This is a genomic window from Actinoplanes utahensis, assembly GCF_016862455.1.
Taxonomy (GTDB): domain Bacteria; phylum Actinomycetota; class Actinomycetes; order Mycobacteriales; family Micromonosporaceae; genus Actinoplanes; species Actinoplanes utahensis.
Map to the genome: position 1 here is coordinate 1 of NZ_BOMZ01000051.1, position 114508 is coordinate 114508.

Annotated in this window: 102 protein-coding genes, 4 tRNA genes and 2 pseudogenes (1 of these 108 cut by a window edge); 43 read left to right on the forward strand and 65 right to left on the reverse strand. The window is 70.2% G+C overall.

The features are described from left to right. Positions 1-72 precede the first annotated feature (72 nt). The gene (locus Aut01nite_RS44855) at positions 73-1680 is read left to right on the forward strand and encodes a MinD/ParA family ATP-binding protein (RefSeq protein ID WP_444978821.1); all 1608 of its coding nucleotides are present in this window, start codon (positions 73-75) and stop codon (positions 1678-1680) included. A 470-nt stretch (positions 1681-2150) separates the two neighbouring features. Here Aut01nite_RS44855 and Aut01nite_RS19290 read toward each other — a convergent pair whose 3' ends face one another. Beyond that, a complete protein-coding gene (locus Aut01nite_RS19290) occupies positions 2151-2573 on the reverse strand; it encodes a DUF3151 domain-containing protein (RefSeq protein WP_043525849.1) in 423 nt (140 codons plus the stop codon). Positions 2574-3142: 569 nt separating this feature from the next. Beyond that, the gene (locus Aut01nite_RS19295) at positions 3143-4135 is read right to left on the reverse strand and encodes an ADP-ribosylglycohydrolase family protein (protein ID WP_043525719.1); all 993 of its coding nucleotides are present in this window, start codon (positions 4133-4135) and stop codon (positions 3143-3145) included. 56 nt (positions 4136-4191) lie between these two features. Here Aut01nite_RS19295 and Aut01nite_RS19300 point away from each other — a divergent pair, with 56 nt between their 5' ends. Further along, positions 4192-5379 (forward strand): LOG family protein, encoded by a 1188-nt coding sequence (locus tag Aut01nite_RS19300; RefSeq protein ID WP_043525851.1) that lies wholly within the window; start codon positions 4192-4194, stop codon positions 5377-5379. 26 nt (positions 5380-5405) lie between these two features. Next, positions 5406-5708 carry a hypothetical protein gene (locus Aut01nite_RS19305; protein ID WP_063958782.1) on the forward strand — a complete coding sequence of 101 codons (303 nt, stop codon included), beginning with the start codon at positions 5406-5408 and terminating at the stop codon, positions 5706-5708. Positions 5709-5719: 11 nt separating this feature from the next. On the opposite strand, the gene Aut01nite_RS19310 is transcribed toward Aut01nite_RS19305, so the two are convergent. Both Aut01nite_RS19310 and fbaA read right to left on the reverse strand, forming a co-directional pair. Further along, positions 5720-6241 (reverse strand): hypothetical protein, encoded by a 522-nt coding sequence (locus tag Aut01nite_RS19310; RefSeq protein WP_236642737.1) that lies wholly within the window; start codon positions 6239-6241, stop codon positions 5720-5722. 112 nt (positions 6242-6353) lie between these two features. Then, on the reverse strand, positions 6354-7379 hold the full coding sequence (gene fbaA, locus Aut01nite_RS19315) for a class II fructose-bisphosphate aldolase (RefSeq protein ID WP_043525720.1): 1026 nt from the start codon (positions 7377-7379) through the stop codon (positions 6354-6356). A gap of 218 nt (positions 7380-7597) precedes the next feature. On the opposite strand from fbaA, the gene Aut01nite_RS19320 reads away from it, so the two are divergent. From Aut01nite_RS19320 to Aut01nite_RS44340, 4 genes are all read left to right on the forward strand, one after another. Then, the gene (locus Aut01nite_RS19320; protein ID WP_043525721.1) at positions 7598-7780 is read left to right on the forward strand and encodes a hypothetical protein; all 183 of its coding nucleotides are present in this window, start codon (positions 7598-7600) and stop codon (positions 7778-7780) included. 77 nt (positions 7781-7857) lie between these two features. Continuing rightward, positions 7858-9234, forward strand: a complete 1377-nt coding sequence (locus tag Aut01nite_RS19325) for a 3' terminal RNA ribose 2'-O-methyltransferase Hen1 (protein ID WP_043525722.1) — start codon at positions 7858-7860, stop codon at positions 9232-9234. Next, a complete protein-coding gene (locus tag Aut01nite_RS19330) occupies positions 9231-11723 on the forward strand; it encodes a polynucleotide kinase-phosphatase (protein ID WP_204037589.1) in 2493 nt (830 codons plus the stop codon). Before Aut01nite_RS19325 ends, Aut01nite_RS19330 begins: the two co-directional genes overlap by 4 nt. A gap of 75 nt (positions 11724-11798) precedes the next feature. Next, positions 11799-12797 (forward strand): DedA family protein, encoded by a 999-nt coding sequence (locus tag Aut01nite_RS44340; RefSeq protein WP_268871710.1) that lies wholly within the window; start codon positions 11799-11801, stop codon positions 12795-12797. Positions 12798-12846: 49 nt separating this feature from the next. Here Aut01nite_RS44340 and Aut01nite_RS19340 read toward each other — a convergent pair whose 3' ends face one another. The 6 genes from Aut01nite_RS19340 to clpB form a co-directional block, all read right to left on the reverse strand. After that, positions 12847-13521, reverse strand: a complete 675-nt coding sequence (locus tag Aut01nite_RS19340) for a class II aldolase/adducin family protein (protein ID WP_043525724.1) — start codon at positions 13519-13521, stop codon at positions 12847-12849. A gap of 154 nt (positions 13522-13675) precedes the next feature. Further along, the gene (locus tag Aut01nite_RS19345) at positions 13676-14053 is read right to left on the reverse strand and encodes an ArsR/SmtB family transcription factor (RefSeq protein ID WP_014440216.1); all 378 of its coding nucleotides are present in this window, start codon (positions 14051-14053) and stop codon (positions 13676-13678) included. Positions 14054-14103: 50 nt separating this feature from the next. Next, entirely contained in the window at positions 14104-14478 is a 375-nt protein-coding gene (locus tag Aut01nite_RS19350; protein WP_152628745.1) for a hypothetical protein, read from the reverse strand. Positions 14479-14849: 371 nt separating this feature from the next. Then, a complete protein-coding gene (locus tag Aut01nite_RS19355; protein WP_052163819.1) occupies positions 14850-15566 on the reverse strand; it encodes a hypothetical protein in 717 nt (238 codons plus the stop codon). Positions 15567-15669: 103 nt separating this feature from the next. Then, the gene (locus Aut01nite_RS19360) at positions 15670-16692 is read right to left on the reverse strand and encodes a hypothetical protein (protein WP_152628746.1); all 1023 of its coding nucleotides are present in this window, start codon (positions 16690-16692) and stop codon (positions 15670-15672) included. Positions 16693-17265: 573 nt separating this feature from the next. Continuing rightward, complete coding sequence (gene clpB, locus Aut01nite_RS19365) at positions 17266-19848, reverse strand: ATP-dependent chaperone ClpB (protein ID WP_043525726.1); 2583 nt, start codon at positions 19846-19848, stop codon at positions 17266-17268. Positions 19849-19956: 108 nt separating this feature from the next. Between clpB and Aut01nite_RS19370 the strand changes: the two genes are divergently transcribed. From Aut01nite_RS19370 to Aut01nite_RS19385, 4 genes are all read left to right on the forward strand, one after another. Next, positions 19957-21189 (forward strand): sugar efflux transporter, encoded by a 1233-nt coding sequence (locus Aut01nite_RS19370; protein WP_043525727.1) that lies wholly within the window; start codon positions 19957-19959, stop codon positions 21187-21189. 10 nt (positions 21190-21199) lie between these two features. Beyond that, positions 21200-21697, forward strand: coding sequence for a cation:proton antiporter regulatory subunit (locus Aut01nite_RS19375; protein ID WP_043525862.1), 498 nt, complete (start codon positions 21200-21202; stop codon positions 21695-21697). 65 nt (positions 21698-21762) lie between these two features. Then, a complete protein-coding gene (locus Aut01nite_RS19380) occupies positions 21763-22914 on the forward strand; it encodes a cation:proton antiporter (RefSeq protein ID WP_052163832.1) in 1152 nt (383 codons plus the stop codon). Positions 22915-23099: 185 nt separating this feature from the next. Further along, on the forward strand, positions 23100-23546 hold the full coding sequence (locus tag Aut01nite_RS19385; protein ID WP_043525729.1) for a hypothetical protein: 447 nt from the start codon (positions 23100-23102) through the stop codon (positions 23544-23546). Positions 23547-23619: 73 nt separating this feature from the next. Here the strand turns inward: Aut01nite_RS19385 and Aut01nite_RS19390 are convergent, their stop codons facing one another. The 4 genes from Aut01nite_RS19390 to dnaK all read right to left on the reverse strand — a co-directional run bounded on the left by Aut01nite_RS19390 (position 23620) and on the right by dnaK (position 27829). After that, positions 23620-24063, reverse strand: coding sequence for a heat shock protein transcriptional repressor HspR (locus tag Aut01nite_RS19390; protein ID WP_043525730.1), 444 nt, complete (start codon positions 24061-24063; stop codon positions 23620-23622). A gap of 20 nt (positions 24064-24083) precedes the next feature. Beyond that, positions 24084-25277, reverse strand: coding sequence for a molecular chaperone DnaJ (gene dnaJ, locus Aut01nite_RS19395; protein ID WP_043525731.1), 1194 nt, complete (start codon positions 25275-25277; stop codon positions 24084-24086). 72 nt (positions 25278-25349) lie between these two features. Next, entirely contained in the window at positions 25350-25967 is a 618-nt protein-coding gene (gene grpE / locus Aut01nite_RS19400; protein WP_043525732.1) for a nucleotide exchange factor GrpE, read from the reverse strand. Further along, entirely contained in the window at positions 25964-27829 is a 1866-nt protein-coding gene (gene dnaK / locus Aut01nite_RS19405; RefSeq protein ID WP_043525733.1) for a molecular chaperone DnaK, read from the reverse strand. The genes grpE and dnaK overlap by 4 nt, the downstream gene beginning before the upstream one ends. A 223-nt stretch (positions 27830-28052) precedes the next feature. Here dnaK and Aut01nite_RS19410 point away from each other — a divergent pair, with 223 nt between their 5' ends. From Aut01nite_RS19410 to Aut01nite_RS19420, 3 genes are read left to right on the forward strand one after another with little or no spacing between them, the layout of a single operon-like run. Continuing rightward, a complete protein-coding gene (locus tag Aut01nite_RS19410; RefSeq protein WP_373871513.1) occupies positions 28053-29915 on the forward strand; it encodes an ABC transporter in 1863 nt (620 codons plus the stop codon). Next, entirely contained in the window at positions 29912-31573 is a 1662-nt protein-coding gene (locus Aut01nite_RS19415) for a GTPase (RefSeq protein WP_052163821.1), read from the forward strand. The genes Aut01nite_RS19410 and Aut01nite_RS19415 overlap by 4 nt, the downstream gene beginning before the upstream one ends. Positions 31574-31606: 33 nt before the next feature. After that, entirely contained in the window at positions 31607-32809 is a 1203-nt protein-coding gene (locus tag Aut01nite_RS19420; protein ID WP_043525734.1) for a hypothetical protein, read from the forward strand. Between the two features lie 38 nt (positions 32810-32847). Here the strand turns inward: Aut01nite_RS19420 and Aut01nite_RS19425 are convergent, their stop codons facing one another. Continuing rightward, positions 32848-33096 (reverse strand): hypothetical protein, encoded by a 249-nt coding sequence (locus Aut01nite_RS19425; RefSeq protein WP_043525735.1) that lies wholly within the window; start codon positions 33094-33096, stop codon positions 32848-32850. A 655-nt stretch (positions 33097-33751) separates the two neighbouring features. Between Aut01nite_RS19425 and Aut01nite_RS19430 the strand changes: the two genes are divergently transcribed. The 7 genes from Aut01nite_RS19430 to Aut01nite_RS19460 all read left to right on the forward strand — a co-directional run bounded on the left by Aut01nite_RS19430 (position 33752) and on the right by Aut01nite_RS19460 (position 45132). Beyond that, positions 33752-34003, forward strand: a complete 252-nt coding sequence (locus tag Aut01nite_RS19430; protein WP_152628747.1) for a hypothetical protein — start codon at positions 33752-33754, stop codon at positions 34001-34003. A gap of 510 nt (positions 34004-34513) precedes the next feature. Then, positions 34514-35653, forward strand: a complete 1140-nt coding sequence (gene pdhA / locus Aut01nite_RS19435; protein ID WP_043525738.1) for a pyruvate dehydrogenase (acetyl-transferring) E1 component subunit alpha — start codon at positions 34514-34516, stop codon at positions 35651-35653. Continuing rightward, the gene (locus tag Aut01nite_RS19440; RefSeq protein ID WP_043525739.1) at positions 35653-36630 is read left to right on the forward strand and encodes an alpha-ketoacid dehydrogenase subunit beta; all 978 of its coding nucleotides are present in this window, start codon (positions 35653-35655) and stop codon (positions 36628-36630) included. Before pdhA ends, Aut01nite_RS19440 begins: the two co-directional genes overlap by 1 nt. A gap of 5 nt (positions 36631-36635) precedes the next feature. Further along, the gene (locus Aut01nite_RS19445; RefSeq protein WP_043525740.1) at positions 36636-38213 is read left to right on the forward strand and encodes a dihydrolipoamide acetyltransferase family protein; all 1578 of its coding nucleotides are present in this window, start codon (positions 36636-36638) and stop codon (positions 38211-38213) included. A 195-nt stretch (positions 38214-38408) separates the two neighbouring features. Next, positions 38409-38558: a hypothetical protein gene (locus tag Aut01nite_RS19450; protein WP_173476684.1), complete on the forward strand. Its 150-nt coding sequence runs from the start codon at positions 38409-38411 to the stop codon at positions 38556-38558. Positions 38559-39090: 532 nt separating this feature from the next. After that, positions 39091-43248, forward strand: coding sequence for a hypothetical protein (locus tag Aut01nite_RS19455; RefSeq protein WP_204037591.1), 4158 nt, complete (start codon positions 39091-39093; stop codon positions 43246-43248). A gap of 96 nt (positions 43249-43344) precedes the next feature. Continuing rightward, positions 43345-45132 (forward strand): NHL domain-containing thioredoxin family protein, encoded by a 1788-nt coding sequence (locus Aut01nite_RS19460; protein ID WP_043525744.1) that lies wholly within the window; start codon positions 43345-43347, stop codon positions 45130-45132. Positions 45133-45294: 162 nt separating this feature from the next. Here Aut01nite_RS19460 and Aut01nite_RS19465 read toward each other — a convergent pair whose 3' ends face one another. The 3 genes from Aut01nite_RS19465 to Aut01nite_RS19475 are packed head-to-tail and all read right to left on the reverse strand — an operon-like array spanning position 45295 to position 47475. Beyond that, positions 45295-46038 (reverse strand): LamB/YcsF family protein, encoded by a 744-nt coding sequence (locus Aut01nite_RS19465; RefSeq protein ID WP_043525869.1) that lies wholly within the window; start codon positions 46036-46038, stop codon positions 45295-45297. Beyond that, a complete protein-coding gene (locus tag Aut01nite_RS19470) occupies positions 46034-46873 on the reverse strand; it encodes a 5-oxoprolinase subunit C family protein (protein WP_043525745.1) in 840 nt (279 codons plus the stop codon). The genes Aut01nite_RS19465 and Aut01nite_RS19470 overlap by 5 nt, the downstream gene beginning before the upstream one ends. Continuing rightward, on the reverse strand, positions 46870-47475 hold the full coding sequence (locus Aut01nite_RS19475) for a 5-oxoprolinase subunit B family protein (RefSeq protein WP_043525746.1): 606 nt from the start codon (positions 47473-47475) through the stop codon (positions 46870-46872). The genes Aut01nite_RS19470 and Aut01nite_RS19475 overlap by 4 nt, the downstream gene beginning before the upstream one ends. 78 nt (positions 47476-47553) lie before the next feature. On the opposite strand from Aut01nite_RS19475, the gene trhA reads away from it, so the two are divergent. Beyond that, a complete protein-coding gene (gene trhA / locus Aut01nite_RS19480; RefSeq protein ID WP_043525747.1) occupies positions 47554-48231 on the forward strand; it encodes a PAQR family membrane homeostasis protein TrhA in 678 nt (225 codons plus the stop codon). 66 nt (positions 48232-48297) lie between these two features. Here trhA and Aut01nite_RS19485 read toward each other — a convergent pair whose 3' ends face one another. Beyond that, positions 48298-48579 (reverse strand): DUF6458 family protein, encoded by a 282-nt coding sequence (locus tag Aut01nite_RS19485; RefSeq protein WP_043525748.1) that lies wholly within the window; start codon positions 48577-48579, stop codon positions 48298-48300. Between the two features lie 113 nt (positions 48580-48692). Between Aut01nite_RS19485 and Aut01nite_RS19490 the strand changes: the two genes are divergently transcribed. Beyond that, entirely contained in the window at positions 48693-49211 is a 519-nt protein-coding gene (locus Aut01nite_RS19490) for a SixA phosphatase family protein (RefSeq protein WP_043525749.1), read from the forward strand. A 139-nt stretch (positions 49212-49350) separates the two neighbouring features. Here the strand turns inward: Aut01nite_RS19490 and Aut01nite_RS19495 are convergent, their stop codons facing one another. Both Aut01nite_RS19495 and Aut01nite_RS19500 read right to left on the reverse strand, forming a co-directional pair. Then, positions 49351-51207: an acyl-CoA dehydrogenase gene (locus Aut01nite_RS19495; RefSeq protein WP_043525750.1), complete on the reverse strand. Its 1857-nt coding sequence runs from the start codon at positions 51205-51207 to the stop codon at positions 49351-49353. A 434-nt stretch (positions 51208-51641) separates the two neighbouring features. Further along, on the reverse strand, positions 51642-52799 hold the full coding sequence (locus tag Aut01nite_RS19500) for a PP2C family protein-serine/threonine phosphatase (RefSeq protein WP_043525751.1): 1158 nt from the start codon (positions 52797-52799) through the stop codon (positions 51642-51644). Between the two features lie 106 nt (positions 52800-52905). Between Aut01nite_RS19500 and Aut01nite_RS19505 the strand changes: the two genes are divergently transcribed. Further along, positions 52906-53442, forward strand: coding sequence for a phosphoribosyltransferase (locus Aut01nite_RS19505; RefSeq protein ID WP_052163822.1), 537 nt, complete (start codon positions 52906-52908; stop codon positions 53440-53442). A gap of 8 nt (positions 53443-53450) precedes the next feature. Here the strand turns inward: Aut01nite_RS19505 and Aut01nite_RS19510 are convergent, their stop codons facing one another. Next, a complete protein-coding gene (locus Aut01nite_RS19510) occupies positions 53451-53735 on the reverse strand; it encodes a YciI family protein (RefSeq protein ID WP_043525873.1) in 285 nt (94 codons plus the stop codon). A gap of 110 nt (positions 53736-53845) precedes the next feature. Here Aut01nite_RS19510 and Aut01nite_RS19515 point away from each other — a divergent pair, with 110 nt between their 5' ends. Further along, positions 53846-54328, forward strand: a complete 483-nt coding sequence (locus Aut01nite_RS19515) for a YcxB family protein (protein WP_043525752.1) — start codon at positions 53846-53848, stop codon at positions 54326-54328. Positions 54329-54388: 60 nt separating this feature from the next. Here the strand turns inward: Aut01nite_RS19515 and dcd are convergent, their stop codons facing one another. After that, positions 54389-54967, reverse strand: coding sequence for a dCTP deaminase (gene dcd / locus Aut01nite_RS19520; protein ID WP_043525753.1), 579 nt, complete (start codon positions 54965-54967; stop codon positions 54389-54391). Between the two features lie 75 nt (positions 54968-55042). Here dcd and Aut01nite_RS19525 point away from each other — a divergent pair, with 75 nt between their 5' ends. Together Aut01nite_RS19525 and Aut01nite_RS19530 are read left to right on the forward strand one after the other, a co-directional pair. Next, entirely contained in the window at positions 55043-55549 is a 507-nt protein-coding gene (locus Aut01nite_RS19525) for a pyridoxamine 5'-phosphate oxidase family protein (RefSeq protein WP_043525754.1), read from the forward strand. Positions 55550-55865: 316 nt separating this feature from the next. Continuing rightward, a tRNA-Gly gene (locus tag Aut01nite_RS19530) sits at positions 55866-55939 on the forward strand. A 16-nt stretch (positions 55940-55955) separates the two neighbouring features. Here the strand turns inward: Aut01nite_RS19530 and Aut01nite_RS45130 are convergent. The 5 genes and pseudogenes from Aut01nite_RS45130 to Aut01nite_RS19555 all read right to left on the reverse strand — a co-directional run. Then, positions 55956-56231 (reverse strand): annotated as a pseudogene (locus tag Aut01nite_RS45130) (hypothetical protein); the annotation flags it as partial. A gap of 278 nt (positions 56232-56509) precedes the next feature. Then, positions 56510-57766, reverse strand: coding sequence for a phospholipase D-like domain-containing protein (locus Aut01nite_RS19540; protein WP_052163823.1), 1257 nt, complete (start codon positions 57764-57766; stop codon positions 56510-56512). A 136-nt stretch (positions 57767-57902) separates the two neighbouring features. Next, entirely contained in the window at positions 57903-58808 is a 906-nt protein-coding gene (locus tag Aut01nite_RS19545; RefSeq protein WP_043525755.1) for a LamG-like jellyroll fold domain-containing protein, read from the reverse strand. Between the two features lie 112 nt (positions 58809-58920). Further along, on the reverse strand, positions 58921-59961 hold the full coding sequence (locus Aut01nite_RS19550; protein ID WP_043525756.1) for a hemolysin family protein: 1041 nt from the start codon (positions 59959-59961) through the stop codon (positions 58921-58923). 69 nt (positions 59962-60030) lie between these two features. Further along, the gene (locus Aut01nite_RS19555; RefSeq protein ID WP_043525757.1) at positions 60031-61365 is read right to left on the reverse strand and encodes a hemolysin family protein; all 1335 of its coding nucleotides are present in this window, start codon (positions 61363-61365) and stop codon (positions 60031-60033) included. A 90-nt stretch (positions 61366-61455) separates the two neighbouring features. Here Aut01nite_RS19555 and Aut01nite_RS19560 point away from each other — a divergent pair, with 90 nt between their 5' ends. Continuing rightward, positions 61456-62118: a GOLPH3/VPS74 family protein gene (locus tag Aut01nite_RS19560; RefSeq protein ID WP_043525758.1), complete on the forward strand. Its 663-nt coding sequence runs from the start codon at positions 61456-61458 to the stop codon at positions 62116-62118. 53 nt (positions 62119-62171) lie between these two features. On the opposite strand, the gene Aut01nite_RS19565 is transcribed toward Aut01nite_RS19560, so the two are convergent. Together Aut01nite_RS19565 and Aut01nite_RS19570 are read right to left on the reverse strand one after the other, a co-directional pair. Then, positions 62172-64325: a (Fe-S)-binding protein gene (locus tag Aut01nite_RS19565; RefSeq protein WP_043525759.1), complete on the reverse strand. Its 2154-nt coding sequence runs from the start codon at positions 64323-64325 to the stop codon at positions 62172-62174. Positions 64326-64502: 177 nt separating this feature from the next. Further along, complete coding sequence (locus Aut01nite_RS19570) at positions 64503-64766, reverse strand: cell division protein CrgA (RefSeq protein WP_043525760.1); 264 nt, start codon at positions 64764-64766, stop codon at positions 64503-64505. Positions 64767-64941: 175 nt separating this feature from the next. Between Aut01nite_RS19570 and Aut01nite_RS19575 the strand changes: the two genes are divergently transcribed. Genes Aut01nite_RS19575 through Aut01nite_RS19590 form a run of 4 tightly spaced genes read left to right on the forward strand, consistent with a single transcriptional unit; the run spans position 64942 to position 68463 of the window. After that, positions 64942-65739 carry a DUF881 domain-containing protein gene (locus Aut01nite_RS19575; RefSeq protein WP_043525761.1) on the forward strand — a complete coding sequence of 266 codons (798 nt, stop codon included), beginning with the start codon at positions 64942-64944 and terminating at the stop codon, positions 65737-65739. Continuing rightward, complete coding sequence (locus Aut01nite_RS19580; RefSeq protein WP_201775528.1) at positions 65739-67544, forward strand: class E sortase; 1806 nt, start codon at positions 65739-65741, stop codon at positions 67542-67544. Before Aut01nite_RS19575 ends, Aut01nite_RS19580 begins: the two co-directional genes overlap by 1 nt. A gap of 3 nt (positions 67545-67547) precedes the next feature. Next, a complete protein-coding gene (locus tag Aut01nite_RS19585) occupies positions 67548-67808 on the forward strand; it encodes a hypothetical protein (protein WP_043525763.1) in 261 nt (86 codons plus the stop codon). A gap of 4 nt (positions 67809-67812) precedes the next feature. Next, on the forward strand, positions 67813-68463 hold the full coding sequence (locus Aut01nite_RS19590; RefSeq protein WP_043525764.1) for an aminodeoxychorismate/anthranilate synthase component II: 651 nt from the start codon (positions 67813-67815) through the stop codon (positions 68461-68463). Between the two features lie 59 nt (positions 68464-68522). Here Aut01nite_RS19590 and pknB read toward each other — a convergent pair whose 3' ends face one another. From pknB to Aut01nite_RS19625, 7 genes are all read right to left on the reverse strand, one after another. Beyond that, entirely contained in the window at positions 68523-70313 is a 1791-nt protein-coding gene (gene pknB, locus Aut01nite_RS19595) for a Stk1 family PASTA domain-containing Ser/Thr kinase (protein WP_043525765.1), read from the reverse strand. After that, positions 70310-71671 (reverse strand): serine/threonine-protein kinase, encoded by a 1362-nt coding sequence (locus Aut01nite_RS19600; protein WP_043525766.1) that lies wholly within the window; start codon positions 71669-71671, stop codon positions 70310-70312. Before Aut01nite_RS19600 ends, pknB begins: the two co-directional genes overlap by 4 nt. A gap of 1 nt (position 71672) precedes the next feature. Continuing rightward, entirely contained in the window at positions 71673-73178 is a 1506-nt protein-coding gene (locus Aut01nite_RS19605) for a peptidoglycan D,D-transpeptidase FtsI family protein (protein WP_043525767.1), read from the reverse strand. After that, entirely contained in the window at positions 73175-74629 is a 1455-nt protein-coding gene (locus tag Aut01nite_RS19610; protein WP_173476685.1) for an FtsW/RodA/SpoVE family cell cycle protein, read from the reverse strand. The genes Aut01nite_RS19605 and Aut01nite_RS19610 overlap by 4 nt, the downstream gene beginning before the upstream one ends. Positions 74630-74705: 76 nt before the next feature. Next, positions 74706-76085, reverse strand: a complete 1380-nt coding sequence (locus Aut01nite_RS19615; RefSeq protein ID WP_043525770.1) for a PP2C family protein-serine/threonine phosphatase — start codon at positions 76083-76085, stop codon at positions 74706-74708. Beyond that, a complete protein-coding gene (locus tag Aut01nite_RS19620; protein ID WP_043525772.1) occupies positions 76082-76564 on the reverse strand; it encodes an FHA domain-containing protein FhaB/FipA in 483 nt (160 codons plus the stop codon). Before Aut01nite_RS19620 ends, Aut01nite_RS19615 begins: the two co-directional genes overlap by 4 nt. A 5-nt stretch (positions 76565-76569) precedes the next feature. Beyond that, on the reverse strand, positions 76570-77352 hold the full coding sequence (locus Aut01nite_RS19625) for an FHA domain-containing protein (protein ID WP_043525773.1): 783 nt from the start codon (positions 77350-77352) through the stop codon (positions 76570-76572). Positions 77353-77581: 229 nt separating this feature from the next. Here Aut01nite_RS19625 and Aut01nite_RS19630 point away from each other — a divergent pair. From Aut01nite_RS19630 to Aut01nite_RS19640, 3 genes are all read left to right on the forward strand, one after another. Then, positions 77582-77664, forward strand: a tRNA-Leu gene (locus Aut01nite_RS19630). Between the two features lie 387 nt (positions 77665-78051). Further along, positions 78052-78852 (forward strand): WecB/TagA/CpsF family glycosyltransferase, encoded by an 801-nt coding sequence (locus Aut01nite_RS19635; protein WP_373871519.1) that lies wholly within the window; start codon positions 78052-78054, stop codon positions 78850-78852. Positions 78853-79049: 197 nt separating this feature from the next. After that, positions 79050-79646 (forward strand): hypothetical protein, encoded by a 597-nt coding sequence (locus Aut01nite_RS19640; protein WP_236642739.1) that lies wholly within the window; start codon positions 79050-79052, stop codon positions 79644-79646. 190 nt (positions 79647-79836) lie between these two features. Here Aut01nite_RS19640 and Aut01nite_RS19645 read toward each other — a convergent pair whose 3' ends face one another. The 3 genes from Aut01nite_RS19645 to Aut01nite_RS45135 all read right to left on the reverse strand — a co-directional run bounded on the left by Aut01nite_RS19645 (position 79837) and on the right by Aut01nite_RS45135 (position 80982). Then, entirely contained in the window at positions 79837-80286 is a 450-nt protein-coding gene (locus Aut01nite_RS19645; RefSeq protein ID WP_043525776.1) for a hypothetical protein, read from the reverse strand. 164 nt (positions 80287-80450) lie between these two features. Next, a complete protein-coding gene (locus Aut01nite_RS19650) occupies positions 80451-80675 on the reverse strand; it encodes a DUF397 domain-containing protein (RefSeq protein ID WP_052163825.1) in 225 nt (74 codons plus the stop codon). Positions 80676-80685: 10 nt separating this feature from the next. Then, the gene (locus tag Aut01nite_RS45135) at positions 80686-80982 is read right to left on the reverse strand and encodes a Scr1 family TA system antitoxin-like transcriptional regulator (RefSeq protein WP_465252433.1); all 297 of its coding nucleotides are present in this window, start codon (positions 80980-80982) and stop codon (positions 80686-80688) included. Between the two features lie 577 nt (positions 80983-81559). Here Aut01nite_RS45135 and Aut01nite_RS19655 point away from each other — a divergent pair. Further along, positions 81560-81889 (forward strand): hypothetical protein, encoded by a 330-nt coding sequence (locus Aut01nite_RS19655; RefSeq protein WP_052163826.1) that lies wholly within the window; start codon positions 81560-81562, stop codon positions 81887-81889. A gap of 84 nt (positions 81890-81973) precedes the next feature. On the opposite strand, the gene Aut01nite_RS19660 is transcribed toward Aut01nite_RS19655, so the two are convergent. Continuing rightward, positions 81974-82705: a PASTA domain-containing protein gene (locus tag Aut01nite_RS19660; RefSeq protein WP_043525778.1), complete on the reverse strand. Its 732-nt coding sequence runs from the start codon at positions 82703-82705 to the stop codon at positions 81974-81976. 145 nt (positions 82706-82850) lie between these two features. On the opposite strand from Aut01nite_RS19660, the gene Aut01nite_RS19665 reads away from it, so the two are divergent. After that, positions 82851-84074 (forward strand): hypothetical protein, encoded by a 1224-nt coding sequence (locus tag Aut01nite_RS19665; RefSeq protein WP_043525780.1) that lies wholly within the window; start codon positions 82851-82853, stop codon positions 84072-84074. Position 84075: 1 nt separating this feature from the next. On the opposite strand, the gene Aut01nite_RS19670 is transcribed toward Aut01nite_RS19665, so the two are convergent. Further along, entirely contained in the window at positions 84076-85548 is a 1473-nt protein-coding gene (locus Aut01nite_RS19670) for a glutamate-cysteine ligase family protein (RefSeq protein WP_043525781.1), read from the reverse strand. Positions 85549-85714: 166 nt separating this feature from the next. Next, the gene (locus tag Aut01nite_RS19675) at positions 85715-86287 is read right to left on the reverse strand and encodes a YceI family protein (RefSeq protein WP_043525783.1); all 573 of its coding nucleotides are present in this window, start codon (positions 86285-86287) and stop codon (positions 85715-85717) included. Positions 86288-86391: 104 nt separating this feature from the next. On the opposite strand from Aut01nite_RS19675, the gene Aut01nite_RS19680 reads away from it, so the two are divergent. Then, positions 86392-86877: a MarR family winged helix-turn-helix transcriptional regulator gene (locus Aut01nite_RS19680; RefSeq protein ID WP_043525784.1), complete on the forward strand. Its 486-nt coding sequence runs from the start codon at positions 86392-86394 to the stop codon at positions 86875-86877. A gap of 10 nt (positions 86878-86887) precedes the next feature. Here Aut01nite_RS19680 and Aut01nite_RS19685 read toward each other — a convergent pair whose 3' ends face one another. From Aut01nite_RS19685 to Aut01nite_RS19755, 15 genes are all read right to left on the reverse strand, one after another. After that, positions 86888-88045, reverse strand: coding sequence for an acyl-CoA dehydrogenase family protein (locus tag Aut01nite_RS19685; protein ID WP_043525786.1), 1158 nt, complete (start codon positions 88043-88045; stop codon positions 86888-86890). A 12-nt stretch (positions 88046-88057) separates the two neighbouring features. Then, the gene (locus Aut01nite_RS19690; protein WP_043525787.1) at positions 88058-89581 is read right to left on the reverse strand and encodes an acyl-CoA carboxylase subunit beta; all 1524 of its coding nucleotides are present in this window, start codon (positions 89579-89581) and stop codon (positions 88058-88060) included. A gap of 220 nt (positions 89582-89801) precedes the next feature. Continuing rightward, entirely contained in the window at positions 89802-91166 is a 1365-nt protein-coding gene (locus tag Aut01nite_RS19695) for a chaplin family protein (RefSeq protein WP_043525789.1), read from the reverse strand. A gap of 214 nt (positions 91167-91380) precedes the next feature. Next, entirely contained in the window at positions 91381-92229 is an 849-nt protein-coding gene (locus tag Aut01nite_RS19700; RefSeq protein ID WP_152628749.1) for a hypothetical protein, read from the reverse strand. Positions 92230-92377: 148 nt separating this feature from the next. Beyond that, positions 92378-93250: a hydroxymethylglutaryl-CoA lyase gene (locus Aut01nite_RS19705; protein WP_043525792.1), complete on the reverse strand. Its 873-nt coding sequence runs from the start codon at positions 93248-93250 to the stop codon at positions 92378-92380. Next, positions 93247-94578: an acetyl-CoA carboxylase biotin carboxylase subunit gene (locus tag Aut01nite_RS19710; RefSeq protein ID WP_043525794.1), complete on the reverse strand. Its 1332-nt coding sequence runs from the start codon at positions 94576-94578 to the stop codon at positions 93247-93249. Before Aut01nite_RS19710 ends, Aut01nite_RS19705 begins: the two co-directional genes overlap by 4 nt. A gap of 297 nt (positions 94579-94875) precedes the next feature. Then, positions 94876-95481: a TetR/AcrR family transcriptional regulator gene (locus tag Aut01nite_RS19715; protein ID WP_043525795.1), complete on the reverse strand. Its 606-nt coding sequence runs from the start codon at positions 95479-95481 to the stop codon at positions 94876-94878. 32 nt (positions 95482-95513) lie between these two features. Further along, on the reverse strand, positions 95514-98321 hold the full coding sequence (locus Aut01nite_RS19720; RefSeq protein ID WP_204037593.1) for a tetratricopeptide repeat protein: 2808 nt from the start codon (positions 98319-98321) through the stop codon (positions 95514-95516). Then, on the reverse strand, positions 98321-100072 hold the full coding sequence (locus Aut01nite_RS19725) for an HSP90 family protein (RefSeq protein ID WP_043525884.1): 1752 nt from the start codon (positions 100070-100072) through the stop codon (positions 98321-98323). Before Aut01nite_RS19725 ends, Aut01nite_RS19720 begins: the two co-directional genes overlap by 1 nt. Before the next feature lie 43 nt (positions 100073-100115). Then, on the reverse strand, positions 100116-100736 hold the full coding sequence (locus Aut01nite_RS19730) for a hypothetical protein (RefSeq protein ID WP_152628750.1): 621 nt from the start codon (positions 100734-100736) through the stop codon (positions 100116-100118). Beyond that, on the reverse strand, positions 100733-102211 hold the full coding sequence (locus tag Aut01nite_RS19735; protein WP_043525798.1) for an ABC transporter permease: 1479 nt from the start codon (positions 102209-102211) through the stop codon (positions 100733-100735). The genes Aut01nite_RS19730 and Aut01nite_RS19735 overlap by 4 nt, the downstream gene beginning before the upstream one ends. Then, complete coding sequence (locus Aut01nite_RS19740) at positions 102208-103065, reverse strand: ABC transporter ATP-binding protein (RefSeq protein ID WP_043525800.1); 858 nt, start codon at positions 103063-103065, stop codon at positions 102208-102210. Before Aut01nite_RS19740 ends, Aut01nite_RS19735 begins: the two co-directional genes overlap by 4 nt. Further along, a complete protein-coding gene (locus Aut01nite_RS19745) occupies positions 103062-103901 on the reverse strand; it encodes a zf-HC2 domain-containing protein (protein WP_043525801.1) in 840 nt (279 codons plus the stop codon). The genes Aut01nite_RS19740 and Aut01nite_RS19745 overlap by 4 nt, the downstream gene beginning before the upstream one ends. Before the next feature lie 68 nt (positions 103902-103969). After that, entirely contained in the window at positions 103970-104524 is a 555-nt protein-coding gene (locus tag Aut01nite_RS19750) for an RNA polymerase sigma factor (protein WP_043525803.1), read from the reverse strand. 110 nt (positions 104525-104634) lie between these two features. Then, on the reverse strand, positions 104635-105534 hold the full coding sequence (locus Aut01nite_RS19755) for a sulfurtransferase (protein ID WP_043525804.1): 900 nt from the start codon (positions 105532-105534) through the stop codon (positions 104635-104637). A gap of 77 nt (positions 105535-105611) precedes the next feature. Here Aut01nite_RS19755 and Aut01nite_RS19760 point away from each other — a divergent pair, with 77 nt between their 5' ends. The 4 genes from Aut01nite_RS19760 to Aut01nite_RS19775 all read left to right on the forward strand — a co-directional run bounded on the left by Aut01nite_RS19760 (position 105612) and on the right by Aut01nite_RS19775 (position 109200). Continuing rightward, a complete protein-coding gene (locus Aut01nite_RS19760) occupies positions 105612-107345 on the forward strand; it encodes a proline--tRNA ligase (protein ID WP_043525806.1) in 1734 nt (577 codons plus the stop codon). A 32-nt stretch (positions 107346-107377) separates the two neighbouring features. Next, entirely contained in the window at positions 107378-107770 is a 393-nt protein-coding gene (locus Aut01nite_RS19765; RefSeq protein WP_043525808.1) for a CBS domain-containing protein, read from the forward strand. A gap of 343 nt (positions 107771-108113) precedes the next feature. Next, positions 108114-108557 carry a SufE family protein gene (locus tag Aut01nite_RS19770; RefSeq protein WP_043525809.1) on the forward strand — a complete coding sequence of 148 codons (444 nt, stop codon included), beginning with the start codon at positions 108114-108116 and terminating at the stop codon, positions 108555-108557. 1 nt (position 108558) lies between these two features. After that, the gene (locus tag Aut01nite_RS19775; protein ID WP_043525811.1) at positions 108559-109200 is read left to right on the forward strand and encodes a DsbA family oxidoreductase; all 642 of its coding nucleotides are present in this window, start codon (positions 108559-108561) and stop codon (positions 109198-109200) included. A 32-nt stretch (positions 109201-109232) separates the two neighbouring features. On the opposite strand, the gene Aut01nite_RS19780 is transcribed toward Aut01nite_RS19775, so the two are convergent. Continuing rightward, the gene (locus Aut01nite_RS19780; RefSeq protein ID WP_052163830.1) at positions 109233-109787 is read right to left on the reverse strand and encodes a YbaK/EbsC family protein; all 555 of its coding nucleotides are present in this window, start codon (positions 109785-109787) and stop codon (positions 109233-109235) included. 161 nt (positions 109788-109948) lie between these two features. Here Aut01nite_RS19780 and Aut01nite_RS19785 point away from each other — a divergent pair, with 161 nt between their 5' ends. Next, positions 109949-110563 (forward strand): hypothetical protein, encoded by a 615-nt coding sequence (locus Aut01nite_RS19785; RefSeq protein ID WP_201775529.1) that lies wholly within the window; start codon positions 109949-109951, stop codon positions 110561-110563. A gap of 74 nt (positions 110564-110637) precedes the next feature. On the opposite strand, the pseudogene Aut01nite_RS43615 reads toward Aut01nite_RS19785, so the two are convergent. The 6 genes and pseudogenes from Aut01nite_RS43615 to gyrA form a co-directional block, all read right to left on the reverse strand. Then, positions 110638-110964: pseudogene (locus Aut01nite_RS43615) on the reverse strand (NUDIX domain-containing protein); the annotation flags it as partial. An 860-nt stretch (positions 110965-111824) separates the two neighbouring features. Then, a tRNA-Ala gene (locus tag Aut01nite_RS19795) sits at positions 111825-111897 on the reverse strand. 10 nt (positions 111898-111907) lie between these two features. Further along, complete coding sequence (locus Aut01nite_RS43620; protein ID WP_211304171.1) at positions 111908-112036, reverse strand: DLW-39 family protein; 129 nt, start codon at positions 112034-112036, stop codon at positions 111908-111910. Between the two features lie 116 nt (positions 112037-112152). Continuing rightward, positions 112153-112226 (reverse strand) — tRNA-Ile (locus Aut01nite_RS19800). 75 nt (positions 112227-112301) lie between these two features. Then, positions 112302-113198: a DUF3566 domain-containing protein gene (locus Aut01nite_RS19805; protein ID WP_043525813.1), complete on the reverse strand. Its 897-nt coding sequence runs from the start codon at positions 113196-113198 to the stop codon at positions 112302-112304. Between the two features lie 3 nt (positions 113199-113201). Then, positions 113202-114508: the 3' portion of a DNA gyrase subunit A gene (gyrA, locus tag Aut01nite_RS19810; RefSeq protein WP_043525815.1), read on the reverse strand. The gene runs 1207 nt beyond the window's last position; only the last 1307 of its 2514 coding nucleotides appear in the window; its start codon lies beyond the right edge, outside the window; the stop codon is at positions 113202-113204.

The following is a 114508-nucleotide window of genomic DNA, read 5'->3' on the forward strand; positions in this document are numbered from 1 at the left end:
GACCTCCGGCACGGTGTCGTCCAGCCGCCGGCGCCGTCCCTTCCGGGACCGCCCGCGCCTCTGGTGCCGCCCGTGCCGGGGCCGCTGCCTGCCGATCTCCGGCGCGAGGGCGAGCAGCCGCGACCGCCCGCGCCGGCGCCGACCGACCTCCGGCACGGCGTGGTCCAGCCCCTGTCGCCCGCGCCGGGCCCCATCTATTCGCCGGGGCCGCAGCCGGGGCCCAACGGAGGCATGGCGATCCGCCCGCCACAGCCCGGGCCGTTGCCGTCCTACCCCGGGCCGGCGCCGCAGCCCGGTCCTCCGGGGCCCATGCCGCAGCCGGGTCCGATGCCCTTTCCGCCCGGGCCGCCGTACGCCCAGCACAACATGCCGGCGCCGCACCCTGCGCCCGGACCGCCGGGTCCCGGGCCGGCGCCCGTACCGCAGCCGGGTCCCGGGCCGGTGCCTGGACCGCAACCGGGTCCCGGACCCATGCCGGGACCGGTGCCCGGACCGGGGCCCGGACCGGGGCCGGTGCCCACCACGTCGCCCCAGCCGACGCCGGACGACCAGACCGGTGACGGCGGCTTCGGACCTGCCGTCGAGACTCCCCGGCAGCAGATGCCCTGGGACTTCCCGCCCGCCCCGAACCAGCCCGGCCCGCCGCCCGGTCCGAACCAGCCCGGTCCGCAGCCGGGCCCGCCGCCGTTCCCACCGGTGCCCTCGGCTGAGGCGGACCCGTTCCAGGAACTCAACATGCTCGCGGACGCCACCCCGACGGCGGAGGAGTTCGCTCGTCGCCGCCTGGCCCGTCCGTCCCAGCAGAGCGCCACCATGGGCACCCGGGCGATGCTCCGGAAGACCACGTTCGGCCTGCTCAACCTGGCTCCCGGGCAGGACGAGCTGGAGTACAAGAAGGACGTCGAGACGGTCCGCCGGAACTTCGGCGGCCTGCGTCAGGTCACCGTGGTCAACCCCAAGGGCGGTGCCGGCAAGACGGTCGCCGTGCTGCTGCTCGCGATGACCTTCGGGCAGAAGCGCGGTGGGTACGTCCTGGCCTGGGACAACAACGAGACCCAGGGCACCCTGGGCATGCGTGCCCAGCAGGACTTCCACGCCCGTACGGTCCGCGACATGATGCGTGACCTACATCTCTTCCAGGGTGCGCAGGGTCGCGTCGGTGACCTGTCGCAGTACGTCCGCTCCCAGGGTGAGGGCATGTTCGACGTCCTCGCCTCGGACGAGTCCGCGACGGCCGGCGAGATGCTGACCTCGGACGCGTTCGCCGAGATCCGGGACGTGGTGAGCCGGTTCTACAAGCTGATCTTCGTCGACACCGGTAACAACGTCCGCGCGGAGAACTGGCAGGCCGCCATGGACGCCACCGACCAACTGGTGATCACCATGTCGGCGCGTAACGACTCGGCCGAGCCCGCCGCCCGCGCCCTCGACCACCTGGAACAGAGCGGTCGCCGCCGACTGGTTCGCCAGGCAGTGACCATCGTCACCATGCCGCCGACTCGCAAGGACATCGACCTGCAGTGGATCGAGCAGCACTTCCGGGCCCGCACCCGGGCCGTGCTGGTCGCCCCCTACGAGCGGCTGCTCGACTCCGGCGAGCCGATCCGCTACGGCGAACTCTCCAACAAGACGAAAGAGGCCTGGCTCAAGATCGCCGCCGCAGTCGCCGAAGGCCTGTAGCAATCACCAGGCCCCTGTCGGTGGGTCGTGCTCGAGCACGACCCACCGACAGGGCTCACCTCAGACCGGCCCGAGCGACAACGCGCCACACCCGCCCCTGCCCCGCACCGGCTGAAAAATGCCGCACCGGCCAAAGAAGCGCCACACCGGCCGAGCAGGTGTGGCGATTTCGGACGCTATACGAACCCGAAACCCACACACCTGAGCGCGCCACACCCACGAGTCAGACCGACGGCGAATCAGACCAATGGCGGGTCGGGCCGACCACGAATCGGGTCAGCTGCGAACCGGACCGGCCACGAACGGGGTCCGCCGCAAGCCAGGCCGACCCCCAACCAGGCCGACCGCAAGCCAGGACGACCACCAACCAGGCCGACCGCAAGCCAGGACGACCACGAACCGGGCTGGCCCAGCTCGGGTCGGCCACGAACCGGACGGCCCGGCTCGGGCGGACCGTGGGTCAGGTCAGGTCAGGTCAGGGCGTCGGCGGCGGCCGGGTCGCTGTCGCGCAGGAACTGGGCGCAGCGGGCCGCCTCGTCCGCCTCGCCGATCGCCGCGGCGGCCTGGGACAGCACGTGCAGGCAGCGGAGGAAGCCCTGGTTGGCCTCGTGCGCCCAAGGCACCGGGCCGTGGCCCTTCCAGCCGTTGCGGCGGAGAGCGTCCAGACCGCGGTGGTATCCGGTACGGGCGTAGGCGTAGGCGGTGACGGTCTCGCCGGCTTCGAGGGCGGCGGCGGCCAGCGGCGCCCACGCGGCGCTGTAAGCGGGGTACTGGGCGGCGACCGCCTTGAACGCCTGGTCGGTGCCCGCAGCGGCGGCCTCGGCGAGAGCCTTGTCGGCTTCGGCGTCAGCGGGCAGTCGGGTGGCCGGCGGCTCGGGAAGGAGGTTCTGCATGCCCACATTCAACCCGGCCCGCCGTCGTTCATTCCGCCTTGACGGCGTTTCGCCACATGAACAACGCCTCAACCCTCAGTTCCACGGAGTCGTCCTGCCTCGCGTCCCCGCTCTCCTCGCTCTCCTCGCGATCTTGTGACCTTTCGCCCACGCCCCGGCCACAACCTCACAAGATCGCTGCCAAGGCGGCTGTGACGGGCCGCTGGGCGGGACGGCGGAGACGCAGGACGGCCGTGACGCGGGAGGGCCGGGAGACGGAAGGGCCGGGAGACGGGACGGCCGGGAGACGGGACGGCCGGGAGACGGGACGGCCGAAAGGCGGGACGGCCGAAAGGCGGGACGGCCGGGAGACGGGACGGCCGGAAGACGGGACGGCCGAAAGGCGGGGTGGCTGGGACGGGCATGCATGAGTGGCACCCGGGGGCGGTCGTGAGGGAACGCCTGGCGTAGCTGCCGCGAGGCACGGCGCTGTGCGTGGGCCGTACCGGAGAAGGGTTGGAGAGAAGCCGTCGCGGACCGGAAGTGTTCAGCAGTCCCTTGGAAAGCTGACGGGCCGCGACCGGAAGTGGTCAGTCCCAGGTGGTGCCGAGGCGGAAGAGGCGGTCGGCGTACTCGATCTGGGTCTGCCAGTCGACCGGCCAGGCTGCCAGGCCGAGGGCCGCGCCCGCGAAGGCTCCTGCCAGGCAGGCGATGGAGTCGGAGTCGCCGGAGGAGGCGGCGCCGCGGCCGAGGACCGTGACCGGCTCGTCCGGGGAGATCAGGTAGACGTAGAGGGCGGTGGCCAGCGCCTCCTCGGCGATCCAGCCGGCGCCGGTGGCGAGGCACGGGTCGCCGTCGAACCGGCCGGCGGCCAGGGCGGTCGCGACCCGGTCCAGTGCGGCGGCGCACTCGTCCCAGCCGCGGGCGATGAAGTCCTCCGGCGAGGACACCGTCGGGCGCTGCCACAGCTCGCCGAGCCAGTCGCCTCGGTAGATCTTGCGTTGTTCGGCGCAGCGGTTCCGGAGCGCGGCCAGCAGGTCGCGTGGCGCGAGGCCGTCGCGGAGCCAGAGCACGGCCCAGGCGGTGAGTTCGCTGGCGGCCAGGCCGGTCGGGTGGCCGTGGGTGAGGGCGGCCTGCAACTGGGCGGCGCCGGCCCGCTGGTCCTCGGTCAGGCCGGGCACCAGGCCGACCGGGGTGACCCGCATGTTGGCGCCGCAGCCTTTCGAGTCGGCCTGGGTGGCACGCACCCACGGCCGGCCGTCGGCCAGGTTTCCGCAGGCGCGCAGGCAGGTCATGCCGGGGGCCCGGTCGTTCTCGGGGCTGGCCGCCCATTCCAGGAAACGGCGCCGCAGCACGGGCTCGAACGCGTCCGGGGTGAGGTGCGGGCCGACCTCGATCAGCGCCTCGCCGACGGCCAGGGCCATCTGGGTGTCGTCGGTCACCAGCGCCGGCTCGCCGGTGAGCACCCGGGGGCCGCCTGGCCCGTATCGGGCCACGATCGCCGGATAGTCCTGGAACTCGGTCGGTTTCCCGAGGGAGTCCCCGTAGGCCAGCCCGAAAAGTGAACCCGACGCAGCACGCATGGAACAACCTTAGGTAGTCCGTCAACGAGGTGCGCGGCGGGCGCAAGATGGACGGCATGCCCGATCCGCTGCAACCAGTCCTGGGCGGGGACGCGCCGTTCGACGCGACCGCCGAAGAGATCGAGACCCGAGCCGAACTGGACGTGCACCTGGCCAAGAACACCCTGGCCGGGCTCTGTGTCCTGGGCCTGCGCCTGGACCGGGATCCGCCCGACCTGTCCGTGGTGGACGTGCGGGGCACCCTGTTCGTCGGCTGTCACCTGGCCGGGCCGGAGGTGGAGGCCGACCTGATCCGGCGCGGGGCGCACATCATCCCGCCGTTCGACGAGCGGCCCTATCCGACCCATCCGGCGCTGCTCTACACGCCTGAGGATCTGGCGGCCGGGTTCGCCGAGAACGGCTTCGCCGGCATGTTCGACACCGTGGTTTACCAGCATTTCGTGGCGCACGGCGGCGCGGTCCCGGACATTCGGGAGGCGCTGTCCCAGCGTCTGCACGACGCCGGGATCGACAACGCGCTCGGCAAGGCGCTCAACGAGTGGGCGCACGCGCACGGCACCGGCGGGGCGATCGGGATCATGGGCGGCCACGCGGCCCCGCGCGGTTCGGGGCCGTACCGGATGGCCGCCTCGCTGGCTCAGCGGCTGGCCGGGGCGGGTCGTCTGATCGTGACCGGCGGTGGCCCGGGTGTGATGGAGGCGGCCAACCTCGGCGCGTACTTCGCCTCCCGCGGCGAGCGTGAGCTGGAGACCGCGATCGATCATCTGTCGGTGGCGCCGCAGTTCATGGATCACGACCCGTACACGGCTGCGGCCCTCTCGGTCCGCAAGATCTATCCGCTGCCCGACCTGGACGTGGCCGGTCAGCTTCAGCACGGCGGCCTGGCGCTGCCCACCTGGCTGTACGGTCACGAGCCGGCCAACCTGTTCGCCGGTCAGATCGGCAAGTACTTCTCCAACGCCGTCCGGGAGGATTCGATCCTGCGGCTGGCCCGGGGCGGCATCGTCTTCGCGCCGGGCTGGGCCGGGACGGTGCAGGAGATCTTCCAGGCGGCGACGAAGACGTTCTACGCCACCGACGGCCCGTCCGGGGCCTATGTGTTCCTCGGCACCGAGCACTGGTCGAAACTGCCGGTGGTGGACCTGCTGGGGCCGCTGCTGGCCCGTTCGCCCCATGGCGACCAGTCCCATCTGGTCGTGGTGACCGACTCCCTGGACGAGGCTGTCGCAGCGCTCTCGCGGTAGTGGCGCGGCTACCGCACACTGCTGCCATGGATGCGTTGCTGTTCCTGCCGGTGATCCTCGGTCTGCTGATCGTGGTCTTCGCCGTGGTGCTGGTCGTCAAGGTGATCAGCCACAACACCAAGTCCGCCTACCGGCAGGGCCGGTACGGCTACAGCGGCTCGTCAAGCCGTCATCACCACAGCAGCGGCGGCGGTGGCACGCACTGGGAGTCCTCGTCGAGCGACAGCAACGACGGCGGTGGTGGCGGCTGGTGGGGCGGCGGCAGCGACAGCGGCGGCTCGTCGGGTGGCGACAGCGGTGGTGGCGGTGGCGGGGGCGGTGGCGACTGACCGCTAGGCGACTAGGCGACGTGCACGCGGCGCCAGTGCGCCGCGGGCAGGTCCCCCTCGGGGACGTCGGTGAGGCCGTTCTCGTCCATCGCGTTGTAAACGGCCAGCCGTGCGCCGTCGAAGAGGAACTCCACGGCATGCAGTACCCGGGGCCGCCAGTCGGCCGAGGTGGTCCGCTCGATGATGTTGACCGCGCGGAGTGGGCGGCCCCGGGCTTTACGCAGCGCGGCGTGCGGGTCGGACCGCCAGTCGAAATGCTCGTACCAGTCGACGGGCACCGTCATGTCGATCTGGTCGAAGGTGATCGCACACTCGTCGAATTTACGGTGCGTGATCTCCACACGACTGAGTCCGAAGTCGAGGATCACCGGGCCGTCAGCGAACCAGCCACGCTGGGCGACGTCCCACATGAGGTGGCTCGATCGCAGCCGGCGGCCGATGAGCCGGACGAACGAGTGTCGATGGGCCGCGGCGAGGGCTTCGGCATCGTGATGCCACTCGGGTTTCCAGCCCTCGATTCCGAGCACGATCACCGCCTCGCCGATCTTGACGGGTCGATGTTACCCGTGTCTCTCCGTAACCCTGCAAGACAACGACGGCCGGTCCCCACGAAGGGGACCGGCCGTCGCCGGTGGAACGCGGTGATTACTTGCCGAGCGAGGTGCCGGCCGAGCGGAGGTGCTGCGCGGCCTCGACGACCCGCTTGGCGAGACCGTTCTCGGCGAGCTTGCCCCAGGCGCGCGGGTCGTAGGCCTTCTTGTTGCCGACCTCGCCGTCGATCTTCAGAACACCGTCGTAGTTCTTGAAGAAGTGGTCGGCGACCGGGCGGGAGAACGCGTACTGCGTGTCGGTGTCGATGTTCATCTTCACCACGCCGTAGTCCAGCGCGCCGTGGATCTCCGACAGCAGCGAGCCGGAGCCGCCGTGGAAGACCAGGTCGAGCGGCTTCTCCTTGCCGTACTTGGCGCCGATCGCGTCCTGGATCTCCTTGAGGATCTCCGGGCGCAGCTTGACGTTGCCCGGCTTGTAGACGCCGTGCACGTTGCCGAAGGTGAGGGCGGTCAGGTAGCGGCCCTTCTCACCCAGGCCCAGGGCGGCGGCGGTGGCCAGGCCGTCCTCGACGGTCGAGTACAGCTTGTCGTCGATCGCGGCGGAGACGCCGTCCTCCTCGCCACCGACGACGCCGACCTCGATCTCCAGGATGATCTTGGCGGCGGCGGTCTTGGCGAGCAGCTCCTCGGCGATCTGGAGGTTCTCCTCCAGCGGCACGGCCGACCCGTCCCACATGTGCGACTGGAACAGCGGCGCCTGGCCCTTGGCGACCCGCTCCGCGGAGATGTCGATCAGCGGGCGGACGAAGCCGTCGAGGTGGTTCTTCGGGCAGTGGTCGGTGTGCAGCGCCACGTTGATCGAGTACTTCTTGGCAACGTGGTGGGCGAACTCGGCCAGCGCCACGGCGCCGACGACCTTGTCCTTGATGGTGGGGCCGGACACGTACTCGGCACCGCCGGTGGAGATCTGGATGATGCCGTCGCTGCCGGCCTCAGCGAAGCCCTGGAGGGCCGCGTTGAGGGTCTGCGAGGACGTCACATTGATCGCCGGGTAGGCGAACGCGCCGGCCTTGGCGCGATCGATCATCTCGGCGTAGACCTCGGGAGAAGCGATAGGCATCGGATGCGCTCCTTGCTCATTTTTCACGGCAGCAGAGGGCAGGACCGCGCTGTCCTCCAGCAGGAAGTATTCCGCAGTCGCGGTGCGTAACGGAAACTGCCCCGAAATCCGCATCGCCCGGCGGCCACAAACCGGGCGGATAGCTGTTTGTGCGGCATCCTGCCGGGGGAAGTCGCACCATGGACGAGGAACAGCCGAGAGACGGAGGGAGCCGGAGGATGACACACCCGATGGCCGAGCGTGATCTGGAGACGCCCGAGGTCGATGCGGCTGAGCAGGCGATCGTCGCGGTCCCCGGCTGGCAGGACGACGCCGGCGACGAGCCGCGGGCAGGCGGCACCGGCGAGTGGGACGGTCAGGAGGACAACCGGACCGTCGACTTCGACGACGATTACCGCTGACGGCCCTCAGCCGGAGTCAGTGCGGCACGCGGCACAAATCGATCGCTGGATTCGCACGGCGCTGACAGGATCGGCGTGTGCTGCTCACTCTGACGACCACCCACCGGCCCGCCACGGACCTGGGTTATCTGCTGGTCAAACACCCCGACCGGGTGCACTCCTTCAGCGTGCCCACCGGCACCGCGTACGTTCTCTATCCCGAGAACGGCGCGGACCGGTGCACCGCCGCCCTGCTGCTGGACGTGGACCCGCAGATGCTCCGGGCGCAGAAGGACGCCTTCGAGCTGAGCCAGTACGTGAACGACCGCCCGTACGCCGCGTCGAGCCTGCTGGCCAGCGCGATGGCGCGGGTCTTCCGGACCGCCCTGCGCGGCGCCTCCAAGGACCGTCCCGAACTGGCCGCCGTGCCGATTCCGCTGGAGATCCGGGTGCCCGTGCTGCGCGGCACCCCGGACCTGGTCTCCCGCCTGTTCACGCCGCTCGGCTGGACGGTGACGGCCACCCCGATCCCGTTCGAGCCGGAGATCGGCGGCGACAGCCGGTACGTGGATCTGCTGCTGACCGGCGACATCCGGCTCGCCGACGCGCTCAACCACCTCTACGTGCTGCTCCCGGTCCTCGACGACGGGAAGCACTACTGGGTCGCCCCGGACGAGATCGAGAAGCTGCTGCGCTCCGGTGAGGGCTGGCTCGCCGCGCACCCGGAGAAGGTGCTGATCGCCCGCCGCTACCTGGCCCATCGGCGGTCGCTGGCGACCACCGCCCTGCAACTGCTGGAGGCGGACCAGCCGGTCACCGAGGAGGAGGCGGAGCTGCCGGTGGCCCGCCGCGCCCCGCTGGCCGAGCAGCGCCGCGACGCCGTCCTGGCCGCCCTGGCCGAGGTGAACGCGTCCCGGGTGCTGGACCTGGGCTGCGGTCCCGGGGCTCTGCTGTCCGCGCTGCTCAAGGACCGCAGCTTCACCGAGATCGTCGGCGCCGACGTGGCCACCCGCACGCTGGAGATGGCGGCCCGCAAGCTGAAACTGGACCGGCTGCCCGAGCGGCAGAAGGACCGGATCAAGCTGATCCAGACCGCGCTCACCTACCGTGACGACCGGCTGCGCGGGTTCGACGCCGCGGTGCTGATGGAGGTGATCGAGCACGTCGACCTGCCCCGGCTGCCCGCGCTGGAGGCCGCCGTCTTCGGGCACGCGCAGCCCGGCGCCGTGATCGTGACCACGCCGAACGTCGAGTACAACGTGCACTACGAGGGCCTCACCGGGATGCGGCACTCGGATCATCGGTTCGAGTGGACCCGGGCCGAGTTCGCCGCCTGGGCCGAGCGCGTCGCGGCCACCTACGGCTACACCGTCACGATCCGTGGTGTCGGCGAGGATCACGAGACGACCGGCGCCCCGACCCAGCTCGCCCTGTTCACGACCGAGAAGAAGGAAACGAAGGAGGTGACCGCATGATCATCGACGTTCCCGAGCTGTCGCTCGTGGCCCTGGTCGGCATCTCCGGTTCCGGCAAGTCCACGTTCGCCCGTGCCCACTTCAAGCCCACCCAGGTGCTCTCCTCGGACTTCTTCCGCGGCCTGATCGCCGACGACGAGAACGACCAGTCCGCCTCCGCCGACGCCTTCGAGACGCTGCACTACGTGGCCGGCAAGCGGCTCACGGCGGGCCGGCTGACCGTGGTCGACGCGACGAACCTCCAGGCGCACGCCCGGGCCGGGCTGGTCAAGGTGGCCCGCGAGCACGACGTGCTGCCGGTGGCGATCGTGCTCGACGTGCCGGAGGCTCTGGCCTGGGAGCGCACGCAGGCACGCGAGGACCGTACCTTCGATCGCCGGGTCCTCACCCGGATGAGCCGTGACCTGCGACGTTCCCTGAACCAACTGGCCAAGGAGGGCTTCCGCAAGATCCACGTGCTGCGTGGCGTGGATGAGATCGCGGCGGCCGAGATCCGCTACGAGAAGCTGTTCAACGACCGTAAGGACGAGCACGGGCCGTTCGACATCATCGGCGACGTGCACGGCTGCCGCGCCGAGCTCGAGGCGCTGCTGATCGAGCTCGGCTGGGACCTGATCCGCGACGAGGCGGGTCGGCCGGTGGACGCCGTGCACCCGGACGCCCGGAAGGCCGTCTTCGTCGGCGACCTGGTGGACCGCGGGCCGGACTCGCCGGGCGTGCTGCGCCTGGTGATGGGCATGGTCGCGGCCGGGCACGCGATCTGTGTGCCGGGCAACCACGAACAGAAGCTGGCCCGCAAGCTGAACGGGCGCAACGTGCAGCTCACCCACGGGCTGCCGGAGACCCTGGAGCAGCTGGCCGCCGAGGACGACACGTTCGTGGCCGAGGTGCGGACCTTCATCGAGGGCCTGGTCAGTCACTACGTCCTCGACGACGGCAAGCTCGTGGTGGCGCACGCCGGGCTCAAGGAGGCCTATCACGGGCGGGCGTCCGGCCGGGTGCGTAGCTTCGCGCTCTACGGCGAGACCACCGGCGAGACCGACGAGTACGGGCTGCCGGTCCGCTACCCGTGGGCGCGGGAGTACCGCGGGTCCGCCGCCGTCGTCTACGGCCACGTGCCCACCCCCACCCCGGAGTGGATCAACAACACCATCTGCCTGGACACCGGCTGCGTCTTCGGCGGCCGGCTCACCGCGCTGCGCTGGCCGTCCCGCGAGATCGTCGCGGTGCCGGCGGCGAAGGAGTACTACGCCCCGGTGCGCCCGATCTTCGCGGCTCCCGAGAAGCCCGAGCAGGGCCTGGACCTTGCGGATGTCATCGGGCGGCGTCACATCGATTTCGGGTACGGCACGACGACCGTCCCCGCCGAGAACGCCGCCGCCCTGGAGGTGATGGGCCGGTTCGCCGTCGACCCGGAGACCCTGGTCTGGCTTCCGCCCACGATGGCCCCGTGCACCAGCTCGACCGTCGACGGCTTCCTGGAGCATCCGTCGTCCGCCTTCGCCGACCTGCGGGCCGCCGGGGTGGACCGGGTGGTGTGCGAGGAGAAGCACATGGGTTCCCGCGCCGTGGTCCGGGTCTCGGTGACCGGTGCCGGTGACGCGATCTGGACCCGGACCGGCCGCCCGTTCTTCGGCCCCGACCTGGACGAGGCGCTGCTCGCCCGGGTCCGTGCCGCGGCCGCGCCGATCTTCGCCGAGCTGGAGACCGACTGGCTGCTCATCGACGCCGAGCTGCTGCCGTGGTCGGCCAAGGCGGGTGGCCTGATCCGGGACCACTACGCCCGGGTGGGGGCGGCCGGCCGGGCCGCGCTGCCGGTTGCGCTGTCGCTGCTGGAGCAGGCGGCCGGGCGTGGGCTCGACGTCGCCGGGCTGCGGGATCGGCTGGAGCTGCGGTCCGCGGAGATCGACGGGTACTCGGCGGCGTACCGGGCGTACGTGAAGCCGACCGACGGGCTCAGCGGGGTGACGCTGGCGCCGTTCGCGTTCCTGGCCGGGGCCGGCGTCTCGTACGCGAAAAAGAACCACGACTGGCACCTCGCTCTGGCCGACCGGCTGGTCGCGGCCGACCCGGAGATCTTCACGCCGACCCGGCGGATGATCGTGGACCTGGCCGATCCGGCATCGGAGGCCGCCGCGACCGAGTGGTGGCTGACGCTGACCGGCGCCGGCGGCGAGGGCATGGTGGTCAAGCCGTGGGCCGGCCTGGCGGTGACCGGCGAGAAGGGCCGTCTCGTGCAGCCCGGCGTGAAATGCCGCGGCCGGGAGTACCTGCGGATCATCTACGGTCCCGAGTACACCCGCCCGGAGCAGTTGGACCGTCTGCGTCAGCGCAACCTGGGCCGGAAACGGGCGCTGGCGCTGCGCGAGCACGGGCTGGGCCTGGCGGCGCTGGACCGGCTGGCCGAGGGCGCGCCGTCGTGGCGGGTGCACGAATTGGTCTTCGCGATCCTGGCCGCCGAATCGGAGCCCGTCGACCCCCGTCTGTGACCACCGCGTCACGGCTCGCATCGCACAGGATTCATACAGGTACCGGCCCCGCGCGGGCCGGTACCCTGGCTCCTCGTGGACATCCATGCGCTCACGGAGCAGCTAGCTCTGAACCCGATGGACCCGAAGGACCTGCTCAGCGCCTTCGGGCTGCCGGGCGTCCTGGCCATCCTCTTCGCGGAGACCGGCCTGCTGGTCGGCTTCTTCTTCCCGGGTGACTCGCTGCTGTTCCTGGCGGGCGTGGCGGCCTCCGAGGTCGCCAACTCGATCTTCGGGGAGGGCGCCCAGCTCTCCATCGTGGGTCTGCTGATCGGCGCCCCGCTGTGCGCGATCATCGGCGCGCAGCTCGGGCACTGGCTCGGCGCGAAATACGGGCGCCGGATGTTCGACAAGCCGGAGTCGAAGCTCTTCAAGAAGGAGTACGTCGAGAAGGCGGAGTACTACTTCGAGAAGTTCGGTCCGGCCAAGGCCGTGGTGCTGGCCCGCTTCATCCCGATCGTCCGGACGTTCCTGAACCCGGTGGCCGGCACCCTGGGCATGCCGGCCAAGCAGTTCTTCCTGTGGAACGTGGTCGGCGCGATCCTCTGGACCGACGGCATCATCCTGATCGGTTACCTGCTGGCCGAGCAGATCTACAACGCCATCGGGGACAAGATCGACCGCTACATCCTGCCGGTGGTCGTCCTGATCGTGCTGATCTCGGTGCTGCCGATCGGCATCGAGATCCTCCGCGAGCGCAAGGCCAAGAAGAACGGCCTGCACCAGGGTCCGGAGCCGGCCGCCGCGATCGGTGTGGTCGCCGCCGCGAGCGTGGCCGGTCTGGCCGACGCCGCCCGCGAGGAGTACCACGAGCACTTCGACCAGCACCCCCCGCAGCAGTACGACCAGTACCAGGCCCAGCAGCCCCAGTACCAGGCGCAGCAGCACTCGGACCCGCAGCAGTACTCGGACCCGCAGCAGCCCGCCTACCCGCAGCAGGGCTACTACCCGGCCCCGCAGAACTATCCGCCGCAGCAGGAGCAGTTCCCGCCGCAGCAGTACGGGCCCTCGCAGGGTTACGACAACAACCGTTAGACAGACACGAAAGGCCGGCCCGATGGGCCGGCCTTTTCTGTGGTCTCGTTCAGACCGTGACAGCCGCGGAGCCGGACAGGCGCTCCAGGAACTCCTCCGGGCACTCCCGCAGGTTCTCCAGACGGCCGGCCGTCAGCGCCCGGTAGGTGAGCGAGGCGGCCTCCTCCAGGTTGCGGGCCCGCTTGTGGGCCAGCTCGACGGAGTCACCCATCACCACACAGCCGTGCTGGCTGAGCACCAGACAGTCGGTGCCGTCGGCAGCCATCGCCGCGGTCAGCGCCGCCAGCTCGGTGGTGCCGGGCAGCCGGAACGGCACGGTGGACACCCGCCGCAGGTAATAGGCGTGGTCGGTGGTCACGATCCGGATGTGCTCGCCCAAGGCGTCCAGCAGGAGCGCCGTCTGCGGGTGGAGGTGCACCACCGCGTTGACGTCCGGCCGGGCCCGGTAGAGGGCGAGATGTAAGGCCAACTCGCTGGTCGGCTCGATCTGTGACGCCGGCAGGCCACCGACGTAGGCGTTGCCCCCGTCGGAGATCCGCACCGGGGCGAAACTGTTCCGGCTGAGCCGGTCCAGCCATGATCCGCTCGCGGTCACCCAGATGGCGTCCTCGTCCGGAATGCGGGCGGACAGATTACCGCCCGATCCACACACAAGGCCCGCCTGCACCACGTCGTAACCCACATGTGCGAGCTGGTCACGCAGGTCACCGGGGACGTAGTTCACCCGTTCCTCCTCAGGTCCGCCGGCCGTCGCGGGGCCGGGGTCCTCGGCCTGGCGTCACGCCCCCATAGTCAATGACGCCAGGCTTTGCCGCTTTACCGAAGCCGCTTCACCCAGATCTCAGCGGGCCTTCTCGGTGGCCCGCTTCACCCAGGTCTCAGCGGGCCTTCTTGGTGGCCCGCTTCCGCGGCGGGGTCAGCAGGTCGGCGATGGTGGCGATAGCGGTCGGCACCAGCCGGTAGTACGCCCACACACCCCGCTTCTCCCGCTCCAGCAGACCCGCTTCGGTCAGAATCCGCAGGTGGTGGCTCACGGTCGGCTGCGAAAGGCCCAGGGGGGCCGTCAGGTCGCAGACGCACGCCTCACCATCAGTCGCGGACTGAATGAGGCTCAGCAGCCGTAGCCGGGCCGGGTCGGCGAGCGCCTTCAGCACTCCCGCCAGGCGCTCAGCGTCAGCGCGTTCAATAGGCTCGCCGGCAAGCGGCGAGATCTGAGGCATCGTCATTTCCGCCAACGCAGTTCCCACGATCTCCATCCTTCCACCAACTGCATCGATTCTCCTGCATGTCCGCAGGAACGAACCGGCTAACTTTCAGGCCGTAAGGCCGACATCGATCGCCGGGTCGGACTACCGGACACCCTCGCCCGGTCCTCCGTTCGTGCGATGACGACTTCGGTCTCTGCCTCCTGCAACGCCTCAGCCGCCATCTGGTCGCTACCCATCCGTGTCGAGGTCTCGATCCCCGCACCGGGGAGTGAGCGCGGCCACATTGTCAATTCATCGAATCTCGCCCCACCGATCTCCGACGACGACTTCGACACGGAACGCGTCGAGACCATCACGCCACACTGCGCGATCATCAGTTCGCCACCCACCCCACGACCCGATGAAAGCACGACACCACGCTGCGCGACGGACAATTCAGTGATGAATTTACCCAGGTCGTGCCGTGCACTCATGACATCGAGCGTACTGGCTGTAGGGAAACCGGAATCTTTCACCCCGGCAGGCCGGAACGGAACTATTGACGCACAGCTTAGCCTCGCTCTGTAAAGACTGTTTACAGATTTTTCGGCCGCACTCAGCCCTTCCCTAGACCATAGACGCTGCTCAAAGCAGGTAACGACGGAAGGCTACCCGCGCGCACCTCAGGACCACCTGGTGGCCGCGCTGTGAAGAGGCTGTGAAACCGGCAAAACACGTTTGCCCGTACGGGCGAGAACACCCACCGTACGGCCCATCTGGATCTATCCGGACAGCCGATCGAGTGACAACGACATAAACGGACGGTACCCGTTCGAGTGACCCACAGTCGTCGATACGGAACCGCTCACTCGGCCGGTCGTGACCAGTACTCGTCTTCCTGCTTCGGCGCCGACTTCGACAGCGCGGGCAGATCCGAGAACTGATCGGGTTCGGACCCGCCAGTAACAAAAGGCTTCGTTTGTGGGACAGCCCACTCGGACGGTGTAGCGGGTGTCACGAATTGGCCCGCCGGCTTTCCACCGAAGAACTCCCGGGGAGCGGCCAGCAGCAGCGCCCCCACCAAGAAGTACGCAACCACCTGGGCCGCCGCCACCGAGACGTTCAACACGATCCAGCCGGACGGGTACGCGTCGTTCAGCGCCTCGCTCAGGGTGCCCGGCGCGGCCTCCCCGGCCCGCTGCACGCCGAGGACCACCAGCGTGGCACACCCGGCCACGAGACCCAGCCCGCAGACGCCCAGGGCGATCGCGCGGGCCAGACGGCTGCCCCGGCGCAGCCCGGCGCCGAGGACCACGAGGAGCGCCAGGAAGATCAGCCCGAGCGCCAGGGAGAGGGCGGCGACCAGCCAGATCACCGTGACGAAATTGTCCGCCGAGGCGGAGCTGGGTGCGGCGTCCCGGAAACGGCCGACCACACCGGGGGTCACCGCGACCACGCCGACGGCATATGTCAGCCCGGCCACCGCCATCGTCCAGAGCACGACGGCCGCCATCGTGACGGCGGTGGGACGGCCGCCGGACGGGGACGCGACGGCAGGCGGCGACGGTGCGGCGTACGACATCGATGGGCTCCCGCGGGTTCGGCTGGCAAGAACCTATCGCGTACCGGGGCGGGAAGTGGCCGGACCGGTCCACCCCGCGAGGGATGAACCGGTCCGGAAGAGATCAGTCAGAGCCGGCGGGCCGCTGCGGCGGGTCGTCGGAGTTCCCACCCGATGCCGGGGGTTCCGGTGAAGGCGAAGGCGAAGGCGAAGGCGACGCTGACGGCGGCGACGAGACGGGCGGGGGTGCCGCCCACGGGTCGGTGCCGGGCTGTGGCGTCGGCTGCTCCTGCCCGGGGTACGGCGGCAGGCCCGGAGCGGGCTGTCCGGGTTGACCGTACTGCTCGGGCGAACCGAAGTGGCTCTGCGCGGGCGGCGCCGACGTGGGCGGCGGCGGATAGGCCGCAGCCGGGTAGGACGCGGCCGGGTAGGAGGGCTGCTGCGGCTGCGGGTAACCGGGCTGGGCCGGGTAGGAGGGCGGCGCGGGGTAACCGGGCTGCGCGGGCTGGCCGGGCTGAGCCGGATAGCCGGACTGCGCCGGGTATCCCGGGTACGCCGGGTAGGGCATCGCCGGGTTCCAGCCCACCGGCTTGCGGAAGTACGCGTTCGAGGCCGGCAGCGCGAGCAGGACGATCACACCGAGCAGGCCCAGCACGGTCACGCCGGTGGTCAGGTAGCCGACCGCCTCGTACCACCCCGGAAGCGCGGCCTCCATCTGCCGCTCGACCTGCGCCTGCTGGTATCCCGTGTCGGCGGCGCCGCTGGCCAGCGTGCCGGCCGCCGATCCGCCCAGCGACAGCGTGTTGCAGCAGACACCCAGGCCGGCGAAGACCCAGGTGGTGACCCGGGACCCGTTCTTCCCCATGTTGTTGAAGATCGCCAGGACGACCAGCCCGATCGCGATCAGCGCATAGACGACCGCCGCGGCGACCAGCACGAACCGGAATACGGAGGCCACATCGCCGGCGCCCTGGAGGTCGTCGAAGACCGTCTCGTAGGCATCGGTCATCGGGCCGATCATCGACACGGACAGGGCCGCGACCCCCAGCTGCATGGCCGCGACCAGATAGAGGAGCAGGGACGAGATGGTCACGGTCACCGGGCGGCCAGGCGCCGGATTCGGCACCTGATATGGCGGTACGGTCACGAGGGCCTCCTATAGATCAATTCACGGTATCCGTCGAGCGCCATATCCCGCGACCGAGCCTCACCCTTCGCAACCGTGTGGCAACATCGGGCAGCGATGGCCCCAAACGATCGCAAACCGTCCCTCCATCGGGTGGCGACACGCCTCGACAGCGCCCCCTAGACTTCGATGCCGTGGCGTCCACCTGGAAGCAACACGCTCCGGGGGCACGCCGTGCCCGCACGAGTCGCCCGCCCCGCGCACACACCCCCGGGGCCGAGGCAGACCGGCTGACGGCGCCATTCCGATTGCGCATGCCGCGTGACCACACCGCGGCCGCCCCAGACCTGACAAGGACCGGTGAGTCCCATGCCCCACGCCGACACCCTGGACATCGTTCACCATGACGACACCCGGACGCGATTCAAAGACGTCCGGTATCAGCTTCATCGCGACGGGATCCGGATCTGGTCCGCGGACGGCGAGCACGCCATCACGGACGTACTGATGACACAGGCCTACCGGCAGCGGGAGGCGGACAGATAGAAGAGAGGCCCCGGGGACATCCCCGGGGCCTCCTCTCATGCCGGCCGGTCAGCCGCGGCGGACCGAGAGACCGTCCTTCGTCTCGCCCACGTCGACCACCACGGTGTCGCCGTCCCGGATGTCGCCGGCCAGCAGCGCCTTGGCCAGCAGGTCACCGATCGAGGACTGGACCAGCCGCCGCAGCGGCCGGGCGCCGTAGATCGGGTCGTACCCGTGCTCGCCGAGCCAGGCCACCGCGGCGGGCCGCACCTCGAAACCGAGACGGCGCTCGGCGAGCCGGCCACGGAGCCGGCCGAGCTGGATGTCGACGATCGCGGTCAGGTCCTCCTTGGTGAGGGCGTGGAAGACCACGATGTCGTCCAGCCGGTTCAGGAACTCGGGCTTGAAATGCGCCCGGACCGCGGCCAGCACCTCGTCGTGGCGCTCCTCGTCGCTCATCGTGAAATCCGAGTTCGCCGAGCCCAGGTTCGACGTGAGCACCAGGATCGCGTTACGGAAGTCGACGGTGCGGCCCTGGCCGTCGGTGAGCCGGCCGTCGTCGAGCACCTGCAGCAGCAGATCGAACACGTCGGGGTGGGCTTTCTCCACCTCGTCCAGCAGCACCACGCTGTACGGCCGGCGGCGCACCGCCTCGGTGAGCTGGCCGCCCTCCTCATAGCCGACGTACCCGGGCGGGGCGCCGACCAGCCGGGCCACCGAGTGCTTCTCGCCGTACTCACTCATGTCGATGCGGACCATCGCCCGCTCGTCGTCGAAGAGGAAGCCGGCCAGCGCCTTCACCAGCTCGGTCTTGCCGACGCCGGTCGGGCCGAGGAAGAGGAAGCTGCCCGTCGGCCGGTCCGGGTCGGCGATGCCGGCCCGCGCCCGGCGGACCGCGCCGGACACCGCCGCGACCGCCTCCCGCTGGCCGATCACCTTGGCCGCGAGCGATTCCTCCATGCGCAGCAGCTTGGCGGTCTCGCCCTCCAGCATCCGGCCGGCCGGGATGCCGGTCCACGACGAGACGACCTCGGCGATGTCGTCGGCGCCGACCTCCTCCTTGACCATCGGCGGCTCGCTGGTCTCCTCCGAGTCGGCGGCGGCCTGGATCTCCTTCTCCAGGGTGGGGATCACCTCGTAGAGCAGGCGGGAGGCCTCGAGCAGCTCGCCGTCCCGCTGGGCCCGCTCCTGCGCCGCCCGCGCCTCGTCGAGCTGCTTCTTCAGCTCACCCACCCGGTTCAGCCCGCCGCGCTCGCGCTCCCAGCGGGCGGTCAGGGCGGTGAGCTCCTCCTCGCGGTCGGCGAGGTCGGCGACCAGCCGCTCCAGCCGTGCCACCGAGGCGGGATCGGTCTCTTTCTCCAGGGCGAGGCGCTCCACCCGCATCCGGTCGACCTGGCGCTGCAACTGGTCCAGCTCGACCGGGCGGGAGTCGATCTCCATGCGCAGCCGGGAGGCGGCCTCGTCGATCAGGTCGATCGCCTTGTCCGGCAGGAAGCGGTCGCTGATGTAGCGATCCGACAGGCTGGCGGCGGCGACCAGGGCGGCGTCGGTGATCTGCACCCGGTGGTGCGCCTCATAGCGCCCCTTGAGGCCGCGCAGGATGCCGATGGTGTCCTCGACGGTCGGCTCGCCGACCACCACGGGCTGGAAGCGCCGCTCCAGGGCGGGATCCTTCTCGATGTGCTCGCGGTACTCGTCGAGGGTGGTGGCGCCGACCATGCGCAGCTCACCGCGGGCCAGCATCGGCTTGAGCATGTTGCCGGCGTCCATCGAGCCCTCGCCCTTGCCGGCGCCGACGACCGTGTGCAGCTCGTCGAGGAAGGTGACGACCTGCCCGTTGGAACCGCGGATCTCCTCGAGGACGCTCTTCAGCCGCTCCTCGAACTGGCCCCGGTACTGTGCGCCGGCGACCATCGCGCCGAGGTCGAGCGAGACCAGTTTCTTGTCGCGCAGCGTCTCGGGCACGTCACCGGCCACGATCCGCTGGGCCAGGCCCTCGACGATCGCGGTCTTGCCGACGCCCGGCTCCCCGATCAGCACCGGGTTGTTCTTGGTCCGGCGGGAGAGCACCTGCACCACCCGCCGGATCTCGGCGTCCCGGCCGATCACCGGGTCGATCTTGCCGTCCCGGGCCAGCGCGGTCAGGTCGACGCTGTATTTCTCCAGCGCCTTGTAGGTCTGCTCGGGATCGGCGTTGGTGACCCGGCGCTCCCCGCCACGGACCTGCGGGAACGCGCCGACCAGCGCCTCCTCGGTGGCGCCGGCGTCCTTGAGCACCGCGGACACCGCGCCGCCCACCCGGGCGAGGCCGGCGAGCAGGTGCTCGGTCGACACATACTCGTCGCCGAGCGGTTTCGCGATCAGGTCGGCGGAGCCGATCGCGTTGACGAACTCACGCGAGAGGCTGGGCTCGACGGTGCTCGCGCCGCGCGCGGACGGCAGCTGCTCGATCGCCCGGACAGCGGCACGGCGGATCTCCACCGGATTGGCGCCGACCGCGCGCAGCAACGCGGTGGCTGTCGAACCACCGGTGTCGAGCAGCGCCTGCAGCATGTGCCACGGCTCGACGGTGGCGTGCCCGCGGCGGCCCGCGTCGGCGACCGCGGAGGTGATCACTTCGCGGCTCTTCGTGGTCAAGCGTTCGGTGTTCATGAGCTCCCCTGAAGCCAACTCAACTAACTCGAGCGAAGGCAGACTTGAGCGTAGCGCGCTCAACTTTAGCGCGCCGAGGCGAGCCTCCGTAACGTACGAGGAGTGAGGGTGTCCCGTGATCTGATCCGCCGCCTTCTCCCCCTCGGCATCGTCTTCCTCACCTCGGGAGTCGCCACCGCGGTGGTCGGCCCGTTCCTCGGCCTGTTCCTCAACACCGCCGTTCACGCGGACCCGGTCCAGGTCACCGTGTTCCTGGTGATCGCCTCCACCTCCGGGGTGGCGATGTCGTCGGTGATCGGCCGGATCTCCGACCGATGGCCGATCCGGCACACGCTGCTCGTGACCGCGGCGCTGGCCGGCTTCGCCGCCAGCGGGCTCACCGCCGTGATCAGGGACTACTGGATCCTGCTGGCGGTCACCGCGACGGCCATGGCGGTCGCCGGGTCGCTCTATCCACAATCCTTCGCGTACGCCCGTCAGGTGCTGCAACGCGACGATCCGGCCCGGGCCGCCCTCGGGATCAGCGTCCTGCGCACCGTCTTCTCGGTCGCCTGGGTCGGTGGCCCGTCGCTGGCCGCGTTGCTGCTCGACGTCGGCGACTTCCGGTACGTCTACGGCGCGGCCGCACTCCTCTATCTACTCGCCGCCCTGGTCGCGGCCCGTTTCCTGCCCGAGGTCGAAGGCTCGGCGGCGGAGGGCCCGGCCGCACCGCGGGACGGTGGGAGAGCGGTCAAGGCACGGGCGCCACGGATCCTCGTACCGATCATCATCGGTTTCGTCCTGTTGCAGACCACGATGGTCCTCGGCGGCCAGGTGATGCCGCTGTTCATCACGGCGGAGCTGAACGGATCGGCCCGCGACGCCGGTCTCATCTTCGGACTCTGCGCCGCCCTGGAGATCCCGCTGATGATCGGCTTCGGCGTGCTCTCCACCCGGATCCCGGTACGCCGGATCCTGCTGGGCGGCGCCGTCTGCGCGGTCGTCTATCAGGCCGTGGCCGCGACCGCCTCCTCGGTGTGGACGCTCGCCGCCGCGCAGATCCTCAACGCCCTCTTCATCGCCGCGACGTCCGGTCTCGGCATCTCCTATGTGCAGGATCTGATGCCGCAGGCGCCGGGGCGGGCGACCACGTTGTTCACCAACACGTTCCCGATCGGGCAGATCGTCGCGGCGCCGCTCTTCGGCGTCTCCCAGCAGTACGGATTCCGCCTCGCCTTCACCATCAACCTGGTGCTCAGCGCGCTCGGGCTGATCCTCCTGCTGGCCGCCCGCCCACGAAGGGCGTCACCGGAAGCGGACGGTCGTCCCGTTGGTGACCGGGATCACCGGCCCGCGGGCTAACGTAGAGATCGTGCGCGTACGGGTGGAACAGACTCCTCTGCCGGGAATCGGTGTCCGGCATGACCTGGTGACCTCATCAGGCCGGACGGTCGGGGTGGTCTCGCACCGCAACGGCCGCCGGGATCTGGTGCTCTACGACGTGGACGATCCCGATTCCAGCCTGGCGTCGATACCGCTCACCGACGACGAGGCCGAGGCCCTGGCCGACGTGCTCGGCGCCTCGCTCATGCTCGGCCAGCTCGCCGGTCTGCGGCAGCAGGCCGCGGGGCTGCTGACCGAGCAGATCGCGCTGCCCGCCGGCTCCCCGTTCGTGGGCCGGCGGCTGGGCGACACCCGGGCCCGCAGCCGGACCAGCGCCTCCATCGTGGCCGTGCTCCGCGACCGTGAGGTGATCGCCTCCCCGGGACCGGAGTTCCGGTTCGAGGCGAACGACGTGGTCGTGACGGTCGGCACCCGGCACGGCCTGGACGGCGTCACCGCCATCCTGGCCGGCGACGACGACGGCTGAGCCCGGTGGAACACCACACGACGATCCTGCTCATCGAGATCGGCGCACTCCTGTTCGGCCTCGGGATGCTCGGTCGGCTGGGTCGCCGCTTCGGCCTGTCCCCCATTCCTCTCTATCTGCTGGCCGGTCTGGCGTTCGGGCAGGGCGGCCTGGTGCCGCTCTCGGCCAGCGAGGAGTTCATCGCGATCGGCGCCCAGATCGGCGTCATCCTGCTGCTGGTGATGCTGGGCCTGGAGTACTCCGCCGACGAGCTCGTGGGCAACATGCGCTCGGCGGCCCCCGCCGGGCTGATCGACATGGTGCTCAACGCCCTGCCCGGCGCCGCGTTCGCGCTGATGCTCGGCTGGGACTGGAAGGCCGCGCTGGTGCTGGCCGGCATCACCTGGGTCTCCTCGTCCGGCGTGATCGCGAAGGTGCTCGGCGACCTGGGCCGGGTCGGTAACCGGGAGACTCCGGTGATCCTCTCGGTGCTGGTCATCGAGGACCTGGCGATGGCCTTCTACCTGCCCGTGGTCACCGCGGTGCTGGCCGGTCTCGGCCTGGCCAACGGCCTGAGCACGCTGAGCGTCGCGGTGGTCACGGTGATCGCGGTCCTGGTGGTGGCCATCCGGTACGGCGGTGAGATCAGCCGCTTCATGTCGGTGAAGGACCCCGAGGCCCTGCTGTTGAGCGTGCTCGGCCTGACGCTGTTCATCGCCGGAGTGGCCGGCGAACTGAAGGTGTCCGAGGCGGTCGGGGCGTTCCTGGTCGGCATCGCCATCTCCGGCCCGGTGGCGCACCACGCCACCCAGATGCTGTCCCCGCTGCGGGATCTGTTCGCCGCGGTGTTCTTCGTCTTCTTCGGGCTCTCCACCAACCCGGCCGACATGCCGCCGGTGCTGCTGCCGGCGTTCGGGCTGGCGGTGCTGACCATGCTCACCAAGGTGCTGACCGGTTACCTGGCGGCGCGCCGGGCCGGGATCGCGCTGCCCGGCCGGATCCGGACCGGTCTCGCGCTGATGCCGCGCGGCGAGTTCTCGATCGTCATCGCCGGGCTCGCCGTGGTCTACGGGGTGGATCCCCGACTCGCGCCGCTGGCCACCGCGTACGTGTTGATCACCGTGGTCACCGGGCCGATGCTGGCCCGACTGCCGGACTACGCCTGGTTCAAGGAACTCGTCCGCAAGCGGATGGCGGCCCAGCGGGCGGCCCAGAAGCCGCTGCCATCCCCGGAGTGACCTGCACCTCTTTAACGAACGCCTAAAGTTACTGTCCGGTATCTGAATGTGAAGCCTTGACACTTCCGCATCAGGACTCCACACGCTACCGTTGCGCGGCGACGACTCTGAGTATTGGGACGTTCGACACTATGGTCAGCGTGTGACGCCGACCGTTGATGTTGACGGTTGAGTGAGGCGGCGGCGTGAGCGTGCGTGAAGCTACATTCCTCGGTTTCGGCAATCCGGTCGATCCTCGGCCTGACGAGTTGCAGGCCTGGGCGTACAACCCCGAATCCGTTCCCCTGAGCAGCATGCCGAAGGACTGGGATCTCCTGATCTCCGGCGACGTGCTCGGCCCGACCCTGTTCGAACTGGCCATGGACCGGCAGTGCCCGGCCCGGCGGTTCGCGCAGCACTGCATGTACATCTACGCCGCTGACGGGGTGCGGCAGAACGCGAGCGGGCAGCGCAAGCGCCGGCTCAAGAAGTTCGTGGAGCGCGCGGAGGAGGTCGGCGACGAGCCGATGCAGATCTGGGCGCACAACTGCCGGGTCCTGATGACCCGGCCGGAGCTCTTCGACCACCACGACTGGATGGAGGGCGGCCTGGTGCGTTACCCGCGCAGACTAGGCCTTTTCAACCGGCGCTGAACACGTACCGTGTTCGACCGGTGACTACATGCTGTCGCGGCGGCCTCTCCTCCGGGAGGGGCCGCCGCTTCTGTCACTTGTCCGCTGACCGGCGCGGGCGCCACACCACCAGAGCCGTCGAGTGGGTCTGCTGACGGACGAGATCACGGCCCGCGTACGGGTTGGTCATCGCCTCCATCTGGGCGATCCGGGCGTACGCCGCGTCCAGCTGCTGCTCCAGCTCGGCCACCCGCTCCTGCAGGTCGCCGACCAGTTGCTCCAGGCCGATGATGCGCTTGATCCCGGCCAGGTTGACGCCGTCCTCCTGGCTGAGCCGCTGCACCTCGCGCAGCAGCGCCACATCCCGTTCGCTGTACCGCCGGCCGCCGCCACCGGCCCGGCCGGGCTGCACCAGGCCGAGCCGGTCGTACTGCCGGAGGGTCTGCGGGTGCATCCCGGCCAGCCGGGCCGCCACCGAGATGATCAAAACCTTCGCGTCGGAGGCCTGATCCATCGAGATGCTGATCTCTTCATACATGTGCCACCTCCCGGGAGGGTCTAACCGGCCCGGCGCAGACGGGCCTCGAGCCGCTCACGCCCCGGCGGCGGGGTGAGCTTCGCGAACTTCTCCAGCGCGTCCCGGGCCTCGCCGGACACGCCCGCCGGGATCTGCACGTCGACCGTGACGATCAGGTCGCCGGCCTGGCCCTCCTTGCGGACCACACCTTTGCCCCGGGCCCGCAGTTTCCGGCCGCTCGGGGTGCCCGGCGGCACCCGCAGCGTGACCGGGCCGTCCAGGGTCGGCACCTTCAGGTCGGTGCCCAGCACAGCCTCGACGATGGTGATCGGCACGACCAGGGTCAGGTCGTCGCCGCTGCGCCCGAACAGGTCGTCGGGCCGCACCTTGACCTGCACGTACAGGTCGCCGGCGACACCGCCGCGGTCACCGGGCTCGCCCCGGCCGCTGAGCCGGATCCGCTGCCCGTCGGCGACACCCGCCGGGAACCGGACGTTGATCGTGCGGGTCTTGGTGACCCCGCCGGTGCCCCGGCACTCGGCGCACTTCTCGTCGACGATGCTGCCCGAGCCCTGACAGTCACGGCACGGCTCGGAGAAGCTGAACGAACCCTGGTTGCTGGAGATCAGGCCGCTGCCGTGGCATTTCGGGCACGCGCGCGGGGTGGTGCCCGGCTTGGCCCCGCTGCCCCGGCAGGTGTCGCAGGCTCCCGGCGTGCGCAGGGTCAGCGGCAACGTGGTGCCCTGGACGGCCTGGGTGAAGTCGAGGGTGACCTCGGTCTCCACGTCCCGCCCGCGCTGCGGCCCACGCCGGGCCGCGCCGGGCGCGCCCTGGCCGCCGGAGAAGATCGAGCTGAAGATGTCGGAGAAGCCGGTGCCACCGAACCGCCGGTCCGCGCCGGCGCCCCCGGCCGCCCCGGAGAAGCCGCCGAACAGGTCCGACGGATCGAACTGCGCGCCACCGGCGCCGCCACGAGCCCCGCGCCGGAACGCGCCCGAGCCGAACAGCGAGCGCATCTCGTCGTACTCTTTGCGCTTCTTGTCGTCGGCGAGCACGTCGTAGGCCTCGGAAGCGGCCTTGAACTTCTCCTCCGCCTCCTTGTTGTCCGGATTGCGGTCGGGATGAAGATCGCGGGCGAGCTTCCGGTACGCCTTCTTGATCTCGTCGGGGGAGGCAGACCTGTTCACGCCGAGAACGGCGTAGAAGTCCTTCTCGAGCCAGTCCTTCGAGCTCATGTCAGTCCACCTCCTCGACTCGGCGACGCCCCGCCCGCCGGCGAACCGGCGGGCGGGACACAGTCACTGATTTCACTCCGGATCGGCGACCGCGACCAGAGCCGGGCGCAGCAGCCGCTCGCCCAGTGTGTAACCCCGGCGCATCACCTCGACACAGGTCGGCTCGGTGACATCCGCGGATGTCTGGTGAGCGACCGCCTCGTGCCGGTTCGGATCGAAGGGATCGCCCTTCTCCCCGAACGGCACCAGACCCAGCTTGCCGGTCACGGCGGTGAGCTGCTCCGCCACCGAGGCGAACGGTCCGACCAGGTCGCCGTGCTCCCGGGCCCGGTCGATGTCGTCCAGAACCGGCAGCAGGTCGGTGAGGACCTTGCCGGTCGTCTGCTCGGCTGCCGCACCCCGGTCGCGGTCGACCCGCTTGCGGTAGTTGGCATACTCCGCGGTCACCCGCTGGAGGTCGTGGGTCCGCTCGTCGAGCTCGCCCCGCACTGCCTCCAGCTCAGCGCCGAGGCCGGGCTTGGCCTCCTCAGCCACCGGCTTCTCGTCCTCCTCCTCGGGGGCGCGGTGCGCGCCGGCCGGCTTGTCCACCGGCTCCGTGTCGGGAGTCTCCTCGGTCGTCTCGTCGATCTCGCCCTGGATGACTTCCCGCTCGGTCGCCGGACCGCCGTTCTCGTCGTCCCTGGCACTCACTTCTTGTCGTCCTCCACGATCTCGGCGTCGACCACGTCGTCGCCACCGGCGGCCGGGCCGGTCGCGCCGCCCGGAGCCGCACCCGGGGCACCGCCCGGCGCGCCACCCGCGGCGGCCTGCGGGTCCTCACCCTGCGAGTAGAGCAGCGAGCCGGCCTCCTGGGAGACCTGCGACAGCCGCTCGTGGGCCGACTTGATCTTCTCGATGTCGGTGCCGCCCAGCGCGCTGCGCAGCTCGCCGAGCGCCTCGCCGATCTTGTTCTTGCTGTCCTCGGGGAGCTTGTCGCCGCTCTCCGCCAGGAACTTCTCGGTCTGCCACTGGAGCTGCTCGGCCAGGTTGCGGGTCTCCGCCTCCTCGCGGCGCTTCTTGTCGTCGTCCGCGTGGTCCTGGGCGTCGCGCATCATGCGCTCGATGTCGTCCTTCGGCAGCGCGGAGCCACCGGTGATCGTCATCTTCTGCTCCTTGCCCGTGCCCAGGTCCTTGGCGGACACGTGCACGATGCCGTTCGCGTCGATGTCGAAGGAGACCTCGATCTGCGGGACGCCGCGGGGCGCCGGGGCGATGCCGCTGAGCTCGAAGGTGCCGAGCTTCTTGTTGCCCGCCGCCATCTCGCGCTCGCCCTGGTAGACCTGGATCAGCACGGACGGCTGGTTGTCGTCGGCCGTGGTGTAGACCTCGGAGCGGTGCGCCGGGATGGTGGTGTTGCGCTCCACCAGCTTGTGCATGATGCCGCCCTTGGTCTCGATGCCCAGGGACAGCGGGGTCACGTCGAGGAGCAGGACGTCCTTGACCTCACCCTTGAGCACACCGGCCTGCAGGGCGGCGCCGACGGCGACGACCTCGTCCGGGTTGACGCCCTTGTTGGGCTCGCGGCCGATCAGGCTGTTGACCAGCTCGGTGACCGCGGGCATCCGGGTCGAGCCGCCGACCAGGATGACGTGGTCGATGTCGGAGAGCTTGACGTCGGCGTCGCGGATCGCGGCCTCGAACGGGCCCTTGCAACGGTCCAGCAGGTCCTGCGTCATCCGCTGGAACTCGGCCCGGGACAGCGAGGTGTCCAGGTGCAGCGGGCCGTTCGCCCCGGCGGTGATGTAGGGCAGGTTGATGCTGGTGGTGGTCGCCGCGGAGAGCTCGATCTTCGCCTTCTCGGCGGCCTCGCGCAGACGCTGCAGGGCCATCTTGTCCTGCGAGAGGTCGATGCCGTGCTCGCCGCGGAAGGTCTTGACCAGGTGGTCGATGATCCGCTGGTCCCAGTCGTCACCACCCAGGTGGTTGTCACCGGAGGTGGACTTGACCTCGATGACGCCGTCGCCCAACTCCAGCAGCGAGACGTCGAAGGTGCCGCCGCCCAGGTCGAAGACCAGGACGGTCTGCTCCTTGGAGCCCTTGTCCAGCCCGTACGCCAGGGCGGCGGCGGTGGGCTCGTTGACGATGCGCAGGACGTTCAGCCCGGCGATCTCGCCGGCCTCCTTGGTCGCGGTCCGCTGCGCGTCGTTGAAGTACGCCGGGACGGTGATGACCGCGTCGGTGATCTGCTCGCCCAGGTAGGCCTCGGCGTCGCGCTTCAGCTTCATCAGCACGCGCGCGGAGATCTCCTGAGGCGTGTACTGCTTGCCGTCGATGTCGATCGACCAGTTGGTGCCGATCTCCCGCTTGACCGAGCGAATGGTCCGGTCGGGGTTCGTCACCGCCTGACGCTTGGCGACCTCACCCACGAGCACCTCGCCGTTGCGGGCGAAGGCGACGATGGACGGGGTCGTCCGGGAGCCCTCCGCGTTGGCGATGACGGTGGGCTCGCCTCCTTCCAGAACGCTTACGCAGGAGTTCGTGGTGCCGAGGTCGATGCCGACCGCACGTGCCATGGTGTTCCTCGCTTCTCACAGCTGGGCTCACTAAGAGCGCTGGTTCACGTACAAAGGTTGAGTGGAACCGACTCAATGATGCCACGGCGCCGCACATCGTCAAATCGAAGTTGAGTCCGACAGGCGCAAGTCGACGCTCCGGAAGGGCACCGGCACATACCTGTCAGGTCACGGCATACCGGGACCCGTTGTCCTGGGTGCATAGATCGTGCACGCTTTACGCGTGACGACGCACGGAGACGCGGTCGGTCCGTCGGCCCTTTCCGCCGTCCCCGCCGCAACGGATGAGAAACTGCAGGTGAACGCGGCCATAGACCCATCAGATCGTACGGGTGGCGCCCAGGTTCGTCCGGTGAACCTGGAAAACGTGCCGCCCGCGCTGCGGGGTCTCGCGTCCGCCCTCGGCCGGTTACGGACGGCGCTCGGCGCGGTCGCGTACCCCCTGGCCCTGCCCTCAGCCGACGAGGCGCAGCGGGTCGGCTCGGCCCTGATCGCCCAATTGGACGACTATCTGCTGCCACGCCTGTCGCGGCCCGACGCCCCGTTGCTGGTGGTGGTCGGCGGCTCCACCGGCGCGGGCAAATCGACCCTGGTCAACAGCCTGGTGCAGGCGCCGGTCAGCTCGGCCGGGGTGCTCCGGCCGACCACCCGGTCGCCGGTGCTGGTGACTCACCCCGACGACCTGGCGTGGTACTCGCGTGGCGAGCTGCTGCCCGGCCTCACCCGGACCGGTCAGGCGAGCACCGCCCCGGACGCACTCCAGGTGGTGGCGACCCCGGCGATCGGTCCCGGGCTGGCCCTGCTGGACGCGCCGGACATCGACTCGGTGGTCGACCACAACCGCAAACTGGCCGCCCAGCTGCTGGCCGCGGCCGACCTGTGGCTGTTCGTCACCACCGCCGCGCGGTACGCCGACGCCGTCCCCTGGGAGCTGCTCACCACCGCCCGGCTCCGCGGCACCGTGATCGCCCTGGTGCTGGACCGGGTGCCGGGCGACGCCGCCGCCGAGATCGCCGCCCATCTGGGCGAGATGCTGACCGCCAAGGATCTGGGGTCCGCGCCGCTGTTCGTGCTGCCGGAGACCGACCTGGACGAGCGCGGGCTGCTCCCGGAGGCGGCGATCGGCCCGATGCGGATCTGGTTCGCCCAGCTCGCGGCCGACGCCGGGGCCCGCAGCACGGTGGTCCGGCAGACCCTCGACGGCGCCCTGGCCGCGCTCGCCCCGGCGCTGGCCGGGCTGGCCGAGGCCGTCGACGACCAGGCCCGGACGGCGCAGGCGCTGGACGAGCGGGTCGAGGCGGCCTACCGCACCGCCCGCCGCACCGTCGAGGACGGGCTGCGCGACGGCCGGCTGCTGCGCGGCGAGGTGCTGGCCCGTTGGCAGGAGTTCGTCGGCACCGGTGATCTGGTGCGCGGCCTGGAGTCACGGGTCGGGCAGCTGCGGGATCGGCTGGTCGCGGCCCTGAGCGGCCGTCCGACACCGGCCCGCAACCTTCAGACGGCCATGGAGTCCCAGCTGGTCACGCTGCTGCGCGGGGTCGCGGCGGACGCCGCCGAGCAGTCGTACTCGGCCTGGCAGGCGCACCCGGCCGGGGCCGCCCTGCTGGAGCCGGAGCTGCAGCGCGCCTCGGCCGACCTGGCGCAGCGCGCCGACCGCCTGGTCCGGGACTGGCAGCAATGGGTGCTCGAGCTGGTCCGCAAGGAGGCCGCGGAGAAGCGGACGGTGGCCCGCGGCGCCGCCTACGCGATGAACGGGGCCGGGCTCGCCGTGATGATCGCGGTGTTCACCTCGACCGCCTTCATCCCCACCGGCCTGGAGGTGGCGGCCGGCGCGGGCAGCGCGGTCGCGGCGCAGAAGGTGCTCGAGGCGATCTTCGGGGACCAGGCCATCCGTACTCTCGCCACCAGGGCCCGGACCGATCTGCTGGCCCGGGTGGAGGATCTGCTCGCCACCGAGGCCGCCCGGTACACGGACCGGACCTCGGCGGTGCGCCTCACGACGGCTCATGGGACGCTCCTGCGCCAGACCGCCACCGAGGTGGAGACCGCCAGGGAGGAACTCGCGTTGACCGGGTCAGGGTCATGAACGTGGTACAGAAGGTGCGCAACGAATCCGTCGACGCCGGCGATCTGGCACGCAGACTCGAGGCGCTGTCGAGGTTCCTGCGGGTCGTCGACCCGTACCTGCCGGACGGCAGGCTCGTCACCGCCCACACGCTGGTGGAGCGGGCCGGCAACCGGCTCTCGCTCTCCCTCGACCACACCGTGGTCGCCCTCGCCGGCAGCACCGGCAGCGGCAAGTCGAGCCTGTTCAACGCGCTCGCCCGGTTCAAGCTCTCCCAGGTCGGGGTGCGCCGGCCGACCACCGGCACCGCGCACGCCGTGGTGTGGGGCCCGCTGGAGCCGGCCAGCCGCCTGCTCGACTGGGTCGGCGTGCTGCCCCGGCAGCGGTTCGTCCGGGAGAGCGCGCTGGACGGCGACGACGAGGCGGCGCTGCGCGGGCTGGTCCTGCTCGACCTGCCCGACTTCGACTCGGTCGAGCAGGCCCACCAGCTCGAGGTGGACCGGCTGCTCGGCCTGGTCGACCAGATCGTCTGGGTGGTCGACCCGCAGAAGTACGGCGACCGGATCCTGCACCAGGCCTACCTGTCGCAGTTCAGCACGCACTCCGGCGTCACCATCGTGGTGCTCAACCAGGCCGACCGGCTCAGCCCCGGCGACACCGAGCTCGTGCTCGCCGACCTGACCCGGCTGTTGGAGGAGGACGGGCTCACCGGCGCTCCGGTGATCGCCACCTCGGCGAAGCAGCCCGGCATGCTCGCCGAGCTGCGGACCGCGCTGGAGGGCACGGTGGCGAACCGGCAGGCCGCGCTGCGCCGGCTCGCCGCCGACCTGGACGCGGTCGGTGAGGAGCTGGGCGCCGTGATCGGCCCGCCGGCCGCCGAGGACGAGGTGGACCGGGCGACCGTCAAGCAGCTGTGCGACTCGCTGGCCGCGTCGGCGGGGGTGCCGGGTGTGGCGGACGCGACGGCGGGCGCCTACCGGCACCGGGCCGCGGCGGCGACCGGCTGGCCGCTGGTCCGCGGGCTGCGGCGGCTGCGGCCGGACCCGCTGCGCCGGTTGCATCTGGCGGAGCCGGTCAAGACCGACTCGGTGTCGACGGATGTCGTGCCGCGTACCTCCGTGCCGGAGGCCGACGCCGCGCAGAAATCGGCGGTGGGTCTCACGGTCCGCGCGGTCGCGGAACGCGCCGCGGCGCCGCTGCCGGAGGTCTGGGCGCCCGCCCTGGCCACCGCCGCGCGTTCCCGGGCGGCCGACCTGCCGGACGCGCTGGACCGGGCCGTCGCACAGACCGACCTCGGCATGGAACGGCCGCCGCGCTGGTGGCGGGCGGTCGGGGTGGTGCAGTGGATCCTGCTGGCGGTCGCGGCCGTCGGGCTGGGCTGGCTGATCGCCGGTTACGCGCTCTCCGCGCTCGGGCTGCCGGACATCGACGTCGAGGTCGGCACCGTGCCGCTGGCGACCCTGCTGCTGCTCGCCGGGCTGCTCGGCGGGCTGCTGCTGTGGCTGCTGCTGAAGCCGGTCATCGAGGCGGGTGCCCGGCGGGCCAAGCGGCGGGCCGAGACGCGGCTGCGGGCGTCGATCACCGAGGTCGGGCGCGGGCACGTGGTCGCGCCGGTCCGGGAGGTCCTCAACGCGTACGCCCAGGCGAGAGAAGCGCTGGGAGTCGTACGTTCGGAGTAGTCCGGGGATCGGCCGCGGGCGTAGGCTCGCGGCATGCCCGCACCCCGGACCGCGTACGACGCCGTGATCCATGCGGCCCGCGACGTCATGAAACTGGGCTGTGCGCTCGACGCCGAGATGCTCGGCACCGCCCTGCTCGGCAGTGTGTACGCGGTGGCCGCCGAGGACCGGGCCGAGGCCGTCCGTGACTTCGTCGGCCGTTTCCTGACCGCGACCACCCGTCCGGCCAGCCCGGCCGCCGCCACCATCCGCGAGGTCTTCGCCGCTCTGGTGCCGGATGCCGAGGGCGCCGGCCGGGTGGGTCACGGCACGCACGCCCCGGCCTGGGCCGCCCAGCTCGGCCGGGTGCGCCCGACCGGCTGCTGGGCCTATGGGGACGTCTACGGCGACCAGACCTCCTACCTGGTCACCTTCGCCTACGAGGACAGCTCCGACGGCGGCCCCGAGCATGCCGTGGTGGCCCTCGTCGACCACAACATCGGCATCACCAAGGACGTCTTCGTCGCCACGTCGGCCGGCACGCTGCTCGATCAGGTGCGGGAGATCTGCACGGCCGACGAGCTGACCTGGTTCCGCTCGGAGGACCCGGGCCGGCTGCGCGACGAGGTGGACCGGCATCTCCAGGTCACCGACGAGCTGGGCGACCTACCGGAGGACGGTTCGCTGGCCACCGACCGGGCTCTCGCCGCCGCCCGGATCGCGTTGCTGCCGTCGGTCACCACGCCGCCGCTCGACGAGCCCGCCGGGCCGAACGGGCCGGATCTGGTCCGGGAGTTCCTGACCTCGCCCGAGGCGACCCGTTTCGACCTGCCCACCGGCCCGGCCCACACGGCCGAGGCGGCGTCGCTGGAGTTCTGCCTGAGCCTGGTGCTGGATCACGCGGCGAGCCTGCCGGGCGGTGACCCGTTGCGCTGGAGTCCCGCGGTGGGCGGCCTGTTCCTGCTCGACTGGGTGCACCGGCGGGCCGTGCTGGACCTGGACGACGCGGCGATGATGCCGCGGGTGGTCCGGGCCTGGTCGGCCTTCTCCACCCGGCGGCGCGGACTGCCGCCGGCCGCGGTCCAGGAGACGGAGACCGCGATGGAGGAGCTGATCCCCGAGTTCGCGCGGCTCTACACGACCGGCGAGCGGCGCAGCCCGGCCACCGCGGCGGTGGCCCAGCTGATCGCGGAGGGTGTCGACCCGAACGACAACGCCGCCATCGAGGCCTGGATCGAGGCCAACCGGGACGAGTGACCGCGGTCCGGCCGGCTCTCAGTGGGTCTCTCCGCCCGTCAGCGCCGGTTGATGTAGTGGTCGTCGGTGTATTCGGCGTGGTGGCGGCCCATCCGGGAGCTGCGGTCGTAACCGGGGTCCGGGTGGTTGGTGTGCTCGGCACGGTGCATGCCCCGGTACGGGCGGTTGGCGAGCCGGCTCTCCTCGGCGTTCACGTCGGGGAGCACGCGGCGCACGACGTTGCTGTTGTCGTGGTGGCTCTGTTCGAGGATCCGGGACGGGCGGATGTTGTACGGGCGTTCGGCCACTGCTGACCTCCGGCTGTGTCGGGGCCGGTCCGGTGACCGGCGGTCGTGGGCGTGGGATGCGTCGGTGGAGCGGGCCCGGCGCCGGGGCGGATCACCGGCCGGGGCGGTGTTCGAGCCGGCACGTTCGGCATGCCGTCGGGTGGCCCGCTCGGGTGGAGCGGCGGAGTTCTCGCAGGCGCGCTTCCGCGGGCGGCCCGGCGATCGGTGTCTGTCGTCTGGGCGGTGAGTGCCCCGATGATTTGGTTTGACACCGCCGGGTTTGTCGTATTTATCGCGATCAGCCGGTTCCGGTTCTCGGTGATCAGTGTCGGCATCACCGGGACGACCGGGCTCGGCGGGCACTTCCGGCAGGTCAGGAATGGACGGGAAGCCGTCCGGAATGATCGGCGCCGGGATTCGCTCCTCTTCCGGAACAGCCGGTAGGTCGGGAATGACGGGAATGCGACTCGGCGTCGGCCGGGTCGGTTTCGGAGCGGGCCGACGGGGTGCCGAGGTCGCCGCGGAAGAAGGCCGCCGCGGCACCGGGGGACGTGGCACGGAGGACTGCCGGCGCGGAACCGAAACGGTCCCTCGGGAGACGGAAGCCGACCGGCGCGGAACGGTCTCGGCCGGCTCGGGAGTGCTCCCTCCGTACCCCCGCGGTGAAGGTCGTGACGTGGCCCGCCCCGGGGTGGGCGAAGCGGAAGCCGACGGGCGGACCGGAGGCGGAGGCGAAGCCCACGACGGCGGGAAAGGCGCGGCCCGGGTCGGTGTCGGCAGCACCGGCCCGGTCGCGGTCGGGGGCAGGAACGGGATCTCCATCGGCCGCGGATGGTCCTGGCCGGTGATCTCGTTCGTTCCCGCGGTGAGCACGGCGAGCGTCGGCACCGAGGCGAGCCCGACGAGGATCGCGACCAACAGCACGTAACGCCGGGTGGGCCCGGAGAAGCCGAGGTCTTCGCGATACACCCCGTTGAGGCGCTTGCGCAGCACCTTGGGCGGTGGCGCGAAGTCGTCGTCCGGCAGGTGCGGCACGCGAGAAAACCCCCAAACGAAAAAGATCAACTTGGATCAGTCGCGGTCATTGGGGATGAACGACACGGGCCTCATTCGGCAGCGGCGCGCAGGGACCATTCGTACAAGAGTGAGAGCACAAAAATCCTTAAATCGGACAAATGCTCTTAGCGTGATGTCAGCAGAAAATCTTCATTCGTGATCCACGCGGGCTGTAAGGAAGGTCACTCATTCTGTCAGGATGGGGGCGACGGCACCGCCGCTGCCGTCTCCGCCGACCAGCGGGGTCACGGCGGTTCGTCCCGGCTTCCGAGCCGGAGCATGCCGCGCGGTAACCCCCACCCGGGCCAGGCGCGGCACCCGAGAGCCGCCGCGTGGCCGGGAGACACCCGCCGCGGGCGCAGAGACGAAACAGGAGACACGGATGGCGAAAGGCGAGAGCGTGGCCGGGGCGGACATTCCGGCCGGCGGCTTCGTCCAACTGCTGACCCCCGACGGGGAACGCGTCGACAGCGTCACCACCACTGACGGGACGACGTACTCCGTCGACTTCACCGACGAGGAATACCGCGGTCTCTACCGGGACCTGGTGACCGTCCGGCGGCTCGACACCGAGGCTGTCGCCCTGCAACGGCAGGGTGAGCTGGGGATCTGGGCCAGTCTGCTCGGGCAGGAGGCGGCGCAGGTGGGCTCCGGGCGGGCGCTGCGCCCGCAGGACATGGCCTTCCCGACGTACCGCGAGCACGGCGTCCTCTACACCCGCGGGATCGACCCGATCATGCCGTTCGGCCTCTTCCGCGGCGTCGACCAGGGCGGCTGGGATCCGAACGAGTTCAAGTTCAACACCTACACGATCGTGATCGGCTCGCAGACGCTGCACGCGACCGGGTACGCCATGGGGATCACCATGGACGGCAAGATCGGCTCCGGCGACGGCGAGGCCGTGATCGCCTACTTCGGCGACGGCGCGACCAGCCAGGGCGAGGTCAACGAATCGTTCGTGTGGTCCGGGGTGTTCAACGCCCCGATCGTCTTCTTCTGCCAGAACAACCAGTACGCGATCTCCGAGCCCCTGGAGCGGCAGACCCGCGTCCCGCTCTACCAGCGGGCCGGCGGCTACGGCTTCCCCGGCATCCGGGTGGACGGCAACGACGTGCTGGCCAGCTTCGCGGTCACCCGGCAGGCGCTGGACAACGCGCGCAACGGCCAGGGCCCGACGCTGATCGAGGCGTACACGTACCGAATGGGCGCGCACACCAGCTCCGACGACCCGACCCGGTACCGGATGGCCGGCGAGGTCGAGGCCTGGAAGGCGAAGGACCCGATCAGCCGGCTCAAGACGTTCCTCACCAAGCAGAAGATCGGCAAGAAGGACTTCTTCGCCGAGGTCGACGCGGACGCCGACAAGAAGGCGCTCGATCTGCGCGAACGGGTCCTGGCGATGCCTGATCCACAACCCGTGACGATCTTCGACAACGTGTACCCCAACGGCTCGCCCGAGGTCGACGCGCAGCGCAAGGCATTCGTGGAGTACCAGGCCTCGTTCGAGGGGAGCGGGCACTGATGATCACCCTGGGAAAGGCACTCAACCACGGGCTGCGCCGCGCGCTGGAGAACGACCCCAAGGTCGTGATCATGGGTGAGGACGTCGGGAAGCTCGGCGGCGTCTTCCGGATCACCGACGGACTGCAGAAGGACTTCGGCGAGGACCGGGTCATCGACACGCCGCTGGCCGAGGCCGGCATCGTCGGGACCGCGGTCGGCCTCGCCATCCGCGGATACCGGCCGGTCTGTGAGATCCAGTTCGACGGGTTCGTGTTCCCGGCGTACAACCAGATCGTCGCCCAGGTCGCCAAGATGCACTTCCGCTCCGGCGGCGCGGTCCGGCTGCCGATCACCATCCGCATCCCCTACGGCGGCGGCATCGGCGCGGTCGAGCACCACTCCGAGTCGCCCGAGGCGTACTTCGCGCACACCCCCGGCCTCAAGGTCGTGACCTGCTCCAACCCGGCGGACGCGTACACGATGATCCAGCAGGCCGTCGCCTCCGACGACCCGGTGATCTTCTTCGAGCCGAAGCGGCGGTACTGGGAGAAGGGCGAGGTCGACCTCGACAGCCCCCTCGCCGGGGCGTTCCCGCTGCACGCGGCACGGGTCACCCGGCCCGGGACGGACGCGACGCTCCTGGCGTACGGGCCGATGGTCAAGGTGGCGCTGGACGCCGCCACCGCCGCCGCCGAGGACGGGCGCAACCTCGAGGTCATCGACGTGCGCTCGCTCTCCCCGATCGACTACCCGGTGATCTTCGACTCGGTCCGGCGGACCGGCCGCGCCGTCGTCGTGCACGAGGCCCCCGGCAACGGCGGCCTCGGCGCCGAGATCGCCGCCCGCGTCACCGAGGAATGCTTCTACTCCCTGGAGGCGCCGGTGCTGCGGGTGACCGGCTACGACACGCCCTATCCGGCGGCCCGGCTGGAGGAGGAGTACCTCCCCGATCTCGACCGGGTGCTGGACGCCGTCGACCGCTCGTTCGGCTGGTGAGCCCGATGTCGCGGATCAAGGAATTCAACCTGCCCGACCTCGGCGAAGGACTGACCGAGGGCGAGATCCTGGCCTGGCTGGTCAAGGTCGGGGACACCATCGAGCTCAACCAGCCGATCGTCGAGGTCGAGACCGCGAAGGCGGCGGTCGAGATCCCGGCGAAGTGGGGTGGCGTGGTCACCCGGATCTTCCACGAGGCGGGTTCGGTGGTCGAGGTCGGGAACCCGATCATCGCCATCGACACCGACCCGTCGGCGGGACCTCTGCCCACGTCGTCCGGCCCGGCACCGGAAACTCCGGTCGCCTCCCCCACTCCGGCCACCTCAATCGCCTCGTCGGCTTCTTCGGCCTCTTCCGCCTCGTCGGCTTCGGAAGGCGAGGTCGAGGCGGGCCTCATCGGGGGTCCGGCGCCCGGCGGACGGACCGCGGTGCTCGTCGGTTACGGCCCGAGAACCACAACCGCAAAGAGACGACCCCGCAGTGGTACGGCCACGCCGTTCACAACCGCAACCACACCCACCCCGCCTCCGGCGGCTGCCGGAGGGTCCCAGGCCGCGACCGTGGCCGTCCCCCCGGCGCCCGTGGTCCAACCCGCGCCGCCGGTCGTACCCCCAGCCCCGGCCGTCCCGAACCGAACTGTTCAGGATCCAACAGTTCAGGTCGCGGTGCGGGTGGGGCCGGTGCTCGCCAAGCCGCCGGTCCGGAAACTCGCCCGTGATCTCGGCGTCGACCTCGCCACGGTCGCCGGGACCGGGCCGATGGGGTCGGTGACGCGGGAGGACGTACACCGCATCGCCGAAGGCGCGAAGCAGACCGTGACCGAGACGCCGGCCCCGGTCACCGCTCCGGCCATCACCGCGGCACCAGTCCTCGACGGGGCCCGTGAGCAGCGCATCCCCGTCAAGGGAGTGCGGAAGCTGACCGCGGAGAACATGGTCGCGTCGGCGTTCACCGCGCCGCACGTGACCGAGTTCCTGACCGTGGACGTGACCCGGTCGATGAAGACGCTCGACAAGCTGAAGGCGCGGCCCGAGTTCGCTGAGACCCGGATCTCGCCGCTGCTGCTGGTGGCGAAAGCGGTGCTGGTCGCGGCCAAGCGGCACCCGATGGTCAACTCGACGTGGTCGGGCGGGACCGGCGAGATCGTGGTCAAGGACTACGTGAACCTCGGCATCGCCGCAGCCACCGAGCGTGGGCTGATCGTCCCGAACATCAAGGACGCCGGCCGGCTCACCCTGCGGGAATTGGCCGACGCACTGAATGCGCTGGTCAAGACCGCGAAATCGGGTCGTACGCCGCCGTCGGACATGTCCGGCGGCACGCTCTCGATCACGAACGTGGGCGTGTTCGGCATCGATACCGGCACCCCGATCCTGCCACCGGGTGAATCGGCGATCCTGGCGTTCGGCGCGATCCGGCCGACGCCGTGGGTGCACAAGGGGAAGATCAAGATCCGCCAGGTCACCACCCTGGGACTCTCCTTCGACCACCGGATCATCGATGGCGAGCTGGGCTCCCGCTTCCTGCGTGACGTGGGCACCTTCCTCGAGGACCCGGAGGCGGCAATGCTTCGCTGGGCCTAGGGTCTTTCGGCCCGACCGGCGATTGACCTTCGATCCTTAGGTACATGACTGAGCTCACCCCCGAAATCGCTGGCCGCGTCCCGTTGTTCCGTCGATAATGGAGTGGACAACGGGACGCGCGCCTCCGTCACGAGCGGCCAGGCGACGCCCGTAGGGAACGACACCGGTCACCGCCGGGGGGAGAGAGCAGCAGCCATGAGCACCGCCCGCACCATGATCGACCGCTACCGCCAGCGCCGGATGATCAGCCGCCAGAACCGCGCGATCGACCGCGCGCTCCAGGTGGCGCCCACGCAGGCCATGCGCGACGAGATCGCGATCTTCGCGCAGCACCGGGTCTTCTGAGGCCCCCGGCCCTGATCAGGGCCGCCACCACGACGAACGGCCCGTCCGGGTGACCCGGGCGGGCCGTTTCGTGTCCGATCCCACTCTCGAAGATCCGGCAATCGTCCCTCCGGGGCGTAGACCGGGATTCCTCCCGCCGCGACCGCCCGGTACCGTGGGCACGGTCCCCAAATCGGCACGGCCGGTCGGTGCGGGTGACCGGGGCCGCCGGCAGCGACAGTGTCACGGCCCCAGCACGGCCAAGCCGGAAAGCTGGCACGGCCCCGTCCGTGGGGTCGCGTCCGTGCAAAGCTGGCACGGCCGCATCGATGAGGAGGCGCGTATGACGTCCGAGGGGCAGCACGCCGGTCAGCCGGCCGAGGCCACGTCGGGCGGACCCACGTCGGGCGGGTTCCCGCACGACCCTGATGGTCAGCGGCCCGACCTGCAGCGATCGGCCGGCCGGGCATCGGCCCAGCCGCCCGCTGAGGGCTTCCCGAATTCGTATGGGCCACCTCCGACCAGTGCCCCCGGTGGGGGTTCGCCGTTCGTCGTGCCCGCCGTCTCCACGTTCGGCCAGGGCCCCGCGCCCGCCGGGACGTCGTATGGTTCGGCCCGCGTCGCGGAGCCCGAGGGTGAGCTCCCGCAGCGGGGCGGCGCTTCGCCGTATGGATCGGTCGCCCCCGAGGCGGCGTCGTCCTACGGGTCGCCCTCGCCGTTCGGGCAGCCGGGCACGCCACCACCGTTCGGTTCCGCTCCCGCTTCCGTTCCGGCGTCCGCGCCGTTCGACGCCGGACCGCCGTCGTGGGCCCCACCGGGCTCCGCGGCCGCGGCTTCCCCCGGTGGTCCGTCGACCTCCGGACCCGCGGGATTCCCGGCTTCCGGCGCGCCGGGCGGGTCTGCTTCGTTCGGGTCGTCGCCGGGTTCCGGTTCCTCGGAATTCCCGCCGCCCACCGCCACCTACGGCACGCCTGCGGCGGCCTTCCCGCCCGCCGGCTCCTCGGATGCCCCCGGCTCCTTCGGCCCGCCCGCGGGCTCGTCGGCCGGTTCCTCCGGTTCGCCCGCTGCCTTCGGCCCGTCCGGCGGCTCCTCTTCCTTCAGTCCGACGGCCGGCTCGTCCGGCGCCCCGGCCTCCTTCGGCTCGCCGGCCGGCCCCTCGGGCGGTTCCTCCTCTTTCGGTCCGGCAGCCGGCTCGTCCGGCGCCCCCGCTTCCTTCGACTCGCCGGCCGGCTCGTCCGGTGGCCCCGCCTCCTTCGGGCAGGCGGCCAACTCGTCGGGCGGTCCGGGGTCCTTCGGCTCTGCGGCCGGCTCGGATCCGGCCGGGTTCCCGCCGCCCGCTTCGCCGGGCGGCCAGACGCCCGGTGGCTCGCCGTTCGGATCCGCGGGCTTCCCGCCCGCCGGAGGCCAGGCGCCGTCGGCTCCGGCCGGGCCCGAGAGCCAGGGCGGGTTCCCGGCGAAACTCAGCCCGAGCGGCCTGCCCACCCGCACCCCCGGCGCAACGGCTCCGGAAGACGGCGGCCTCGGCCATACCCCGTTCTCCGCGTTCGGTGACCAGCCGGTCCGGGTTCCCGGCGCCAGCCTTTCCGACCTGCCCGACGGCTCCGGCCAGGGTGACTCCGCCGGCAGCCCGGGCGGTTTCACCGCCGGCCCGGCGCAGAACAGCTGGATGCGGGAGAACGCCCGGCCCGCCGAGACCCCGGCCGTGCCGAGCGCCCCGCGCCCGGCGGCCGACACGTTCCCGTCCCGGCGTGGCGACGGCGGCGGCTTCCCGCTGCGTGCCCCCGCCGGTCCGGCCGCTGACCCGTCCACGGCCGGTTCCGGCAGCCAGCCCAGCCTGGACCTGCCGATCCGCAGCCAGCAGCCGTTCGGTTCGGCCTCGTTCCCGTCGCCGGAGGCTCCGGCCGGACGCGACACCGATGCGCCGTCCACCAGCCCTTCCGGATACCCGCAGCGGGTGCCCGGCGCGTCGCTGGGTTCGGGCGGCACGGTTCCGGCGTCCGCGCCGACCTCGGCCGATTCGCAGCACGGTTCGTTCCCGGGCGCCGACCCGCAGCACGGTTCGTTCCCGGGCGCCGATCCGCAGCAGGGCTCGTTCCCGGGTGCTAGTTCGCAGCACGGTTCGTTCCCGGGCGCCGACCCGCAGCACGGTTCGTTCCCGGGCGCCGACCCGCAGCACGGTTCGTTCCCGGGCGCCGATCCGCAGCAGGGCTCGTTCCCGGGTGCTAGTTCGCAGCAGGGTTCGTTCCCGGGTTCCGGGCCCCTCGGTCTGGAGCCGCGTGGTCCGCTCGATTCCAGCCCGAATGGCACCCACTCCGGCCTGGATGCACGCGGTTCCCGGCCCGGCTCGGACCCGAACGGTCCGATAGGTGGCTTCGACCAGCGCAGCCCGTCGGGTGCCTTCGACCAGCGGAACCCCGCGGGCTCCGACTCTCCGGGCCCGTTCGGCGGCTTCGACCAGCGTGGCCCGGCAGGGTCCGACTCGCCGAACCCGCTCGGCGGGTTCGACCAGCGTGGCCCGGATGCGAATGGCTCGCTCGGCGGGTTCGACCAGCGTGGCGGCTCCGACCGGGGTGATCTCCGGGCTTCGGCGGGCGGTCCTTCGGGCGCTGACGGCCACGCCGCGGCGGATCAGCAGGGTGCGTCCGCGGTTCCGCAGCCGCGTGATCCGGGCGCGAAACCCGCTGTCGGCTCGGCCCGCCCGGTGACGGCCAGCGCCTCGGTGCCCGGCCGGGTCTCGCCGGCCGAGGCCGCCGAACTGCCGCCGCCGTCGTCCGCGCCGCAGGCTCGCGTCTACGGTCGTCCGGCCCCGACAACGCCGGACGAGCCGCAAGATTCCCCGGACGACCCGTCGCGTTCCGACGAGTCTCCGTCCGGCGCGCACGCCGCTCCTTCGTTCCCGTCGGCTTCCGACTCGCCGTTCGGCGGCCAGTCCGGCAGCTTCCCCCCGGCCACAGACGGTTCGGGTGGTTTCGGTGCGGGCCCGGCACAGAGCGAGAGCCCGTCGGGCGGTTTCGGCCTGCCCAGGAACGACTTCGGTACGCCCCAGGGTGAGAGCCCGTCGGGCGCGTTCGGCCAGCCTCGAAACGACTTCAGCACCTCCCAGGGTGAGAGCCCGTCCGGCGGTTTCGGCCAGCCTCGAAACGACTTCAGCACCTCCCAGGGTGAGAGCCCGTCCGGCGGTTTCGGCCAGCCCCGAAACGACTTCAGCACCCCGCAAGGTGAAAGCCCGTCCGGCGGTTTCGGTCAGCCCCGAAACGACTTCAGCACCTCCCAGGGTGAAAGCCCGTCCGGCGGTTTCGGTCAGCCCCGAAACGACTTCGGTACGCCCCAGGGTGAAAGCTCGTCGGGCGCGTTCGGTCAGCCCCGAAACGACTTCAGCGCCCCGCAGGGTGAGAGCCCGTCCGGTGGCTTCGGTCTGCCGCAGCGTGGGGATGGTGGATTCGGCCAGCCTGGCGAGAGTCCGTCGGGGGGTTTCGGTCTGCCGCAGCGTGGTGGTTCCGCGCAGCCTGACAACGATTCGCAGGCCGGTGGTTTCCCGGGTGAGCCGTTCCCCGGCGCGCAGCAGGATGACGACCGTAACGGCTTCGGCTCGTTCTCGCCGGCCGGCGAGAGCGCGCCTCCGGCGAAGGCGACCGCCCGTGCGACGGCGAGTGCTCGGGTCTCCCCGCCGGATGCTCCCGGTGGTGGTTCGCCGTTCGCGATGCCCGGTTCGCCGCAGGCCCCGGCTTCCGGTGCGCCGTTCGGTGGCCCGGGTTCGCCCGCTGTTCCCGGTTCGCCGCAGTTCCCCGGTTCGGTTCAGCCGCCGTTCGGGGGCGCTGGCGACCAGTTCGGCCAGCCCGGTGACCAGTTCGGCCCCTCCGGTGACCAGTTCGGCCCCTCCGGTGATCAGGCCGGTCGTCCGCCTTTCGGTCATCCCGGAAGCCAGCCTGGCAATCAGCCCGGCGGCGAGTTCGGCCGGCCCGGTAACGAGTTCGGTGGTCAGCCCGGAGGCGAGTTCGGCAGTCAGCCCGGCAATCCGTTCGGCGGGCCCGGTGACCAGGGCGGACGCCCGCCGTTCGGCGCGCCCGGGGACCAGTCGGGACCGCCGCCGTTCGGCGCGCCCGGCGATTTCGGCACGCCCCAGCCGTACGAGCAGGGTGGCCGTCCGCCGTTCAATGACCAGTTCAACGAGCACACCACGGACGTGTCCGGCCGCGGCAACTCGCCGTATGTTCCGGCGCCCGCGCTGACTCCGCTTCCGGGCGAGCAGCCGGGTGGTGGCCTGTACCCGAACAGTCCGGCGGCGCGTGCCACGGTGACGCCGCCCGGCCCGGAGGACACCACGAGTTGGCCCGGCCCGGCCGAGGAGCAGGGCAAGTTCGACCAGTTCAAGGCTTCTTCGGAACCGGCCGCCACGCCGGCCCCGGCGAAGGCGCACGTCCGCACGGTGCCGGTGGCGCTGGCCGTCGTCCTGGGTGCGGCGATCATTCTCGGCATGGTGTTCGGTCTGGTCTGGTTGATCGCTGGGGACGACGAGTTCAGCGTGTCGGAGGGCCAGTGTGTGAAGCGCAACGGGTCGACTCCGCTCGTGGCGGATTGCAAGGAGGCGGACACGTTCACTGTCGTCTCGATCCAGACGGAGAAGAGCAAGTGCGGTGACGCGACCCAGCCGTACATCGTCGTCCCGAAGGACAGCGGTGACCAGGTGCTCTGCCTGAAGAAGAACGGCTGACCGCAAGCCTGATCGGCCCCCGCTCGGCGAGCGGGGGCCGTTTCGCGTCTGTGGACCGCCACGGTGGCCGGAAACCGGGTGAGGGAGGATTGGCGGATGGAATTTCGCGTGCGTGCGCCCGAACTCAAGGGTCGCGGTTGGCTGAACACCGGCGGTAAGGCTCTCACCCTGGCCGATCTGCGCGGAAAAATCCTTTTATTGGATTTCTGGACTTTCTGCTGCATTAATTGCCTCCACGTCCTGGACGAGCTTCGTCCGCTCGAGGAGAAGTACGGTGACGCCCTCGTCGTGATCGGCGTGCACTCGCCGAAGTTCGAGCACGAGCGTGACCCGAAGGCGCTGGCCGCAGCCGTGGAGCGTTACGGCGTGCACCACCCCGTCGTCGATGACGGCGACATGCACATCTGGCAGCAGTACGCCGCGAAGGCCTGGCCGACCCTGGCCGTGGTCGACCCGGAGGGTTACCTGGTCGCGTCGATGGCCGGCGAGGGGCACGCCGAGGGCCTGTCCCGGTTGATCGACGAGTTGGTCGCCAAGCACGAGGCGAACGGCAGCCTGCACCGCGGCGACGGGCCTTATGTTCCGCCGCCCGCGCCGGAGGGCCTGCTGCACTTCCCGGGCAAGGCGATCGAGCTGCCCGGCGGCCATCTGCTGGTCTCGGATTCGGCGCGGCACCGGATCGTCGAGCTGTCCCCGGACGGCGAGACCCTGGTCCGCGCGTTCGGCAGCGGTGTGCGGGGCGAGCCGTTCAGCGAGCCGCAGGGTCTGGTCCTGCTGCCGCCGGGTGTCGCCGAGACGGCGGGTTACGACGTGGTCGTCGCCGATACCGTCAACCACCAGCTCCGTGGGCTGAATCTGACGACCGGTGCGGTCACCCTGGTCGCCGGTTCGGGGAAGCCGTGGCGTTCGACTGTCGACGACCACGCGCACGACGCGCTCGCAGCCGATCTGTCGTCGCCGTGGGATGTGGCCTGGTTCGACGACAAGGTCATCATCGCGATGGCCGGGATCCACCAGTTGTGGTGGTTCGATCCGATCAAGCGCACGGTCGGCGTGTACGCGGGCACGACGGTGGAGGCGCTGCGGGACGGCCCGATCCCGGACGTGTGGATGGCCCAGCCGTCCGGCCTGTCGGTGGGTGGGAACCGGCTGTGGATCGCCGACAGCGAGACGTCCGCGCTGCGGTTCGTCGAGGACGGCGTGATGCACACCGCAGTCGGGCAGGGGCTGTTCGATTTCGGTCACGTGGACGGCCCGGCGGCTGAGGCTCTGTTTCAGCACCCGCTCGGTGTGGCGGCGACGGCGGACGGCTCGGTGTTGGTGGCGGACACCTACAACGGCGCGGTCCGGCGATTCGACCCGGCGTCCGGCGCGGTGTCCACGGTGGATTCCGGACTCGGCGAACCAAGTGACATCCTGGTCACCGCGGACAACACGGTCATCGTGGTGGAGTCGGCGGCGCACCGGCTGACCCGGCTCGCTCCCGGGGTGGTCACGACGGTCACTGGTGAGCGGCACAAGACCGAGCGGCCCCCGTCGCACCTGGCGCCGGGCGAGGTCACTCTCGACGTGATCTTCACGCCGGCGCCGGGACAGAAGCTGGACAGCCAGTTCGGCTCGCCGGTTCGGCTGGTGGTGTCGGCGTCCCCCGCCGAACTGCTGCTGGAGGGGGAGGGGACCACCACCGAACTGTCCCGCCGGATCGTTCTCAACCCGGATGTGCCCAAGGGCGTCCTCCAGGTGGTCGCGCAGGCGGCGACGTGCGATGTGGACGCCGAGTTCGGCGCCTGCCACCTGACCCGGCAGGACTGGGGTGTGCCGATCGTGATCGATCCGGCCGCTCCGGACCGGCTGCCGTTGATCCTTCGCGGCATGGACGCCTGACCCGTGTGACCTCCTCCGTGCCGAGTGACGGATAGTGCCGAGTGACGGATAACGGTGCATGGAGGACAGCAGACAACCGGACGACGCCGCGTTGATCCGCAAGGACGTCGCGGCGTTGTTCGACAGGGTACGAGAACAGGGTCGCCCTGGTGGACGTGCTCGTCAGAAGGCCTGAACGGTCGCCTGCCCGGCCATCCCGGCCCGCACCGCGGCCGCCAACCGCACCGCACCGGGTGTGTCCCCGTGCAGGCAGATGGAACGGACCGGGCAGGGCACGACGGTGCCGTCGACGGCGACCACCTCGCCGTCGACAGCCATTCGCACGGCCCGGGCGACCACCTCGTCCGGGTCGTGCACCAGCGCGTCCGGCCGGGAACGGGGGACCAGCCGGCCGTCGGGGAGGTAACCGCGGTCGGCGAAGCCCTCCGCGATCACCGTGAGCCCGGCGTCGAGGGCCCGGGCGGCCAGCACCGAGCCGGGCTGGCAGAGCACCGGCAGCGCGGAATCGTAGGCCAGCACGGCGGCGACCACCGCGGACGACTGAACCACGTCGACGGCGGCGGTGTTGTAGAGGGCGCCGTGCGGTTTCACGTAGCGCACCCGGTCCCCGGTGACCCGGCAGAACGCCTCGAGCGCCCCGATCTGGTACAGGATGTCGTCGCGCAACTCGTCGTGGTCGTAGTCGATGCGCCGCCGCCCGAACCCGGCCAGATCCCGGTAGCCGACCTGGGCGCCGATCACGACACCCTTCTCGACGGCGAGCCGGCACACCCGGTACATCGTGGACGGATCGCCGGCGTGGAAGCCGCAGGCCACGTTCGCCGAGGTCACCACGTCGAGGAGGGCGTCGTCGTCGCCGAGACGCCAGGCGCCGAAGCCCTCGCCCAGGTCGGCGTTCAGATCAATCGAGCTCACGGAACCTCACGGTAGTCCCCGGCCGCGCCTGCGCGAGCGGTGTGACGTCGTCGACCACCCCGACGACCGGATATCCACCGGTGGTCGGGTGGTCGGCGAGGAAGATGATCGGCTGCCCGTCCGCCGGGACCTGCACGGCCCCGAGAACCACTCCTTCGGAGGGCAGTTCGCCGGCCTTTGCGCGGGTCAGGGCGTTGCCGGCCAGACGGGCTCCGACCCGGTTGCTCAACGGGCTGATCCGGTACGAGGAACCGAACAACTCTTTCGTCGCATACCAGTCGTCGCGCGGCCCAAGCCGGACCCCGAGCACCAGTTCGCCGGTGATCGGCGCGGGCTCCCCGACCAGCGACGGCGCGAGCGCCGGAACCCCGATCGGCAGCGTGTCGCCGTCGGCCAGGCGGGCCGGCCCGAGCCCGGAGAGGGTGTCCGTCGACCGGCTCCCGAGCACCGGCTCGACCGCGATCCCCCCGGCCACCGCGATGTAGGACCGGACTCCACGGGTCGCCCGTTTGACGTCGAGGATCCCACCGGCGGGTACCTCGAACAGTTGACATCCGCGAAGCCGTTCGACGGGGCGGCGGTCGGCGTCGACGTCCGCGACGGCCCCGGTGACCGCGACCAGGGTACGGTCGGCGAACCGGAGGGCGCAGCCGAGCACTGTCGTCTCCAGGACGGCCGCGTCGTCGGCGTTGCCGACGAAACGGTTGGCCAGGCGCAGCGCGGGCTGGTCGAGAGCGCCGGAGCGGGGCACGCCGAGGTGCGCGTATCCCGGCCGGCCCAGGTCCTGGACGGTGGTCAGCGGCCCGGCCCGCAGCACGGTGATCATGCCGCCACCAACCGGACACGGGTGCCGGGGGTGAGCAGGGCCGGGTGCTCACGGCGTACGTCGAAGAGCTTTTGATCCGTCCGTCCGACCAGCCGCCACCCGCCCGGCGACGCCGTGGGGTAGATGCCCGCGTAACCACCGGCGAGCGCCACCGATCCGGCCGGCACGCGAGGCCGCGGAGCGGCGAGCCGGGGAACCGCCCACTCGTCCGGAAAGCCACGCATGTAGGCGAATCCGGGCGCGAAGCCGGAGAACGCGACGGTGAGCGGGGTCGCGGTCAGCCGGCGCACCGCCTCGTCCGGGGTGACCGCCCAGAGGTCGGCGACCGACTCCAGGTCCTCGCCGTCGAAGACGGTGGGAATGGCCACGTTCGAGCCACCGGAACGACGCTCCCCCGGTGCCGGCTCCCAGGCCGCCAGCAGCTCCGCGGTGCCCGGCGCGACGCCGTCGAGGAGGACGGTCAGCGCGCCGGGAACGATTTCGGCGGCGTGCAACTCGCCGGATTCGCGGCGTCGCCACAGCTCAGCGCGCCAGTCCTCGACGCGGTCCGGATCGGGGCACTCGATCAGTAGCCCTGCGGCACCCACCCGTCGTATCTTCATGTGGAAATCATCCCGGGGCGTCAACCGTATCCGGCGTCACTACCCTCCGGTAACCTACGGTGCCGTAACCTTGAGGACGTGACGACCTCAGCCCCGTTCCGGATGAAGCCGACCGACCTCGGCAAGCCGCGACTCCGCGGCCGGTTGCATCAGTACGCGTTCTTCGTCGCCCTCGTCTGCGGCATCGTGCTCAGCTCGATCGCAGTGACCCGCCCCGGCATCTCGCCGTTCGTCAGCTGCCTGATCTACAGCATCACGGTGTGCGGGCTCTTCGGCATCAGCGCGCTCTACCACCGGCGGGTGTGGAGCGAACGCGGTTACCAGATCATGCGCCGCGCCGACCACTCGATGATCTTCATCTTCATCGCCGGCAGCTACACGCCCTTCTGCACCATGCTGCTCGAGGGCACCCAGCAGATCGTCCTGCTCAGCCTGGTCTGGGGCGGCGCGATCGGCGGCGTCGCCCTGAAGATGATCTGGCCACACCTGCCACGCTGGGCGGGTGCGCCGCTCTACGTGGCACTCGGCTGGGTGGCCGTCGCGATCATCCCCCAGGTGCTGCACGTCGGCGGTGCGACCTGCCTGGTCCTGCTGATCGTGGGCGGCGCCATCTACACGATCGGGGCCGTCTTCTACGCCCTGCGCAAGCCCAACCCGTGGCCGGCCGTTTTCGGTCACCACGAGTTCTTTCACGCCTGCACGCTGGTCGCGGCGGTCTGCCACCACATCGCCGTCTACTTCGCCCTGTACGCCTGAGGGACGAAGCTCTGTATGCCTGAGGAACGAAAAGAATGGCCCGGGGCGCGCGCCCCGGGCCGTTTCTCACTGGTAAGCCGGCGGGGGCGGCGGCGGGACGTCGTCGCGGCGGACCTCGCGGTACTCGGTGGCGTAGGTCGCCCCGGCGACCGGCGGCTGCTGCGTCCGCGTCACCACGGTCCGGCGGCTACGGCTCCAGAACGCCAGCGTGATGATCAGGCCGGCCAGCCCGGCGAGCATCAGGATCCAGCCGATCACGCTGATGTCGAGCCCACTGATGTCCGCCTCCACGGCGAACGCCAGGATCGCCCCCAAAGCGATCAGGAAAATGCTTGCACCGATGCCCATCGGACCCTCCTCGGGTGGTGTCCGCTCGGCCGGGCGAGCCGCTCGACCGTGATGAATGCGTCGATCGAGCAGATACCCGCACGCCTCAAGTTCCAATCAGGCAAGCTGTTGCGATGACCACGCGGACGCTCATCCTGCTGCGCCACGCCAAGGCGGAGACGCCCGGCGACCTCGACGATTACGACCGCGCCCTCACCGATCGCGGCCGTTCCGACGCCGACGCGGCGGGCTCCTGGCTGGCGGACGCGCGGCTGCACCCCGACCTGGTGCTCTGCTCCCCCGCCAAGCGCACCCGGCAGACCTGGCAGAACGCGGCGATCGCGCTGACCCAGGCGCGGGCCGGCCAGCCGGCGCCCGAGGTGCACTACCCGGACTCGCTCTATCTGGGACGCGGCGGCGAGGTCTTCGACCTGCTGCGGGAGGTCCCGGGCACCGTGCGTACGGTCCTGGTCGTCGGCCACAATCCCACGATGTCCGAAGTGTCCGCTCTGCTGCTGCCGGACGATCAGTACACCGGCACCGTCGTGGAGATGAAGACCTCCGGAATCGCCGTGCACACCGGCGAGAAACCCTGGTCCGAGGCCGAGCCGGGGGCGATGCGCCTGACCCGCTCGCACACCGCCCGCGGCTGAGCCCCTCCCGCTACTTCCGGAAGCCAGGTCCGGACCGTCGCCGTATGGTCCTTGGGCGGTGACAAAAGACCGGAGCCCGGAGGACGTCGTTGTCCGCCGGGCTCCGGTCTTTTTCAGGAGAGTGGGAAAAGCTTGTGGATCAGAACGCGTCCTCGTCCAGGTCCATCAGGTCGAGGGTGGTGTTCTCGATGACGCGGCGGTCGGAGCCGATGCGCGGCAGGATCTCGCGGGTGAAGAAGCGGGCCGCGGCCACCTTGCCGGTGTAGAACTTCTTGTCCGCGTCGGAGACCTCGGTGTTCAGCGCGTTCAGCGCCACCTCGGCCTGACGCAGCAGCAGCCACGCGAGGATCACGTCGCCGAGGGCGAGCAGGATCCGGCGGGAGCTGAGGCCGACCTTGTAGAGCTCGCGGGCCTCACCGTTCTGCACGGCGCCCAGCCAGCCCAGCGTGACCGTGAGGATCTGCTGCATCTCGCCGAGCGCCTTGCCGAGGGCGAGCCGCTCGTCCTTGAGCTGACCGTTGCCGGCCTCGCTCTCGATGAAGCCCTGGATCTCGGCGGCGATGGTGCCGAGCGTACGGCCGCCGTCCTTGACAATCTTGCGGAAGATCAGGTCGAGGCTCTGGATCGCGGTCGTGCCCTCGTACAGGGTGTCGATCTTCGCGTCCCGGACGTACTGCTCCAGCGGGTAGTCCTGGAGGAAGCCGGAACCGCCGAAGGTCTGCAGCGACTCGGCACCGAGCAGCTCGTACGCCCGCTCCGAGCCGACGCCCTTGACCAGCGGCAGCAGGAAGTCGTTGATCTGGCTCGCGAGCTTCGCGGTCTTCTCGTCGCCGGCGGCCTCCGCGATGGCTACCTTGTCCTGCCAGGTCGCGGTGTAGATGACCAGCGCGCGCAGAGCCTCGGCGTACGCCTTCTGGGTCATCAGCGAACGGCGTACGTCCGGGTGGTGGGTGATGGTCACGCGCGGGGCGGTCTTGTCACCGTTCTGCACCAGGTCGGCGCCCTGCACGCGGTTCTTCGCGTACTCCAGCGCATTCAGGTAACCGGTCGAGAGGGTGGCGATCGCCTTGGTGCCGACCATCATCCGGGCGTTCTCGATGATCAGGAACATCTGCCGGATGCCCTGGTGCACCTCGCCGAGCAGCCAACCCTTGGCCGGGGTGCCGTGCTCACCGAAGGTCATCTCGCACGTGTTGGAGACCTTGAGGCCCATCTTGTGCTCGACGTTGGTGGCGTAGACGCCGTTGCGCTCACCGAGCTCGCCGGTGGCCGGGTCGAAGTGGTACTTCGGCACGATGAAGAGCGAGAGGCCCTTGGTGCCGGGACCGCCGACGCCCTCGACGCCCACCGGGCGGGCCAGGACGTAGTGGATGATGTTGTCGCTCAGGTCGTGCTCACCCGACGTGATGAACCGCTTCACGCCCTCGATGTGCCACGAGCCGTCCGGCTGCGGGATGGCGCGGGCGCGGCCGGCGCCGACGTCCGATCCGGCGTCCGGCTCGGTGAGGACCATGGTGGAGCCCCACTGCTTCTCGACGAAGAGCTTGGCCCACTCCTTCTGCTCCTCGGTGCCCTCGTGCCAGATGACGTTGGCGAACGAGGGGCCCGACGAGTACATCCACACGGGGGCGTTGGCGCCCAGGATCTGCTCGGCGACGGCCCAGACGAGGCTCCGCGGCGCCTGCGTGCCACCGAGACCGGAGGGCAGGTCGAGCCGCCAGAACTCCGAGGCCATGAAGGTCGCGAAGGACTTCTTGAACGACTCCGGCAGCGGCGCGGTGTTCGTCGCCGGGTCGAAGATCGGCGGGTTGCGGTCCGCGTCGGTGTAGCTGGCGGCGAGATCCTCGCGGGCCAGCCGGTCGACCTCGTTGAGCACGTCACGAGCGCTCTCCAGGTCGAACTCGTCGAACGGCGCCTGGCCGAGCGACTTCTCCGCTCCGAAGACCTCGAACAGGTTGAACTGGAGGTCACGAAGGTTGCTCTTGTAGTGCGTCATGGTGCTTGGCCCCGCTCTCCGGACGCGAGTTACCCGTCAGTAACCCCACTGTATTACTGATCGGTAGCCACCGACAACCCGGGCAGGGTTTCCGGGGTCTTTCTTGCGGACCCACCGATTGGAGGGAGGCCTGTCCGTCGGTTCGAGGGCCAAACGTCTCCGATCAGGTGGCATCCGGTACAGCCGTTCGGCCATTTGCGGACTTCGACACTCAGGTCACGTATCGCCGCGTCCGAAGGTTCGTTTCTCCGGATAGACGCTCACGAACAGGGGGATGCCATGTTCGCCACGATCAAGAGCCTTATCCCGGAGCCCCGCCAGGCGAACCAGCCGCGCCACTACGTCGGCCGGCACCGCCAGCCCGAGCCCGTGCCACCGACACCGGCACCCGTCTCACCGGCCGCGCCGAGCGAGCCCGAGGAGACAGCGGCGGTCTAGCTGCCCGCCGCTCCCACTTCCCAGCTCGGCACCGAGACGGCAGCGTTGCCCTCCGGTCCGGCGTACTCCAGCAAGACCAGCGCGATGTCGTCCTCGAGACGGCCGTGGACCCAGTCCACCAGCGCCGTCTCCAGAGACACCAGCCCGTCGCCGACCGTGCCGTGGCCCAGCAGACGCCACGCGCGGTCGGCGGTCGGGAAGAACTCACCGTCCCGGCGCGCCTCGCCGAGGCCGTCGGTGAACAGCAGCAGCCGGTCGCCCGGCTCCAGCCGCTCCACCCGGGCCTTCACCTCGGGCATGAACCCGAGCGGCGGGGCCGGCGCGGGCGGCTCCAGCGGGATGACCCGGCCCCGGCGCAGCAGCAACGGGGCGGGATGTCCACAGTTGACGATGGTCAGCGTGCCGCCGCGCTCCTCGACCAGGGCCGCGGTCACGAAATCCTCGTCACCGACGCTGCGGGCCACGGCCTTGTCCAGGTCCTGGACGATCGACCGCAGGTCGGGCTTCTCATAGGCGACGTGCCGGTACGACCCCAGCACGATGCTCGCCAACCGGACCGCGTCCAGGCCCTTCCCGCGGACGTCACCGATGATGATCCGGACCCCGTACGGCGTGTCGAGCGCCTCGTACAGGTCGCCGCCGATGTCCGCCGCCGCGGTCGCCGAGATGTACCGCCCGGCCACCGCCAGCGCGCCCACCTGCGGCCCCACCGGCCGGAGCACCGCCTGCTGGGCCACCGCCGCCAGCCGCAGCAGCCCGGCGATCCTCTCGTCCTGCCGCTCCCGGATCGTGGCGCCGGCCGCCGCGACCCCGGTGGCCAGGATGATCCCGACGAGGTTGACCAGCCCGGCGAGCCCTGGCTGACCGACGAGCCCGAGTGGGCCGGCGTGCCCACCGCCCATGCCGACGAAGACACCGCCGACCAGGGTCGCGACCGCGCCGGCGCCGAGCACCATCTGCCACCGGGCGAAGACCGCGGCCAGGAACGGGACCGCCGCCAGCAGCCCGACGAAGCTGGCCTGCGGCCCCTCAGCGAGCTCCATGGCGGACACGACGGCGAGCAGCAGAAGGGCCGCGCCGAGGCCGGCGCGGTTCCCTGGGCTCAGCGGGCGTCGTCCCGCCATGAAAGTAGGCATGGTTCCGCGGATTAGCATGCCCGATCGGCCTCACGTCGGGTATCAACTTGACCCGTAGGCTGAGGTGGTTCTGACCCACCGGTGGTTCTCAGGTCATTCGGACGGTCCGACTAGGTTCTACCTCGTGACCGACGACCTTCGCGACCTGCTGCGCGCCGCGTTCCGCTGGACCGAGCTCGGCCCCGGCCACGACTACCTGGTCAGTGACCGTTCCGGCTGGTGGCGGGACCCCCGGATCCTGGACGGGCTCGGCCCCGCGCTGGCCGGACTGTTCCACGCCGAACGGCCCACCGTCGTGGTCTCGCCCGAGGTCACCGGTTTCATGGTGGGCCCGTTGGTGGCACGGGCGCTCGGGGTGGGATTCGTGGAGGCGTACCGGGCCGGTGCCCGCCGCGCCATCGCCGAGCCGATGATCTGGGCCGACGTCCCCACCGACCACCGCGGCGACGTGCAGCGCCTCGGCATCCGGGAGAACCTGGTCGGCCCGGACGACCGGGTCCTCGTCGTCGACGACTGGGCCGCCACCGGCGCCCAGGCCCGCGGGCTGCGGAACCTGCTCGGCTCCCGGTACACCGGCGCGGCCGTGATCGTCGACGAGTGCCCGCCGGAGGTCTCCGCCGAGCTGTCGATCAGAGGACTGTTGCCCGGCGACGCGCTCTGATCGGGCGGTCAGGCCGGACGGACCCGCTGGTAACCGGCGAGGGCGCCGCGGGCCGGGTGCCAGCCGGTCGCGGTGTACGTGGCCAGACCACGCTGGACGTACGGGTCCTTGGCGATCAGCTCCTGCGCCTCCGCCTCGGTGTCGACGTCCAGCAGGATGATGCCACCGGTCGGCGGGTCGATCCGGCCGGCGGTGACGGAGTAACCCCCGGCTTCCAGGTCGGCGAGGTAGGCGAGGTGGTCCGCACGCGCCGCGTCCACCTCGGCGAGCGGCTTCTGGTAGGTCGAGATCATCAGATACACGCCGCCATCGTAGATCCAGCGCCGGGAGAATCGGACCGCCCGATATTTACCGACCGTCCGGGTAGTGACGGTTTGCCGATCGGGAAAGCTACCTTTCAGAGGTGCAGATCCAGATCACCGCGGTTTCCGACACGTCGCTGACCGAGGCCGCCGCCCGGCACGGCCTGCGCCGTCCGGTACTGCTCGCTCGACTCCTCGGGTGGGCGATCCTGCTGTTCACCGTGCTGCTGCTGGCCGTCACCGGCGATCTCGACCCGGTGCTGCTGACCGGCGGGGCGGCCCTCGCCGTGGCGGTCCCGCTGGCCCTGCTCAACCTCACGGCCCGGAACCTGCGGTCCGGGCCGCTCACCACCTACGAGATCAGCGACGGCGGGATCGCCAGTTCGGACACCGAGAGCCGGCATGCATACGCGTGGCGCGCCTTCCGCTCCGTCGAGGAACTCTCCGGGCAACTGCTGTTCCGGCTGCGCGGCGCACGGCTCCTGCCCGTCCCGACCGCCGGGCTCAGCCCCGCGCAGATCGAACAGGTCCTCGGCACCGCCTCAGCCCGCGGCCTCCGCGTCCACCGCCTGCCGGCGAACTGACCGGAATCACCCGTTCGAGCGCGCACAGCGCCCGAAAAACACGCGCTGTCGGTCAGCGGGTCAGCGCGTCGACCAGGTGCGGAAGTTCAGCGCCGAGCGGCTCGCGGTCGGACCGCGCTGACCCTGGTAACGCGAGCCGTAGACGGCCGAACCATACGGATGCTCGGCCGGGCTGGAGAGCCGGAAGATGCACAGCTGACCGATCTTCATCCCCGGCCACAGCTTGATCGGCAGATTGGCCACGTTGGAGAGCTCCAGCGTGACGTGCCCGGAGAAGCCCGGGTCGATGAAACCCGCCGTCGAGTGGGTGAGCAGGCCGAGCCGTCCCAGGCTGCTCTTGCCCTCCAGCCGGGCCGCCAGGTCGTGTCCGAGAGTGACCACTTCTAGCGTCGATGCCAGCACGAACTCGCCCGGGTGCAACACGAACGGCTGACCGTCCTCCACCTCGACCGGGGCGGTCAGCTCGTCCTGCTGCTCGGCCGGGTCGATGTGCGTGTACAGGTGGTTGTTGAACACCCGGAAGAAGCGGTCCAGCCGAACGTCGATGCTGGACGGCTGCATGAGCGCCGGCTCGAATGGCTCGAGTGAGAGTCCACCGGACTTGATCTCGGCGGCCAGGTCACGGTCGGAGAGCAGCATCGCAACACCATACCGACCTGCCCGAATCGGCGTGTTCGCTGGCCGGGTCGAACATGTGTTCGATAGAATGCGGGTATGGCTTCCTGGTCCGATTTCGCGGTCGCCGAGCCCACGCTCGCCGACGGCATCCGTGCGCTCCTGCAGCAGTACGGCCCCGGCATGGGCTATCTGGCGACGATCCGCCCCGATGGTGGCCCACGGGTCCACCCGGTCTCGCCGGTCTTCACCGGCGACGGGCTCTACTGCTTCATCGTCGACTCGCCGAAACGCCGCGACCTGGAACGCGACGGGCGCTACGCCCTCCACGCCTACCCACCCGAGGACAACGACGACGAGGCCTGCCTGACCGGCCGGGCCCTCCCGGTCCGCGATCCGCTCACCGTCGCCCACCTGGCCGGCGCGCTGCACGCCTCCCCCGACGTCGACTGGCGCCTGTTCGAGCTGACCGTCGAGACCGCGATGCTGCGCCGCCACGGCCCGGCCGGCGCGCTGCCGCTGGCCGCTACCCCGTTCCTGCCGGCTTACGCCCGCACGTGGCGGGCCCCCAGCCCGTCCCGGCCCACCCTCGCCATTGCCGGCTGACCACCCCATCGGCCACATCCTCGCCGTCGGCGGCTGACCGCTCACCTCGTCCGCTACATGCTGGCCATCTCCGGCTGACCACTCACCTCGTCCGCTACATCCTGGCCATCTCCGGCTGATCACCCCGGTCCAGCAGGCGCCGGCCGCCGCACGCCCACGCCTATCTCCGGCTGACCACCCGGTCCAGCAGGTGCCGGCTGCCGCACGTCCACGCTCATCTCCGGCTGACCGCTCCGGCCCATCCGCTACGCCCGCAAACCGCTCCCCGGGGCGGTGCCGCCACCGACTCGGATAATCAGGTACAGTGAGGCAGCTTGCGGGTGTAGTTCAATGGCAGAACATCAGCTTCCCAAGCTGACAGCGCGGGTTCGATTCCCGTCACCCGCTCCACTTGCCGGAGCCCTGGTCAGGACACATGTCCTGCCAGGGCTTCCGTCGTTCCAGCGGCTGAAAACGGCTGCATGTGCCATTGACCCGCCGTGGTGGCCGTTTCTCCGCCCTCGGCGGCCCGCTTCGCCTTGCGCTTGCTGGGCTTGCGTCAGCCGGCCTTGACCGCCCTGTCCATCGCATCGGCGATGCCGTGATCGGCCTCCTGGTCGGTGTGCTGGTAGATCTGTGCGGCGCCCGGACTGTCGTGCCCCATCCGCGCCATGATGTCGCGCAGGCTCGCGCCCTCCGCCCTCCGCCCGGCGCCCTCCGCCCGGCGCCCTCCGCCCGGCGCCCGGCGCCCTCCGCCCGGCGCCCTCCGCCCGGCGCTGGCACGCGCCACCGCCGACACCGCTGCATGGACATCTACGGTTCTTTACGCGCCACAGCTGTCCACGCAACAGCCCGGTGGCGAAGGTGGTGGTCGCGACATGGTCGGGGCTCGCGTCCTCTGATGGTCACCGACGGGTCTCAGACGACAGATGAGGGCCCTGGCGGACGACAGTCCTGCCAGGGCCCTCAGTCAAGCAGCGGTCAGCAGCCGGGGTTGGACGCGGCGCAGGCGGTGCCGTTGTTGTAGGCGTCGTTGAAGTGGTTGTAGAAGGCGTTGTAGAGAGGGTGTGAAGTGGTCGGCTCCGGGGCCATCTTCACGAAGATCTCTTCGTTGTCGGTGAGGGCGTCGGCGCTCCAGTTCTGCGAACCGGTGTAGACGCGGTACTGGTAGGTGGTGCCGAACTTGGCGTAGAGGGCGAAGAACTTGTCGTGCACCTTCGCCTTCTTGCGGATCTTGATGCCGGCGCCCAGCAGGTCCTGGTAGACGCTCTCGGTCATGTTGATCGAGGGGTCGGTGTCGCTCTTGGTGCCGACGACCATCCAGATCTGGCAGCCGGCCGACTTGAACCTCTTCACCAGGCTGACCAGGCCGGGACGGCCCGAGGTCACGAACGACATGCCGATGCGCAGCCGGCAGTTCGCGTCCGGGGTGGCGTCGTTGAGCCGGGTGACGATGGTGTCGGTCTCGCCGGCCTGCTCGGGTGAGGCGTACGCGTCCGCGGCGGCGGCCTGGTAGTAGCCACGGCCGGAGGCGGCGTCGTAGTAGTCGTTGTCGGTGTAGTGCCTGCGGTTCCACATGTCGGTGAAGTTGGCGTTGAAACCGTTGTAGAGCGCGGTGTCGCCGTACACCGTGATGGTGTTGTTGAACGAGTCGGGACCGGTCGCGTAGGTCAGGTTCGCCGAACCGAACCACGAGACGTTGTTACGGGTGACGCCGTTCGGGTCGGCCGTGGTGCTGAAGGTGAACATCTTCGTGTGCATGTCACCGTCGGCGCTGGTGCTGATGCAGGCGCGCCCGTCCCCGTACGTGCAGAACCTGTGGTTGGTCAGGGTCTTGATCGCCTTGACCGCGGTGTTGTTGTTCGTGGTGTCGAGGTCTTTGTTCTTGCCGTCGATGACGACCGAGACGTTGACGTTCCGGTTCTGCGCGTTCACCAGGGCGTTCGCCACCGCGGGGATGCTCAGCGAGTGGATGGTCCCGCGGATGGTGGACGTCGCCGGCGCGGCGTTGATCAGCCGGATGAGCTCGTTGGTGATGGTGTGGTCGCGGTTGCTGAACGCGGGCGGGTTGTTGAAGTGTGCCCAGACCGGGTGGCCACCGATCGTCACCCCCGCCGAGGACACGGCCGCCGCTTCGACGGTCTCCTCCTCCTCGGCCATCGCCGCGGTGGGCAGGCTGAGGGTCACGGTGGTCAGGGCCAGGGCCGTCCCGGCCCGCAGGAACAGGTGTCGCCGCAAAGGAAATGCCTCCCCATCGTTCACGATCGCTACGAGAGTGGGAGTATGGCCGCCTCTTCGACGAGCGTCAATCTGCTGGTCAGAGCCTTTGTGGAGGGGTCAGCCCGGAACCCGTGCCGTAGCAACCGGCGGCGGGTTACGAGCTGTCGCCGATGGCGATGAAGACGTCGTCGATCGCGCCGGCGAACTGATCGTTTCCGGGCGCCGGGCCCTTGCCGCCGACCCGCAACGGCTCGGCGTTGGCGATGGCGAGCTGGGACGGCACCGGTACCCACGCGCGGGGCGCGCCGTCGACGAACATGATCAGGCGGGTCGCGGTGCGACGGCACTCCAGGTCGTGCCAGACGCCGTCGGCGACGTCGATCCACGATTCGGCGCGGTAGATGCGGGCCCGCAGGCCGGCGATCACGCAGCTCGGATGCCCCTGCCGGTGATCGACCTGGAGCTTGTACTGGCTGACGCCGCCGACCGAGTAGCCCTTCTGCAGGACGTTCGCACCGTCGGCGAGGTCGGCGTGGGTCATCCGGATGGAGGCGCCGTAGCGCAGCGGCCGGGTGCCGGGATTGAGGCTGTCGTCGCGCAGACCTTCGAGGATCGCCCGGGGGCAGTCCCTTTCCCGCGGAAGGTGGCATCGGTCCGGATAGGCGACGGCAAGACCGGACCCTTGCGGTACGAGTCTCAGCGCACCCCCGTTCTGCCCGAGCGGGCGCAGTTCGTGCCCACCGTCGGCGTCGGCGATCGGCCTGCCGACCCCGTCGTCGAAGTCGTAGTGCACGGCGAACGGCCCACCGGCGATCCGGATGCGGCCCGGCGGGATGGGTGCGGAGAAGGCGCCGACGTTGCTCAGGAAACCCGGGCGGGCCCGGCTCGCGGCCAGTGTCGGGGCGACGGTCGTGGCGCTGGGCGACGGCTGGCTGTGACCGGCGGGCGGCCGGGGCCCGGCGACCGACGGGGTGTGTTGCAGGAGAAGCGTGATCGCGCCCAGGACCAGCGACGCTGACAGGACGCCTGTCGATACGGTGTGCCGCCGAGAGTGAAGCATGAAGACTATTGTCCGGATTGTCGCGTGAGGACCGAACCGCAACACCCAAGGACGGCGAATACACCCATACGTGTTCGCCCGAACCACCGAATCCGTTGCGGGGTAACGCAGATCACCGCATCCGTGCCGCCGGATGTGCCGCGCCGGCCGGTTCACCGATCACCGCGTGCAGCACGTCGTCCAGAGTGATCACTCCGAGCGGCCGCTGCCCGTCGCTGACCAGCACGATGTGCAGGCGGTCGCGGCGCATGGTGAGCAGCAGGTCGGCCAGGCTCCGATCCGGCGGCACCACACCGAGCGGCCGGATCACCTCGGGCGGAATGGGCAGGCGGCGCTGTGCTCCGGCGTACCCCAGGATGTCTTTGACGTGCACGAAGCCCAGCACCCGCCGGGTGTCGCGCTGCACCACCGGGAACCGTGACCGCCCGCTGCGGGTCGCCACCGCCTCCAGCGTCGCCGGTGACACGTCGGCGGCCACCGTGGTCACCCGGGACCACGGCAGCAGGGTGTCGGCGGCGGTGCGGTTGCTGAGGCCGAGAGCGGCGTGGATCCGGGCGTACTGCTCGGAACCGAGCAGGCCCTCGCTGCGTGCCTGGGTGACCATGCCGGCCAGTTCCTCGGCGGTGAAGACGGTCTTGACCGAGTCGGTCGTCTCGATCTTCCACAGCTTCAGGATCATCTTGGAGGCCCAGCGCATCGCGTTGAGCAGCGGCTTGGTGGCGGTGCAGAACGCCAGCATGAACGGGCCCAGGATGAGCGCCGAGCGTTCCGGCCCGGCCAGCGTGATGTTCTTCGGGACCATCTCGCCGACCACCGTGTGCAGGAACGTCACGATCATCAGGGCCAGCACGAACGCGATCGGGTGCACCGCGTTCTCCGGCATGCCGATCGCATGGAACGGGCCCTCCAGCAGGTGCGCCACGGTCGGTTCGGCGATCGCGCCGAGCACCAGGGTGCAGATCGTGATGCCGAGCTGCGCCCCGGCGATCATCAGCGGGATCTGGCTCATCGCCGACAGCGCCCAGCGGGCCGCCTTCGACGTCGCGGCGAGCGGTTCCAGCGCGGTGCGCCGGGACGCGATGAGGGCGAACTCGCCGCCGACGAACAGCCCGTTGCCGATCAGCAGCACCGCGACGAACAGCAGCTCGTTCATGCCGTCACCGCCGCTGCGCTCCGGTACCGCCGTGCCGTGGAACCCGAACGGGCCGAATCGTTCGCAGGCTCAGTCATTGGCCGGCTCCGGCGGCGCGACCACGCGCACCTGCTCGATCCGGTGGCGGTCGACCTCCATCACGGTGAACTCCCACCCGTCTTCCTCCAGCGACTCACCGGCGACCGGGATGTGGCCGAGGCGGGCGAGCAGGAAACCGGCAAGCGTCTCGTACGGCCCCTCGGGCAGCCGGAACCCGGTCTGCTCGTGCACCTCGTCCTCCCGTAGGACGCCGTCGACCAGGAACGTCTTCTCCCCGCCCGGGGCGGTCAGCTCGCTGGTGCCGGTCTCGTCGAGATCGGTGTCGTACTCGTCGGCGATCTCCCCGACCAGTTCCTCGATCAGATCCTCGGTGCTGACCACGCCGTCGGTGCCGCCGTACTCGTCGACGACGATGGCCAGGTCGGCCCCCGCCGCCCGGAGCGCCTCCAGGACCTTGTCCAGCCCGAGGCTCTCCGGCACGTAGACCGGCTCCCGGGCCACCGCGGACACCCGGGTGGCGGCCCGGCGCTCGGGCGGCACACCGAGCGCGTCGTTGACGCCGACCACCCCGGTGACGACGTCGAGAGTGTTCTCGTACACCGGGAAACGGGTGTGCCCGGTCTCGCGAGCCACCGTGATCAGGTCGGCGACGCTGGCGGTGGTCTTGAGCCCGACCACGTCGACCCGTGGGGTCATCGCCTTGGCCGCCCGTTTCTCGCCGAACCGGATGGTGCGGCGCAGCAGGGTGGCGGTCTCGGTGGGCAGCGCGCCGGCCGAGGCGCTGATCGCGGCGAGCAACCCCAGCTCCTCCGGCGAACGGGCGCTGGCCAACTCCTCCTGCGGCTCGATGCCGAGCCGGCGGACCAGCCAGTTCGCGGTGCCGTTGAGCGCGGCGATCAACCATCTCAGCAGGGTCGAGAAGGCGCGCAGCGGGCCGGCGGTCCGCAGGGCGATGCCCATCGGGCGGGCCAGCGCCGCGTTCTTCGGCACCAGCTCGCCGAAGAGCATCGACAGCAGCGTCGCCACGACCAGGGCGAGCACGTGGGTGATCGTCTCGGTGGACTCACCGGCGATCGGCTCCACCACCGGGTTGAAGATGGTCGAGAGCGCGGGCTGGGCCAGGTAACCGGTGAGCAGCGCGGTGAGCGTGATGCCGAGCTGGGCGCCGGAGAGCTGGAAGGAGAGCTCGTGCAGGGCGGTGCGGACCTTGACGGCCCGGCGGTCGCCGGCGGCGGCCCGGCCGTCGATCTCCACCCGGTCCACGGTGACCAACCCGAACTCGGCCGCCACGAAGAACGCGTTGCCCATCGTGAGCAGCGCGAACGCCACCAACGGGAGCACCGCGGTCAGGAACAGCCCGTCCATGATCGATTCACCTCGGACCTCATTCTGCCGGACCGGGACCACCCACCACTAACCGTGCCGGGTGTGACATCCCGTCCTAATCTTCGGGGCATGAACCTGATGGAAGAGTTCACGCTTCTCGCGTTCGACGACGACGGCCGCAAGATCGTCGACAGCACCCGCCTCGATTACACGCTGGGTGGCGCGATCCTGCTGGAGTTGGCGCTGGCCGAGCGCATCGAGGTGGTGGACAAGAAGGTCGTGGTCCGGGACCCGTCGGCGACCGGCGACGAGCTTCTGGACCAGAGCCTCACCCGGATCGCCACCGACACCAAGAGTCGCAAGCCGGGCCACTGGGTGCAGAAATTCGCCAAGGGAACCCGGCAGCGGGTGCTCGACGATCTGGTCGCCGCCGGGGTGCTGCGGGCCGAGGAGGGCAAGTTCCTGATCATCTTCCCGCAGACCCGGTACCCCTCGGCCGCCGGTGGTGAGCCGGTGGTGGAGACGGAGGCACGGGCGCGGATGCGGGCGGCCATCGAGGGTACGGGCGAGGCGGATCCCCGTACCTCCGCGCTCTGTGCCCTGGTCGCCGCCAGCGACACCAGCCGCAAGGTCTTCGCCGACCTGGACCGCAAGCTGGTCAAGAGGCGCCTGAAGGAGATCAGCGAGGGCGCCTGGGCCGCCGCCGCGGTGAAACGGGCGATCGAGGAGGTCTTCGCCGCAGTGGCCGCCAGTGGGGCCGCCGTCGCCGCCGCTGCCGCCGCCGGGTCCTGAGATGCGACGAGGCCGCCGGTCAGCGTGACCGGCGGCCTCGTCCAGCAGGTACGTCAGGCGTCCTGTTTGAGCGAGCGGAGCAGGACGGTAGCCACGTCGACCACCTCGACCTCTTCCTGCTTGCCCTTGCCGGTGACCCCGTCACCGATCATCGTGTAACAGAACGGGCAGCCCACGGCGATCGTCTTCGCGCCGGTGGCCAGGGCCTCCTCGGTGCGCTCGACGTTGATCCGCTTGCCGATCCGCTCCTCCATCCACATCCGGGCGCCGCCGGCGCCGCAGCAGAAGGACCGTTCCTGGTTGCGCGGCATCTCCACGACGTCACCCTGGATGGCGTTGCCGAGCAGCTCACGGGGAGCGTCGAAGACCCGGTTGTGCCGGCCCAGGTAGCAGGGGTCGTGGTAGGTGACGCCGCCGTCGACCGGCTGCACCGGGGTGAGCTTGCCGGTGGCGACCAGGTGGGCCAGCAGCTGGGTGTGGTGGACCACCTCGACCTTCAGGCCGAGCTGCTCGTACTCGTTGCCCAGGGTGTTGAAGCAGTGCGGGCAGGTCGCCACGATCTTCTTGCTCTTCTGGCCCTCGAAGGCCTCGTTGAGCGTCTCCACGTTCTGCTGGGCGAGCATCTGGAAGATGAACTCGTTGCCGATCCGGCGGGCCGGGTCACCGGTGCAGGTCTCCCCCTCACCGAGGATGGCGTAGCTGACGCCGGCCTCGTTGAGCAGCGTGGCCACCGCGCGGGTGGTCTTCTTGGCCCGGTCCTCGAACGCGCCGGCGCAACCGACCCAGAACAGGTACTCGAACTCCTCGACCTCGCCGACCCTCGGCACCTCGAAGTCCAGACCCTTGGTCCAGTCCTCGCGGGTGTTCTGCGGGGCGCCCCACGGGTTGCCCTTGTTCTCCAGGTTGCGCAGCATCACGCCGGCCTCGGAGGGGAAGCTCGACTCGATCAGCACCTGGTAACGGCGCATGTCGACGATGTGGTCGATGTGCTCGATGTCGACCGGGCACTGCTCGACACAGGCGCCGCAGGTGGTGCACGACCACAGCACGTCCGGGTCGATGACGCCCTGGTCCTCGGCGGTGCCGATCAGGGGCCGGTTGCCCTCGGCGAGGGCGAGGACGTCCATGTGCGCCAGCTGCGCCTCGGTCGCCTTCTCCTCGCCCATCAGGTCCTTGCCGCCGCCGGCGAGGAGATAGGGGGCCTTGGCGTACGCGTGGTCACGCAGGCTGAGGACCAGCAGTTTCGGTGACAGCGGCTTGGCGGTGTTCCACGCCGGGCACTGCGACTGGCAGCGGCCGCACTCGGTGCAGGTGGAGAAGTCGAGCAGACCCTTCCAGGTGAACTGCTCGACCTGGTTGACACCGAAGAGGTCCTTCTCCGGGTCGGCCTCCTCGAAGTCCAGCGGCTTGCCCTCGCTCATCATCGGCTTCAGCGCGCCGAGACCGGAACCGGCCGGCTTCTCCGGGCTGCGCTTGAAGTAGATGTTGAAGAACGCGAGGAACCGGTGCCAGGCCACACCCATGGTCGGGTTCAGCGAGATGGTGATCAGCCAGCTCATCGAGATCAGGATCTTGATGAGCGCCATCCAGGTGGCGCCGTCCTCCCAGGCCGGGAGCACCGAGCCGATCGCGTGGCTGAGCGGGGTGGCCCACAACGGGTACTCGAAGTGGTCGGTGGCGACCTTGAAGCCCCGGATCAGGAACCCGAAGACCAGAACGCCGACGATGATGGCCTCGACGAAGTACGCCTGCCACATGGTGGAGCCCAGGAACCGGCTGCGTTTCACCGCCCCCGGCTTCTGCCGCTGACGCACGAACACCAGGTACAGGATGCCGATCGTGCCCAGGATCCCGATCCACTCGGTGACCAGGCCGAAGACCACCCAGTGCCCGATGATCGGCAGGCCCAGGTTCGGGTCCACCACCTCGAAGTAAGCCTCGAGCACGAGCGACGAGAGGATGACGAACGAGACCATGACGAACCAGTGGGCCGCGCCGATCGCGCTCCACTTCAGCATCCTGGTGTGACCGACGGTCTCCACCAGCATGGTCTTCGTCCGGGTTTTCGGGTCGGCGAAGCGGGCGGGGTCGGGCTGACCCTGGCGGATCACGGCGGTGATCGTCATGACGGCCTTGACCGCCAGGTAGACGGCTACCACCGTGATTGCCGCCGCTAAGACGGTGGCGATTATCTGCGCGTAGCCCATCTGGTTGTGCCTCCTCGGTCGGCGGTGCGCCAGCCCATGTTACTCACGAGTAATAGACGGGCGCGCGCCGAAGGTCAAGGGAGTGCGCCCCCACGCCGAAAGCGCACCCCACGCAAGGCGGGGGTGCGCTCGCTTCTGCAGTTTTTCACGTGACCGCGGGACCGCGACCTGTGACATTTACCGCCAGCGGGAGAGCAGGCCCAGCGAGGCCACCATGCAGCCGAAGCCGACCGCGAGGTTCCAGTACTCCCAGCTGGCCACCGGCCACTGCTGCGAGGACAGGTAGTAGACGACCAGCCAGGCGATGCCGACGACGATCAAAGTCACCGCGGTGACCGGCAGCCAGACCGGACTCGGCTTGTTGGACGCACCCTTGACTGCCGGAGCGATGTCCGTCGGCGGGGTGTAGACCTTCTTCTTGCGAACCTGTGACTTCGGCACGGTGCTCTCCTGAGGGCAACAAGTGGTGAACAACCCACCGCTGAGCGGCTCCGGAAGTCCCGAATGCTGCCCGTGGCGAATACTGTTCGCCAGCTAGCGTAGTCAAGGCAGTACGCGGACAGGCACCCGCCGGGGCGAGAAAATACCCCGCGCGTCTGTTTCTGAGGGAGGCTGGGTGGTCGTTCAAGGAGGTGGAGCCTCCTGGCAGCTGGTTTTCCGGCGGCTCGCGCGGGGTCTGCGACCCCGGCGTGACCGCCGCAGATCCGTCTGGTCGGTGGGGGTTCCGCTGATCGCGCTGGCGGCGGGTCTGCTGTTCACCACGTCCGCGACCACCGCCGACGGTACGGCACTGCGCGACGACCGCCGGTTGCAACTGACGCAATTGATCGCGGAGAAGCGCAAGCGCCTGGAGGCCAACGAGAAGAGGGCCGCCGACCTGCTCGCCCGGGTCGACCAGGAGACCGCCCGGCTGACCGAGCTGGACAAACCGGCCCGGGATCAGGCGGTCGCGCTGCGCCAGTCGGCCGGCTTCTCGAAGCTGAGCGGACCGGGCATGACCGTCACTCTCAACGACTCCCCGCGCCGGGGATCCGACTTCGGCGACAACGCCCCGAACAATGACGATCTGGTCGTCCACCAGGGCGATGTCCAGGCTGTCGTCAACGCCCTGTGGGCCGGCGGGGCGGAAGCCATGACGATCATGGATGTCCGGGTGATCTCCACCAGCGCGGTACGCTGTGTCGGCAACACGCTGCTCCTCCACGGCCAGGTCTTCTCGCCGCCATTCAAGATCACCGCAATCGGCGAACCCACAACGATGAGTCGTGCGTTGGATTCCGCGGAGGGTGTCAGGGAGTTCCGGCAGGCCGCCGCCGACTTCGGGCTCGGTTACACGGAAAATGTGGAGAAGAACGTGACAGTGCAGGCGTACGACGGATCGACCGACCTCCGATCGGCGCAGGCCGCCCAGTGATGGTTCCCCCCGAGCAGCCCACCGGCCGGTCCGGCCGGCACCGCGCCCCGGACTCCGACGGGCAGACCGCGTACATCCCCCGGATCACCGACGCCTCGCCGGACGGTGTGCCCGGCGGCCCGCTCGCACCGCCGGTCGGCCCGGGCGGCAACGTCGACCCCCGCCCGGCCCGTCCCGCCCTCGACGACATCAGCGCCGCGGCCGCGGCGGCCCGCCGCCGCGCCGGATCCGACCCGGTGACGACGGCCCCCGCAGACGATCTGAGCGCCCCGGCCACCCCGGTGCCCAATCAGACCCCGAATCGGCCGATCTCGCCGCCCAGAGAGCCGCTCAGGGCCCCGCAGGCGGCCACGCCGGAGATTCAGGGCAGCGAGACGACGGCGTGGGCGCCGCTCGACGCACGGACGGACCAGGCGCTCCAGGGATGGTCCCGGGCCGGCTCGGCCTGGCCGCCGCCGGAGATTCCGGCGGTGCCGACGGGCCCTGCTCCGGCTCCGGGCTCGTTCCCGGCCCCGCCCTCGGTCCCAGGTCTGGCTCCGGGCGCGGTCCCGGGCTTGGCTCCAGCGCCCAACTCCACTCCGGCTCCGGGCGCGGTCCCGGGCCTGACTCCGGCATCGGCGGCCCCGGGCTCGGTGCCCGGCTTCGCTCCCACTTCGGGCTCGGTGCCCGGCCTGGCTGCGGCTCCGGGAGGTCCAGGCCCGGTGCCTGGCTTGACTCCGGCTCCGGGATCTCCGGGCCAGGTCCCAGGTTCGACTCCGGCTCCGGGCTGGGCGGCCGGGCCGACGCGAGATCCGAGTCCCACCACGATCATCCCTACCGTCGACGCCCCGACCGGCATCCTGCCCACCGTCACCCCGGGCAAGCCCGCCATCCCGCCCGTCCTCCCGCCGGGGAGCGTGGCCCAGGCCGCTCGCGAGGCGGCCGGCCCGGACGGCGTGATCGGCGCGGCCTCGGTGACCGCCGTCCCGGTGGCCCCCCGGCCCGCCGACCCGGGGGACGGCCTGCCCGACCTCACCGAGCCCGAACCGGTGAAACGGGGCGAGCGGGTGGTCAAGCTCCGGCCGGAGCAGACCGACGAGGGTTACAAGAGCGTCTATTCCGAGCTCACCCGCCCGACCGTCGGTTCACGCATCCGCGCCGGCATCCGCACCTCCGGCGAACTGATGATCACCTTCGGGCTGGTCGTCCTGCTCTTCGCCGGCTACCAGGTCTTCGGCAACTCGGCGGCGGTCGACTCCGAGCAGGACAGCCTCACCCAGGAGCTGGACGAGGCGTGGGCCGACCCGACCGTGGCCCCGACCGCGAGCACTCCGGCCAAGCAGGGCCCGGCCGCGCCCGGGGCGAACCTGGTCGGCCGCCTCTACATCCCGAAATTCGACAAGAAGTGGGTGGTCGTCGACGGCGTGCAGCCCGACGACATCCGCTACGCGCCGGGCCACTACCCGGAGACCGCCAAGCCCGGCCAGATCGGCAACTTCTCGGTCGCCGGGCACCGGGTGCGGAAGATCTTCTGGCGGCTCGACGAGATGGAGGACGGCGACGTCATCGGCGTGGAGACCCGCGACAAGTGGTACGTGTACCACGTCTACCAGCAGGAGATCGTCAAGCCGAACCAGGTCGAGGTGGTCGCCGCGGTCCCCGGCAAGCCGAAGGCCAAACCGACGAAGGCGCTGCTCACTCTCACCACGTGCAACCCGAAGTTCAACAACTACGAGCGCCTGATCATCCACGCCGAGCTGGTCAAGACGGTTCCACGGAACCAGGCCCTGCCGGACGCCGGCATGCCGGCCGAGATGAAGGCCTGACGCATGTACGCGTGGATCTGGCGGAGACTCCCGGGTGGCCTCTGGGTCAAGGTGACCTGCTCGCTCGTGCTGGTCATGGCCGTCGGCGCCCTGCTGTGGTACGTGGTGTTCCCGTGGGCCACCCCGCTGCTGCCCTTCGACGACGTGCAGGTCGAGGCCGGCACCGGTGAGGACGCCGGCACCACCGTCCCCGGCGACGAGGGCCCCGACGAGCTGCCCTACAGCACCACCTCCAATCAGCCCCCTCCGAGCTCCAGCAGGTGATGACGTGCGCATTCTGGTGATCGACAATTACGACTCGTTCGTCTTCAACCTGGTCCAGTACCTGGAACAGCTCGGTGCGGAGTGCGAGGTCCGGCGCAACGACGAGATCACGGTCGCCGAGGCCGGCGCGTTCGGCGCGGCCGGGATCCTGCTCTCGCCCGGTCCCGGCGAGCCGACCCGGGCCGGGATCATGATGGACGTGATTCGGGAGTACGCCGGGAAGATCCCGATGTTCGGCGTCTGCCTGGGTCATCAGGCGATCGGGGCGGCCTTCGGGGCGACCGTCACCCGCGCTCCCGAACTGCTGCACGGCAAGACCTCCGAGGTCCACCACAAGGGCGCCGGCGTGCTCGCCGGGCTGCCGGACCCGTTCACCGCCACCCGGTACCACTCGCTCGCGGTGCTGCCGGAGACGCTGCCCGCCGAGATCGAGGTGACCGGCACGACCGGATCCGGCGTGGTCATGGCGATGCGCCACCGTGATCTGCCGATCGAGGGCGTGCAGTTCCACCCCGAGTCGGTGCTGACCGAGGGCGGGCACACCATGCTGGCGAACTGGCTGGCCTCATGCGGGCTCCCGTCGGCCCTGGAGAAGGCTCCGCCGCTGGCCGCCGAGGTGGAGACTCGCCGCCGGGCGGCCTTCGCCACCGCCTGACCCGCCGCATCCACGCAGAAGGCCGGTGCCCCCCGCTCGGGGTCACCGGCCTTCTCGCGTCAGTTCTCTTCCTCGCCACCCGCCCCGGTGCCGTTGCCGTTGCCGGGGCCGGCCGACGCCGAGTCGCTCGGGTTCGGGGTCTGCACCGCGTCGATGACCTGAAGCTCGATCTTGCTGCCCTTGAGGACTTCCTTGCCCGGCGTGACGTCCTGGTCCACGACGGTGCCTGGGGTGCCGTCGGCCAGCACCTTGATGACCACGCCTTGCAGACCGCTCTGCTCGAGCAGGAGCTGGCAGGCCTCCAGCCCGCGGTTCTTGCACTCTGGCGCCTTGACCATGTTGCCCTTGGAGACCTTCACGGTGATCGTCTCGCCCGGCTCGACCGATTCGCCTTCGCTCTCCACCTCCAGCACGGTGTCCTTCTCGGCCGTACCGTTGATGTTCTGGACCCTGACCTCGAGCTTGAGATCCTCCAGCGTCTTCCGGACGTCATCGATGTTGTCGCCCTTGAGACCCGACGGGATGGAAATCTTGTCGGGCTCGTTGCAGAGCTGGTAACCGACCTTGGTGGTGATCTCCACCGACAGACCCGCCTTCGGGTCCTGGTTGATCACCGTGCCCTTGCAGTCCTGGCCCGTCGTCGGCGGCAACGCGACGATGTTGGTGAACTTCGCCTTGGTCAGCTCCGCCCGCGCCTGCGGGGCCGTCAAATTCTTCAGGTTTGGCACGGTCGACTTCTCGACCTGGGCGACCGGCTCCTTGTCCTTGTCGTTGCTCTTGCTCGTCGCCAGGGCCACGCCCAGCACGACGACCACGAGCACGGCCAGACCGGCGACCACGGCCATCACCCAGGAGGACCGGCTCTCCGGCTTCTGCTGTGGCGGCGCCATCGTGGCACCCATCGGGCGATGCACCGTGGTGGCGCCGGCCGGCGGCCACTGCTGCCCGCCGCCGGTCATCGCCACCGTCTCGTCCTGGCTCATCACCGGCGTCGCCATCACCGGGCGGCCGGAGACGGCGCGCAGCGCGTCGGCGCGCATCTCCTGGGCGCTCTGGTAACGGTTGAGCGGGTTCTTGGAGAGCGCCTTCAGCACGATCGCGTCGACGTCCGGCGGGACGTCGCGGACGATCGAGCTGGGCACCCGCGGTTCCTCCCGGACGTGCTGGTAGGCGACGCTGACCGGGCTGTCGCCGACGAACGGGGGCTGGCCGATGACCAGCTCGAAGAGGACACAGCCGGCGGCGTACACATCGGAGCGGGCGTCCACGGACTCGCCGCGGGCCTGCTCGGGGGACAGATATTGTGCGGTGCCGATGACCGCGCTGGTCTGCGTCATCGTGGTGGCGCCGCTGGCCAGCGCCCGGGCGATGCCGAAGTCCATCACCTTGACCTGGCCGTTCTGCGTGATCATCACGTTGCCGGGCTTGATGTCCCGGTGGATGATCCCGTGCCGGTGGCTGAACTCCAGCGCGGCGCAGATGTCGGCGATGGTCTCCAGGGCGCGGCGTGGCTGCAGCCGCTGCTCCTGGGCGAGGACCTCCTTGAGAGTCCGTCCGTTGACGAACTCCATCACGATGAACGGCAGCTTCTCGCCGGTGGGCGAGATCTCCTCGCCGGTGTCGTAGACGGCGACGATGGCCGGGTGGTTCAGGGCTGCCGAGTTCTGTGCCTCGCGGCGGAACCGCTCCAGGAAGGTGGCGTCGCGGGCGAGATCCGTCCGGAGCATCTTGATCGCGACGTCGCGACCGAGACGCAGGTCGCGCCCACGGTGCACCTCGGCCATGCCGCCGTAGCCGAGCAGCTCGCCGACCTGGTACCTGCCACCGAGCAGGCGGGCCTGCGCCGTCATAACGTCTGTCGTCCTTCGTTCGGTCGGAACCGGCCGAGCTGGGCATCGGCCTTCATAAGACGGTACGACGCCACCGACACAGGGTCAGCGACCACGCCCGAGCGGAGGATAGCCGGGGAGCTGCTGTGATAGCCCAGCGTCGGGCTCCCGGCGGAGGTGCTGTTGCGGTCTCGTAACAGGAAAGAGATCACCCCGGCGCACAGCAGCACGAGCAGTGCCAGCACCACAGCGAGGACGAGCAGAACCTGACGGCCGAAGGAGCTCTCCGGCTTGGCGGCCGAGGGGTGAGCGGCCGGCGGATGGTAGGCGTTGTTGACCGGTGGAACCGGCTGCGGCCGGTACGGCGGCGGGGCCGGCGACATCGGCTGCGCGATCGGCGCCGGGGCCGGCACGGACGCGGCGCCGCGGGCGCCGGAGACCGGGCGCGGCACGGCCGCCCGGGCCGCTCCCGAGGACGGCGCCCCGGACTGCGGGCGGTTCGGCGGGGCGCTGATCGGATGCGCGTTCTGCATCGGCGGGGCGGACTGCTGCTGCGCGGTGGTCAGCGAGGACGCCGCCTGCCGGGCCACCGAGGCCATCGCCGAGGCGCTGGGCCAGCGGGCCGACGGGTCCTTGGCCATGGCCCGGTCCACGATGGCGCGGACCGACGGCGGGATGTCGGCGGGCAGCGGGCGCGGGGTCTCCCGCACGTGCTTCATCGCGATCTCGATCGGGGTGGCCCCGTCGAACGGCCGGTGGCCGGAGAGGCACTGGTAGGCGACGACACCCAGCGCGTACACATCGGAGGCCGCGGTGGCGACGTCGCCGGCCGCCTGCTCCGGCGAGATGTACGACGCGGTGCCGAGCACCGCGCCGGCCACCGTGAGCTGACCGACGAGCGCCGAGCGGGCGATGCCGAAGTCGGTGAGCACCAGGGTGCCGTTGGGGCGTACCAGCAGGTTGCCGGGTTTGACGTCGCGGTGGACGATCCCGTTGAGGTGCGCCGCGTGCAGCGCGTCGGCGGCCTGCGCGACCAGCGCCATGGTCCGTGCCGGCGTCAGCCGGCCGACCCGGCTCAGCGTCCGGGAGAGGGCGTCCCCCTCGATGTACTCCATCACCAGGAAGGCGATCTGCTGATCGCTGCCGTAGTCGTAGACGTCCACGACACCGGGGTGGTTGATGGTGGCCATGGTCCGCGCCTCGCCACGGAAACGCTCGGCGAAACCGGGCTCGTCGAGGAGGGCGGGCAGCAGGATCTTGACCGCGACGGTCCGGCCGAGCACGTCGTCGATGCCGCGCCAGACATCGCCCATGCCGCCGCCGGCGATCCGCTCCTCCAAGCGGTATCGCCCCCCGAGTGTGACCCCCGGGCGGATCATGTCACTTCCCTCCCTGACCGGCAGCGGCCTTCATGATGAGGCCGGCGATGCGAGCCGCCTCCGCGCTGGCGTGACCGCCGGGCACGTTCTCCAGCATGACGCACACCGCGGAGACCGCCTTGCCGTCCTCGTCGTACGCGAACCCGATGAACCACCCGTGCGGGTCGGCTCCCTCGGCGTTCTGCGCGGTGCCGGTCTTGCCTCCGACGGTGAACCCGTCGATCCGGGCCTTCTTGCCGGTGCCCTTCTGGACGACGCTGACCATCATCTCCCGGAGGCCCTCGGCCACCTGGGCGTCGATCGGCTCGCGCAGCGTCTTGGGCTTGGCCGTGTAGAGGGTCGCACGGTCCGAACTGAGCTGCTGCTGCACCAGGTACGGCTTCATCTGCTTGCCGTTGTTGGCGACCGTGGCGGCGATCAGCGCGCCCTGCAGCGGCGTCATCCGCACGTCACGCTGGCCGAGCGAGGACTGGGCGAGCGCGGACTTGTCGACGCTGCCGTCCGCGTTGGCGATCGGGCCGGTCCGACTGGCGGCCACCGAGAGGCCCTTGTCGCTCTCCAGGTCACCGACCTTGATCGACGCGTCCTCGAACCCGAACTGCTTCGCCATGTCGACCACGGCGTCGCGGCCCAGTTTCACGCCGAGCTTGGAGTAACCGGTGTTGCAGCTCGTGGTCAGCGCCTCCTTGAGGCTGATCTGGTCGCCGGGGCAGACCTCGTCCTCGGAGTTGCGGATCGTCGCGCCGCCCTCGCGGTAGACGCTGCCGGCCGGAATCTGGGTGTCCAGGCTGTATTGGCCGCTCTTCAGTGCGGCCGCCGACACGATGACCTTGAAGACCGAGCCGGGCGGCAGGGTGTTCGCGGTGGCCCGGTTCAGCAGCGGCTGGTTCTTGTCGGCGTTGAGCTTCTTGTACGCCGCCGCAGCCACGTTCGCGTCATTGCTGGCCAGCGGGTTGGGGTCGTAACTCGGCATCGAGACCAACGCTTGGATCGCACCCGTGGTCGGGTCGATCGCGACCGCCGCGCCCTTGGTCACGTCCCGCTCGTTGTTGACCATCTCCTTCCAGGCGACCTCCTGCGCACGCGGGTTCAGCGACAGGACGATGTTGCCGCCGCCCTTGCTCTCACCGGTGAACATGTCGCTGAGCCGGTCCGCGAAGAGCTTGTCGCTGGCGCCGGAGAGGATGTCGTTCTCGGCGGCCTCGATGCCGACGGAGGAGCCCCGGACCATCTTGTAACCGAGGATCGGGGCGTAGATCTCCTTCTTCGGGTAGAGCCGCTGGTACTTCAGCTCGCCGTTGGTCTCTTTGTTCTGGGTCAGGGCGACACCGCCGACGGCTTCGATCGCGCCACGGGGGCGGTCGTACTCGGCGATGGTGACCCGGTTGTTGTAGGCGTGGGTCCGGTACTCGTCGGCCTTGTAGCCCTGGATCCAGTTCACCTTGCCGAAGATGAGAGCGAACAGGACGAGGATGACGACGCCGGCGCGGCGGAGAGGGGCGTTCACGGCTTGATCACCTCCGTCATGGCGCCGTGCAACTGGGTGGGTGCCTTCTTCGGGCCACTGGGCCGGTCCGGCGGGCTGTTCGCGGGTCGGCGGGCCGCGTCGGAGATCCGCAGCAGCATCGCGATGAGCAACCAGTTCGCCATCAGTGACGAACCGCCCGCGGAGAGGAACGGGGTGGTCTGGCCGGTCAGCGGGATCAGACCGGTGATGCCGCCGAGGATGACGAAGACCTGCAGGCCCAGGGTGAAGGCCAGACCGCCGGCGACCAGCTTGCCGAACGAGTCACGGACCGCCAGCGCCGCGTGCAGGCCGCGCTCCACGATCAGCAGGTAGAGCACCAGGATCGCGGACAGCCCGAAGAGGCCGACCTCCTCACCGAGACCGGCGAAGATGAAGTCGGTCCGGACCTCGGGCACCGTGCCCGGCGAACCGGCGCCCGGGCCGGTGCCGAACAGGCCGCCGGTGCCCAGGCCGAGCAGGCCCTGCACGAGCTGGTAGCTGTTGCCGCTCTCCCGGTTGTAGTTCGCGTCCGAGAACGGGTCGAGCCAGAGCTCGGCCCGGTCGTAGAAGTTCGCGAACGGGCCACCGACCGAGGCGCCCAGCAGGTACGCCAGGTAGACGCCGCCGAAGAACAGCAGCAGGCCGATGATCAGCCAGCTGGACCGCTCGGTGGCCACGTAGAGGGTGACGATGAAGAGACCGAAGTACAGCAGGGCGGTGCCGAGGTCCTTCTCGAAGACCAGGACCAGGAGGCTGAACAGCCACACGGTCACCACCGGGCCCAGGTCACGGCCACGCGGGAAGTCCAGGCCGAGGAACCGGTGGCTGGCCAGCGACAGCACCTCGCGCTTGCGAACCAGGTAGTACGCGAAGAAGGAGACCAGCGCGATCTTGGCGAACTCACCCGGCTGGATGGAGACGGAACCGATCCGGATCCACAGCTTCGCGCCGTTGACCTCGGAGATGCTCGCCGGCAGCACCGCGGGGATCATCATCAGCACGATGCCGACGAGACCGAGGGTGTACGCGTACCGCGAGATGATCCGGTGATCGCGCAGCAACAGCAGCAGAACCGCCGCCAGGATCAGCGACAACAGCGTCCAGGCGAGCTGGCGGCCGCTGGTGTCGGCGAAGAACGTCGGGATCGGCTTCTCCTGGGCGATCGCCCGGGCGATGTCCAGACGGCGCAGGAAGGCCACCCCGATGCCGTTGATCAGCGCGACCGACGGCAGCAGCACCGGGTCGGCGAACGGCGCGGTGAACCGGACGACGACATGCAGACCGGCGAACAGGGCGCCGATCAGCGCGGCCGGCACCCAGAAGTTCGGCCGGATCTCGTCGAACTGGTTCGCCTCCACCGTCGCGCCGAACGCGGCGACGAGCAGCATGGCGAACAGCAGCAGGCCGAGTTCGGCGTTACGGCGCGTCTTCCATTGCCGGATACGCGACATCTCGCCCGTGGCTGCGGGCGTGGGAGCCGGTACGGCGGACGCGGTCAAGAAAATCCCCAGACGTTGTAGGCCGTGCTCAGTCGGCGGTCCGGCACCCGACCGGGTCGACGCTCGACTGGGCACTTTCGGCGGTGTCAGCAGCAGCGGGCGCCGAAGGTGAAACGGAGGCGCTCACGGCCGCGGTGGACGTCGGACGTGCCGACGCGGAGGCCGACGGCGCCGTGCCGTCTGCGGCGCAGAGCGGCTTGAGATTCGCGTTCAGCGGGTTGTCGCTGGTCAGGTCGGCCAGCGTGGCCCGGGCGTCGTCCTGGTCGTCGGCGAGGATGCCCTGCTTGACCCGGTCCTGAGCGCCGGTGGTCAGGTCGTCCAGCCGGACCGTGCTGGTCTCGCTGACGGTCGACAGCTCCAGGCCGGCGACCTGCCCGGGCACACCACGGAAGATGGCGAGCTGCCCGGCCTCGGTCGCGCCGACGTAGTACCGCCCCTGGGTGTACTTCCACCCGGCCCACAGGCCACCACCGAGCAGACCGAGCAGGACCAGGATCATCAGGGCGGTCCGCACCGGATGACCGGCCGGCTCCGGCTCACGGTCGTAACCGTTGGCCGGCTCCGGCTGCGCGGCCGGGCGGGGCGGCTTGAGCGCCGCGGCCCGGGCCGCCGAGGTGGAGCTGTCGGCGACCGTGGTGTTGCCCCGATCCAGCGACGCGGCGCCACCCACGATGGGAGCCTGCTCGACGATCCCGTCGACGGCATCCGCGATGATCACGGTGATGTTGTCCGGCCCGCCGCCGCGCAGCGCGAGCTGCACCAGTCGCTCGACGCACGCCTTCGGGTCGGTGATCTCCCGCATGGTCTGCGCGATCGTCTCGGCACTGACCACACCGGAGAGGCCGTCGCTGCAGATCAGGTAACGGTCGCCGGTGAGCACCTGACGAACCGAGTACTCCGGGTCGATGTCGCGGCCGTCGAGCGCCCGGGTCAGCAACGACCGCTGCGGGTGGCTGCTGGCCTCCTCCGGACTGACCCGTCCCTCGTCCACCAGCATCTGGACGTACGTGTCGTCCTTGGTGATCTGCGCGAACTCGCCCTTGCGCAGCAGGTAGGCGCGGGAGTCGCCGATGTGCACCATGCCGAACTTGCTGCCGGAGAAGAGCACCGCCGTCAGCGTGGTGCCCATGCCCTCGAGCTGCGGGTTGGCGTCGACGGTGTCCCGGAGCTGCTGGTTGGCGGTCCCGACGGCATGCCGCAGCGCGTCGACCATGGCGTCCCCTGGGACGTCGTCGTCGAGCGGCGCCATGGCGGCGATAACGATGTTGGACGCGACGTCACCGGCGGCCATGCCGCCCATGCCGTCCGCGACAGCGAGCAGTCGCGGCCCGGCGTAGACGGAGTCCTGGTTGAGGTCTCGGATCAGACCGCGGTCACTCTGGGCGGCATAGCGCAGGGTCAGGGTCATGGCCGTAACTCGAGAGAAGTGCGCCCGATCCGGATCGGAACGCCAAGGGGGACGGGAGTGGGTCCGGAGACCTTACCGCGATCAAGGTAGGTGCCGTTGGTCGAGCCGAGGTCCTCCACGAACCACTGCCCTTCCCTCGGCACCAGCCGGGCATGCCTGGCGGACGCGAAGTCGTCGGTGATGACGAGCGTCGAATCCTCGGCACGGCCGATCGTGATCGGAGCCTCACCGAGCGTGATTCGCGTACCGGCCAACTGACCGGCAGTCACGACCAGTTGCCGCGCCGCCTTACCGCGTTTCGCCTTCGCCGGCCGGCCCTGCAGCACCGCGCCACCCACCCCCCGCGGGCTGGCGACGATGCTCTTGGACCGGCCACCGGCGAAGAGATCCCGCCGGATCACCCCGACCACCGTGAACACGAAGATCCACAGAAGGATCAGGAATCCGAACCGGGCGACGGTGAGGACGAATTCGGGCAAGGCCGCTAGCCGTCCACTCGGAAGGTCAACGTGGTGGTGCCCAACTGGATCATGTCGCCCGGGTTGAGCGCGACAGCCGACACCCGCTGGCCGTTGACCATGGTCCCGTTCGTCGAGCCCAGATCGGTCAGCACGACCTGATTGCCGTCGTAATCCAGCCGGGCGTGGCGCCGCGAGATGCCGACGTCGGGCAGGCGCAGGTTCGCCTGGTCACCGCGGCCGATCACGGTCGAACCCATCTGCAGCGGGTAGGTCCGGCCATCGCCGGACACCAGCCCGACACTGCGCGGGCCGCCGTGATGCGGCTGACCGTAACCACCCTGCTGGTCATAGGGCGAATACTGCGGACCGGCGTCATAGGCCGGCTGCTGCACCGGGGCGACCTCGCCACCGGTGTAGACCTCGGCCGTCACCCGGAACATACCGGTGTCCAGGCCGTCGCCGCGCTCGATCTCGACGATCACGTCGCCGTAGACCGTCCAGGCCTGCTCACCGATGAACTCGGCCTGGGACTGCGCCAACTCCTGCGCCAGCGCGGCGGCATACGGCGCCAGCCGGCTGTGGTCGTAAGGCGAAAGATCAATCACATAGCGGTTGGGTACGAGGGTGCGGCCACCGGCGAGGATGGCCTTGTGTGCCTCGGCCTCCCGCTGCATGGCATTCAGGATCTCCACAGGGTGCACGACACCCTTGAACACCTTCGCGAAGGCCCCCTCGACCAGGCCTTCCAATCGCTTCTCAAAGCGCTGCAGCACGCTCACCGGCTCCTCCTCGGGTTCCGAGGACATGATGGTATCCGGCGACCGCTTGCGCATCTGTAGCCCAAGAGTTGCCGGCACTTCTGACCCTCGTATGGCGCCCCTCGACGCCGTGCTAGTGTTTCCTCCGTCGCGGGGCGATACAAACTCGCTTAGTGACGTGCGACAGCGTAGTCTGTCGCAGCCAGTAACAAGAAGCAGGCTCGACCCGCTGCTTCAGCCGGAAAGATCAGATGTATGATCTTCCCGGAAGTCACATGGGGATGTGGCGGAATGGCAGACGCGCACGGTTCAGGTCCGTGTGTCCGAAAGGACGTGGGGGTTCAACTCCCCCCATCCCCACGATTCGCTGAGGCGCTCTCTGTCCGCAAGAACCGCGGACTGGAGAGCGCCTCGTCTTTTCTGGCCCGGGGCCGAGCCCCGAACCCCGCGTTACGGTGGTTGCGGTTCAACGCGGTGGCTGCGGTTCCCTCACGGCGGTAGCGGTTGCTGTGGTGGTTGCGGTCCGCGCGGTGGGTGCGGGTTGCGGGGATCGCTGTGAAAGGCTCCGGGGCTGCTCAAGATCAACACCTTTGGGTGGTACGGGTGTCGCGCCGGAGTGGTGGCGCGGGGACTTCGGCGGGGCTTGGGGTGTTCTCTTTCAGGTGAAGGCGTGACGGGCGTTATGCTCGCCGCCTTATTCGGATCTCAGGGTGGGGTGCGGTCGTGACGGCGACTGGGTCGGGTGTTCTGCAAGGCAAGCGCAATGTCCTGGGTGTGCTTGTGGACGCGACGGACTATGCGACGGCGACCGCGCGGATCATCGAGGCGGCCAAGGAGCACCGTGGGTTCGCGGTGACCGCCCTGGCGGTTCACGGGGTGATGACCGGGGTCGAGGACGCGGCGCACAACGCGCGGCTCAACTCGTTCGATCTGGTGACTCCGGACGGGCAGCCGGTGCGGTGGGCGCTGAACCTGTTGCACAAGGCCGGGCTGACCGACCGGGTCTACGGGCCCACGCTCACGCTCAAGGTGGTCGAGCAGGCCGCCGCCGAGGGGCTGCCGATCTATCTGTACGGGTCGACGGAGCCGACGCTGGAGCGGCTGGTGCCGGCGCTGATGGGGATGTTCCCGGCGCTGAAGATCGCGGGCGTGGAGGCGTCGAAGTTCCGGAAGTCGGAGCCGGGCGAGCCGGAGGCGATCGCGGAGCGGATTCAGGCGTCGGGGGCGCGGATCGTGCTGGTCGGGCTGGGCTGTCCGCGGCAGGAGATCTTCACCTACGCGATGCGGCCACTGCTGAACATGCCGCTGCTGGCCGTCGGCGCCGCGTTCGACTATCACGCCGGCCTGCTGAAGAACCCGCCCGCGTGGATGCAGAAGTACGCGCTGGAGTGGCTGTGGCGTCTCGGCCTCGAGCCGAAGCGGCTGTGGAAGCGTTACATCCTGCTGAACCCGGCCTACCTGAGCCGGCTCTTCGCGCAGAAGACGGGGCTGTGGAAGGCGAACGCTCCGGCGCCGGCCACGGAGCCGGTGCGGGAGTTCGCAGTCTGAAAGATCTTTTTTACGACAGTGCGACGCGGATCACATCCGCGTCGCATCTTTTTGTCCATATAGTCCCACCCGTCCCGGCCAGTGAGCGACAGTTCACACACCCTGCGTAACGATAAACCCCTACGGGGTACGCGTCGGGGCATATCCCGGTTTCCCTCCTTGCGCAAACGGTGAACGCTGTCGATGTGGACACCACGATGGACGTCATTCTGATCGGCACTCTCGCTGCCGCCTGGCTCGCCGCCGGGCTGCTGGCGGACCGCATGCACAATGCCGGCACCGCGCGTCAGCTCCGGCGCCGGGCGCTCCTCGTCTCCGCGCTGCTCGGCGCGGGCGTGGCGGTGTTCGTCGCGGTGCCCCTGGTCGCCGCGCTGCTGCCGGGCGTCTCGGCGGCACCGACGGCCGCGCTGCTGCCGGCCGTGCCCGCTCTCATCGTGGTGACCGTGACCGTGCGCCGCCTCGGCTGGGTCCGGCGCGGCGCGGGGGCGTTCGCCACCGCACCGCGCACCCCGATCCCGCCGGGCCTGCGGGCCGCTGCGGCACACCCGCTGCTGGCCGCGCCGTTGCAGGTGACCGGGTTGGCCGCGCTCGTCGCGCTGCCGATCGCCGGCCGCCTGGTGGCCCTGCCGGGCGGGGAGGCCACCGGCGTGGCCGGTTTCGCCGTCATCGGGATCGCGCTGGCCATCGCCGGGATCGCGGTCCGGGCGGGGGTGCGGCACAGCCGCCTGGCCCCGCTGGTGTCGGCACCGCTCGGCCGCCGTGCCCCGGAGAAGATCCCGGCCGGCGCCCGCTGACCCCTACGGTGCGGTCCCGCCTTCCACGGCACCGACCAGGCCGGCGCCGCCACGTCGGCGATCATCGCGGCCGCGGTTGTGCCAGGCCGCGATCGAGATGATGGAGGCCCTTCCCGCGGATGCCGTCAGGCGTCGCGTGGGCCACGCCGCAGCCTTTCGGCGTCCACCGCTCAGGGCCTACCGATACCTCTTACTGCTTCTTGGCTTCCTGCACGTAGAGAAGCTCCAGGATGGAACGTGCCGCCTCGAACCAGCGGTCCAGCCACTCCGAGGGCGGCAGGGTGCCACGAGCCGGCAGTTCCAGCAGCAGGCCGCGCAGCAGCGGGTGATCCGCCATCGACTGGCTCGCCGCCGATCCGGTGTCCGACCAGGCGGCCGTGCCGAAGACGGGATCGCTCAGATCCAGGGAGGGCAGCTTCGCGGCCCGGTCCAGTGGGCTGGTCGGCTCGATGCTGCTGTGCGACCGGCCGGGCGACCGGGTCGGCAGACCGGACGCGCTGCGCGACACCAGTTCGCCGTCACTGCCGCTGTCGGCGGCCAGTGCCTCACGCCGTCCCTGCCGGTACGCGCTCACGCCCCCGCTGAACCGGTCCTGCGCTGTCGACGCACCGTTGCTGAGGTTCTCGGAACCAATCGTCATCTGTCTGCCTTGCCTCGTTCGGTGATGTGTCCCGGCCCACAGCGCGGTCCGGTCCGCGCTTGGACTCTTCAACGAGGCTCGCCGCGCACAGCGACGGCGAAATCGGGCAAATAGCGACACTCTGTCGGTGCGATCCGGTCCCCGGGCCGACCGCGCCGACGTCCTCAGAGGTCGAACTCACCGTCCTTGGCGCCATCCACGAACGCGTCCCACTCGGCCGCCGTGAAGATCAGTGCCGCGCCCGCCGGGTTCTTCGAGTCCCGTACCGCGATCGCCTCGCCGACGAACGCCACCTCGACACAGTCGTCACGGCCCGGACCGCTCCGGCTGCTCTTGAACCACCGGGCCCGGCTCAGATCGACCCGGAGGCCCTTCGCCTCGATCTCCACAACGGCTCCTCTACGCGGCAGCGGCCCAGACGGTCGCGACGACCACACGGCACTCATCGATTGGATCGTTCTGAATCAACAACGACCGGCGTCGCCCGCGGACTCGGACCCGATGCCCGATTCCTGGACCGGCGTCATCCCATCGGGCGGATCCAATGAGTGAATCCGCGCGCGCCCCGGTTCGCCAGAGGTCCGGAATGACCCGCCGCCCGTACGCCTGAATTGATCTAGCACTGCACGGGAAGCCGACGTAAGCGCTGCTCAGGCGGCCAGGGCGACAGACCGTCGAGCAATTTAGTGCGGCTATTCCGGTACGTCCGTATTTGCGGGATAATTGGCTGACATGCGGCTTAGGTCAGCGCCGGGGACTCGGTTTTGCCCGATTTCGGCACGGGTTATCTTCGACGGCGAACGGCCGGGCCGCGCCGCCACACATCGGAGGTCACGCCGGCCGCCGCACCGAGTCCGCGCAGCTCCACAGCAAGGCGGCGCCGACGGGGAGCGGGAGCGCCGCGGCGATCCCACCGCCGGTTCTCGCGACCCGCTCATGATCGTCCCGACACAGTGGATGATCACGGAGAATCACGGAAGCGTGACATGCAACTTGCATCGACGAGACTGGTGGTGCAATCTTTCCGTATGGCCACCGTCACTTAATGTTCTTGAGTGACACGGTCAGAGTTGATGAAATCGCAACAAAACGACGTCCATCACGGGGCGCCGAGCCCTGGCGGTCCTTTCTGGACTTCCGCCCCGACACGGGTGGGGCTGTTCGGCGGCAGTGACGTTAAGCAACCTCCTTCGACGGTGAATCCTCCGAAGGCTTGCAAGAGTGCATTCAGGCGGCAAACTGGGGCACTCGGTCACCAAAGTCCACATCCCACATGAGTCTCAGGGCAGGAGATGACGTGGTTCTACCTCGGTCCGGTGATGTCGTCCACGTGACGAGAGCGGCGAGCGTCCAATTCGCATCACCGATGCTGTTCCGGGTCATCCGGGTTCATGACTGGCCGACCTACGAGGGCTGGGTCTGGCTGGACGGCTACGAGCTGAACGCCGCCGGTGACGCAGTCGAACGCCGTTCCATCTTCGTGCAGGTCAACGGCCTGCGTGCGGTCGGTAAAGGACCCGATCCACGCGCCCGCAACGCGCGCCAGCCGGCCACTCGTCCGGGCACTCTTCCCGCCCGGACGGTCCGCGCCACCAACCGCTGACGTGTGCAGCCCAGGTGTGTGCAGTTCCGGCGTCAGGGACTGCTGAACCACACACGCCGGTTCGGGGCGCGGCCCCCGCGGTCACTAGCTGGGGGCGCCGGCTGACGGCACGGTGGCCGACGGGGCCGGTTCACCGGCCCGCGCGGCAGCCACGACGAGGGTCACCAGAGTGTCGGACGGCACCTGCTGGCCCTCCGCCGGATCACAGTTGATGACAGTGCCCGGCTCAGCGTCGCTCTCCCGGCGGATCACCCGCCAGCCCAGACCGGTACGGGTGAGTGCCGCCTGCGCGTCAGCGACCGGCATCCCCCGCAGCGCCGGCACGGTGATCTCGGAGTCCACCGGATCGGTCGTCGGCGCCACGCTCACCGTCTCAGTGGTGGTGGTGGGCGCGGTGGTGACCGCGGCGCCGGGCGGACTGGTGGTGATCCGGACCGCGGTCGGCGTGGTGGTGGGCGGGTCGGTGTCACCGCCGGTGTTCTGCAGGATCACCGTGATCCCGAAGACGAGCAGGCCGGCGAGCGTCACCGCGACGGTGCCGACGGCGATCGGCGCCCACCAACGGCCGGACGGCTCGGCCGCGTCCGGGTCGGCCCAGTCGCTCTCACCCTCGAACGGATCGCGGGGCACGGCGCCGTACGGCCGGACCCCGGCTCTGCCGGTCCAGACGTCGTCCGGCCGCGCGGAGTCCGGCGGCGTGTAGTCCGGCCGCGCGGAGTCCAACTGCGTGGAGTCCGGCCGCGTGGAGTCCGGATCGCCCGGCCGGGTGGAACCGTCCACAGGCTCCGGCTGGTCCGGATCGCGATCCTCGGGCATCACCGGTTCCTTCCGCTGGCGTACATCCGCACTCGTCGCAGCGTCAAAGTACCGAATCTTGCAGGCGGAGTGGCGTTTTCACCAGCGGAAAGCAGCCCACGTGACCATTTCCCAGACATCGGCGGCGAGCAGTACAGTGCGCGGCATGGCCGACAAGGGCTTGACATCGCAGGCCGCCACGGCCGCCGGGATCGCCGCCGGCACCGGGGCCGCACAACTGGGCCTGGGCTACGGACTGGGCGTGATCGCCTGGCCGGTGACCGCCACCGAGGCGGAGAGCGCCTGGCTGGGCAGTCTCGGCTGGGCCACCTGGATCACGGCGAGCGCCACCGTGCTGGGCGCGGTCATCGCCGGGCGGCTGAGAGCTGAACGACCCGGCCGCTGGCGTGCGCTCTGGCGATTCGTGCTGTCGCTGGCCTCGGCGCTGGGCGGCCTGGTGCCGGTCATGCTTATCGCGCTGCCGGCCCGTTCGGCGGTGCGCGCCGACATGCTCTCCCCGCAACTCGTCGCCGCCTCCTACGCGCTGGCCGGCCTGGTCGCGGGCCTGGTGATCGCTTTCTGGGCGGTCTCCTCCGGGCCGGTGGCGGCCAATCTGATCGGCACCGCCCTCTGGCTGTGGGCCCTGGCCCTCGCCGGTGTGGCGGCCGAGCTGGCCAGCGGGCGTGACTTCGCCACCTATCTGACGAGCTGGCAGTTCGCCGAGTCGGTGTCCCCGGTGCGATACGGCGGGATCTACTGGCCGAGTGCTCTGCTGACCCTGTTCGCGGCCTTCCTGATCGGCTTGGTCGCGGCCGCTCCGGCGGCCCTGCGAGGCGAGCTGGGACTGGGCACGGCGATCTCCGGCGCGGTCGGCCCGCTGCTTGTCGCGTTCTCGTTCCTCACGCTGGCGCCGCAGCTCACCGCGGCGACGGGTCCGCTGCAGTCGGCGTACCTGATCGCGCCGTACGCGGTCCTGGCCGGCATCGGCGGGTCCGCGCTGACCGTGGGTCTCGCCAAGGGCCGGCAGCACCGTCTCGACCGGCAGGTGGGATCGCCGGCCGCCCTGTCCGGCGCTCCTGTCGAGGCGGAACCCGCGAAGGCGACCGGGCGCGCCGCCGCCCCGGTCCAGCGGGCCACCGCTCCCCAGCCGGCGCCCGCGGAGAAGCCTCGGGAAATACCGCTGGAGACACCGCCGGCGAAGCCGCCCGCGCCGAAAGCGCCGGTCGGCGATCCGGAGATCGCCGCCGCCAGCAGGCCGGCGCCCGGCCGGGCGCCGGCGAAACGGAGGAACGGCACCGGTGACGCCGCACCGCCCCGCTCGACCATCACGCCACCGCCGGCGAAGCCGACGATCGCCCGGATCAACCCGCCCGAGGATCCGAAGAAGTGACTCACATCGGCCAGGTGTGGACCGGCTCGTTGGAGCGCTGGAACTCCAGATAGCGCTGCGTCATCTCGCGCAGCGCCTCCGGCCGGGCGCGCCCGCGTTCCTCCGCGGCACGGACCGTCGCCGCCTGCCAGGTCGCCCCGTTGCGGCCGGCCCGGCAGCGGTCCTCGGCGATGCCCAGCAGCCGGTCCCGCTGGGCCGGATGCACGCCGAGCCGGTCCAGACCGGAATGCGCCCATGGCAGCAGCACGTCTAGCACCAGGTCGGTCGCCCGTACCTCGCCTGTTCCCGGCCAGGTCAGCACGGCCTCGATGCCGTCCCGGGCACCGGCCCGGAAGTTGGCCTCCGCCTCGGCGAACGTCAGACGGCGCCAGATCGGCGGGTCGTGCTCGGCCAGCTCACGCACGAGTCCGAAGTAGAAGGCGGCGTTGGCGAGCAGGTCGCTCACGGTCGGGCCGGACGGCAGGACACGGTTCTCCACCCGTAGGTGCGGGTGCCCGGCGGCCACGTCGTACACCGGCCGGTTCCAGCGGTAGACCGTGCCGTTGTGCAGGCGTAGCTCGTACAGCTGGGGAATGTGACCTGCCGTGCGCACCGCAACCGGATCCTCGTCGCTCACCTCGGGCAACAGCGGCGGGAAGTAGCGAAGGTTCTCCTCGTAAAGGTCGAGGACCGAGGAGATCCAGCTTTCGCCGAACCAGACCCGCGGACGTACGCCCTGCGCGCTGAACTCGTCCGGCCGGGCGTCGGTGGCCTGTTCGAAGAACGGGATCCGGGTCTCAGCCCAGAGCCGGCGGCCGTAGAGGAAGGGCGCGTTGGCGCCGAGCGCGAGTTGCACGCCGGCGACGGCCTGGGAGGCGTTCCAGTAGCGCGCGAAGTCGTCCGGCGCGACCTGGAGGTGCAGTTGCGCGCTGGTGCAGGCGCCTTCCGGCGCGATGGTGTCGCTGCTGGTGGTGAGCCGTTCGGCGCCGCGGATGTCGATCCGGAAGTCGTCGCCGCGGGCACCGGCGATCTCGGCGTCCAGCGCGCGGAACCGCTCGTTGTCGGTGAGGTTGGCCAGCACCAGGTGCTCGGGGGTGAGAGTGGGCAAAATCCCGATCGTCAGGAGACGGCTCTCGGCCTTGCGGGCGCAATCGGAGGCGGCGCGCAGGGCGTCCAGGATGTCCTGTTCGAAGTCGCCCAGCCCGTCCCCCAGCAGCCGCCGGGGCGGCACGTTGAGCTCGAGGTTGAACCGGGCCAGCTCGGGCTGGAATCGCGGGTCGCCGAGGTCGGCCAGGATCTCGGTGTTGCGCATGGCCGGGCCGGCGTCCGGGTCGACCAGGTTGATCTCGATCTCCAGGCCCGCGCTCGGCCCGCCGTCCTCGAACCGCTCGTCCTGCAGCATGCCGGCCAGGACATCCAGGCAGCCGCGCACCTTCCGCCGGAAACGCACCCGATCCTGCGGCGAGAACGCCGCGGTGGCCAGATCTTTGCCCATGTGCCCTCCCGGGGATGACTGAGGACGAAACGGACGGTCGATCACCGCTCTGTGAACGAAAGCTTGCGCTCGGTTCACCCTGCCATTCCCGGCGGAGGACCGCCAGACATCCGAAGAAGGCGCCGCCCGGGGTTGCGGGCGGCGCCTTCGGTGCGAGAGTGGACGGTCAGCCCTGCTGCAGGATGGCCTCGCCCTCGATCTCGATCTTCACCTTCTTGCCGATCATGACGCCGCCGGCCTCCAGGGCCATGTTGTAGGTCAGGCCCCAGTCCTCCCGGTCGATCTCGGTGTGCGCGCTGAAGCCGAAGAGGTGCTGCCCGTACGGGCTGGTGGTGGCGCCCTCGAACTCGACGACCAGCTCGACGGGCCGGGTCACGCCCTTGATGGTGAGCTCGCCGTCCAGGACGAACTCGGCGCCGGCATGCGACTTCACACCGGTGCTGCGGTACTCCATCGTCGGATACTTCTCGGCCTCGAAGAAGTCGCCGGTGCGCAGGTGGTTGTCCCGGTCGACCTGGCCGGTCTCGACGCTGGCGGTCTTGATCGACGCGGTCACCGAGGAGTCGAGCGGATTCTCCCCGACCACGATGGTGGCGCTTGCCTCGGCGAACTGGCCGCGCACCTTGCTGACCATGAGGTGTTTGACGACGAAGCCGACCCGCTTGTGCGCCGCGTCCAGCTCGTAGGTGCCGGCGGCGGGGATCTGGAGGCCTTCGAACGCACGAGTGCTGACGGTCATGACACTGCCTTCTCTCAAGAACGCTGCGGGTGGATGCTTGTCTGACACAGCAACTATATGCTGAGCAATATTCCTCCTGTCAAGCGCCTGCTAATGTTGACCTCGTGAACAAGGACCTGGACGACCCCCGCCTCACCGCAGTCGGCCTGCTCGCGGAGGCCTACACCGGCTTGATGAGCCGGCTCGCCGCACAATATGAGGAGCACCGTCTCTCCCAGGTGGAGTTCGAGGTGCTGATGCGCCTGGCCCGGTCCCCCGGCAACCAGCTCCGGATGACCGATCTGGCCGGCCAGACCACCCTCTCCACCAGTGGCGTCACCCGAGTCGTCGACCGGATGGAGCGCACCGGCCTGGTCCGGCGGGAGGCGTGCCCCAGCGACCGGCGCAGCTCCTACGCGGTGATCACCGAGGACGGCATGCAGCGTCTCGCCGAGGTCCTGCCGGGGCACCTGGAGCTGCTTCAGAAGTGGTATGTCGGGGTGCTGCCGGAGGATCGGTTCGCCGGCATGCTCGACTCGCTGCGAGCGATCCGCGACGCGGTCAACCCGAACGCGGCGGCGGGCAGCGCGGAGACCGCGCCGCCCGCCTGAAAGAGACTTTCTAGAGACCGAGTCCGCGAGCGATCAGCATGCGCTGGACCTCGGAGGTGCCCTCACCGACCTCGAGGATCTTCGCGTCGCGGTAGAAACGGCCCACCGCGGACTCGTTCATGAAGCCGTAGCCGCCGTGCACCTGGGTGGCGTACCGGCTGTTCTCCATCGCTGCGTTGCTGGCGTTCAGCTTGGCGATCGCGGCGTACCGCTTGAAGTCCTCGCCGGCCAGCATCCGGGCGGCCGCGTCGTAGTAGCCGAGCCGGGCCACGTGGGCGCGCATGTCCATGTCGGCGATCAGGAACTGCACGGCCTGGTGGCCGCCGATCGACTTGCCGAAGGCGGTGCGGTTCGTGGCGTACGTCACTGACTCGTCCACGCAGCCCTGGGCCAGCCCCACCGAGAGCGCGGCGATGGCGATCCGGCCCTCGTCCAGGATCCGCAGGAACTGGGCCAGGCCGCGGCCCCGCTCGCCGAGCAGGTTCGCGGCGGGAACCCGCACGTCGTCGAAGGACAGCTCGTGGGTGTCCGACGCGCACCAGCCGACCTTGGAGTACCCGGGCGCCACAGTGAACCCCGGCGTGCCGGACGGCACGATGATCGTCGACAGCTCCTTGGAGCCGTCCGGGTTCGTGCCGGTCGCCGCCATCACCGTGACCAGGCAGGTGATGTCGGTGCCGGAGTTGGTGATGAAGGCCTTCGTCCCGTTGATCACCCACTCGCCGGTGCTCTCGTCGAGGACGGCACGGGTGGTGGTGCCGGCCGCGTCCGAGCCGGCGCCGGGCTCGGTCAGGCCGAAGGCGGCAAGCGCCTCCCCGCTGATCAGCCGGGGCAGCCAGCGTTCCTTCTGCTCGGTGGTGCCGTACCGGAAGATCGGCATGGCGCCGAGCGAGACCGCGGCCTCCAGGGTGACGGCGACCGAGCTGTCCACTCTGGCCAGCTCCTCCAGGGCGAGACAGAGCGCGAAGTAGTCGCCGCCCATCCCGCCGAACTCCTCCGGGAACGGCAGGCCGAAAAGGCCCATCTTGCCCATCTGACGGACGATCTCGTACGGGAAGGTCTTGCCCTCGTAGTGCTCGGCGATGACCGGCGCGACCTGCTCCTGTGCGAACTGCCGGACGCTGGCGCGCAACTCCGCGTACTCGTCGCCGAGCCGGAAGTCGACCATGACTACCTCTCTCTAAACCGGAGTGACGCCGTGCCGGCGCCGTGAGAAGGAGCGGTCCTTGCCACGGGCGACGGCGAAGCGCCGCACCAGTTCGGCCCGCAGATCGCCCGGCTCGACCACCGTGTCCACCACGAGTTCGCTGGCCAGGCGCATGATGTCGATGTCGCGCTCGTACTCGGCGCGGGCTTGCGCGACGAACGCGGCCCGCTCCTCCGGGTCCTCGATCGCCGCGATCTTGTTGGCGTAGACGGCGTTCACCGCGGCCTCTGCGCCCATCACCGCGATCTTGGCGGTGGGCAGGGCGATCGTCGCGTCCGGCTCGAAACCGGGACCGGCCATCGCGTAGAGACCGGCGCCGTACGCCTTCCGCACCACCACGCAGATCTTCGGCACCGTGGCCTCGGAGATCGCGGTGATCATCTTGGCGCCGTGCCGGATGATGCCCTGCTTCTCCACCGCGGTGCCGACCATGAAACCGGGCACATCGGTGAGGAACAGCAGCGGTACGTTGAACGCGTCACAGAGCTGCACGAACCGGCTCGCCTTGTCGGCCGAGTCGACGAAGAGCACACCGCCCTTGAACATCGAGTTGTTGCCGACGATGCCGACGACCTCGCCGTTCAGCCGCGCGAATCCGACGGTCAGCTCACGGGCCCACAGCGCCCAGATCTCGAAGTACGAACCCTCGTCGACCAGGCCCTTGACGTACCGCCGCATGTCGAAGGCCTGACGCTCGCTGACCGGAACCAGCGCGGCGAGATCGATGTTCGCCGGACCGGTGGCGGCAGCCGCCGGTGGCGTCCCGGTCCAGTCCGAGGGCAGATAGGAGAGGTAGTCACGGACCACCTCGAGCGCCTCGTGCTCGGACTTGCAGAGGAAGTGGCCGACACCGGACTCGGTGCAGTGCACCCGGGCGCCGCCCATCGCCTCGAGCGTGGTCTTCTCCCCGGTGACCATCTCGACCATCCGGTCGGAGCCCAGGTACATGCTCGCGTTGCCCTCGACCATGACGACCACGTCGCAGAAGGCCGGAATGTACGCCCCACCGGCGGCGGACGGACCGAACAGCGCACAGACCTGCGGGATCGACCCGGATGCCTTGACCTGGGTGTGGAAGATCTTGCCGGCGCCGCGCCGGCCCGGGAAGAGATCGACCTGATCGGTGATCCGGGCACCGGCCGAGTCGACCAGGTAGACCATCGGCACACCCTGCTGATAGGCGCGCTCGATGATGCGGATGATCTTCTCGACGGTCCGGGCGCCCCACGAGCCGGCCTTCACCGTGGAGTCGTTGGCCATCACGCAGACGTTTCGGCCGTCGATCCGGGCCACTCCGGTGATCACGCCGTCGGCGGGCAGGCCGTCGGCGAGACTGTTGGCGTAGAGACCGTCCTCGACGAACGAACCCTCGTCCACCAGCAGCGTGATCCGCTCGCGGGCGAAGAGCTTGCCCTTGGCCGCGTTGGCGGCGTGATAACGCTCCGCCCCGCCGGCCAGCACACGCTTGCGGACCCCGGCCAGCGCTTCGCCGTCCATGGCTCCCCATCCTTAACGGTCGTTAGACTTAACGCTCGTTAGGCTAGCTCAGGTGAGGCACGGCGGCAACGGCGAACGGGAGCCCCCGCCGGCTGCGGGGACTCCCGTTCGTTTTCACTGCTACCGGAGCTGTGGAGGAGCACCGGTGATCATCGGCGCCGGAGAGCGCCGATGCGGGTCACGCCCGGGACCGGCGCAACCCGGTCTGTTACCGCGCAGTTCAGCGCAGCGTGCCCAGCAGGTCGAAACCGCCGAGGCCGGCAGTCCCGGTGCCACCCAGCTGCTGGGTCAGGCCCGACACCGCGGACTCCTCAGCGCTGCGGCCGCCGGCCTTGTTGCCGTACTTGTCACCCTTGTCGCCCTTGTCGCCCTTGACGTAGCCCGGGGCCTTGGGGGTGTCCTGGTGGTCCACGGCGGCCGGAGCCGGCGCGGTGCCGTAGCCGTCGCCCTTGACGTCCGTGTCGTCGGCGGGGAGCTCGTCCACGTCGTCCCGGCCGCCCTTGTCGTACCCGGCGTCGTCGTTGCCCTGGTCGTCCTGGTCGCCGTAGCCACCCTGGTCGCCGCGGACGTCGCCGTCGTCGTCCTTGCAGTCGTCGCCGCTGTAGTCCTGGACGTCGTTGCCCCAGTCGCCGCAGTCGTCCTCGCCGACGACGTAACCCGGAACCGGGTAGACCGGGACGAGCGGCTTCACGAACTGGACCGGCTGACGGTACGCGACCCCGCCGCCGATGTGGTTCGCGCAGGAACCGAACGCGCTGGCGTAACCGAGGACGCCGAGCGAGTTGCCACAGGCGTTGATCGGCACAGTGATCGGGGCGGCGACCTGGGAGCCGTTCGCGAAGCCGCGGTTCCGGTAGTTGGCCTGCCCGATCCCGATGAGGCTGGAACCCGAACCCGGGAACAGCCCGCTGCCGTTCTCGGTGCGCTTGGCCTTCTTGGTGGTGCTCTCGTACGGCTGAACGACCTGCCCGCCGAAACCGCCGCCGATCTGGTTGGCGCAGGCGCCGTACGCGCTGGAGCCGCCGATCAGGGCGAGCGAGTTGCCGCAGGCGTTGGCCGGGATGGTGACCGGCATGGCCACCTGGGTGCCGTTGAGCCAGCCGACGTTGCCGACATTGGCCTGGCCGATGTCGCTGCCACCACCGACGGTGTACCAGCCGTGCTCGGCGGTCTTGGTGCTCTCCAGCCGGTTCGCCGAGACGCCCTTCGCGTCGGCCGCACCGGCCACCGCCGCCGCGTTGCCGGCCACGTTGACCGGAACGGTCACCGGCACGGCCACCTGGGTGCCGTTCGCGAAGCCGCGGTTACCGGCGCTGACCTGGCCGATGCCACCCTTACGGCCGTTCTCGACCTGGTTGGCGCCGGCGCCGATGCTGCGCGACACACCGGCGACGGCGGCCGAGTTGCCGACCAGGTTCACCGGAACGGTCACCGGCATCGCGATCTGCGTGCCGTTCAGGAAACCGGCGTTGGCGGCATTGGCCTGACCGATGTCGGCCTGCGCGACGGCGGCCGGGGCGAGCAGCAGCGCACCGGCGGCGAGGACACCGGCACTCAGAGTCTTACGAACCCACGTCTTCTTCATGAGAAAAGGGATGCCTTTCGAAAAATGATCAGCAATGAAACGCGTATTCAATTGAGGTGCTTTTTCCGGAGCTGATTTCGGGCACAGCGGTGCCCTGGTGTGATTTCTCCGGTTTTCGACTCAGCAGGTCAGCGCGCGTCCGCTTCGGACTGCGGATTCGCCGTTTGTGCGCAAACGGTTGAGGAATGCGCCGGTGGAATGCGGTTGCGCGCCGTTACTGGTCAGGCGAGACGGTCGGTGCCTCGGCGTCGTGCCGGAAGGCTTCGGCCGCGAACGGGAGCGGGCGTTCCTCCACCGCGCCGTTCGCGACCCGGGCCGGGAGCACGGCCACCGAGCCGGTCTCCTGGGATGTCGCTCCGAGGGTCATCCGTACCGGCGTGACCCCGCGGTAGGCAGGCACGTCGGTGCGGGTCGTCTCCGGCGCCGGCCGGGCGGCCGGGATAAGCCGGTGGACATAGGCCTTCGCCGGACGGGACGGCGTCACGCCGCCGGCCCGGGCGGCCCGGGTGCTGTGGTTCGCCGCCGTCCGCTCCGCCGGCTGGGCGGGCATCCGGACAGCGGCGGGCGCCTTCGGCAGTTCACTCACGGGCTCCGCCGTCGCTGGCAGCGCTCGATCGTCCGTCGTCCCACCGCTGGCGCGCGGGGAACCGGTCGCCGCGTGCCGCGCGACGTCGTCGTGAACATCCTGCTCAGGCGTGTCCACCGGCCACTCGGGCCGATGGTTCTCCGGTGCGGGCGTCTCCGGCGGCTGGGCAACCGCTTCCAGGATCTCGCCGACCGCGGGTTCGTACCCGGTCACCGTCGCGACATCGTCCAGCACGGCCCCGACCAGATCGTCGGACCCGGCGGCCTGCGCGGCGGAACCGGTGAGCAGCCAGGCCGCCCCGGCCAGCCCACCGATGACGAGTGCACGCAGGGCCCACCGGGATCCGGTACGCCGTGCGCGGCGCTCCGTCCGCCGCTCCGCCCCCTGGCTGTGGGACGGCATGAGCGGGGAGCCGCCGTGAGTGATCACGGAGCGGCTCGCCGTGCGCTCGTGGCGCTCGACCCCCCAGCCCATCATGATCCACTCCTCATCGTCGGTCGGCGGCCGATTAGTCCTGTTAGTCGGTAACAGGTGCTATTGGCTGCTCGGTATTGGTAACGACGGGAGCGAGCGGAAAGTCACGCGGACAAATCGGAAAATCGACCGCTGGAAAGAGCAGTGAAAGTCACACCAAGCGCGTACGTGGCCCCGCTCGAAGCACGCCGGACGGCAGTTGCCGGCCCACCAGACGCTCGGCCAGTTCAGCGGCGACAATCAGGCGATCAAGGTCGATTCCGGTGTCGATGCCCATGTCGTGCAACATGTGCACCACCTCCTCGGTGGCCACGTTCCCGGAGGCGCCCGGCGCGTACGGACATCCACCCAGGCCGCCGGCGCTCGCGTCGAACTCGGTGACGCCCAGGTCCAGAGCGGTCAGGATGTTGGCGAGACCCGTACCCCTGGTGTTGTGGAAATGGAGCAGGTCCGGGCGTACCACGGAGAGAAGGTCGCGGACCCGCCGCGGAGTCGCCATGCCCGTCGTGTCGCCGAAAGCGATGCGGTCCGCGCCGTCGGCGCGGACCCGCGCCACGATGCCCGCCACCCGGTCCGGATCGATGTCGCCCTCGAACGGGCACCCGAAACTGGTCGCGACGATCACCTCGAGCGTCGCGCCGGCCTCGTGCACCAGCGGGATGAGCTGCCCGATGTCGTCCAGCGACTCCTCGGTGGACCGGTTGAGATTGCGCCGGTTGTGGGTGTCGCTCGCCGACACCACCACCTCTATCTCCCGGAAACCGGCGGCGAGCGCACGCTGGGCGCCACGGGTGTTCGGGATCAGTGCGGAATAGCGCACCTCAGGGTTGTGCCAGGCCGCGGCCCACACCTCGTCGGCGTCGGCCATCTGCGGGATCGCCTTCGGGTGCACGAAGGAGACCGCCTCGATCCGGCGCACCCCGGTCCGGCTCAGCGCGTCGAGCAACTGGACCTTGGCCTCGGCCGGGATGGGCTCCTCGTTCTGCAGGCCGTCGCGAGGCGCGACCTCGCGAATGGAGATCACCGCATCCTCCCGACGATGCCGGTGTCGTAGTCACCGGACAGGAACTCCGGGTTCTCCAGCAGCTCGGCGAAGAACGGCAGGTTGTTCTTCGGCCCGGCGATCTGGAAACCGGCGACGGCGGCACGGACCTTCGCGATCGCGTCGTCCCGGTCGGCACCGAAGACGATCAGCTTCGCCATCAGGGAGTCGTAGTTCTGGCTGACCGTGTTGCCGGCGACGTAACCGGAGTCGACCCGGACGCCGTCACCTCCCGGCTCGACCCAGGTGGTGATCCGGCCGGGTCCGGGGAAGAAGCGTTTCGGATCCTCGGCGTTGATCCGCAGCTCGATTGCATGGCCGGTCTGTCCTGTTTGTTCATTCTCCAGCGGAAGTCCCGACGCAATCCGGAGCTGCGCCTCCACCAGGTCGATGCCGTGGATGAGCTCGGTGATCGGGTGCTCGACCTGCAGGCGCGTGTTCATCTCCAGGAAGAAGAACTCACCGGTAGCGGGGTCGAGCAGACACTCCACTGTGCCCGCATTGCGATAGTTGACCGCTTCGCCCGCTTTGACGGCGGCGGCCAGGAGGCGCTCGCGCAACTCCGGGCTCACCGCGGGAGAGGGCGCCTCCTCGACCAGTTTCTGGTTACGGCGCTGCACCGAACACTCCCGCTCGGAGAGGGCGATCACCCGGCCGTCAGCCAGCCCGAGGATCTGCACCTCGACATGCCGTACCCGTGGGAAGTAGCGCTCGATCAGCACGGCGCCGTCACCGAACATCCGCTCGGCGAAACTGCGCACCTTCTCGAACTCCGTCGCCAACTGCGTGGCGTCGGCGGCGACGGCCATGCCCATCCCGCCGCCTCCGGCAGCGGCCTTGACCATCACGGGGAAGCCGATCGCCTCGGCCGCTTCCAGCGCGGCCTCGGCACTGTCGGCGGGATCCTGCGATCCGGGCGCCACCGGCACGCCGGCGGCGGCCATCAGGTTCCGGGCATTGATCTTGTCCCCCATCGCGGCTATCGCATCGGCGGCGGGACCGACCCACACCAGGCCATTTGCTTCGACGGTACGGGCGAACTGCGCGTTCTCGCTCAAGAAGCCATACCCGGGGTGGATGGCCTGGGCACCGGTCGACTTGGCGGCGGCCAGGATCGCCTCGGCGTTGCGGTAACTCTCCGCCGGATTGGCCGGGCCGACACAGACCGCCTCGTCCGCCTCCAGGACGAACGGCATGTCGGCATCCACATCGGAGTGGACCGCGATCGTCCGGATGCCGAGCCGCTTGGCGGTCCGGATGATCCGGCGGGCGATCTCCCCGCGATTGGCGATGAGAAGTGACTCGATCATGGCCCTCTTTCCGTCGGGTCCTCGCCTTGTGGGCGAACTGTCCGTGGTCTCGGGTGCGCGTCGGCTCCGGGGATCGCCCAGGACCTCGGCTGAGTGCTTCAGTTGTCAGTGGGGCCTTCGTCCAGGCCCCGCTTTCCTTCGGCCCGGTCCTGCCCGGGCTCGGTCTTTCCCAGATCCAGCCTTACTCCACCCCGGCCCTGCTCAGATCCGGCCCTGCCCTGCCCGGGTCCGGCCCTGCCCGGGTCCAGCCCTGCCCTGCCCGGGTCCAGCCCTGCCCTGCCCGGGTCCGGGCTTTGTTCAGTGGCCGGTCAGTGCATGAATCGTCGCGTCGCGCAGCAGGGCGGCGCGGCGCACCCGGTCCACCTCGCCGCCCAGGAACGGCGTCGAGTTCATCAGGCCGAACGCGGCGTGTGCGAGCACCCGCGCCTCCGGGGCCGGCATCTGGGGGCGGAGCTGGGACAACACCGCCACCCACTCCTCCACGTAGAGCCGCTGGAGTTTCCGGATCTGTCGGCGCGGGTCCTCCGGCAGACGGTCCAGCTCGTGCAGGTGCAGGGCGATCACCGCGGGGTTGGCGAGCGCGAAATCCACATGGAAATCGATCAGGTCGGCGAGCGCGGCCTCCGCGTCGCCCGGATGCCGGGCGACGCGTTCCTTACCGCCTTCGAGCAGACTTTCACTGACCGGGATCAGCGCGGCGACGAGCATCGCCTCTTTGCCGGCAAAGTGGTGGTACAGCGCTGGGCCGGTGACGCCGGCGGCCGAACCGATGTCGTCCATCGACACGCCGTGGTAGCCGCGGGACGCGAACAGTCCCACCGCGATTTCCAGAATCTCGTCGCGGCGTGACCGCCGCCTCGGCGCCGGAGGGGTCGTCCGGTGCCGCTGATCTACCGTCGTCACCCCGCAACTGTAACCCGGCGCCGGGATTTGGCTTAACGGTCGTTCAGCCCATTTACCGCCTCGGTGTGCAGTTGCTCAGCCAGTTCGCGGGTGGGCGCGTCCGGCCCCATCCGCTTGAGCAACCCGCTCAGGAGCCGCTCCGCCTCCGCGGGTGATCCGGAACGCAGCAGCGCCTCGGCGAGCATGCCCTCGACCATGTCGGCGTCGTCGTCGGCGCCGATCTCGCGCAGACGTTCCGGCGCACCGTACAGGTGCGGAAGGGCCTCCGCATAGCGGCCACGGCGCATCAGCAGGTTCCCCACCTCGAAGGCGAAGATCGACCGGCCCCACCGGACACCCGGCACGGTCGCCACCTCGTCCGGCAGCTCCTCGTAACGCTGCCCGGCCAGCTGGATCACCTCCTCCGCCTCGGTCACCTCGTCGGCGTAGTTCAGTGCCATCAGCCGGCGGCGCAGCAGCCGCAACTCGCCGGCCAGGTCACCGGCCTGGCGCAACGCCTCACCGGCGGCCCGGAAGGTCAACGCCGCCTCACCGTCACGATCCAGGTCGTAGAGAAGCTGCCCGGCCTGCTCCCCGACCTGCCCACGACCGGCCGGATTGTCCTCCAACTGCTCGATCAGCTCCCGGTAGATCGCCAAGGCGCGGGCCGTGTCACCGAGATCCCGGTAGACGGCGGCGAGCAGGAACCGGGTGTCGACAGCCGGTTCCTCGAAACCCAGCCGCTCGAAACCGAGCAACGCCTCCTCGCCCACCTCGGCCGCCTCCGCCGGACGGCCCGCCGCGTGATAGGCCTGCGCCAGATCCCGGCGGGTGAAGATCCCGGCCTGCGCGGCGCCCTCCTCGTGCGCGGCCTCCTCCTCGGCCAGCAGCGCGATCGCCTCGACGAAATCGTCGATCGCCCGCTCCGGCTCCTCCAGGCGCAGCAACGCGCGCCCCCGGTTGGCCCGGGCGGCCAGCGCCGCACCCGGCAGGCCCGCCGCCAACGTCTCGCTGAGGGCCGTCACCGCCTCGACCGGATCCCCGGTGAGCTGGCCGACCACCACGGCGGCCTCCGCACTCGCCATGGCCGGACCGTGCTCGCGGTAGAAGGCCCAGGCCGCGGACGCCGCCTCGTACGCCTCCTCATGCCGGTGATCCATCGCCCGGTTCTGCGCCCGGACCATCGCGTGATAGGCCTGCCGGCGCTCGTCGCCGGTCTCCTCAGCGAACCGGTCCGCCCGGTCACCGGCCTCGTTCGCCTCGTCCAGGCGGCCGAGCAGCCGGTACATCTGGGCGAGACGGATCCACGCGCTCGCCCGGCTCTCCGGGTCACCGTGGGCGTCATGGAACGCCGTGTTCGCCTCGACCACGGCCAGCAGCTCGGCGGTCGGCTCCTCGTCGCGCGCCTGCAGCACCGCGATCCGGGCCCGCATCATGCTCGCCTCGCCGGCATCCCCCGCCTGGGTGAACAGATCGGCGGCCCGCTCCCAGACGGCCCGGGTCTCCCCACCGGCCGCCTCCGGCAGCAGGAACCCGCGCAACGACCACAGCCGGGCGGCAAGGGCCGGCTCGGCCGGAACCGGGAACCGCTCGTCGAAGGTCTCCAGGACCGATCGGGCGGCGTCCTCACGGTCCTCGCGCTGATAGCGCTCGGCCAGGTCGATCAGGTCGACGGGGGTGGCGTTGTCGTCGATCGGCGCGACCGGCTCCGGTGCCGGGACCGGGACCGGCGGCGCCACCTGCGGCACCGGCACCCGCCGGGCCGTCGCGGAGAGCGGGACGTCCACCCCGTACGGCTGCGCGTCCATCATCTCGACGACGGTGGTGCTCTGGTACGTCGTGCCGTTGCGGGCGTCGAACCGGGCCGCCAACTCGGACGCGAACGTCGCCAGTTCGGTGGCGAGCTCGGCAGCGGTCCGGTCCGGGTGATCGGACCGCCGGACGACCGTGTCCCCGTGGCCGAGCGCGGTGAGCCGGCGCAGCAGCACCACCGCGTTGGCGGCGAAGTTCATCGCGGCGCCGGGTGAGGGCGCCCGGTCCAGCCAGTCGATGTGCCGCTGCAGGATCTCCAGGCCGCGGTGCTCGTTGCCAGTCCGCGCACAGAACCGGATGTGCCCGCCGATCTCCCACAGGTCCGCGAGATTGTTGCGTTCCAGCAGGTACGAGCGGCGGTGTGCGTCGGCTGCCTCAGCCGGCCGGCCGGTCTTCAGGTAGATCACCATCAGCTCGCTGAGGATGTTCTGCGGCTGCTCGGAACAGGACAGGTCACCGGTGAGGACCGGCGCCGCCACCTCGGCGGCCTCGTCGAAGCGCTCGGCGGCGGCAAGGTGCCGGACCAGACTGGTCGGGTCACAGCCCGCACAGTCGGACAGCGCGTTCCGCGGCGCGGCCTGCCACTTCTTGAACCAGTCCTCCGCCTCCTCCCGGTTGCCGACATGCTTGGCGACCAGGTAGCGGTGCTTGTAGACCGGCTGAAGACCGTGACCGGATTCCCGGTACCGCCGCTCCATGTCGTCGAGCACCGCGTAGGTGCGCGCCAAAGGCACCTCGGGGAACGAGGTCATCGAGTTGACCATGCTCTTGAACAGCCACAACAGGTTGTGCGTGAACCTGCCGTGGTACGGCCCGGGGTTACGGTCGAAGTCGGCGACACACCAGGAGAAGGTCGGGAACGCCTTCACCGGCTCACCGCCGTAGATGTACGCGGTCGTCGCGAAGAGCCGCGCGTAGAACTTCAACTCGGCGTCGTCGGTGGTATCGACGTGCCGGAGCACCTGCTCGACCAGGGCGATCTGGGCAGCACCGTACGGCAGGTGCTCGGCCTCGCCGAGCCGCTCCCACAACTCCTGCGCGGTCTTCATCAGGACTCCTCACCGGGGACGGCACGATCCAGCAGGCCCAGGAACGACGTGGTCAGCAGCGCCGCGTCGGCCGGGCGGATCGGGTGGTGGCCGAGCAGCAGCGCCTGCCCGTAAAGCGACTCGACGGCCAGACCGGCCAGCTCGGCGTCGCCGAGAGCGGCGACCCGCCGGATCAGCGGATTGCGATGGTTCAGCACCAACTGCGGGCGGTCGGCGGGCACGGTCCGGGCCAGCGCGTCGAGCACCCCGCCCCACAGGTCGTCGGCCTGATCCCGGCTCGCGGTGAACTCGTCATGGAACGCCGCCTCCCGGCTGACCAGATAGAGCGCGGGCAACGTCACCGGATCGAAGGCGCGCACCACGACCTCACAGCCGAGCTTGTCCAGCCGGCGCTGGGCAGCCGCCAGGAACGGGCGCAACAGCAGCTCGGTCTCGGTGTCCAGCGCGGTGAACCGGGTGGTCAGGTCGGTGGGATCGAGTTTCTCCGCCCGCACCTCGGGATCCAGCACGGCCAAGCGCTGGATCAGCTCAGCGTCGTAGACGTAGCCCCCGTTGATCAGGCCCACATCCTGCGCGGCGGCGACGGCGGCGAGCTGGCGGAACTCGTCGTCGGTCGCGGCGTACCGCAGCACTCCGTGCCGGGACCGGAACTCGGCGAGGGTGACCTCGCCCATGTTGGTCTGCATCGGGTACCACTGCTCGACCAGGCGCAGCATCTCGTCGTCGTGCAGGGCCAGCGCTTTCACCCCGAGGTGGTGGATGCGCAGGAAGGCGGCGAGGCGGCGCGGGTCGGTCGCCGACAGCCGCACCAGCCAGCCGCGGAGCTGGTCGGCGATGGCCTCCCGGGTCTCGGCGAGCATGCCGTCGTCGTAGAGCGCCTCCCGGCTCGCGGTGGGCCGCAGCTCGGTGCTGTCGACCACACAGCGGGCGAAGAAGGCCCACTCCGGCAGCAGGCCCTCGATGCTCTCGGAGAGCAGCATCCGCTTCAGATAGACCCGGTGGCCGCCGCGGGTCGCCGGGTTGACCGGGGTGGGCAGCACGAACGCGGCGCCGGTGAGCCCGGCGCCCGGCACGTCGAGCTCGATCACGTCGAACGGGCGGAAGCCGAGGGTGCGCTCGGCATAAGCCAGGCGGGACTCGTGCGGCAGCTCCCACGGCAACGTGCCGACGGTGACCTTGCGCCCGTCGACCTCGACCCGGACCGGCAGCAGCGAACCGTAGTCGGTGGCCAACTCGGTCACCGACTCCGACGTCAGGAACTGCTCGGCGCCACGGCGCGGCAGCAGGGTGACCGTGGTGCCCGGCTCACGGTCGGCACCGGGACGGACGTCATAACGCCCGTCGGAATAGCCGATCCAGAGCACCGGGGCGGCATCGGCCCGGCGGGTGTGAACCCGGATCTCGTCGGCGACCAGGAAGCAGGAGAGCAGACCGATGCCGAACTGCCCGAGGAACTCGTGCCGGGCGAACCCCAACTCGTCCCGTTTGGAACTGCGGCCGATGGTGGCCAGCAGCTCGTGCACCTGCGCCTCGGTGAGGCCGATGCCGTTGTCGTCGATGCGCAGCGAGCCGTCACCGGTGGCGCCGGACGACACGATCGTCACCACGCCCTCGTGGCCGGGGCCGAGCGCCGTGATCGCATCGACGGCGTTCTGCAGCAGCTCGCGGGCGTAGACGCGGGGGCTCGCGTAGAGGTGGTGGCTGAGCAGGTCGACGATGCCCCGCAGGTCGACCTGGAACGTGTTGCTCACGGGCGGCACGGTACCGCTTACCCCCGACAAAATCAGATCGATATCACCTCGGCGCGGCCCGCTCCCGGTTGGCGACCACAAGGACGGCCAGCACCAGCACGAGAACGACCGGCCAACTCTGCTGGGCCGGCGTCCAGCCGGTGGACACCGGAGCCGGCCACGGCGAACTGCTGTCGGTGAAGAACAGGCTCACCACCACGGCGGCCCCCTGGGCGGCAGGCCCGAGAAGCGCGCCGGACGGGTCGTCCCGGTACCGTGCGCCGAGCGCCGCGGCCGCCACCGGCAGCAGACCGCACACCGCGGCCTGCAGGATCACGAAATCCACCGGCCAGGTGAACGCCGGCCCGCCCGCGGACCGGACAACGGCGTGGAGCACCACCCAGGCCAGAGCGGACGGCACCAGCAGGACGGCCAGCCGAAGCCACTGCACTCGCCATCGCGCGATCGGCGTGACGACGGTCGAGGCCATCAGGTCGGGCAGGGCGAAACCGGCGGCAGCCCCCAGAACCGCGGCGGCGAGCCGCAACCCGAACAGCGCGGTCCCGGACTGCGGCTCGGGCGAGGACCACACCGGGTATTGCACCAGGAGGGCCAGGGCCATCGCGGCGGCGAACGGCCACCACGGCACCGATCGGATCAGGTGCCGCAGCAGTGGCCCGGTCATCGGCACACACCACGGTCGGCCGGGACCATCTCCCCGTCCGGAACCGGGGCCGGCTCCGCGGTGGGGATGGCGGGTGGTGTGATCGTCACGCCCAGGCCGGCCAGCGCGGTCGCCCGCGGGTCGAGCACCTCGGTCCAGTGGGCGACCAGGTGGGCCGAGACCTCGGCGGGCGGTCGGGCCAGCAGGCTCTCGGCGGCCCGGATCTCCGCCGGCCCGTACGTGGTCCGGGACAGGGTCCACCCCCGGCCCGGCGCCGCGGTGCCGAGCAACCAGAGCGCGACCACCGTACGGTGCTGGCCGCGTCCGTCGCAGGTGCGCCAGTTGTCCGGATCCTCGCGCCGGAGGATGCCTACCGCCGTGGCCGCGTAATGACCGGCGAGCGTCTTCCGGGAGCGCTCCGCCCAGGAGCCGAACCGACCCCAGTGGTCCTCGGTGACGACCTCGGGATGGCCGGGCGTCATCGGGGTCAGGTCGTCGATGGTGGAGATCTGCCGGACCGACGGTTTCAACGCGCTCGCCGGCAGTAGTTTCGCCATCGGCTCGACCGCCTCTCGCCAGTACCCGATCCACGGCGCGTAACCGGGAAGGGCGCAGTACCGCACACCCTCGTGGGACCGGCAGTCCAGCATTGCGGGGGCGGTGTGTCTCCGGGCGCTCTCGACGTCGATGGCGTCCGGGGTCTCGGCCGTTTCCTGCCGGACCGCGAGGCCGGCGCACACCAGCGCCGCCACCGCGATCACCGCCGTCGCTTTCGGCGCGGCCTGCCGGCACGCCGCCGCGACGGCCGCCACCAGCAGGCCGAGCAGATAGAGCAGGTGCCAGCCGAACGGCTGTGGAACACCGAAATCCCAGGTCACGAAGATGATCGGTAGCAGGTGGACGGCCGGCGCGGCCGGGTCCGACGGCATGACCAGCAGGAGGAACAGGAGCACGGTGAACGCGGCCACGGTCAACGGGCCGGCGGCGCCCTTCGGCAGCACCCGGCCCACGGCCACACCGGTGGCGGCCCCGATCGCCGGGACGACGGCCGAGGTCAGCGTGACCCACGGCTCGAACCGGCCGACCGGCCAGGTGGGCAACAGCAGGAGCAGGACCGCGAGGTGGACGACCGCTCCGGCGGCTGCCGCGACCAGCACGGTCGCAAGCAGGGCGAGACTCCGGCGGCCCGGACCGGCGGGCATGGTGCGGGTGCTCTCCTCGGCGCCGGACCGGTGGTCCCGGCCGGCCGCCAGGTGCGCGGCGACCAGCAGGAAGGCCGCCAGCACCAGGGACGCCATCCCGACGTTCTCGTGGAAGGTCTCCCAGCTCGGCATCCGGTTCCACGACCAGACGGCGCCCAGGGCGATGGACAGCAGCACGCCGATCCACAGGAACGGGCTGCGCCACATCCGCCGGGCCTCGGCCCGGGCCAGCGCGATCGTCGCGGCCCGGGCCTCCGGCGCCGGGCGTCCGGGTCGTTCCACGGTGATCGTCATCGGGCCACCTCGACCGCGGTCCGGCCGAGCAGCATCAGATAGCCGTCCTCGATGCCCGGCCGGGCCGCCTCGGCTCCGGCCGGCGCGTCTCCGATCGTCCGGTAGAGCCCGTCGGCGTTCCGCCAGTACGCCGCACTGCCCTCGGGTGGGGCCGCGGAGAGCCACACCCGCCCCTCGGCGACTCCGGCCAGGTCACGTGGACGGCCCTCGAAGACGACCCGGCCGCCGTTCATCACGACGACCCGCTCGCAGAGGGCCCCGACGTCCTCGGTCTGATGGGTGGAGAGCAGCACGGTCCGCTGCTCGCCGAGCCGGGAGATCAGGGCCCGGAACAGCATCCGCTGCTCGGGGTCGAGACCGACGGTCGGCTCGTCCAGGATCACCAGGTCCGGATCACCGAGCAGCGCCTGGGCCAGGCCGAGCCGCTGGCGCATGCCGCCGGAGAGCCTGCGCACCCTGGTCTGGGCCCGGTCGGTCAGCTCGACCTCGGCGAGCACCCGCCGGACCTCGGCACGCCGCTGCCGGGTGTCGGTGATCTCCTTCAGCACGGCGACGTAGTCGAGCAGGTCGTAGGCGGTGAAGTTGGGATAGAGGCCGGGGTTCTGCGGCAGGTAACCGATCCGGCGCCGGATCTCGGTCCGGTCGGCGGGCACCGCCGGATCCAGCCCGAACATCCGCACCGAGCCGCTGTCCGCCGCGAGGGCGGTGGCGAGGCAGCGCAGCAGGGTGCTCTTGCCCGCGCCGTTCGGGCCCAGCAGACCCGTCACACCGACACCTATCGCCAGGTCGACGGCGGCGAGGGCGGTCGTCGAGCCATAGTGTTTGGCCAGACCGCTGACGGTCACCGTGGTCATCGGCTCGCTCCCAGGTCGAAGCGGCGCCGCCGCAGGATCAGAACGGCCGCGGCGGCCACCGCCGCGGCGAGATAGCCCAGTTGAGCGGTCGGGCCGAAGACCACCGACAGGAACGGCTCGCCATGCACCAGCCGGCTGGCCGCCAGCACCCCGGCGAGCCAGAGGCCACCGAGTGTCGCGGCGGCGACGGGCAGCGCCAGAGCCGTCGCCAGGGCCAGCGTGCCCGTGCAGAGCAGCAACGCGGGCAGCAGCCAGGCGACGGCGAACCAGCCCGGGCCGGGCAGCAGGACCCCGGCCGTCGCGGCCATCGTCATGGCGACACCGATCACGGAGATCGCCCGCCACAGCACCAGGGCCGGGCCTGCGGACGGTGTGGTGCCGGTGATCTCGTGCATCGGGTCGGCCGGTGGGCCGTATGCCCCGGAGACGGCCACGACCGGCAGGACCGGGGCGAGGATCAGGAAGCTCGTCGCCAGCACGGCGCCACCGGCTCCGCTCCGCAGCAGCCAGGCCGCGGCCACGGCCAGACCGAGGACCGTGACCGTGGCGGCCAGCCACGACCAGCGCAGGGCGGGAGTGGCGGTGAGCAGCCGGATCCGGTGCTCCGGCAGGCCCAGGCGCCTCAGCAGCCGGTGGCCTGGACCGGCTTTCGGGGCGTGGACGTGGTCGTAGACGACCGACCAGTTCCCGGTCAGCCAGGTGAAGTCGACCCGGATCGACGACCGGCAGGGGGGACAGGCCTGCATGTGGGCCTCGACCGCCATCGCCCGGCTGGGATCGAGTTCGCCGCGTTCGTACTCCCCGAGCAGTCCGGCGTCGATGTGCCAGTCGTTCATCTCGGGCCTCCTCCGATCCACTCGCTCACGCCTCGTCCCGTCCACACCCGCATCCCGCTCCATCTCGCTCATGCCAGGAGCTGTCTCAGCCGGGTCCGGGCGCGCATCAGCCGGGTTTTCGCGGTGCCCTCCGGGATGCCGAGCAGTTGGGCCGCCTCGCGCACGGTGAGGCCGTCGAGGGCGGTCGCCTCGATCAGGCGGCGCAGCTCGGGCGAGAGCCGGTCCAGGGCCGGGCCGAGGGCGCCGTGCTCCACCCCGAGCAGCACCAGCTCCTCGGCGGACGGCACGGTGCGGGCGTCGTCGGGAACGTCGGCGGCCGGGCCGCTCAGCCAGCGGTGGGCCGGGCCGCGGAGGGCCGACACGAGGCGGCGCACGGCGATGGTCCACAGCCAGGCGGCCGGGTCGGCGGTCGTCTCGGCGAACCGGTGGGCGTCTTTCCAGACCGCGACGAACGTGTCCTGGATCGCGGCGTCGACCACGTCGGGGTCGGCACAGCGCCGGCGCAGGCGGGCCCGGAGCCAGCCGGCATGGCGGTGGTGCAGCAGGCGCAGCGCCGCGGTCTGCCCGGCGGCGATGGCGCGCAGCAGGTCAGCGTCGCTGCTCTGCTCACTGACCGGGGGCACCGGTTGCGGTCTTCTCCGTCGCACATCTGGACTATCGCCGACCACATCGATTTCGGTTCACCCGAAAAAACGGCGCCGCCCGGGGGCGACGCCGTTCGGTGGATCAAAAATCAGTGCAGACCGCCCGGTTCCGAGCCTCTGGCGATCGGCGCCCGGACCAGATTGCCCCATTCCGTCCAGGAGCCGTCGTAGTTACGGACCTGTGGATAACCGAGCAGGTACCGCAGGACGAACCAGGTGTGGCTGGACCGCTCCCCGATCCGGCAGTAGGCGATGATGTCGTCCGCCGACTCCAGCCCGAGCTCGTCTCGGTAGATCTTGATGAGCTCGTCGTGCGGTTTGAAGGAGCCGTCCTCCTCGGCCGCCGACTTCCACGGCTTGCTCACCGCGCCCGGGATGTGCCCGCCGCGCAGCGCGCCCTCCTGCGGATAGGCCGCCATGTGGGTCAGCTCGCCGGTGTACTCCTGCGGTGACCGGACGTCCACCAGCGGCCGACCGCTGGAGATGTGGCCCATCACCTGGTCGCGGAAGGCTCGGATCTCCGCGTCGTTGCGAACCGGAACGGGATAGTCCGCGGCGGGGCGGACGGTCTTCTCCCTGGTCAGGGTCCGGTCTTCGGCCGCCCACTTCTGCCGGCCGCCGTCGAGCAGCCGCACGTCGCGATGACCGAAGAGACTGAAGACCCAGAGGGCGTACGCCGCCCACCAGTTGAAGTTGTCACCGTAGAAGACGATCGTGTCGTCGCGGCCGATGCCCTTGGCCGCGCACAACGCCGCGAACGCCGCCGGGTCGAGGTAATCCCGGCTGATCTGATCGTTCAGCTCCAGGTGCCAGTCGACCTTGACGGCACCCGGGATGTGCCCGGTGTCATAGAGCAGCACGTCCTCGTCCGACTCGACGACGACCAGGCCGGGCGTTTCCAGGTTGGCGGCGAGCCACTCGGTGGTCACCAGTTTGTCGGGATGTGCGTACGCCTGAAGTGCCGGCGCCGGATCGTTCGGAACGGACATGCCTGTCACGCTAGCGCCATTCCGCCGCGACGGTTAACCGGATGAAATCGTCGTACCCGGTGCCTACGCTCGTGCCCATGCTGCTTCGGATGTCCACCTTGCTGCTCAAGACCTTGCGTGAGGAGCCGGCGGACGCGGAGGTGCCGAGTCACCGCCTCCTCGTGCGCGCCGGGTTCATCCGCCGCGCCGCCCCGGGCGGCTACACCCTGCTCCCGCTCGGCAAGCTGGTCCTGGACCGGGTCACCGCGATCGTCCAGGAGGAGATGGTGGCGGCCGGCGGTCAGGAGGTCTCCTTCCCGGCCCTGCTGCCCCGCGAGCCCTACGACGTCACCGGCCGCTGGACGGAGTACGGCGATCTGCTCTTCACCGTCAAGGACCGGCGCGGCGTCGACCATCTGCTCGCGCCCACGCACGAGGAGATGTTCACCCTTCTCGTGCAGGACATGACCGGGTCCTATCGGGATTTCCCACTGCTGCTCTTCCAGATCCAGACGAAATTCCGCGACGAGGCGCGGACTCGCGGCGGCCTGCTCCGCGGCCGCGAGTTCCTGATGAAGGACGCCTACTCCTACGACCTCTCCGAGGCCGGGCTGATCGAGACGTACGCACGGATGCGCGCCACCTATCAGCGCATCTTCACGCGGCTCGGGCTGGAGCACGCCATCGTCTCGGCCGTGTCCGGCGCGATGGGCGGGTCCGCCTCCGAGGAGTTCCTGGCCACCGCCGAGGTCGGTGAGGACACCTTCGTCGGCTGCACCGTCTGTGACTACGCCGCCAACACGGAGGCCGTGACCACACCCGCCCCGCCGGCACGCGCGGTGACCGCGCCGGCCCTGGCGGTCCACGACACCCCCGGGACGCCCAGCATCGCGTCGCTCGTCGCGCTGGCCAACGAGCGTGCCCTCGGCGGCCGGACCGACTGGGCAGCCTCGGACACCTTGAAGAACGTGGTGGTCACCGTGCACCACCCCGGCCGTGAGCCGGAGGTGCTGGCGATCGGCCTGCCCGGCGATCGCGAGGTCGATCTCAAACGGGTGGAGGCGGTGCTGTCACCGGCCACCGTCACCATGTTCGACGACTTCGACTCCCGCCCGGACCTGGTCAAGGGATACATCGGGCCACAGAACCTCAAGATCCGATATCTGGCCGACCCGCGGGTCGTGCCCGGCACCGCCTGGCTGACCGGCGCCAACGAGTCCGGCAGGCACGCCACGGACGTGGTGGCCGGCCGCGACTTCACCCCGGACGGCACGATCGAGGCGGCCGAGGTGCGGCCCGGCGACCCCTGCCCCGCCTGCGGCGACGGTGCCCTGACGATGCGCCGGGGCATCGAGATCGGGCACATCTTCCAGCTCGGCCGGCGATACACCGACGTGTTCAAGGTGGACGTGCTCGGTACGGACGGCAAAGCGGTGCGGCCCACCATGGGGTGCTACGGCATCGGCCTGTCCCGGGCGGTCGCGGCGATCGCCGAGCAGCATCACGACGAGCGGGGCCTGGTCTGGCCGGCCACGGTCGCGCCCGCCGACGTGCACATCGTCGCCGCCGGGAAGGACGGCCAGATCGAGGCCGCCCTCACCCTCGGCGCCGCCCTGTCCCGCGCCGGGATACGTGTCCTCGTCGACGACCGCCCCAACGTCTCGGCGGGCGTCAAGTTCACCGACGCCGAGCTTCTCGGCATCCCCCGATCCGTTGTAGTCGGTCGCCGACTCGATGAGGGGTATGCGGAACTGCGCGACCGCCGCACGCTGGAGCGGACGGAAGTACCCCTTGCGGACGTGGCGGGTGTAATCACGAGGGAGCTCGGGTAACCGTGAGACGACAGCGGTGGAGGGACAGGAGCATGGTCAGACTGGTCGCGGATGCGATGACAAGGAAAGTCGTCTACCTGCCGGAGGACACCCCGCTGGACGAAGCGGCCCAGGCGATGCGTGATCAGGGGATCGGCGATGTGGTCGTGACCCGGGGCGCGACCCTGGCCGGCATCGTCACCGACCGGGACATCGTGATCCGCGCCATCGCGGAGAACCTCGCTCCGGCCACCACGACCCTCGCCGCCGTGGCCACCCGCGAGCTGCTGATGGTCGAGCAGAGCGCCACCGTGGACGAGGCCGTCCAGGCGATGCGCGACCGTGGCGTACGCCGTCTGCTGGTCTGCGACGCGGACCGCAACCTGGTCGGCATCCTCAGCCTCAGTGACGTCGCCCTTCTCCCGACGTCGTCGGCCGCTGCCTGAGCCCTCTTTTCTCCGACATCGCCTTCTCCGTCGTCAACAACGGGACGGGGAGCAGACCGACGCGCCGGTACCGGCGGGCGGAGAGAGCCGTCCGCCGGTCCCGGCCGGCGGGCAGAAAGAGAGGCGTCCGCCGGTTCCAGCCGGCGAGCAGAAAGAGGCGTCCGCCGGTCCCAGCCGGCGGGCAGGAACAGCCGACCGACGGGTCCGAGCCGGCTGAGCGGGAGCCGATTGGGACGGGACGCGTCCTGACGGGGAGAAGGTAGACAGCGAGGCGGCTATCGGCACGCGGGCGACGGGATACCGAGACGGCCGGGCCGGAGATCAGCGCGTTAGGGTCGATCTCGTGACTGACATGCCGCCGAAGCTGGCCGAGATCGTCGACGAGTTCGCCGGAGCGCCGCGCGAGGTCGTGCTGGAGATGCTTCTCGAGTTCGCCGACGCCGTTCCGCCCCTGCCCGCCGATCTGGCCGGGCACGACGGCATGGAGCAGGTGCCGGAGTGCCAGACCGCGTTCTTCCTCCGGGCGATCGTGCAGCCGGACGACCGTGTGGTGACCCACTTCGACTGCCCACCGGAGGCGCCGACCACGCGCGCTTTCGCCGGCATCCTGGCGGAGGGACTGGCGGGGGCGACCACGGCCGAGGTCCTGGCCGTACCCGATGACCTCTATGCCCGGATGGGGTTGTCGCAGACGATCAGCCCGCTGCGGGTACGCGGCGGGACGGCGATCCTGGCGCGACTCAAACGCCAGATCGCGGAGCAGGCGCCCGCTTCCCGGACGGAGTGACGTGGATATTCAGGTCTGGTCCGACGTCATCTGCCCCTGGTGCTACATCGGCAAGCGCCGGCTCGAAAGGGCGGTGAAGTCCCTCGACGGCGAGGTGACGATCACCTACCGGGCGTACCAACTGGACCCCTCTCCGGTGCCGGAGCCCCTGCCGGTCAAGCAGGTGATGGCCGCGAAGTTCGGTGGCCCGGACCGCGTGGAGCAGATGTTCACTCAGGTGGCCGCGGTCGGTGCGAGCGAGGGACTGCGGCTCGACTTCGATCGGGCCCTCGCGGCCAACACGTTCGCAGCGCACCGGTTGATCTCCTGGGCCGCGATCCGGGAGCGGCAGGCGGACATGCTGGACGCGCTCCAGCGGGCCCACTTCACCGACGGCATCGACATCGGCTCCCTGCCCGCTCTGGCCACGATGGCCGGCGCGATCGGTCTGGACCCCGCCGAGGCTCTCGCTCACCTGGAGTCCGAAGCCGGCACCGCTGCGGTTCATGCCGACATCGAGGAAGCCCGCGCCCTCGACATCAGCAGCGTTCCGGCATTCGTCATCGACGCGAAATACGTGGTGTCCGGCGCGCAGGAGCCGGCCACCCTGCTGGCCGCCTTCGAGGAGATCACTCGCCGCGAGGACGCCAACGCCGGTCGATGATGTTTCACGTGAAACGGCATCGGCAGTGATCACTACTCGACAGGGCGGGCGAGCCCGTCGATCACCTCGGCGCCCGGCAGCGCACCGAGAGCCGGCCCGGGGATGGCGATCTTGCTGTTCCGGACGCCGGATCCGATGATCACATGCGGTACGGCCACAACACGTGAGTCGACCAGGATCGGCCAGGAGGCGGGCAGCCCGATCGGGGTGATCCCGCCGTACTCCATGCCGGTCAGCGACACCGCCTCCCCCATCGGCGCGAAGCTCGCCTTGCGCACGTCGAGCCGGCGGCGGACCACACCGTTCACGTCGGCTCGGGTGGTGGCGAGGACGATGCAGGCGGCATAACGGGTCTCGTCGCCGCGGCGGCCGGCCACGATCACGCAGTTGGCGGACTCGGCGAGGCCCACCCCGTACGCATCGCAGAAGGCAGCCGTGTCGGCAAGTGTGGCGTCGATCGGGGCGACCAGGACCTGGTCGACGTCGATCACCGCTTCGATGGGCCAGACCGCCAGCGCCTTGGCCACCGGCGGGGCGAGCAGGTCCGGGCGGGACTGGGCGGGTTCGGTCTGCAGGGTTCCCAACATGCCGCCATCTTTACCCAGCCCGCTGAGCAAGCCACACCCGCCTGACGATGGACGGACAATAGCTCCTAAAGGCCCGAGACGCAGCCGAATCGTCGATCACGAACGTGACGGCATCGGCGGAATCCTCAGTTCCGGACGGATCATGCCGACCGTCAGAGGTTGTGGAGGATCGCAGACAAGCACGCATCGGCACCGTCAGTGGGCTGGCCCTACTGGCCGGCTCCACAGCACTGGTCGCCATCTCCGGTGGCCATCACTCATTCTTCGCCGTACTCCTGCTCGGCCTGCTCGCCCTGGTGATGTCGCACGCCCTGGTCGTCGAGATCCAGCGCCAGGCCCGGCGCCGGTCACAGGTCACCTGGTACCGCACCGACACGGTGAACACCGTGCTGCTGGCCTGCTGGGCACTCATCGCGACGGTCACCAGCGCGATGCCGTACGCCTCGCTGCCGGTCCGAGCGCTCGCCGGCGCGCTGGCCGCCGGTTACGCCGCGGCCTGCATCTACTTCGTCGTCGAGCGACGCCGAGCCGTCACCGCCGCGCCGCGTCCCGCCCCGGCAGGTCCGGCATCGTCCTCGCCGGCCCCGGCGCCGATGTCGCCGGCGGCCCTCGCGCCGACCTCACCGGCGGCTTTCGAGCCCGGCGTCGAGCTGGCGCCCGGCTTCGCCGCAGAGCCACCGTTGCGGCCCGCCCCGGTGCGCGTGCCCGGCCCCGCAACCGAAGCGCTGGACGAGCCGCTCAGGGGCGCGGTGGCGGACTCCACGCCGTCGCTCTGACCGGTCAGGGTCGGCAGCACCACCATCAGCGGCGGCACCGGCACCCCACTGGTCTCGATCGGCAACTCGGGGACCGGCAACCAGTCGACGCCGATCTGCTCCGGGCCGGAACCGTCGTCGCGCCCGACCCGTGGCTCCCCATCCGCGACGGTCACCGTGAAGACCGACGTCATGCCCGACGGATAGGGCATCTCGAGCACGTAGCGCGCGTCGCTGACGATCAGGCCGGTCTCCTCGAACACCTCACGCCGCAACGCCTCCTCAGCCGTCTCACCCGGGCGCAGGCCCCCGCCCGGAAGTGTCCACCACTCGCCGCCACCGGACCGCCGGCTGCGCTCGTGCACCATCAGCACACGGCCGGCCCGCACGATAACGGCGGCGGCCCGTCTTCGCTCGCTCACGTCATGCAGGCTAGCCGCCCGACCTGCGTGCCGCAGGTCGCCGTCATTCCCCTGTGGATATCCGACACAGTCGGGGAACCCGCAACCACGGATCTACGCGTGCGCAACAGTGACCAGCGGAGACGCCCGCTCCACCGGCTCCCAGGTCAGCGCGACGCCGGATCGGGCGGCCGGGAGCCTCCGCGTGGATCCGGTGTGCTCGATCACGTTCGTGCCGTCAAGAGCGCCTGCCGCTCCCGGCGCGGGGACCGAAAATCATCAGGCCTGCTCCGATAGGAGACCGTCGGCGCCGTCGATCACCACAACAGTGGGCTGACCACTGTTCGCATGCGCACTCGGACAGGATCCTCTTCGTCCGGGTGCCGTTGAAGGGTGTCCGCATAGGCACCGATCCGGTGCTGACCATCCACTCCGAGATCTCCGTCACGGAGGCCCGGGAGCCGGCCTGCGACGAGCGCCACCGCGGCCTGTGGAGGGCAGCCACACAATCCACGGTGTCACCCCGAGCGTCCCGTCGCTCTTGACGAGGACCAGCGAGTCACCGAGCCGGGCCACCGGTCTCATCGCCCCAGGTCGACGGTCTCATGCCATACCTCGTCCCTCCCGGTCACCGCCGAATCGCACGACGGACCAGGACGGGCCGCACGACGGGCCAGCACCGCGGACCGCACGACGGCCGAAACGCGCCGCAGGACGGGCCGCGTGGCAGGCCGCAGGACGGGCCGCGTGGCAGGCCGCAGGACGGATGTCGCCTGCCAGGATGAGGCGGACTCCGCTGGCTAACATGCCGCTACGGCTGCGCTCGGTGGGGACCCACGAAAAAGGCGATCCGCATCGACGCGGATCGCCTGTCGTGATCGTGGAGCCCAGGGGACTCGAACCCCTAACCCCCGCCTTGCAAAGGCGGTGCTCTGCCAGTTGAGCTAGGGCCCCGTGATCCGCTTTATCGCAGATCGGGAGCGGTGGTCGCCTCGTGCCAGAGGGCGCGCTCGTCGCTGGAGGCCTTCACCTTCTTGACCACCAGGGCAGCAACCCCGACAACACCAGCGATGATGAGGAGCTTCTTCAACACTGAACTGCTACCCCCAGAGCCGCCCGGATGATGTCACCCCGAAACGGAGAAGCTTCGGGGGAAATGACGAGTGACCCCGACTCGCGTCTTCCGCGAGTGGGGCCCTCAGTCACTCGTGGGGCTAGCTGGAATCGAACCAGCGACCTCAGAGTTATCAGCTCTGCGCTCTAACCGACTGAGCTATAGCCCCTCACCTGCGGACAGAACGTTACCGCATCGGGTTGCGGGTCTCCAAAGCGGGGGTACCCGCAACCCGATACGAATGTCAGTCCCGTTCAGCGAGCGTGAGCTCGATGCCGCCGACCAGATCGGCACAGACGTTGTAGATGAATGCGCTCAACGTGGCCAGCGCGGTGAAGAGGACCACGTTGACCGCGCCGATCAGCATCGAGGTGCCGATGACGCCCCAGGCCGTGATCGTGAACGTGCTGTCGCCGGTGCCCTCGGCACCGCTGGCGGTGACGAGCTCCTTGAGGTTGCCGTTGATCGAGCTCCACACGCCCATCGTGTCGAGGGCGAGGTAGAGCACCGAGGTCGCGACGACCACGACGATGAAGAGCACGATCGACACCGCGAACGCGAACTTCATCACCGACCAGGGGTCGATGCGCTTCAGGTTCAGCCGGGCGCGACGAGGGCCACGCGCGGCCGCCGACGAGACCGTGGAACGGGCCGACCGCACTGCCTCGGAGACACGGGCCGCCCCGACCGCCGCGGCGCCGCCGGACTGGTTGCCCGTCGAGGACGACCCGGTCCGCTGCTTCGCGGCGGGCGTGGCCGGCGGCGCGGACGCCGGAGCGCCCGCCTGACCGGTCACGGGAGCGCTGCCGCTGGTCGTGCTGCCCGGAATCCGGCCGGAGGTGGTCCCCGGCGCGGCACCCTTGCCCTTGGTGACGACCGGCACGGAGGCCGATCCCTTGACCGACGGCTGTGTTCCCGGCCGTTTCGCGTCAGCGCCGTCGGTGCTGCCGGCTGCCGGCTCACCCGGCGGCGGAGCCATGCCCGGCGCCCGAGTGAATTTCGGCGGGGACGCGGCATCGGCGGGGACAGCGGCACGCCCTGCGGTCTCGCGGCCGTTGGATGCGGCAGTGTCCTTCTTCGCCGCATCGTCCGGAGTCGCTGAGGTCCCCGGGCCCCCCGACTTCGCCTGTGTCTCCGGCATCAACTAGTCCTGTTCGTCAGGCTCGTCGGCATTGCGAGCAAGCGCCACGATGGTTACACCTTCTGGGAGGTCCATCAGCTTGACCCCCATTGTGTTCCGATCCCTCGTGCGCCGTACAGGCTTCACGGGAGTCCGGATGACACCACCATTGCTGGTGATGGCAAACAGTTCATCCTCCGGGCTGATCACCAGAGCGCCGACTAGTCCACCACGACGCTCAGTGATCTTGGCGGTCAGCACCCCCTTACCGCCACGACCCTGCACCGGATATTCCTCGATAGGTGTGCGTTTCGCATACCCACCATCAGTGGCGACCAACACATCCATGTCCGGCCGGACCACTTCCATCGCGAGAAGCTCGTCGTTGTCACCGAACCGCATGCCGATCACACCGGACGTCGCGCGGCCCATCGGGCGCAGCGCGTCGTCGGTCGCGTTGAAGCGGATGGCCTGGGCCTTCTTGGACACCAGGAGCAGGTCGTCCTCCGGGGCCACCAGGGCCGCGCCCACCAATTCGTCATCCTCCCGCAGGTTGATGGCGATGATGCCACCGCTGCGGTTGGAGTCAAATTCCTCCAGGCGCGTCTTCTTCACGAGCCCATTCTTAGTGGCGAGCACAAGGTACGGTGCGACCCCGTAGTTGGAGATCTGGATGACCTGCGCGATGTGCTCGTCCGGCTGGAAGGCCAGCAGGTTCGCCACGTGCTGACCCTTGGCCACCCGACTCGCTTCGGGCAGTTCGTACGCCTTCGCCCGATAAACCCGGCCCTTGTTCGTGAAGAACAGCATCCAGTCGTGCGTCGAGATGACGAAGAAGTGCGAAACGATGTCGTCCTGCCGCAGCGTAGCGCCGCTCACGCCCTTGCCGCCGCGCTTCTGAGACCGGTACAGATCGGTCTTGGTGCGCTTGGCGTAACCGGTACGTGTGATTGTCACCACAACGTCCTCGCGCGCGATGAGGTCCTCCATGGAGACCTCGCCGTCGAACGGGATGATCTGGGTGCGCCGATCGTCGCCGAACTTCGTGACGATCTCGGCCAGCTCATCGGAGATGATGGCCCGCTGCCGCTCCGGCTTGGCGAGGATGTCCTTGAAGTCGGCGATCTCGATCTCGATCTTCACCAGCTCGTCGACGATCCGCTGCCGCTCCAGGGCAGCCAGGCGGCGCAGCTGCATGTCGAGGATCGCGGTGGCCTGGATCTCATCGACGTCGAGCAGCGTCATCAGGCCCTGGCGCGAGTCCTCCACCGTAGGCGAGCGCCGGATCAGGGCGATGACCTCGTCGAGCATGTCCAGCGCCTTGGCCAGAC

Bases quoted from the DNA above. Each gene is read 5' to 3' on its own strand.
- Aut01nite_RS19640 (WP_236642739.1), top strand. From the start codon at position 79,050: ATGGACGTCATTCTGATCGGCACTCTCGCTGCCGCCTGGCTCGCCGCC.
- Aut01nite_RS19380 (WP_052163832.1), top strand. From the start codon at position 21,763: ATGCTCGGTCGGCTGGGTCGCCGCTTCGGCCTGTCCCCCATTCCTCTC.
- Aut01nite_RS19670 (WP_043525781.1), bottom strand. From the start codon at position 85,548: ATGGGCAAAGATCTGGCCACCGCGGCGTTCTCGCCGCAGGATCGGGTG.
- Aut01nite_RS19610 (WP_173476685.1), bottom strand. From the start codon at position 74,629: ATGTCGCGTATCCGGCAATGGAAGACGCGCCGTAACGCCGAACTCGGC.
- Aut01nite_RS19350 (WP_152628745.1), bottom strand. From the start codon at position 14,478: ATGAGTGCACGGCACGACCTGGGTAAATTCATCACTGAATTGTCCGTC.
- Aut01nite_RS19675 (WP_043525783.1), bottom strand. From the start codon at position 86,287: ATGACCGTCAGCACTCGTGCGTTCGAAGGCCTCCAGATCCCCGCCGCC.
- Aut01nite_RS19660 (WP_043525778.1), bottom strand. From the start codon at position 82,705: ATGCCCGAGGATCGCGATCCGGACCAGCCGGAGCCTGTGGACGGTTCC.
- Aut01nite_RS19345 (WP_014440216.1), bottom strand. From the start codon at position 14,053: ATGGAGATCGTGGGAACTGCGTTGGCGGAAATGACGATGCCTCAGATC.
- Aut01nite_RS19745 (WP_043525801.1), bottom strand. From the start codon at position 103,901: ATGAACGACTGGCACATCGACGCCGGACTGCTCGGGGAGTACGAACGC.
- Aut01nite_RS19740 (WP_043525800.1), bottom strand. From the start codon at position 103,065: ATGACCACGGTGACCGTCAGCGGTCTGGCCAAACACTATGGCTCGACG.
- Aut01nite_RS19695 (WP_043525789.1), bottom strand. From the start codon at position 91,166: ATGAAGAAGACGTGGGTTCGTAAGACTCTGAGTGCCGGTGTCCTCGCC.
- Aut01nite_RS19735 (WP_043525798.1), bottom strand. From the start codon at position 102,211: ATGACGATCACCGTGGAACGACCCGGACGCCCGGCGCCGGAGGCCCGG.
- Aut01nite_RS19565 (WP_043525759.1), bottom strand. From the start codon at position 64,325: ATGGGCTACGCGCAGATAATCGCCACCGTCTTAGCGGCGGCAATCACG.
- Aut01nite_RS19485 (WP_043525748.1), bottom strand. From the start codon at position 48,579: ATGGGCATCGGTGCAAGCATTTTCCTGATCGCTTTGGGGGCGATCCTG.
- Aut01nite_RS19755 (WP_043525804.1), bottom strand. From the start codon at position 105,534: ATGTCCGTTCCGAACGATCCGGCGCCGGCACTTCAGGCGTACGCACAT.
- Aut01nite_RS19440 (WP_043525739.1), top strand. From the start codon at position 35,653: ATGATCACCCTGGGAAAGGCACTCAACCACGGGCTGCGCCGCGCGCTG.
- Aut01nite_RS19545 (WP_043525755.1), bottom strand. From the start codon at position 58,808: ATGCTTCACTCTCGGCGGCACACCGTATCGACAGGCGTCCTGTCAGCG.
- Aut01nite_RS19450 (WP_173476684.1), top strand. From the start codon at position 38,409: ATGAGCACCGCCCGCACCATGATCGACCGCTACCGCCAGCGCCGGATG.
- Aut01nite_RS19720 (WP_204037593.1), bottom strand. From the start codon at position 98,321: ATGAAGACCGCGCAGGAGTTGTGGGAGCGGCTCGGCGAGGCCGAGCAC.
- dnaK (WP_043525733.1), bottom strand. From the start codon at position 27,829: ATGGCACGTGCGGTCGGCATCGACCTCGGCACCACGAACTCCTGCGTA.
- Aut01nite_RS19665 (WP_043525780.1), top strand. From the start codon at position 82,851: ATGGCCGACAAGGGCTTGACATCGCAGGCCGCCACGGCCGCCGGGATC.
- Aut01nite_RS19555 (WP_043525757.1), bottom strand. From the start codon at position 61,365: ATGGACGGGCTGTTCCTGACCGCGGTGCTCCCGTTGGTGGCGTTCGCG.
- Aut01nite_RS19300 (WP_043525851.1), top strand. From the start codon at position 4,192: ATGCCCGATCCGCTGCAACCAGTCCTGGGCGGGGACGCGCCGTTCGAC.
- Aut01nite_RS19475 (WP_043525746.1), bottom strand. From the start codon at position 47,475: ATGAAGATACGACGGGTGGGTGCCGCAGGGCTACTGATCGAGTGCCCC.
- Aut01nite_RS19460 (WP_043525744.1), top strand. From the start codon at position 43,345: ATGGAATTTCGCGTGCGTGCGCCCGAACTCAAGGGTCGCGGTTGGCTG.
- Aut01nite_RS19655 (WP_052163826.1), top strand. From the start codon at position 81,560: ATGAGTCTCAGGGCAGGAGATGACGTGGTTCTACCTCGGTCCGGTGAT.
- Aut01nite_RS19305 (WP_063958782.1), top strand. From the start codon at position 5,406: ATGGATGCGTTGCTGTTCCTGCCGGTGATCCTCGGTCTGCTGATCGTG.
- clpB (WP_043525726.1), bottom strand. From the start codon at position 19,848: ATGAACACCGAACGCTTGACCACGAAGAGCCGCGAAGTGATCACCTCC.
- dcd (WP_043525753.1), bottom strand. From the start codon at position 54,967: ATGCTGCTCTCCGACCGTGACCTGGCCGCCGAGATCAAGTCCGGTGGA.
- fbaA (WP_043525720.1), bottom strand. From the start codon at position 7,379: ATGCCTATCGCTTCTCCCGAGGTCTACGCCGAGATGATCGATCGCGCC.
- Aut01nite_RS19525 (WP_043525754.1), top strand. From the start codon at position 55,043: ATGGCTTCCTGGTCCGATTTCGCGGTCGCCGAGCCCACGCTCGCCGAC.
- Aut01nite_RS19780 (WP_052163830.1), bottom strand. From the start codon at position 109,787: ATGTTGGGAACCCTGCAGACCGAACCCGCCCAGTCCCGCCCGGACCTG.
- Aut01nite_RS19805 (WP_043525813.1), bottom strand. From the start codon at position 113,198: ATGCCGGAGACACAGGCGAAGTCGGGGGGCCCGGGGACCTCAGCGACT.
- pdhA (WP_043525738.1), top strand. From the start codon at position 34,514: ATGGCGAAAGGCGAGAGCGTGGCCGGGGCGGACATTCCGGCCGGCGGC.
- Aut01nite_RS19445 (WP_043525740.1), top strand. From the start codon at position 36,636: ATGTCGCGGATCAAGGAATTCAACCTGCCCGACCTCGGCGAAGGACTG.
- Aut01nite_RS19560 (WP_043525758.1), top strand. From the start codon at position 61,456: ATGAACCTGATGGAAGAGTTCACGCTTCTCGCGTTCGACGACGACGGC.
- Aut01nite_RS19420 (WP_043525734.1), top strand. From the start codon at position 31,607: ATGCCCGCACCCCGGACCGCGTACGACGCCGTGATCCATGCGGCCCGC.
- Aut01nite_RS19500 (WP_043525751.1), bottom strand. From the start codon at position 52,799: ATGCTAATCCGCGGAACCATGCCTACTTTCATGGCGGGACGACGCCCG.
- Aut01nite_RS19615 (WP_043525770.1), bottom strand. From the start codon at position 76,085: ATGACCCTGACCCTGCGCTATGCCGCCCAGAGTGACCGCGGTCTGATC.
- Aut01nite_RS19295 (WP_043525719.1), bottom strand. From the start codon at position 4,135: ATGCGTGCTGCGTCGGGTTCACTTTTCGGGCTGGCCTACGGGGACTCC.
- Aut01nite_RS19470 (WP_043525745.1), bottom strand. From the start codon at position 46,873: ATGATCACCGTGCTGCGGGCCGGGCCGCTGACCACCGTCCAGGACCTG.
- Aut01nite_RS19645 (WP_043525776.1), bottom strand. From the start codon at position 80,286: ATGACGATTGGTTCCGAGAACCTCAGCAACGGTGCGTCGACAGCGCAG.
- dnaJ (WP_043525731.1), bottom strand. From the start codon at position 25,277: ATGAGCTCGAAGGACTGGCTCGAGAAGGACTTCTACGCCGTTCTCGGC.
- Aut01nite_RS19330 (WP_204037589.1), top strand. From the start codon at position 9,231: ATGATCATCGACGTTCCCGAGCTGTCGCTCGTGGCCCTGGTCGGCATC.
- Aut01nite_RS19730 (WP_152628750.1), bottom strand. From the start codon at position 100,736: ATGACCGGGCCACTGCTGCGGCACCTGATCCGATCGGTGCCGTGGTGG.
- Aut01nite_RS19490 (WP_043525749.1), top strand. From the start codon at position 48,693: ATGACCACGCGGACGCTCATCCTGCTGCGCCACGCCAAGGCGGAGACG.
- Aut01nite_RS19585 (WP_043525763.1), top strand. From the start codon at position 67,548: ATGTACGCGTGGATCTGGCGGAGACTCCCGGGTGGCCTCTGGGTCAAG.
- Aut01nite_RS19760 (WP_043525806.1), top strand. From the start codon at position 105,612: ATGCTGCTTCGGATGTCCACCTTGCTGCTCAAGACCTTGCGTGAGGAG.
- pknB (WP_043525765.1), bottom strand. From the start codon at position 70,313: ATGACGGCGCAGGCCCGCCTGCTCGGTGGCAGGTACCAGGTCGGCGAG.
- Aut01nite_RS19765 (WP_043525808.1), top strand. From the start codon at position 107,378: ATGGTCAGACTGGTCGCGGATGCGATGACAAGGAAAGTCGTCTACCTG.
- Aut01nite_RS19510 (WP_043525873.1), bottom strand. From the start codon at position 53,735: ATGATCTCGACCTACCAGAAGCCGCTCGCCGAGGTGGACGCGGCGCGT.
- Aut01nite_RS19690 (WP_043525787.1), bottom strand. From the start codon at position 89,581: ATGGACGGCGAAGCGCTGGCCGGGGTCCGCAAGCGTGTGCTGGCCGGC.
- Aut01nite_RS19685 (WP_043525786.1), bottom strand. From the start codon at position 88,045: ATGGTCGACTTCCGGCTCGGCGACGAGTACGCGGAGTTGCGCGCCAGC.
- Aut01nite_RS19580 (WP_201775528.1), top strand. From the start codon at position 65,739: ATGGTTCCCCCCGAGCAGCCCACCGGCCGGTCCGGCCGGCACCGCGCC.
- Aut01nite_RS19710 (WP_043525794.1), bottom strand. From the start codon at position 94,578: ATGATCGAGTCACTTCTCATCGCCAATCGCGGGGAGATCGCCCGCCGG.
- Aut01nite_RS19550 (WP_043525756.1), bottom strand. From the start codon at position 59,961: ATGAACGAGCTGCTGTTCGTCGCGGTGCTGCTGATCGGCAACGGGCTG.
- Aut01nite_RS19415 (WP_052163821.1), top strand. From the start codon at position 29,912: ATGAACGTGGTACAGAAGGTGCGCAACGAATCCGTCGACGCCGGCGAT.
- Aut01nite_RS19600 (WP_043525766.1), bottom strand. From the start codon at position 71,671: ATGATCCGCCCGGGGGTCACACTCGGGGGGCGATACCGCTTGGAGGAG.
- Aut01nite_RS19495 (WP_043525750.1), bottom strand. From the start codon at position 51,207: ATGACGCACTACAAGAGCAACCTTCGTGACCTCCAGTTCAACCTGTTC.
- Aut01nite_RS19625 (WP_043525773.1), bottom strand. From the start codon at position 77,352: ATGTCCTCGGAACCCGAGGAGGAGCCGGTGAGCGTGCTGCAGCGCTTT.
- Aut01nite_RS19355 (WP_052163819.1), bottom strand. From the start codon at position 15,566: ATGTCGTACGCCGCACCGTCGCCGCCTGCCGTCGCGTCCCCGTCCGGC.
- Aut01nite_RS19290 (WP_043525849.1), bottom strand. From the start codon at position 2,573: ATGCAGAACCTCCTTCCCGAGCCGCCGGCCACCCGACTGCCCGCTGAC.
- Aut01nite_RS19390 (WP_043525730.1), bottom strand. From the start codon at position 24,063: ATGTATGAAGAGATCAGCATCTCGATGGATCAGGCCTCCGACGCGAAG.
- Aut01nite_RS19320 (WP_043525721.1), top strand. From the start codon at position 7,598: ATGACACACCCGATGGCCGAGCGTGATCTGGAGACGCCCGAGGTCGAT.
- Aut01nite_RS19700 (WP_152628749.1), bottom strand. From the start codon at position 92,229: ATGATGGGCTGGGGGGTCGAGCGCCACGAGCGCACGGCGAGCCGCTCC.